The sequence below is a fragment of the Enterococcus sp. DIV0712 genome (assembly GCF_050554855.1).
In the GTDB taxonomy this organism is placed as follows: Bacteria; Bacillota; Bacilli; order Lactobacillales; family Enterococcaceae; genus Enterococcus; species Enterococcus faecalis.
Genome location: NZ_CP187333.1, coordinates 115343 through 212500 on the forward strand (window position 1 = coordinate 115343; position 97158 = coordinate 212500).

The following is a 97158-nucleotide window of genomic DNA, read 5'->3' on the forward strand; positions in this document are numbered from 1 at the left end:
TGACCAACGCACGCAACGAGCATTAAATAATTTAAGTCCGGTTCTCAATGGGGAACGATTTGTTCCAGGATTAACTTTCCCAGAAGAGCAAGATCGCAACCGCTGGTATGACACAAAAGAGCCGTATATGGAAAGTAACATGTATAAAGTAGCTCGTTATTCTTATGAAAATAATTTAGGGGGCATGTTCCTCTATGCCTTAGATCGCGATGGTCGCACCTATAATGAAGACGATTTAAATCAGATAAAACCTTCTAATTTGCTTTGGACAAAAACGGCCATTGCAGAGAGTAAAGGCGTTTCTCTTGCAGAGATGAAAGCGGCTGCGCAACACTATTTAAAACGAATTAGCTACGCCAACACAGACCTTGAAGCACAAAATAAAGCCGCAGAAGCAGTGACACAAGCAACAACGCTTTATGATGTGAATAAAGCTATTTTAGGTGGCGATTATGGCCAAGGGATTTCAAACATCTATGATGCTGAATTAGAAAAAGGCCTGTTAGCCATTGACTTAACCACTTTATATCGTGCGTTGGATCAAGCAGTTACAGCCATTGAAAAGGCAGAAAGCTATACACCAGAAACGATTCAAGCACTACAAACAACAAAAGAGACAGTCGCAACAGAACTTGCGGGAAAAACGTATACATCCGCGCAAGTGACTACTTGGCAAACGGAGGTCCAAACAGCTTTGGATAATTTAAAAGAGAAACAAACACAACCTTTAAAAAGTGTCTTTTCCATTGATGCGGGAAGAAAATATTTTTCCGTGGAACAACTGGAAGAATTAGTGGCCAAAGCCAGTCAAAATGGGTACACAGATGTCCAATTAATTTTAGGAAATGATGGCTTACGGTTTATCTTGGATGATATGTCGGTCAATGTGAATGGTAAAAAATACAACCACAACCGGGTTTCAAAAGCAATCCAACGAGGCAACAACGCGTATTACAATGACCCTAATGGCAACGCGTTAACACAAAAAGAAATGGATCGGTTGTTGGCTTTTGCGAAAGCGCGCAACATCAACATCATTCCCGTGATTAACAGTCCAGGACATATGGATGCCTTGTTAGTGGCCATGGAAAAACTAGCGATTAAAAATCCCGCTTTTGATGGCTCAAAACGAACAGTAGATTTAGGGAACCAAAAGGCAGTGAATTTCACAAAGGCGATTATCAGTAAGTACGTGGCTTATTTTTCCACGCATAGTGAAATTTTCAATTTTGGCGGCGATGAGTATGCAAATGATGTCGACACGGGCGGTTGGGCGAAACTGCAATCTTCTGGGCGCTACAAGGATTTTGTCGCTTATGCGAATGATTTAGCTAAAATAATTAAAGATGCGGGCATGCAGCCAATGAGCTTCAATGATGGCATTTATTACAACAGCGACGATTCTTTCGGTACATTTGACCCAGAGATTATTATTTCTTATTGGACAGCCGGTTGGAGTGGGTATGACGTAGCCAAACCTGAGTACTTTGTTCAAAAAGGACACAAAATTTTTAATACCAATGATGCGTGGTATTGGGTAGCTGGCAATGTTGATTCTGGCATTTATCAATATGATGATGCTTTAGCAAATATGTCGAAAAAAGCATTTACAGATGTGCCAGCAGGTAGCCCAAATCTTACAATTATTGGAAGTATTCAATGTGTTTGGTATGATGACCCTCGTCGTGACTATGATTTTGAACGAATTTATACGCTAATGGATACGTTCTCGGAAAATTATCGTGAGTATATGGTGGTTAAATAAAACTAGTTAAAGCTAACGAGTTATCTATAAAGACTGATCCTGGGACAAAAATCACTTTGGATTTTTGTCCCAGGATCAAAACCTGATAAACGGCGGGAACAGAACCAACTCCTTCGGAAATAAGCCGAAATTCTCCAAAAATTAAAGAGCAATTTTCGGAAATTTCTTCTTATTTCTCGGAGCTAAACGGTTCTTTCCCGACCTCAGCCTTCTTTACTGAAGAAGATTTGTTTGCGGGCCAACAATCAATTTAGGAATGCCTTATTGAAATGTTCCTGTTCTTATTGTAGACTGAAAGAAGTGGTGGTGGAAAGCTATCACCATTAATAGAAAAGCAGGAAAATAAAAAGGATCTTGTTGGAAGTTTAATGCTTGGAAATGTAAGCGGAATCATTTTTGTTGGAATGCTAAAAAAGGGAGTAGAGTTATGAGTAATGAAAATATCGTCTTAGCAAGAAATACAGAGCGTGCACCAAAGCATCCTCTCGCAGCCCAAACAGTCGCATTTTCCCACTATAATCATTTGTCGGCACAGTTACCTATTGAGCCAACCTCTGGACAATTGGTAGAAGGTGGCATTCGGGTCCAAGCGACACAATGTTTGAAAAATATCCAAGCGGTTGTTGAAAGTATCAACCATGTGATGAGTGACATTGTCAGAATGACCATTTTTGTCAAAGATATGCGGGATGCTGCCGCAGTTGAGGAGGTCTATGCGGCCTTTTTTACCCATTATTATCCAGCTAAAACAGTGGTCGCCGTCGCAGATTTGCCGTTAGGCGCTTCTGTTCAAATGGAGGCACTTGTTTCAAATGGGGAAGGAACTATCCCTAATGCACCTCAAGCTGGGGATTTAATTAAATTAACAAATCAGACTGTTCAGGCACCAATTGATGCTCTAGCCAGTCAAACGGTCGCGTTTTCTCACTATAACAATCTGTCTGCACAATTGCCTATAGATCCTCAAACGGGCAGAGTTGTGGCTGGCTGTGTTAAAACGCAAACAAAACAATGTTTGAAAAACATAAAAGCCATTTTAACCAGTATTGATGTGCCTTTTGATGATATTGTGAAGGTCAATATTTATTTAAAAGATTTATCTAAGCTAGAAGCTGTCAATCAAGTATATGCCGCTTTTTTCCCAGATTCAGGAATTGCGCGTACGGTCAATTACATGCCAGCACGAACAGTGATTGCTGTTGCTGATTTACCAATGGGGGCGGCGGTGCAAGTAGAAGCGGTGGTTTCTCATGGGGATGGTACGCCACCACAAGCGATTGAAGATCGACATGGATTAATTATTGAAGCAAATAATACAGATCACGCACCGAAGTGTCCATTTTCGACACAAACTGTTGCTTTTTCTCATTACAACCATCTATCAGCTCAGCTACCATTGGCCCCTAAAACAAATGCGTTAGTCGCTGGTGGAATCAAGGAACAAACGACGCAATGTTTAGAAAACATCAAAGCGATTATTGAAAGTGTGGATCACAGCTTAGCTGATCTGGTGAAAGTGAATATTTTTGTGAAAGAGATTGAAGAGCTGGCGGTAGTAGATGACGTCTACCAAACGTACTTCCCTGAAGGCACGCCTGCCAGAAGAGTGATTGGTGTGACGGATTTACCAAAAGGTGCCCAGATTCAAATCGAAGCGATTGCTGGGAACGCAGAAGGTACGCCACCAATTGGCTAAACAGTAAAATAAACAAACGTCAGCTGGCTTCTGAAGCCAGCTGACGTTTTTAGTATTTAGATAAATCAGTAAAGTAAGTTAGTTGCCATTTTTGTGTTTTTTTGGCGGTTTGATTAAGGTTTTGGCACCAAGAAGGATAAAAACGGGCCGCCATTTTGCCTTTTTGTTGGTGCGTTTTGAGAATTTTTTGTTGGATTAAACATTCTTTCGGCAGAAGAAAGAGACCTTGCTTTTCTTGATCAGAAATGACAATTGCTAACATTTCAGGGGCTTCCGTTGCATCAAAGGCTTCGTTCTGATTTTGTTGATTTTTTTCCCAAAAGGCTACAAAATAGCCTTCTTTTTTCGGCGTTTTTTTGGCTAAGCGACTGCGGATAAGTTGTTGCGATTCATTAACTTGGCATAAAAAGCCTTCATATTCGGCATTTTGTTGTTCTTCGGAAAGCAGCGTGATCGCGCCCACTGCTTTTTCAAGTATCGGTAATGAATTCATAGGGAATGTCCTTTCTTTTCGTTTAATGTCGGTAAGAGTTCTTGGATAATGGTTAATCCTTTCGCCAATACCTCAAGCTGATTGGAGGCCAAGGAAATTCGTAAAAAAGCATCTGGCTGATTTTGCACAGTAAAGCGGCTCGAGTGAAAAAGACGTACCCCATTTTGGAGAAATTCTTGTTCAATTTGCGGCGCCGTTTTTTCGGTAGAAAGGGGAATAGTTCGGTAGTACGGCAAAGGATTGCTAGGTCTAGCTAACCCAAAAATGGTATCAAATAAGTCATTGGCTTGTTTTGTTAAAGCCAATTTTTCTATCACTAATTCTTCTGCAACTGGTGAGCGTAAGACTTGGGTGACAATTTCAGCATCAAAGCCAGAAGTTTTAACGTTAATATTAAAAATCGCACGCTCTATTTCTTGGCGAAGAAGCGGAGGGAAAACAAGGTACGCAATGCGTAAGCCTGTACAGACAAATTTTGTCATCCCCGCTAAGTAAATCGTTTGTTGAGGTAAGAGTTCTTGAAACGTTGGTAAAACTGCTTGCTGTGCATAAGTTGTTAAAAAAGAATGAATGTCATCTTCAATTACCCATAAGTGTTCTTGCTGAATGATTTCAGCTAAAGTCATTCGGCGGGCGCTAGACATTTGGAAACCAATCGGGTTATTACATGCGGGCATTAAGAAAATACCATGTATTTTTTTCTTTTTGCATTCTTGCAGTAAATGCTCTGGGTCCATCCCCTCGGAATCATAGCCAATCGGGACGATTTCTAAATGATAAAGCTGGGCGAGTTCAATAAAATTTGAATACGTGTATCGATCTACGGCAATCCGCTGACCTGGAGAAAAAGCGGCGGCTAACGTCACGGCCAGCCCATTCTGGACACCAGATACAATGGCAACTTCTTCGGCATTGGTCCGAACGCCTTGTGTCTGAAGCCATTCGGCAGCGGTTGCTCGTTGAAAGTGCGTACCTAAAGGATCGCGATAATTTAGCAAACTGTTAAGGGCCGCATTTTTACTAACGGATTCAATAAAAGGTAAAATCCGCTGATTACACATATCAAAGGAACTAACCAGCCCTAAATCAATTAGATGGTCCGCTACTTGGTTGGTAGAGATTGTAATTGAGTGAAACGCGTTGGGAGAAACGAAAGTGCCGCTACCGATGTTGGTATAAAGTAAGCCTTTTTCCATAGCGTGTTTATAGGCTTGACCAATCGTCGTGAAATTCAGATCCAAGTAATCAGCTAATTCTCTTTGCGAAGGCAATTTCACATTTTTTTGAAGTGCACCAGATAAGATATCCGCTTCTAATTGTTGAACCAATGATTGGTAATAAGGTCTTGTTAAACGTTCTTTAACAGGGCGCCATGACAACGCATAGTTCTCATAGGAATTAATCGGCATGAGGGGAACTTCCTTTCTATAAAATTGTATTCCATACAATTATAGCATTGAGTGTATTGTTTGTCTGGTTTATGATAGCGCAAAGGGAGGAATTCAGATGGACATTATTTCTTATGAGAGGGTTATTCAACAATTGTCGTTTTCCGAAGCAATTCAAGTGATGAAACGTTGCTTTGCAGAGTTGCAAAAAGGAAAAATTTCGCAAAGTGAGCGCCATGTAGAGGTTTTACCAGATGGGGAAAATCAGAATCTTTTTGCATTAATGCCTGCTTACTTAGGAAAAAATCGCTTTTTTGGAGCAAAAATCATTACAGCTTTTCCAGAAAATCCACAAAAAAATTTGGCCTCGCATCTTGGTCAAATTTTATTGTTTGATAGTTCTACTGGAAGACCAGTCGCGATGATGGACGCCAATGCGATTACGTGGCTTCGCACGGCAGCTGTTTCTGCTTTGGCAACCGATTATTTAGCAGCTCCAAAGGCAAAAAGTATCGCTTTGATTGGTGCAGGTCAACAAGCTTCATCTCATCTCGCAGCGCTACAAAGCGTTCGGGCGATTGAAAAGGTTTTTATATATGACCGCACAGCAGAACGCGCACGAAAATTAATCGCTAAGCAACAGCACAATTACCCCGAATGTACCTTTATTGGTTGTTCTTCTGTCCAAGAAGCCGTCCAGGAAGCGGAAATTATCTGTACACTAACTTCCAGTCAGGACGCATTTTTAGAAGAAAAAGACGTTTTGCCGAATGCCCATATCAATGCGATTGGCACATTCACGCCGACTTCCAGAGAATTAACAAGCGACCTTGTTAAAAACAGTCAAGTGTTTGTAGATGAGTACGCGGCTGCATTAAAAGAAAGCGGGGATCTTTTAATTCCGATTTCAGAAGGTGCCTTTTCAGCTGAAAAAATTGTAGGTTCTCTCGGCGAATTAGTGACTGGCAAAGTTAAACTAAAGGCGGAGCAGAAAGGCCGCACGATTTTTGATGCGGTTGGCTTAGCAGTTGAGGATTTGTGTTGCGCGGAATACATTTATCAAAAAATACAAGGAGAGAATTAAAATGAGTTATCCCTATTATATTGTCGATGCTTTTGCGGAGGAAGTTTTTAAAGGCAATCCCGCCGCTGTTTATGTTTTGGAAAAGTGGTTGCCAGAAGCGGTGATGCAAAACATTGCGATTGAAAATAATTTGTCAGAGACTGCTTTTACAGTCAAAGAGGGAAAAAGTTACGCCCTGCGCTGGTTTACGCCGGAACGAGAAATCGATCTCTGTGGACATGCTACATTAGCGACGGCTTTTGTGTTATTTAACTATTATTCCGTTGCGGAAGAAACGCTTCATTTTACTAGTCAAAGTGGACCGCTCGCAGTGACCAAAAAAGAGGAATACTATTATCTAGATTTTCCTTATATCCTACCGGAAAGGATTCCAATTTTGCCAGAGTATGAAGTCGCTTTAGGCGCGAAAATTTATGAAGCTTATTTAGGCCGCGATTTATTTTTTGTCTTAAAAAACGAAGAGACAGTGGCAAAAATCACACCAGATTTTTCTGCATTAAAAGCATTGAATTTAGGAGTAGGAGTCATTGTAACGGCACCAGGAGACTCGGTGGATTTTGTTTCACGAACTTTTTTCCCGAAACTAAGAATTAACGAAGATCCAGTTTGTGGTTCTGCGCACGCCAATTTAATTCCTTATTGGGGAAAACGGCTCAATCAAACGACCCTTTCGGCCTATCAAGTGTCCCCAAGAGGCGGCTTTTTAACTTGTGAAGTGAAAGAAGATCGAGTCATTATTGGTGGTACTGCTAAACTATTTGCAAAAGGGGAAGCGTACTTGCCTGTATAAAAGTACACCGACCGCTAGCAATTCATCGTTAGCGGTCGGTGTACTTTTTAAATAGAATAGTTGCGAGAAACAAAGGGGACTTCTTCACCATTTTCGAGCTGATTTAGATACAAAGCTAACATGAAAAAGTAACCTGAGAGTAAGTTGACTACATCATACAGCTGCGGATCAATTTTTTTACCACCATAGTCCATGCGATAAAGTAAACGAACAATATCTTTGGCTTTGGCTCTTAAAATGTGTGCATAAGAGGAACAGATTGTGCCCATCGGTAAAACAAAAGGACGATTTTCTTCGTATGTCAGTTCATTCATAGCATTGACACGTTCCAAAAGCCAGGCTATTTCTTCCTCTGTGACTGTTAATTTTGTTCGAGTCGTTGGATTGACATGGTAGATTAACTCGCAAATTTTGGCTAGTTCTTCTGTTAGTGCAGGCTGTTCAGGGACGTCTAATTGTTGCACATATCCTCGTAGAAGACCTGTCATCGAGGCTAATTCATCAGTCATTAATTCAAAATCACATCGTAAATCTTCTGGTTTAGAAGATAGATACGGGTACGCTTCATACGGACTGCGGTACATTTTTTCCATTCAATTTCCCTACTTTCTAAAAATAAAAAGCCCTCAAAAAGAATGCACGAAAGCCAATCTTTTTGAGCGCCGTTGCTCGACTGTTCACAGTACACCATTGTACTTGCTAAGGTAATCATAGCCAAGAGTGAAGGGAGAGTCAAGGGGGGAATGAATATGAGATAACTTTATTGATTTATTTTTTGCTTAATATAATCAATCACATCTTTCTTTTGTTCTTTAGCCTCTGATATATATTCCTTTAGTTCTTTATCCGTAATTGTTGAACTGTTAATTCCTTGTTCATACAATTGTCGTCTAGTTTTTGAAACATCATCTGTTGGATTCAATTCTCTATTCTTTAAATTCTCGGTTGTTTCAATTGTTATAGATGATGTAGAAGTTGGTGTTGTGTCCGGATTACTACTATCTTTTTTAGAAGACTGGGTAGTTTGCTGCTTAGTTGATACTTCAGTAGAAGAAGCGTCGCTATTTTTTCCCCCAGTATTATTACTACATGCCGTTAAAAATAAGGCTAACAATAGTACAATAAGTTTTTTTTTCATTATATCCTCCTATAAAATAACGAAACATGGTCGGCCTTCTGTCCAATCAATTGGATCATTTGACGGAGTATTCCAAAGTGCTTGTGTTGACACCCAACCTGAGTAAAACTGGCGGCCGTATGGATCATAGGTTAAAGTGTAACCATTTTTGTACTCATGAACGACAATAGCATGTCCAATCCCAACATTTTGATATAAAATAACAGGATATCCTTCAGAAAGATAGGCGTTCAATGTAGCTACATCATTAATAACTTTGATCGAACGGCCATATGATTGAGCTGTTATCACTAAATCAGTTGCAGAAGCGCCAAAGTATCTTTGATTTAACCCGCCATAAGATGCCATTCTTGTTGCAACACTGACAGGATTTACATTATAACCGTAAGAGCCTCTTAAAATCATAGATAAACTTGTTGGAACACATCCTGCTGCGCCAATGGTATAGTTTCCGATATAAGTATTAATCCATTGTGGGTCACGTTGAGAATAATAATAAGGTTTTTTCTTTAATCTTTCTGCACGTAATCTGTTTGCTATCTCTGCTGGTGTGCGAGCTTCATCGCCAACTAAAAAAGCTTTTCCAGATCCTTTAGGAGCCGTTTCACCCTTTCTAACTATTTTGATTTGAATAGCTTCCAACCGTTTAGATGCAGATTGACTTCCAGCTGGGGCGCCATTAGCTGCCCAATTTAACCAACCTTTATCTTGGATATGGACACGGTAATAGACATCATAATATCTTGAAACATCACCGGACAGTTTAATTTTAATGGCTTCTAATTGTAAATTTTTTCCAGTTGTGCCAGATAATGCCCCATTGGCTTTATAATCTTGCCATCCGATATTTTGGATGTGCGTAGAGTATTCTATGTTTCCAGCTAGAGCAGCATCACTCAGGTTGATTTTGATTGCTTCCAGTTGTAAATTTTTCCCACTTGTACCAGCTATTTCGCCATTCTTGACAACCCCTTGCCAACCAATATTTTGCACGTGTGTTTGATAATTGACAGTTGGTTTGATTTCATCTGGACGTTTTGCTTCATTTCCAATTAAAAAGGCTTTTCCATTTCCTTCAGGTGCCGCTTCGCCCTTCTTCACTAATTTAATTTGAATGGATTCTAATCTTTTAGCGGCGCTTTGACTACCTGCGGACTCACTGTTTTTTGCCCAATTCAACCAACCTTTATCTTCTATATGCACACGATAATAAACATCATATGCGTTAGCTATTTCTCCAGTTAAGCGAATTTGAATCGCTTCGAGCCGCAAAGACTTTCCGCTTGTACCAGACAATTGATTATCTTTCACATATCCTTGCCACCCAATTTCTTGGACATGTGTTCTATATTCTACAGATCCAGCCAAATCTGAATTTGAAATATTCATTTTAATTCCTTCAAGACGTAAAGAGCGTCTGCTAGTCCCAGAAATTTCCCCGTTTTTGACAACCCCTTGCCATCCGATGTCTTGGATATGTGTCTGATAATTAATATCAGGAACTTTTTCTTCTGCTTTTGCCGGTGCTATAGGTGTGTCCTCATTACTTTGTGATGTTTCCAAAGTAGTTTCAGTATCGTCGCTACTATTTTCTGTATCATTAACAGTTGTTACTTCTGATGTAGAAACTTCAGTGGTGGAATCGGAGGTTGAGGAAGTGGAAGTTGTTTCTGTTTCCTCTTGAGAATTTATGATGCTTGGATTCATTTCTTCAGTGACACCGCTACTCATTTGTTGCTCCGTTAGAGATGTTTCTGAAGCCACCGTTTCTTCAGTAGTTCCCTTAGAGCGTTCTAAAGCGTAAGCAGAAATAGGGGTAACGAGAAATCCCGACAACAAAACCGCTAACATAGAACTAGTTATAACACTTTTTTTCATTAATTTACTCCTTCATAGCTTATTTATTATTTATAGTATACGACAACGTCAAAGGCCAAACAAGAACGTCTTGTTTTTATAAGAACAATAGTGAAAAAGTGTCTATAAAATGACTGAAAAAATTACCAGAAGTAAACCAATCAATAAACTGACAAGACCAGAAAGGTTGACCTAATCGTTGTTGGGTAGAAGAAGGCTGGTCGGTAACTGTGAGCAAACTTGAGAAAAAGTTCATTTTTTTCACGAGTATTAAATACGCAACAATAAGCAAAAGAATACCCGAAAAAAGGTACGAAAGGGGCTCAGAAATAAATTTTTGGGCACGAAGTAAAAAAATTCCTATGAAGAGGACAACAAAACCATACTTAAGAAAAGTTGCTTTTGACATGTTGAAATCGCTTCCTTTTAATTGATGAATTTTATTAATAGCCACTATTCTTATGATTAAATTATAGGACTTTGAGGGCGGTGGAGCAAAGGAAAAATGGAGAATGGTGGGAGGAAAGTGTGATAATACAAAAGAAAACCCGCTAGAAACACCTATAAAATAGGTTTTCTAGCGGGTTGATTGTTATTCCCACTCCACAGTTGCAGGTGGTTTTGAAGTAATATCGTACACGATACGGTTTACATGTGCGACTTCGTTCACGATGCGCACAGAGATTTTTTGTAAAACATCCCAAGGGATACGGGCAAAGTCAGCGGTCATGCCGTCGATAGAAGTCACAGCACGGATACCGACTGTGTAATCGTAGGTACGGCCATCGCCCATAACGCCTACTGAGCGGATGCCAGGTAAGACAGTAAAGTACTGCCAAATGTCACGATCTAAGCCAGCTGCTGCGATTTCTTCACGTAGGATAGCATCTGAATCACGAACGATTTGTAATTTATCTTCTGTAATTTCACCAAGCACACGAATACCTAATCCTGGTCCTGGGAATGGTTGGCGCCAAACGATTGCATCAGGCATGCCAAGTTCAGTTCCTAAGGCACGAACTTCGTCTTTGAATAATGTATTTAAAGGTTCAATTAATTCAAATTGCATGTCTTCAGGAAGACCACCAACGTTGTGATGTGATTTAATTGTTTGCGCAGTTTCTGTACCAGATTCGATGACGTCTGTGTAAAGAGTTCCTTGTGCTAGGAATGAAACGCCTTCTTCCCCAGCAAGTTTAGTTGCTTCGTCATCAAAAACATACACAAATTCGTTACCGATGATTTTACGTTTTTGTTCAGGGTCAGAAACGCCTGCTAATTTGCTTAAGAAGCGTTCTTTCGCATCTACTTTAATAATGTTTAAGCCAAATTTACCGCCTAAACTTTCCATTACTTGTTCCGCTTCACCTTTACGTAATAATCCATGGTCAACGAAGATACAAGTTAATTGGTCGCCAATGGCTTTTTGTAAAAGCACGCCGACAACACTTGAGTCAACGCCACCTGATAAACCAAGTAAGACTTTTTTATCGCCTACTTGTTCACGGATTTTAGCGACTTCCATATCGATGAAGTTTTCCATGCTCCAGTCACCAGTACAGCCACACACATCAAAAGCAAAGTGACGTAATAAGTCGTTACCATATTCTGAATGACGAACTTCTGGGTGAAATTGTACGCCGTAGAATTTGCGGTTGGCATCTTCGATAGAAGCGATTGGACAATCATTGCTTGTCCCAACTTTTTCGAATCCAGGAGCGATTTCTGTTACTAAATCACCGTGGCTCATCCAAACGGTTTGTTTCGCAGGTGTTCCTTGGAATAAGGTCGCATCACCAAGGATTTCTAATTCTGCTTTTCCGTATTCACGGTTTGCGGCAGGTTCTACTTTTCCGCCTAAGTTATGAGTCATTAATTGCATACCGTAGCAGATGCCAAGAATGGGAATTCCTAACTCATAAATTTCTGGATCAATGCTAAAAGCATCTTTGTCATACACGCTGTTTGGTCCACCTGAGAAGATGATTCCTTTAGGCGCGATTTTGCGAATTTCTTCTGCCGTAGTTCGGTGGCTTAATAACTCAGAGAATACGCCAAATTCACGAATACGACGAGTAATCAATTGGTTAAACTGACTACCAAAGTCTAAAACAATAATTTTTTCGACAGATGTCAAATCGGCAACGTTAGTCACGTCTATTACCCCTTATCCATTTAAATTTATCTAAAGAAAAGGCGGTTAAAAAGTGGTCAGCACCAAGAATTAAGAAAGGATTTTCAAAAATTGTTTTACGATTTTTAGAAAATTTTGGCTTAATTCCGCAGGGGCTACTTTTAAACAGCCGAGAATCAGGCGGTTAAAAAGTGGTTCACTTTTGTTCCGTACTCTTCTTTGTCTAGCTATACTTATTAAAACATTTTACTCCTTGAAAGTCATGCATTCTGCTGAAAATTTTCAAGGATATTTCTACAAAAGATACAGGATATTTCTTAGCTCGTCAACCCTTAATATTTACGTAGATAGATTTGGTCAATCAAATGATTTTCCGTTTTATGCAAAATAATGTCCGCACGTCCGCGCGTTGGCAAGATATATTCCTCCAAGTTCGGTAAGTTCACGGTTTTCCAAACATTCCGTGCCATGGCGAAAGCATCTTCTCGTTTGCCAATTGCATATTGGTAATAATAATTATTAGGATCTAAGAAAGCCGTATCTAATAAGGCCCCAAAACGTTCTAAGTACCATTTTTCAATTAAGGCTGGATCGGCATCCACAAAAATAGAAAAATCAAAAAAATCACTCACATAAATTTGTTGATTGGCGGGTAACTGTAAGGTGTTAATGCCTTCAACAATCAAAATATCTGGTTGTTGAATCAACTCATATTCGCCTTCGATAACATCGTAGACACTGTGAGAATAGACGGGTGCTTTAATTTCGTCTTTGCCGCTTTTGACTTCGTTTAAGAAATTAATTAGCTTCTCCATGTCATAACTTTCAGGAAACCCTTTTCGGTCCATAATTCCTTGTTCTTCTAACACTTTATTGGGATACAAAAATCCATCCGTTGTAATGAGTTGAACGTTTCTTCGTTTAAACGTTCGGGCCAGAATTCTTTGCAAAAGACGAGCGGTGGTGCTTTTGCCAACGGCGACACTGCCGGCAATTCCAATGATGAATGGTGGTACAGAGACATATTCATGTAGGAATAATCCTTTGCTAAGTGTTAGCGATTCAAATTCTTTCATGTACAAATGAATAAGATGCGTTAAGGGTACATAAATTTCTTGTACATCTTTTAGTGAAATTTGGTCGTTCACACTTTTAATGTTATCCAATTCTGCTTCGGTTAACGGTGCTTTGCCGTCATGATAAAACCCATGCCATTCTTCTCTGGAAATTGGGTAGTAATTCATTTTATCGTCCATTGTTCCTCCACCAAACCCTGTTCAATCTTTGTACATTTTACCATAATTTCACAAGGGAAACACAGGATTTTACAAAAGAATTCCCTTCTTCGCCAATTTATGATGAAAATGGTATCATGAAAAGAGAAAACTGTTAGAAAAGAGGGGAAAAGCCATGAGAAAAATTGTATTATTTGGTGATAGCATTACTGCTGGTTATTTAGACGAAGCCGTCTCACCTGTTCTTGTTGACTTAGTGAAACGGGATATTGTTGCGATGGGTCTAGAAGAAGTGGCTGTTATTAATGCTGGAATGCCTGGCGATACAACAGAGGATGGTTTAAAACGATTAAATAAAGAAGTACTAATTGAGAAACCTGATGAAGTGGTGATTTTCTTTGGCGCCAATGATGCATCACTGGATCGAAATATAACAGTAGCCACGTTTAGAGAAAACCTTGAAACAATGATTCACGAAATTGGTTCAGAAAAGGTGATTTTAATTACGCCACCATATGCGGATAGTGGCAGACGTCCAGAACGTCCACAGACGCGTATCAAGGAATTGGTCAAGGTTGCACAAGAAGTCGGAGCGGCACATAACTTGCCAGTTATTGATTTGTATAAAGCGATGACTGTTTATCCTGGAACGGATGAATTTTTACAAGCGGATGGTTTGCATTTTTCACAAGTGGGCTATGAATTATTAGGTGCCTTGATTGTTCGAGAAATAAAAGGTAGACTAAAACCAAAACAAGCATAGATAGGAAGAACAAAATGGCGAATCATTATTATACAGAAAATCCAGAATTAGCACATGATTTAGAAAGCTGGTCTTTTCCATTACGTGGTCGGACCTTTCAGTTTACGACCGATAGCGGGGTCTTCTCAAGAGGAACAGTGGATTATGGTTCTCGTGTGTTGATTGATGCCTTTGAATGGGAAAATTTACCAGCAGGCCGTTTGTTAGATGTTGGTTGTGGCTATGGACCAATTGGGTTGTCCTTAGCAGCGGCGACTGGTCGACTGGTGGAAATGGTGGATGTCAACCAACGGGCAGTTGGGCTAGCTCAAATGAACGCCCAACGTAACCAAATTACTACTGTGGATATTCATTCTTCCAATGTGTATGAAACCTTAAACGAAACGACCTACGCGGCGATTGTTAGCAACCCGCCCATTCGTGCAGGCAAAAAAGTTGTCCATGGCATTTTAACAGGGGCTTTTCCGTTGTTGAAAGTTGGTGGCACACTAACGGTAGTTATTCAAAAGAAACAAGGTGCACCTAGTGCAGAAAAGAAAATGGCTGAAGTATTTGGCAATGTTGAAATTGTGACAAAAGACAAAGGCTATTATATTTTACGAAGTGTTAAAGAAGCAGAGTAAAAAAGAACCTCCACTTTAGTGGAGGTTCTTTTTTAGAATAGATACGCTTGATCAATTTTTTGGTTCAACAGTTTTTTTTCGTCTGGCGATAAAAAAGCACCTGCAAGCGCATTTTTAGTGAGTTGCTTCATTTCGTCATAACTTAATTGATACCAAGTGGCCAATTTCATGAATTCTTTCGTTAACGTAGTATCTGAAACAGTGCGATTATCGGTATTGATGCAGACGGCTAAGCCAGCCTCTATAAATTGTTGAAAAGGGTATTCAGCCAATGTTTTGACGGTGCCTGTTTGGAAGTTGCTAGTTGGACACATTTCTAAAAGAACCTTTTTTTCTTTTAAGAGCGCCAAATATTCGGGTGTATCTTTCAAAGCAATACCGTGGCCAATCCGAGTAGCACCTAAAGTGACAGCATCAGCGACATTTTTGCCACAGCCGCATTCCCCAGCGTGGAGTGTTAATGGAATTGACAATTGGTTGGCTAAAGCTAATACGTCTTCAAATGTATATGGAGGAAAATCGACTTCATTGCCAGCTAAATCAAAGCCGACAACGCCTGTTTCTCTGAAATCATGCGCTAAGTGAACGATTTTTTCTATGGCTTGTTGTTGGTCATGTCGCATGCCGCATAACAGTGCATTGCTTTTTACACCAAAATCTTCTTCGCCTTGTTTTAAGCCAGTTAAAACAGCAGTCACGATTTCAGGTAACCGTAAGCCTTTTTCTGTATGTTGGGAAGGCGCAAAACGCACCTCTATGTAAGCCACGCCATCTTCTGCAGCTTGGCTAATCACGTCATACGCCGCTGCTTGCAAAGCTTCGGCCGTTTGTAGACAGGTGAGCACGAAGTCAAACCGAGTTAAATAATCATTCAAATCGGTGCATTTTTCAGGGGCAACCACTAACTCTTTCAAGGCTTGTTCGTCTTGGGGTAATGGAATGTTTTGTTTTTCAGCAATGGTGCGTAAAGTGGTTGGTCGAATCGACCCATCTAAGTGACAGTGCAGCTCGATTTTTGGTAATTGACGGACACGGGATTCTTCCATGAAAAAAATAGCCTCCATTTTCTTTTGTTTTTTAATCTTTTTAGTCTATTTCTTTTGTCTTTTTTTTGTTAAAATGTAAAAGATTCGATAAGTATTTTGAAGACTGTAACACGTCTACAAATGTCTGTCAATGCAAAAGGAGACGTTGGGAGGGGCGCGATGAAACTAACGATTAAAGAAATTGCTGATATGGCTGGTGTTTCTGTCACAACCGTCTCACAAATTCTGAATAATAAAGGGAGTCGTTTCAGTGAAAAAACCCGCAACAAGGTGTTGGCGGTAGTCGCTGAAAATCATTACAAACCAGATTACTTTGCTTCGAATGTAATCAACCGTCATTCCAAAACCATTGGTATGATTGTGCCAGATGTGACGGATTTCTTTTTCTCAAAAGTGATTGAAGGTGTAGAAACATATTTAAATTCGTTAGGCTACATGATTTTGTTATGCAATTCAAAGCATGATTCCGAGCAAGCGATGCAATATGTTAGCGAGTTGATTCATCGGTCGGTGGATGGCATTATTTTTGCCACGCCGAATGTTTTGCCAGAAAATCATATTTTAAAAGACCGACGAGAACATCCGATTCCTGTCATTCTTGTCGATCGTGGGATTAATCCACGAGATAGTGGACGATTAATCGTTAAAGAGTACGAAGGTGCTTATCAAGCGGTCCATCATTTGATTCAACAAGGGCATCAGCATATTGGCATGTTGCGTGAAAGTGCCGGCTATTATCGTTTAACGGAACGAGTGACGGCGTATCAGCATGCGTTACAGGACAACAATTTACCTTTTCGTCCGCATTATGTTTGTGCTGGGGAATTGAACTTGCATGGCGGCTATGCTGCGGCGAAAGAAGTTTTGAAAAATGAAGAAATCACAGCAATTTTTTGTGGCAATGATGAAATGGCGATGGGAGCTTATCAAGCCATTGAAGAAGCGGGCAAGAAAATTCCTGACGATATTTCGGTGGTTGGTTTTGATGGCTTGGAAATTTCCGAATATTTGGTGCCGAGTTTAACAACCGTCTATCAGCCGAGTTTTGATATTGGCTATTATGCAGCAAAATTTTTGGTGGAAGCTATTGCAGATCCAACAGGGAAAGTTCCAAATAAAGTTTTTGATGCGACGTTTATTGCTAGAAAAAGCACAAAACCGATTTAAAAAACAGCTTAGAAATAGAACGTTCGTGTTGTTTGCGTTTTCACAAGAAAAAAATAATAGTAAACTGGTTTACTAAATGGTTTAAAGCTGAACGATTTTGTTGTATAATACATTATCGGGAAATCGGAGGGAACGAATTCATGAGAATGGTAGACATTATTGAAAAGAAACGTGACGGGCATCAACTAACAAGCGAAGAAATTCAATTTATTATCAACGGATACACAGATGGTTCAATTCCAGATTATCAAGTAAGTGCCTTTTTAATGGCTGTTTTTTACCAAGATATGACAGACGAAGAAATTACACAAATGACGTTAGCGATGGTCCATTCAGGCGAAATTGTGGATCTTTCTTCTATAGAAGGAATCAAAGTCGACAAGCATTCTACAGGTGGCGTAGGCGACACTACGACGCTTATTTTAGCGCCGTTAGTTGCTAGTGTCGGGGTCAATGTAGCAAAAATGTCTGGTCGTGGCTTAGGCTACACGGGCGGTACGTTGGATAAATTAGAAGCGATTCCTGGTTTTAAAGTTGAATTGACAGAAGAACGTTTTATTCAATTGGTGAACGATACAAAAGTGGCAGTGATTGGTCAGTCAGGTGACCTAGCACCAGCAGACAAAAAACTTTATGCGTTACGTGATGTGACCGCCACTGTTGACTCAATTCCATTAATTGCAAGTTCCATTATGAGTAAAAAAATTGCCGCAGGGGCAGATGCGATTGTCTTAGACGTGACTACTGGTGAAGGGGCCTTTATGAAAGACCTAGCAAGTGCTCGTCGATTAGCGGAAACAATGGTTCGCATTGGGAAACTGGCAAATCGCCAAACGATGGCAGTAATTTCAGACATGTCACAACCTTTAGGGGAGGCTATCGGAAATAGTTTAGAAATCGTTGAAGCAATCGAGACCTTGCAAGGAAATGGGCCAGAAGATTTAGTGGAGATGTGCTATGTCTTAGGAAGTCAGATGGTCGTTTTAGCTAAAAAAGCCGAGACGTTAGACGAAGCACGGGCTTTATTAGAAGAAGCATTAACAAGCGGTCGAGCGCTCGCAAAATTTAAAGAAATGATTGAAAATCAAGGCGGCGACAGTTCCGTTGTTGACCAGCCAGAAAAATTATTAACCGCAACTTATCAATTTGATTTACCTGCCAAAGAAACAGGCGTGGTACAAAAAATCGTTGCCAATGAAATTGGCGTTGCCGCAATGTTGCTGGGCGCTGGTCGGGCTACGAAAGAAGATACGATTGATTTTGCAGTTGGCTTGAAACTTCACAAAAAAGTAGGGAGCCCAGTTGAAAAAGGCGAATCATTACTAACCATTTATGCCAATCGTGAAGACGTGACAGAAGTCGAACAATTGCTTTATAAAAACATTGAAATTGGACCAACCGGCGAAGAGCCTATTTTGATTCACGATATTATTACGGAATAAAACAAAAAGAAAAGAGGAATTCTCATCATGGAATTAAACCGCATGATTGACCACACTATTTTGAAACCAGAAGCGACAGAAGCCGCTGTCCAAAAAATTATTGACGAAGCTAAGGAGTACAACTTTTTCTCTGTATGTATCAATCCTTGTTGGGTCGCTTTTGCTAGCGAGCAATTAGCAGATACCGACGTCGCTGTGTGTACCGTTATTGGCTTTCCCTTGGGGGCAAATACACCAGAAGTTAAAGCATACGAAGCAGCTGATGCGATTAAAAATGGTGCGAATGAAGTGGATATGGTGATTAATATTGGTGCATTAAAATCACAACAATACGATTACGTACGTCAAGACATTCAAGGCGTAGTAGATGCAGCCAAAGGAAAAGCGTTAGTCAAAGTGATTATTGAAACAGCATTATTAACAGACGAAGAAAAAGTTAAAGCTTGTGAATTAGCCAAAGAAGCAGGTGCCGATTTCGTTAAAACATCTACTGGCTTCTCAACAGGCGGCGCTAAAGTAGCAGACATTCGTTTAATGCGTGAGACAGTTGGTCCTGACATGGGCGTTAAGGCTTCTGGTGGCGTGCATAATGCAGAAGAAGCGTTAGCAATGATTGAAGCTGGGGCAACACGCATCGGTGCAAGTACGGGTGTAGCAATTGTTTCTGGCGCAACTGGCGAAGGGTATTAATTCGTATTTCAAATTAATCGAAGGTGTGGCGAAAAAGATGACAGTAAAACAAGAATGGCTTGATTGTGCCGTAGAAGCATTGGCGCACGCCTATGTACCGTATTCTAACTTTCCTGTGGGCGCTTGCTTAGTGACTGCAGACGGGAAAATGTATCAAGGAGTCAACATTGAAAATGCCTCCTTTGGTTTAACAAATTGTGCAGAAAGAACGGCGATTTTTAAAGCCATTTCAGAAGATGAACGGACCTTCCAACATTTAGTTGTAGCAGGTAATACAGAGGCACCCATTTCTCCATGTGGCGCTTGTCGTCAAGTAATGGCTGAATTCTTTGATCCACAAATGCCGGTCACGCTAGTTGGTAAAGATGGCGCGACTAAAACAATGACAGTTGAGGCATTATTGCCCTATTCATTTACAGATAAAGATTTTTAAAAAAAGGACATAAGGTTTCGTTGGGCTCAAAGTAGATTTCAATAGCATAAATGCGAATGAAATAATAGATAAAATAGTAGGGGGCTTTTCGGAAAGTGAAACAAGCAAAATTTTTAGGTCTAGGATTGGCAGCAGTTGCCTTAACCATTGGGTTAGCTGCATGTGGTGGCAATAGCAAAAAGAACGCCAACACAAAAGGTGATCCACAACATAGTGTCGTAATGGTCACAGATACAGCCGGCATTGATGACAAATCTTTTAACCAATCTGCGTGGGAAGGAATGCAAGAGTGGGGCAAAGAGCACAAACTTCCAGAAGGACCTCAAGGGTATGCGTATATTCAATCAAATGAAGCATCTGATTATACATCAAACATTGACCAAGCCATTTCAAGTCAATTTAAAACGATTTTTGGCATTGGCTATTTACTAAAAAATGCAGTAGTAGATGCAGCGGACGCCAACCCAGAAACGAATTTCGTTCTAATCGACGATACAGTTAATGGGAAAAACAACGTCGCTTCTGCAACATTTAGAGATAATGAATCTGCGTATTTAGCAGGTGTGGCAGCAGCTAACACTACGAAAACCAACAAAGTAGGATTTATCGGCGGGGTTGAAGGACCTGTTATTGGCCGTTTCCAAGCTGGTTTTGAAAAAGGTGTAGCAGACGCTGGCAAAAAATTAGGCAAAGATATTCAAATTACGTCTACTTATGCAGGGACATTTGCAGACGCTTCAAAAGGACGGGCCTTAGCTTCTTCTATGTATCAAGCAGGTGCCGACATTATTTATCACGCAGCGGCGACTACAGGACAAGGAATCTTCCAAGAAGCCAAAGCGCTAAATGAAACAGGTTCAAAAGATAAAGTTTGGGTGATTGGTGTTGACCGTGACCAAAACGAAGACGGTAAATATACAACCAAAGATGGCAAGGATGATAACTTAACGTTAGCTTCAACCATTAAAGGTGTAAATATTGCTGTGAAAAAAATCTCTGATCTTGCATTAGAAGATAAATTCCCTGGCGGCGAACATTTAACTTATGGATTGAAAGATGGCGGTGTTGATTTAACAACAGAAGCCTTAAGCGATCAAGCCAAAACGGCAGTTAAAGAAGCCAAAGAACAAATCATCTCTGGTGACGTAAAAGTCCCAGACCAACCTTAGAAACAACTTAGTTGTTTAAATACATTAAACTATTTTTAGGAGGCTTTACAGAAATGAAAAAAGCAAAATTATTCGGTTTTAGTTTGATTGCATTAGGTTTATCAGTTTCACTTGCAGCATGTGGTGGTGGCAAAGGCAAAACCGCTGAAAGCGGCGGTGGCAAAGGGGATGCAGCGCATAGTGCTGTAATCATTACAGATACAGGCGGCGTGGATGACAAGTCGTTTAACCAATCTTCTTGGGAAGGATTGCAAGCTTGGGGTAAAGAACATGATTTACCAGAAGGTTCAAAAGGGTATGCATATATTCAATCGAATGATGCAGCTGACTATACAACAAATATTGACCAAGCGGTATCAAGTAAATTCAACACAATCTTTGGTATTGGCTACTTGCTAAAAGATGCAATTTCTTCTGCAGCAGATGCCAACCCTGATACAAACTTTGTTTTAATCGATGATCAAATCGATGGCAAAAAGAATGTCGTTTCTGCAACATTTAGAGATAATGAAGCAGCTTACTTAGCCGGTGTTGCTGCTGCAAACGAAACAAAGACGAACAAAGTCGGTTTTGTTGGTGGTGAAGAAGGGGTCGTAATTGACCGTTTCCAAGCTGGTTTTGAAAAAGGTGTGGCTGATGCTGCGAAAGAATTAGGTAAAGAAATTACTGTTGATACAAAATATGCGGCTTCATTTGCTGATCCTGCCAAAGGGAAAGCTTTAGCTGCTGCAATGTACCAAAATGGCGTTGATATCATCTTCCACGCTTCTGGTGCGACTGGACAAGGGGTCTTCCAAGAAGCAAAAGACTTGAATGAATCAGGTTCTGGCGACAAAGTTTGGGTAATCGGTGTTGACCGCGATCAAGATGCTGATGGCAAGTACAAAACAAAAGACGGCAAAGAAGACAACTTCACGTTAACTTCAACGCTTAAAGGTGTCGGCACAGCGGTTCAAGATATTGCCAACCGTGCGTTAGAAGACAAATTCCCTGGTGGCGAACATTTAGTTTATGGATTAAAAGATGGTGGCGTTGACTTAACAGACGGCTATTTAAACGACAAAACAAAAGAAGCTGTTAAAACAGCAAAAGATAAAGTAATCTCAGGTGACGTAAAAGTCCCAGAAAAACCAGAATAATTTAAGCTCCTAAATGAAAAAAGAAGGGCTCATTATTGTTCCTTCTAAAAATAAAGTGGTCCTTGGCAGCGACGGCTGCCAAGGGAACCCTTTATGATGTTTGGATTTTTAACTAAATAGTTGAGGTTCTTCAACTACTTAGTTAAGGGTCAAAATTACCCTCTAAAGTATTGCCAATATAATTTTGTTAGGAAGTGAATAGACCTTGTCTCAAGAAGAAAACGTAATTGAGATGCGTAAAATCACCAAAGAATTTGGGACGTTCAAAGCCAACGACCAAATTGATTTACAAGTAAAACCTGGTGAAATCCACGCACTGCTAGGTGAAAATGGTGCAGGCAAGTCGACCTTGATGAATATCTTATCAGGGCTATTGGAACCGACCTCAGGTGAGATTTATATGAATGGCGAAAAAGTCAACATTACAAGTCCTACTGCAGCCAATCGTTTAGGAATCGGAATGGTCCATCAGCATTTTATGTTAGTTGAAGCCTTTACTGTGACTGAAAATATTATCTTAGGTAGTGAACCTACTCATGGCGGTATTTTAGACCGGAAAAAAGCGAAAAAAGAGATTGAAGAAGTGTCTAAGCAATACGGGTTGGATGTAAATCCCAATGCCTATATTCGCGATATTTCTGTGGGTATGCAACAACGGGTTGAAATTTTAAAGACCTTATATCGTGGTGCGAACGTTTTAATTTTTGACGAACCAACCGCAGTATTAACGCCACAAGAAATTGATGAATTAATGATTATTTTGAAAGAACTAACCGATGAAGGCAAATCGATCATTTTAATTACACATAAGTTAGATGAAATTAAAAAAGTGGCGGACCGTTGTACGGTTATTCGCCGGGGGCAAAGTATTGGCACCGTCAATGTGAAAGACGTTTCTTCGCAACAGTTAGCCGATATGATGGTGGGTCGTTCTGTTTCCTTCAAAACAGAGAAAAAACCAGCGCAACCGAAAGAAACAATTTTATCAATTAAAGATTTAGTAGTGAAAGAAAGCCGCGGCTTAGATGCAGTGAAAAATCTTAGCTTAGATGTCCGAGCAGGGGAAGTTGTTGGAATTGCGGGGATTGATGGCAATGGACAAACAGAATTAATCCAAGCCTTAGCAGGATTAACCAAAGTCGAAAACGGGTCCATTCATTTGAATGAAAAAGAGATTACTAATCGCAAACCTCGGGAAATTACGGAAATGGGTGTCGCCCACGTTCCTGAAGACCGACATAAATATGGCTTGGTATTAGAGATGACATTGGCTGAAAATATTGGCCTACAAACGTATTACCAAAAACCATACAGTTCAACAGGTATTTTAAACTATCGAATGATTAACAAACACGCCCGTGAATTAATTGAAGAATATGATGTACGGACTCCTAATGAACTAGTACCAGCTCGGGCGCTTTCAGGTGGGAATCAGCAAAAAGCAATTATTGCCCGAGAAGTGGACCGCGATCCAGATTTGTTGATTGTTTCTCAACCAACACGCGGTTTAGATGTCGGAGCTATTGAATACATTCATCGTCGACTAATTGAACAAAGAGATAAAAATAAAGCTGTTTTATTAGTAAGTTTTGAATTAGATGAAATTTTGAACGTTTCTGATCGTATCGCTGTTATTCATGCGGGGGAAATTGTCGGAATTGTTGATCCGAAAGAAACGACAGAAAATGAATTGGGCTTGTTAATGGCTGGCTACTCATTGGAAGAAGCCCGTGCTGAGTTATCAAAAGTAGAGGCAGGTGAAACTGTTGAATAATCGTTCTGAAAAAATAAGAAATATTTTAGTCCCTGTGTTATCTGTTATTATGGGTTTCCTCTTAGGGGCAATTATTATGGTTATCTTTGGCTATGACCCAGTGGCTGGGTATCAAGCGATGTTTGAAACAGCTTTCCAAGGAAAGAAAAGTATTGGTGAGATTTTTGTCACCGCAGCACCGTTGATTTTTACCGCTTTAGGATTCTCGGTGGCAAATTCGGCTGGATTCTTTAATATCGGGCTTTCAGGACAAGCCTTATGTGGTTGGGTGGCTAGTATTTGGGTCGCTTTATCCATGCCTGATGCACCCCGGATGATTGCGTTGCCGGTGGCGATTATTGTTGGCGCGGTTGCAGGAGCTTTAGCAGCAGCCATTCCAGGTTTCTTGCGTGCCTATTTTGGGACGAGTGAAGTTATTGTTACGATTATGTTGAATTATATTTTATTATACACAGGAAATCATATTGCTAATAATGTCATGAAACCAAGTATTATGGCGAACAAAGGGATCACCAAAATGATTGGTGCGAATGCATCATTACGCTCACCGTTTTTAACAAATATCAGTGATGGCTCTCGTTTGAACATCGGCATTTTCTTGGCCTTCATTTTCCTTATTCTTGTGTGGTTCTTGATGAAAAAAACAACGCTTGGTTTTGAAATTCGGTCGGTGGGGTTAAACCCATTTGCTTCTGAATATGCTGGAATGAGCAGCAAGCGAACGATTATTTTATCCATGATGATTTCAGGAACGCTGGCTGGTTTAGGTGGTGCGGTCCAAGGATTGGGGACTTTCCAAAACTTCTTTATTCAAAACACATCGTTGAGCATTGGGTTCGATGGTATGGCCGTGTCTCTATTAGGAGCAGGTAGCTCAATCGGGATTTTACTTTCCGCATTACTGTTTGGAATGTTAAAACTTGGTGGACAAGGAATGCCGTTGATAGCTGGTGTACCAACCGAATTAGTTGATGTTGTTATTGCAGCAATTATTTTCTTTGTGGGAATTAGTTATTTAATTCGTTTCTTGTTAGCAAAAGCGTCTGGTAGTAAAAAAGAAGTAGCGATTGTAGAAACAATTGAAGTGGCGCCAGACAAAAACAATCAAGAGGGGGGAGACATCTAATGGATTTAGCAACAATTTCCTCAATCATCACGCAAACATTAGTGTATGCAACTCCGCTCATCTTGACAGCATTAGGCGGAACGTTCTCAGAACGAAGTGGTGTGGTTAACGTTGGTTTGGAAGGTATTATGGTAATGGGCGCTTTCAGTTCGGTCGTTTTTAACTTGACGTTTGCTGATACATTTGGCGCGGCGACACCATGGATTGCTTGTTTAGTAGGAGGCGTTGTCGGGATTGTCTTTTCTCTCTTACATGCCGTTGCAACTATTAACTTACGAGCAGATCATATTATCAGTGGTACTGTCATTAACTTGATGGCACCGGCGCTAGGGGTTTTCCTAGTAAAAGTTATTTATCAAAAAGGACAAACAGATATGATTACACAATCATTTGGCTATTTTTCTTTCCCAGGATTGTCAAAAATTCCAGTGATTGGTGAACTATTCTTTGCAAAAACCTCTTTACCAGCTTTCGTAGCAATTTTGATTGCGATTTTAGCTTGGTTTGTCATTTATAAAACACGTTTTGGCTTACGGTTACGTTCTGTGGGGGAACATCCACAAGCGGCAGATACATTGGGAATTAATGTCTACTTAATGCGTTATTCTGGCGTCTTGTTATCCGGCTTCTTAGGCGGTATGGGCGGAGCTGTCTTTGCTCAAAGTATTGCGGGTCGTTTCGGGATTACCACAATTGCAGGACAAGGGTTTATTTCAATGGCCGCAATGATCTTTGGTAAATGGAATCCACTTGGGGCAATGGGCGCAGCCTTATTCTTTGGTTTTGCACAAAACTTAAGTATTGCTGGGGAAAACTTACCAATTATTTCAGAAATTCCAAAAGTTTATCTACAAGCAGCACCATACGTATTGACCATTTTAGTCCTAGTTGTGTTCTTCGGAAAATCATCGGGACCAAAAGCGAACGGGAAAAATTACGTCAAAACGAAATAAGAAAAGAAATGGGCCCTCCGTCAAAGCGACGGGGGGCCATTTCTTTTTTTAGGATAATCAGTTGAACACAGCGACATTAGGTACTGCTTCACTGCAAAAAAGCGAGTTGATAAAGGTAACTTTTCTTTTTTCTTTTGGCTGTTTTTTACAATTCGAAGGAAGTGTCGAAATTTTGAAAAAAACCAACAGGTCTAGCAGCTTTTTTTCAAAAATCGTTGGTTTTTCTGCTATACTTTTGTTTGTAGTAAGCATAGGAAAAGTGGAGGACGTTCAATGAATAAAACACGTGTAGAAGCATTTAGTGATGCAGTCATTGCCATCATCATGACCATCATGATTTTAGAAATTAAGACTCCTCAAGTGGGTGTTTTGGCAGGTTTGATAGAAAATATCCCATATTTTTTATCGTTTATTGTCAGTTTTATTTTTATCTGTATCGCATGGTACAATCATCATTACATAATGTCCGTAACTCATTGGTTTTCTAAAAAAGCGTTTTGGGCAAATAATTTTTGGTTATTCTCCATGGCCTTCATTCCGGTAGCAACTGCTTGGGTGAGTGAATTTTGGTGGATGCGGGCACCCGTTTATTTTTATCTTGTTGTGTATACGGTTTGGGATTTTGCTTACTTCTTGCTAACAAGGATCATTTATGAAGACAATGCAGTGAAAGATCCACAGGGTGCAGCTAAGTTAAGAAAATCGAAATCTTATAGTAAGGCAACAAAAATCATTCATCTTTGTCTTTTCGCAATCGGATATATCGGCATTTATTTTTATCCGCCCATTGGCATTGGTGTGATTTTATCAGAAGCGGTTATCTGGTATTTAAATGTGCCAAAAGAGGGAGACCGCTTGGAGTGTTAAAAGTTTCGATTGGATAAAGAGTCGTGTTCTTTTTAAGGAGCAGGCTATTCGAAAAAAACAATAAAAAAGTTTCCTAATTACGGTGGGAGACTTTTTTTCTTTCAGTTTTTAAGCCCTGCTAAAATCGAAGGAATCAGTGAAAATTTTAATGCTCTTTCACGCAATAATAGCGGATTCATGGTATAATTGAAGAGCTGAGAATAAATAGATTATTCTGTTTGATTCTCGAGACTATTTAAAAGGCTAGCGTAAAATAATTGTCATTCTTGACGTATTTACGACCTTAGAGGAGGAAGCAAGTGTGTTTAAACGTGTTCATTTAATCGTACTAGATTCAGTCGGTATTGGTGAAGCACCAGATGCTGAAAAATTTGGAGATGTCGGCAGTGATACACTAGGTCATATTGCCAAAGAAGCGGGACTAACCATTCCTCATTTAGAAAAACTTGGATTGGGAACTATTGCTCCTTTAACAGGTGTCAAAGCAGTGGCAGACCACGATGGCTATGCCACCAAATTAGAAGAAATTTCTGTTGGAAAAGATACTATGACCGGTCACTGGGAAATTATGGGCTTGAACATCAAAAAACCTTTTCGAGTATTCCCAAACGGCTTTCCTGAAGAATTGCTGAAACAAATTGAAGATTTTTCTGGGCGAAAAGTTGTTTGTAACAAACCATATAGCGGGACAGCAGTCATTGATGATTATGGCGAACATCAAATGAAAACAGGGGATTTAATTGTTTATACTTCAGCAGACCCTGTTTTACAAATTGCGGCGCATGAAGACATTATTCCATTAGAAGAATTGTATAAAATTTGTCAATATGTTCGTGACATTACGAAAGACGAACCTTATATGATTGGTCGGATTATCGCTCGCCCGTATGTTGGTGAACCAGGTAATTTCACTCGAACCAGTAACCGTCATGACTATGCTTTAGATCCTTTTGGCCATACTGTTTTAGATTCGTTGAAAGAAAACGGCAATGATGTGATCGCTGTTGGGAAAATTAACGACATCTTTAATGGACAAGGAATTACTGAAGCTATCCGCACGAAGAGCAATATGGATGGGGTGGATCAATTATTAACGGTCATGAATAAAGATTTCACAGGTTTAAGTTTTACTAACTTAGTGGATTTCGATGCGCTGTATGGCCACCGTCGTGATGTGAAGGGCTATGCAAAAGCCATCGAAGATTTTGATGGTCGTTTGCCAGAGATTATGGCAGCTATGGCCGAAGATGATTTGCTTTTAATTACAGCAGATCACGGGAATGACCCAACTTTCCCAGGAACAGACCACACACGTGAATATGTGCCTTTATTGGCTTATAGTAAAAAAATGACAAAACAAGGCAGCTTGCCACAAGGATTTTATTCAGATATTTCAGCAACGATTGCTGAAAACTTTGAAGTTCCTGCAACGGAAAACGGTCAAAGCTTTTTAAATCAATTACAATAATTCGAGGAGGCAACACATGACAACGTTAACGAACCATTTAAACGAAACAACTGAGTTTTTGAAAGAAAAAGGGGTGCAACAAGCAGACTTCGGTCTAATCTTAGGTTCAGGGTTAGGTGAATTAGCTAATGAAATAACCGATGCGATTGCTATTCCTTTCTCTGAAATTCCCCATTTTTCTGTTTCAACAGTCGTTGGACATGCTGGACAATTAGTTTACGGAACGCTTTCTGGAAAAAAAGTTTTGGCGATGCAAGGACGTTTTCATTATTATGAAGGACATTCGATGCAAACGGTCACTTATCCCGTTCGTGTGATGGCTGCTTTAGGCATTCATTCAATGATTGTAACCAACGCAGCTGGTGGCGTAAATGAAACATATACACCGGGGAATTTGATGTTAATCAATGACCACATTAATTTTACAGGCGATAATCCGTTAATTGGTGAAAATGATGAAGAAATCGGGCCGCGTTTTCCAGATATGAGTCATGCTTACACGCAAGAATATCGGGAAGTGGCAAAAAAAGTGGCTGCGGAACAAAATATTGACTTAAAAGAAGGCGTCTATATGGGCTTTTCTGGCCCGACATATGAAACGCCTGCAGAAATTCGGATGTCACGGACGATGGGTGCAGATGCAGTTGGCATGTCAACTGTTTCGGAGGTCATTGTAGCTGTGCATAGTGGCATGAAAGTACTAGGCATCTCTTGTATTACGAATTTAGCAGCTGGTATGCAAAGTAGCTTAAATCATGCAGAAGTAGTTGAAACAACTGAACGCGTTAAAGGACAATTCAAAGAGTTAGTGAAAGCAACACTAGCAGCTTTATAAAAAAGGAGTAAACCAGAATGAGTGTGCATATCGAAGCAAAACCAGGTGAAATTGCCGATAAAATTTTACTACCAGGGGATCCCCTCCGAGCAAAATATATTGCGGAAACTTTTTTAGAGAATCCTGTCTGCTATAATCAAGTTCGTGGGATGTTAGGTTACACAGGAACGTATAAGGGACAGCGTGTTTCGGTCCAAGGAACAGGGATGGGGATGCCTTCAGCAGGTATTTATGCCCATGAGTTAATTAACTCTTACAATGTGAAGAAGTTAATTCGTGTTGGTACGTGTGGTTCTATTTCAGAAAAAGTCAACGTTCGTGAATTAGTTATCGCACAAGCAGCAGCGACACCTTCTTCCGCGATTCGCAATGATTTTCCTAAATATGATTTTCCACAAATTGCGAGCTTTGATCTTTTACTCAAATCTTACGAAATTGCTAAAGCAAAAGGCTTTACTACCCATGTTGGTAACGTATTGTCAGATGATGTTTTTTACAAAGATAGCTTAGATGATGTCTTTCGTTTAGGTCGATACGGGGTATTAGCGATTGAAATGGAAGCGGCAATGTTATATTATTTAGCAGCAAAATTTGATGTAGAAGCATTGGCGATTATGACGGTAAGTGATAGCTTGGTGACAGGCGAAGAAACAACGGCAGAAGAACGCCAAACGACGTTTAATGAAATGATTGAAGTTGGTTTAGAAACGGCAATTGCTAATTAAAAAAATGCTTGGATGAAAACAATCATCCAAGCATTTTTTTAATTTAAGAGCGCTTTTTTTACATCTTCAACAATTTGAGTATTCGCAATAGGTCCGTTGTATAACCAACTACTTTTTTTATCATAGGTATGAACTTGGTTATTTTTCACAGCAGGTAAGTTCTTCCAAATTGCTTCTTGGAAAAGAGGTGCTGATTCATCGCTGTTTACAAGGAAAATGTGGTCTGCGTCAAGCTCAGCTAATTTTTCTAAAGAAACTTGATTCCAATCCGCAGTAGCGTTTTTAGAAATTTCTTCCACTAATTTTGGAACTTGGAGGCCTAAGTCCTGATAGAGCACGGTTCCGCTTGAGCGATTATCGCTAACCATAAAGACTTGGTTGTTGGTTACCCATAAGACTGCCGCAGATTTGCCAGCATCCTTTTTGCCGAGGTCTTCTTGGACGCCTTTGGTTAAGGTATCATAATCTTCTAACACTTTTTTCGCTTGTTCTTTTTTATCTAAAACAGTGGCAATATCTTCCAATTGATCACGCCAGGTGACATTTTCGCCGTTTTTGACTACATAAGTTGGCGCAATTTTACTGTATTCTTTGTATTTACCGCCTTCAACTAGAGCAGATGAACTGATTAATAATAAGTCAGGTTCAAATTTTAGAACCGCTTCATATGGCAAGTCATAGGAAATAGTGGGGACATCTTTCAATTCTTTCGCTAAATAATCTTGAATGCTGCCTTGTCCAACTGTCCATTGTGCCACTGGTTTTTCTCCTAATGCAACTAGATAATCTTCTAAATAACTCGCAATAATCCGTTTGGGTTTCGCGGGGACGGTTACTTTATTGCCTAAGGTATCTGTTACTTCATGTGTTTTGTCAGCGTTGTTGGCTTCTTTATTCGTATTACCACAAGCTGCGAGTAAGAATGAACCAAGAAGAAGGGTTGTACCAATTAGGACCGTCTTTTTTAAAAGTTTCATTGTGTAACTCCTTTATTTTTAGTTGATAACGATTCTCATTATCAGTTAAAAACGACCGTTTGTCAATCATCGCTTGCTTTTTTGAGCAAATAAGTTGCATTTTTTAGATAATTCGTTTTTTTGATTGGAAGAAACATTGCTTTTTAAGGAAGGGTCTTTTATAATCAAGGAACAATGAGTGAGAACGATTCTCAATAAATGTAAAATAACGACAGAAAAATTAAAGAGGAATGGTTATGAATTATTTAGAGGCAGAGGACTTAACTACAGGATATGGTCGTCAAGTGATTAGTGAAGCGCTGAACTGTTCATTTGAAGCGGGAACTATTACAAGTATTATTGGACCAAATGGTTGTGGCAAATCGACCTTGTTAAAAACACTTGCGCGTATTTTGCCAGCTGAGAAAGGCAAGGTGTTCATTAAGAACCAAGAACTTCAACATTTTTCTTCAAAAGAAGTGGCGCAAGAACTAGCGATCTTATCACAAACGCCAGAAAATACAATCGATTTATCTGTTTTTGACCTCGTCTCTTTCGGGCGGTATCCATATCAATCGGGCTGGAAAAGTGTCACCACAGAAGATCAAGAGTACATACAATGGGCATTAGAATTAACAGGCTTAACTGAATTAGCTAGAGAGTCTGTGGCGATTTTATCAGGTGGACAACGTCAACGGGTTTGGATTGCTATGGCGCTAGTGCAGGATACAGATATTTTAATTTTAGATGAACCGACCACCTATTTGGATCCAGCGCATCAGCTAGAAATTTTAAATGTGTTAAAACGAATTAATCAAGAACATCAGAAAACTATCGTGATGACGATTCATGATATTAATTTAGCTTCTCGTTTTTCTGATCGCGTGATTGCGATGAAAGAGGGAAAGATTATCAATGAGGGAACACCGCAAGAAGTGATTACTGTTACTGGCTTAGCAGATGTTTTCGCTATTCAAGCAGAAATTAGTTATCATAGTCAGACACAGCGGCCACTAGTGCTTTCTTATGAGTTGATGGAAATGGAGCTGGATGGATGAAAGGCATAAGCGGATTTTATAGACACCAATGGCAAGTGTTGCTTGTCTGTCTTTTTTTGCTACTGGGGACAATGCTTCTGTCATTGATGTTTGGTGCGACGTCGGTTTCGATTCAAACGATTATTGATTCATTTACGCACTTCGATGCGACCAATCAAGCGCATCAAGTCATCCAAACGGTTCGGTTGCCGCGGATTTTAGGGGCCGCTTTTGTGGGGGCAAGTTTAGCGGTGAGTGGGGCGTTAGCGCAAGGGATTACACAAAATCCATTGGCAGATTCTGGCTTGCTGGGTATCAATGCTGGGGCTGGCTTGGGCTTGGCGCTTGTTTTTGCTTTCCTCCCTCAGGCAAGTTATTGGTGGCTTTTAGTTGTTTCTTTTCTTGGTGCCGGCGTGAGTGTGGCACTGATTTATTATCTTTCTAATCATTCAATTCGAGGAGCAAGCCCCATGCGTCTGACCTTAGTGGGAGCTGGTATTAGTGCCCTTTTTTTATCATTTAGTCAATTCTTAGCCATTCAGTTCAATTTGAGTCAAGAGTTAACGTTTTGGTTTCTTGGCGGTGTCAGCGTTATTTCTTGGGCACAATTAAAAATAGTCGTCCCGATCTTTCTGGGCGCATTTGCATTAGCAATTCTGATTAGTCCGTCGGTGACTATTTTACGGTTTGGCGATGATGCAACAATTGGTTTGGGGCGAAATCCGCAGCGTATTCGGTTGTTTGCCAGTATAACGATTTTGCTTTTATCAGGATTGTCTGTGGCGCTAGTTGGCTCGGTCAGTTTTGTTGGTTTGGTGGTGCCTCATGTGATGCGAACAGTTTCTGGAGAAAATTACCGGCGCTTGATTCCGTTCTCAGCGTTAGGCGGTGCGCTCCTCGTTTTGGTGGCAGATTTAATCGCTCGAATGGTGAATCCGCCTTTTGAAACACCATTTGGGATTATCACGGCCTTAATTGGCATCCCATTCTTTCTTTATTTATTTCGTAAAGGAGGGCAACTAGGATGACACAGAAAAAAGTGTCCCGTTGGGTGGCTATCTTAATAGTTGGGATTATCCTAACGGCTTGTATCAGTTTAACGCAAGGGGAATTATCTGTTTCCGTCATGGATTTAAAAGCCCTTCTTTTGGGACAGGGAAGTCAGGCCAAACAACTGTTAGTTTGGGATTTTCGGTTACCACGGATTGTGCTTGCGGTCCTAGCGGGCGCAGCTTTAGGCTTAAGCGGCGCTATTCTTCAAGGGATTACTCGGAATCCGTTAGCAGATACTGGGATTTTAGGCATTAATGCGGGTGCGGGTTTGGCAGTGATTTTGTTTATTAGTTTTGTTGAGACGACAAGTATCACGACGTTTGCACTTCCGCTCGTGGCCTTAGTTGGCGGCTTGCTAGCGGCTGTTGGGATTTTGGTAATTGCGTATCATCATCGTTTAGGATTGACGCCAGTTCGAATGGTCTTAGCGGGTGTCATTTTGAGTACGGGTATTTCAGCACTCACCTTATTAATTACATCAAAAATTGACACTGAAAAGTACCGTTTTGTTACAATGTGGCAAGCAGGCAGTATCTGGGGCAGTAATTGGTTCTTTGTGGGCGCTTTGTTGCCTTGGCTAGTCATCGGGTTCTTTTTTGCGATGAAGCGTCATCGTCTGTTGGATATTTTTCAATTGGGGGACGAAACAGCTATTTCTGTAGGTATTGCTGTGAAAAAAGAACGAATCGTTTCGTTGCTGTTAGCGGTGATGTTGGCGGCATCAGCGATTTCCGTTACAGGGGGAATTAATTTTTTAGGTTTACTTGCGCCACATATTGCTCGCAAATGTGGTTTTACGCAACAAAAACAGGTATTGCCATTGGCGGCGTTGTTTGGGAGTTTACTTTTATTGGTTAGTGATACGATTGGTCGGCTATTGCCTGGCAATGGAGAAATGCCTGCAGGGATTATTGTTGCGATCATCGGTGCGCCTTATTTTCTTTATTTGTTAATCAAAACAAGCGATTCGTTATAAAAAAGAATCAAAAGCTGGGTCAATCGGTCGTTGTGAAAGCAACTGTCATTTGCTCGGCTTTTTTATTGGCGGATTTTTGAAAAAATAGTATGATAAATGCGTAAGAGGATTGAATGGAGGATGAAAGAATGGAAAACTTTAATTTTTATGTACCAACAGACATCCGTTTTGGGAAAGATCGTTTAGACGAATTACCTGCTGTGTTAGATCAATTTGGCAAAAATGTCTTACTTGTTTATGGTGGCGGTAGTATCAAACGTAATGGCTTGTACCAACAAATTACTGATTTGGCCCAAAAAAACGGGCATACACTGATTGAGTTGAGCGGTGTCGAACCAAACCCGCGCATTGAAACCGTTAGAAAAGGAATTGAGTTGTGTAAAGAAAACCAAGTCGATGTTATTTTAGCAGTTGGCGGTGGTTCAACCATTGACTGTTCCAAAGCAATAGCTGCGGGCTTTTATTCGGAAGAAGATATCTGGACAGTCATTGCAGCCAGAAAAGGGTATACTGGTCCTGCTTTACCAATCGTGACCATCTTGACTTTAGCAGCGACAGGTAGTGAAATGAACGCAGGTGCTGTCATTTCTAACTTAGAAACCAATCAAAAGTTAGGCTTTGGTGGTCCGAATATGATTCCAAAAGTTTCGTTCTTGGATCCAACGAATACTTTTACGGTTCCTCAAAATCAAACAGCAGCTGGCTCAGCGGATATTTTCAGTCATTTGATTGAAAACTATTTTAGTATTTCGACAGGCACAGACGTCCAAGATTTTGTGTCAGAAGGCTTAATGCGAACGGTTATCAAAAATTGTCCTATTGCTTTAGAAAATCCAGAAGATTATGATGCACGTGCTAATTTAATGTGGGCAAGTAGTTTAGCCTTAAATGGCTTAACAGGGCGCGGCAAACAAGGTGTTTGGTCTTGTCACCCAATGGAACATGAATTAAGTGCGTTTTATGACATTACGCATGGGATTGGCTTAGCAATTTTAACGCCTCGTTGGATGAATTACGTTTTGTCTGAACAAACCGTAGGCAAGTTTGCACAGTTTGCTCGAAATGTGTGGGGAATAGTCGAACAAGAAGAGGAAGTAGCAGCGAAAAAAGGTATTCAAGCATTGTATGATTACTTTGTGGCTTGTGGCATTCCAATGACATTACCAGAAGTTGGCATCGAAGCAGATAAATTTGAAGAAATGGCACAACAAGCTGTGGACCATAGTGCAATTGCCGAAAAGGCTTATGTACCATTGGATGCAGCGGATATAGTAGCGATTTATAAAGATTGTTTAACCGAAAGTCAATTTATTTAATCCATAAAAAAGCGGTTTGCCTTGGCAAACCGCTTTTGTTAATAAAAAACAAGTTCTTATAAGTAGTATTTTTCTTTCACAGTTAAATCATCGTTTAATTCATAAACTAATGGTTTACCTGTTGGGATTTCAAGATCCATAATATCTTCATCAGAAATGCCTTCGATGTGTTTAGCTAAAGCACGTAATGAATTACCATGAGCCGCTACTAAGACAGTTTTGTTGTCTTTTAAAGCTGGCGCAATTTCATCTTGCCAGAATGGTAATGCACGTTCCAAAGTAACTTTCAAGTTTTCGCCACCAGGAATATCGCGTTGGTCTAACATTGCATAACGACGGTCGTTTGCTGCAGAACCTTCATCTGTTGCTTCCATTAATGGAGGAAGAGTATCGTAAGAACGACGCCAGATGTGGACTTGTTCGTCTCCGTATTTTTCAGCAGTTTCTTTTTTGTTTAGTCCTTGTAATTTACCATAGTGACGTTCGTTTAAGCGCCAAGATTTGATTTGAGGCACCCATAATTGATCTGAGTATTCTAGTAAATAGTTACAAGTTTTGATGGCACGAGTTAAAACAGAAGTATAAGCAACGTCGAATTCGATGCCTGCTTCTTTAATTTTACGGCCGCCTTCTTTTGCTTCTTCAACACCTTCAGGTGCTAAATCTACGTCAGCCCATCCAGTAAATTGGTTTAAGGCATTCCATTCGCTAAGTCCATGACGAGAAAAAACTAATTTTGGCATGTATAAGCTCTCCTTTGAGTTTAGTTTTCTGAAAATAAGATTTCCACGTTTATTGTACACCGTTTTGCGCAAGATTTCCAATGGAAAATAGTAAAAAAACGTGAAAGTTGCTGAAAAATTAGAGTGAAATCGAATCAAAAAAGAAGCCCCATCTGAAGGACTTCTTTTTTATTCTTAGGAATACAGCCGTTCGACATCTGTCTCAGGTAAATTGATGTACTTATAACAAGTGCCCACCGAAACGCCGCATTTATTAGAAATAAATTGGATTGTTTCTTTGTTTTCATAATATAATGCACGGATTTTGCGGACGGTGCGTCCATCGATTTTTGGACGTCCACCTACTTTTCCGTTTTCACGAGCTTTGTGGAGCCCAACGAGTGTTCGTTCTTTAATTAGTGCACATTCCATCGCAGATAAGCTCTCCATTAATTGGAAATAGGCTTCACCTGTTGGAAGGTGAGTATCAATTCCTTCTGAAATGCTGACAAAATCAACTTGTTTTTCCTTTAACATTTTCATAAAGTCTGTTAATTGGCGGGTTGTTTTACCTAAATGGTGCAATTTACAAACAATAAGTGTATCCCCAGCAGAAAGAAGTTTTTCGACTTCGTCTAAGACACTGATCTCCGCTTGAGGATCAAATGTCTCTTGGAAAATATCATCACAACCAAACGATTGGAGAGTGGTTAGTTGATTTTTTAAATCGTCTTCAATAATAGTTGTGCGTGCATAACCAATTCGTTTCATATATTATCCTTCCTATATAAATAATCTTTTTTCACACATTCTTAACGTGCGGGAACATGTAAGGTTTTCGGTCCATCTTCATAACCGACGATTACCATAGAAACCATATTTAAAAATAAGCCGTGTTCAACGACGCCAACCAAGTTGTCTAAATAAGAACCCAAAGCTTCTGGATCTGTAATTTTTTCTAAATGCAAATCGATGATATGGTGGCCTCCATCTGTTATTAATGTTTCGCCAGCAGCGTTTAAACGAAGTGTTGGGTGATAGCCTTTTTCTTCAAATAAATGCACTAGTTGGCGGCTGCCATAAGGAACAACCTCAACTGGAAGCGGGAAAGCCCCTAAATCGTCCACCATTTTTGATTTATCCACAATCCAAATACATTTCTTTGAATAAGTGGCCACAATTTTTTCAAAAAGTAAGGCAGCGCCACCGCCTTTGATTCCTTGAAAATCAGCGCTGATTTCATCGGCGCCATCAATCGTAAGATCCACATACGGAACCTCATCAATACTTTTTAAAGGAATGCCCAAGGCCAAGGCTTGTTTCTCTGTTTCTTTTGAAGTAGTAACCCCTACGATTGACAATCCTTCTTCTTTTACGCGACGACCAATTTCGTCTACCATAAATTTTGCTGTTGAGCCAGTACCCAAACCGACAATCATGCCGTCTTCTACATATTTTGCAGCTTCGATTCCTACCATTTGTTTCAGATTCATCGCTGTTTTCCGCCCCCTTCAATAGTCAAAGATATTGTACCGTTATTTAACTAAAAAAGATAGAAAGTTTTTGAAAAAGTCATAAAAATTTTTAAAGGAAAAGTACGTTTAAATAGAAGGAAAAGCTTTTTTTCGAAAGGCGAAAGAAGAGGGTTGACAGCTGATACTTATCGTGGTATCCTAACAAAGGTGCTTTATCTACAGGTTCCTTATAGGGACGTGCTGACTGTCTATCAAAGCATATTTGATAAAGAGTGCAGAGATTGCATTATTTTTTATCGCGAAAAAAGAACCACCTGGATGTGTGGAACTAGAAGCGAAGTAAGGAAGGAGGAGAACAAGGAATGCCTACAATTAACCAATTAGTACGTAAACCTCGTAAATCTAAAGTAGAAAAATCTGATTCACCAGCCTTAAACAAAGGATATAACAGTTTTAAGAAAACTCAAACAAACGTTAACTCTCCGCAAAAACGTGGAGTTTGTACACGTGTGGGTACGATGACACCTAAAAAACCGAACTCAGCTTTACGTAAATATGCCCGTGTTCGTTTGTCAAACTTAATCGAAGTTACAGCTTATATCCCAGGTATCGGTCACAACTTACAAGAACACAGCGTGGTATTATTACGTGGTGGACGTGTAAAAGACTTACCAGGGGTACGTTACCATATCGTTCGTGGTGCGCTTGATACTGCCGGTGTTAACGACCGTAAACAAAGCCGCTCTAAATACGGTACAAAACGTCCTAAAGCTTAATTATAATAAGACAATAACAACTTGAAAAATCATATTTCGGAAGGAGGAGTTACGGATGCCTCGTAAAGGTCCTGTTGCAAAACGTGATGTTTTACCAGATCCAATTTATAACTCAAAATTAGTAACTCGCTTAATCAACCGTGTAATGGTTGACGGTAAACGCGGGATTGCTGCTAACATTATCTATAATTCATTTGATATCATCAAAGAATCTACAGGTAACGATCCATTGGAAGTTTTTGAACAAGCAATGAAAAACGTTATGCCTGTTCTTGAAGTTAAAGCACGTCGTGTTGGGGGTTCTAACTACCAAGTACCAGTTGAAGTTCGTCCAGAACGTCGTACAACTTTAGGTTTACGTTGGGTAGTTAACTACGCACGTCTACGTGGTGAACACACAATGGAAGAACGTCTAGCGAAAGAAATCATGGATGCTGCTAACAACACTGGCGCTTCTGTTAAAAAACGCGAAGACACACACAAAATGGCAGACGCAAACCGCGCATTTGCTCATTATCGTTGGTAAGATCCTCTCTGTCTGTCGCGTAAAGTGGCAGCAGAAAGTCAATTTACAATCGATTTAAATAAAGAGAGGAGTAAACATACAAAATGGCAAGAGAATTTTCACTTGAAAAAACTCGTAACATTGGTATCATGGCCCACGTTGATGCTGGTAAAACAACAACAACTGAGCGTATCTTGTACTACACTGGTAAAATCCATAAAATCGGTGAAACCCATGAAGGTGCTTCACAAATGGACTGGATGGAACAAGAACAAGAACGTGGTATCACGATTACATCCGCTGCGACAACTGCACAGTGGAAAGGCTACCGTGTAAATATCATCGATACTCCAGGACACGTGGACTTCACAATTGAAGTACAACGTTCTTTACGCGTATTAGATGGTGCGGTAACAGTTCTTGACTCTCAATCAGGTGTAGAACCTCAAACAGAAACTGTTTGGCGTCAAGCGACTGAATATAAAGTTCCTCGTATTGTATTCTGTAACAAAATGGATAAAATCGGTGCGGACTTCTTCTATTCAGTAGAATCATTACATGATCGTTTACAAGCAAACGCTCATCCAATTCAAATTCCAATCGGAGCTGAAGAAGACTTCACTGGAATCATTGACTTGATTAAAATGAAAGCTGAAATCTACACAAATGATTTGGGAACAGATATTCAAGAAACTGATATTCCTGAAGATTATTTAGAAAAAGCGCAAGAATGGCGCGAAAAATTAGTTGAAGCTGTTGCTGAAACTGACGAAGACTTAATGATGAAATATCTTGAAGGTGAAGAAATCACTGAAGAAGAATTAGTCGCTGGTATCCGTCAAGCAACAATCAACGTTGAGTTCTTCCCTGTATTAGCTGGTTCAGCATTCAAGAATAAAGGGGTTCAATTAATGTTGGACGCTGTTCTTGATTACTTACCATCTCCATTAGATATCGATGCTATCAAAGGGATCGATACTAAAACAGACGAAGAAACAACTCGTCCAGCTGATGACGAAGCACCTTTCGCTTCATTAGCATTTAAAGTTATGACTGACCCATTCGTAGGTCGTTTAACTTTCTTCCGTGTTTATTCTGGTGTCCTTGAAAGTGGTTCATACGTATTGAACGCTTCAAAAGGCAAAAAAGAACGTATCGGTCGTATCCTACAAATGCACGCCAACACTCGTCAAGAAATTGACAAAGTGTACTCTGGTGATATCGCTGCTGCTGTTGGTCTAAAAGACACAACAACTGGTGATACATTATGTGCATTAGATGCACCAGTTATTCTTGAATCTATTGAATTCCCTGACCCAGTTATCCAAGTCGCTGTTGAACCTAAATCAAAAGCTGACCAAGATAAAATGGGCGTGGCTCTACAAAAACTTGCTGAAGAAGATCCATCATTCCGCGTTGAAACAAACGTTGAAACTGGTGAAACAGTTATCTCTGGTATGGGTGAATTGCACTTAGACGTTTTAGTAGACCGTATGAAACGTGAATTCAAAGTTGAAGCTAACGTAGGTGCTCCTCAAGTATCTTACCGCGAAACATTCCGTGCTGCGACTAAAGCAGAAGGTAAATTCGTTCGTCAGTCTGGTGGTAAAGGACAATACGGTCACGTATGGGTTGAATTTACACCAAATGAAGAAGGTAAAGGCTTCGAGTTTGAAAACGCAATTGTCGGTGGTGTGGTTCCTCGTGAATACATCCCAGCAGTTGAAAAAGGGTTAGAAGACTCTATGAACAACGGTGTTCTTGCTGGTTATCCATTAGTTGATATCAAAGCAAAACTTTACGATGGTTCATACCACGATGTCGATTCAAATGAAACGGCCTTCCGTGTAGCTGCTTCTATGGCATTGAAAGCTGCGGCTAAAAATGCAAACCCAGTTATTTTAGAACCAATGATGAAAGTTACAATTACTGTTCCTGAAGATTACTTAGGTGATATCATGGGACACGTAACAAGTCGTCGTGGACGTGTTGAAGGTATGGAAGCACACGGTAACTCTCAAATCGTTAATGCGATGGTACCTTTAGCTGAAATGTTTGGTTATGCTACAACATTACGTTCAGCAACACAAGGACGCGGTACATTTATGATGGTATTTGACCACTATGAAGACGTACCTAAGTCTGTTCAAGAAGAAATCATCAAGAAAAACGGCGGCAACGCATAATTTTCCTTGAGAATAAAAGGTTTGTTTTTAGAACTATCCTTTTTTCAAGATTTCGTGTAAAATAGCTTATGATGATCAGACGATTTTTAGTAACGTCTATCACATATAAAACAAACAATAAAATTTATATTTTTAGGAGGAACATTCAAAATGGCAAAAGAAAAATTTGACCGTTCTAAATCCCATGTTAACATTGGTACTATCGGACACGTTGACCATGGTAAAACTACATTAACAGCTGCAATTGCTACTGTATTATCAAAACACGGTGGCGGGGAAGCACAAAGCTACGATTCTATCGATAACGCTCCAGAAGAAAAAGAACGTGGAATCACAATCAACACTTCTCATATCGAATATGAAACTGAAACTCGTCACTATGCACACGTTGACTGCCCAGGACACGCGGACTACGTTAAAAACATGATCACTGGTGCTGCTCAAATGGACGGAGCTATCTTAGTAGTTTCTGCTGCTGATGGTCCTATGCCTCAAACACGTGAACATATCTTATTATCACGTAACGTTGGTGTACCATACATCGTTGTATTCTTAAACAAAATGGATATGGTTGATGACGAAGAATTATTAGAATTAGTAGAAATGGAAGTTCGTGACTTATTATCAGAATACGATTTCCCAGGCGATGATGTTCCAGTTATCGCAGGTTCTGCTTTGAAAGCTTTAGAAGGCGACGAGTCTTATGAAGAAAAAATCTTAGAATTAATGGCTGCAGTTGACGAATATATCCCAACTCCAGAACGTGATACTGACAAACCATTCATGATGCCAGTCGAAGACGTATTCTCAATCACTGGACGTGGTACTGTTGCTACAGGCCGTGTTGAACGTGGTGAAGTTCGCGTTGGTGACGAAGTTGAAATCGTTGGTATTAAAGACGAAACATCTAAAACAACTGTTACAGGTGTTGAAATGTTCCGTAAATTATTAGACTACGCTGAAGCAGGCGACAACATCGGTGCTTTATTACGTGGTGTAGCACGTGAAGATATCGAACGTGGACAAGTATTAGCTAAACCAGCTACAATCACTCCACACACAAAATTCAAAGCTGAAGTATACGTATTATCAAAAGAAGAAGGCGGACGTCACACTCCATTCTTCACTAACTACCGTCCTCAATTCTACTTCCGTACAACAGACGTTACTGGTGTTGTAGAATTGCCAGAAGGTACTGAAATGGTAATGCCTGGTGATAACGTTGCTATGGACGTTGAATTAATTCACCCAATCGCTATCGAAGACGGAACTCGTTTCTCTATTCGTGAAGGCGGACGTACTGTAGGTTCAGGCGTTGTTACTGAAATCGTTAAATAATTAACTTTTTAACTATAGTTTTAACCAGCGTAAAAAACTGGGGTATTCGGACGTAAGACCAGAGAATTTATTCTCTGGTCTTTTTTTGTTTAGAAATTGGCTGGCTAAAAAATAAGCCAATTGGCTGTTTTAGCAGACTTGTTTCTTCCGTATACTTGGAGAAAAAGGTTAGGTGATTTAATGGAAAAAGTATTGACGATTGCAGGCTCCGATTCAACTGGAGGGGCAGGGATTCAAGCAGATTTAAAAACATTTGAAGAGTATGGAGTTTTTGGATTTTCAAGTTTAACCTCGATTGTGACGATGGATCCTACGACAGGCTGGTCACATGAAGTAACTGAATTGCCAGAAATGCTCTTAGAAAAACAATTGATTTCGGTTTTTGCAGGCGGCCCAGTAGCGGCCTTGAAAACAGGGATGATGGGCAATGAACAAAATATTAAAATGGCTAGCAAATACATTAAACAAGAGAAAATTCAAAAAGTCGTGATTGACCCAGTCATTGCTTGTAAGGGAACGGCACAAATTCTGCAACCCAAAAGTGTGGAAGGCCTAAAAAACGATTTACTGCCATTAGCATTAGTTGCCACGCCTAATTTAATTGAAGCGGGCATCTTATCTGGTTTAGGCGAAATTTCTTCCGTGGCGGAGATGGAAGAAGCGGCAAAACGAATTGTACAAATGGGAGCCAAGCATGTCGTGGTTAAAGGGGGACATCGCTTAGCTGGTGAAAAAGCACTGGACTTGTTTTACGATGGTCACACCGCGCATCTTTTGGAAAATGAATTATATCCTACTGATTATAATCATGGTGCAGGTTGTACTTTTTCAGCGGCAATCACAGCTGGCTTGGCGAAAGGTTATTCGGTGTTAGAAGCAGTAACTTTAGCAAAAAAATTTGTAGCGGCGGCGATTAAACACGGTATTCAAGTTAATCCTTATGTGGGGCACGTGTGGCATGGCGCATACACTCATGCGGAACAACGGATGCGTAAGAAAGAATAATATTTAGAACTAGAGGAGTCTGTCAAGGACTGGCTCTAGTTTTTTTGTGATAAAGAATAACAATAGTAGGTATTACGTTAAAAGAATGTTCAAATTTTTAAAAGAGGAGTAGAATAGAACTGTAATTGCAAAAAAGAAGCGGAACATAGAAGGGGTGATAACTTTTCTGTGCTTCAGTTTAGAACGGACTGTGGTGTTTGTTTTGACGAACTACCGGAAAGCGACTTCTTTTTGTTTTGGCTTCAAATGGTATTTAATGGAGGGAATGCAATGTTAGAAAAAGAAACGTACAGTCAACTGTTTAAATGGTCTTTTTCAAAAAAGACACAAGTCACATACTGGGATGGTACCGTCAAAGAGTATGGGCAAGGGTCGGGGGATCCGGTTTTTAAAATTGTATTCAATGAAAAAATTCCTGTGAAGGATTTACTGAATAACGCTTCGTTAACTTTAGGGGAAGCCTACATGGATCGCAAAATTGAAATCGAAGGCGATATCCAAGCATTGATTTATGATGTGTATAACCAAAAGGATAGCTTTTTACACAATGCTAAATTTATTAAATGGCTTCCTAAAGAAAGTCATTCAAAAAAACGTTCGCAAGAGGATATTCACAGCCATTACGATCTAGGAAATGATTTTTACAAAAAATGGCTTGACCAAACAATGACGTATTCATGTGCTTATTTTAAAACGCCTGAAGATACATTAGAACAAGCGCAAGTGAATAAAGTTCATCATATTTTAGATAAATTGTTTATCAAAGAGGGCGACACTTTACTGGATATTGGCTGCGGCTGGGGCACGTTAATTTTAACTGCGGTGAAAGAATATGGAGCCAAAGCAACTGGGATTACATTAAGTGAAGAGCAATTTCATCATATTCGCCATATTATAGAAAAAGAAGGTCTACAAGATCGAATGACTGTCAAATTGATGGATTATCGTGATTTAAAAGGAGAGTCTTTTGACCATATTACGAGTGTTGGGATGTTTGAACATGTCGGTGCGGAAAATCTACATGAATATTTTGACGTCGTTCAGCGGAATTTAGCGCCTAAAGGTACGGCGTTAATTCATGGGATCAGTCGCCAACAAGGTGGGGCTAAAAATGCTTGGATTAATCGTTATATTTTCCCGGGTGGCTATATTCCTGGTGTCACTGAGCTAGTCGGCCATATGACAGAAAACGACTTGCAAGTGATTGACTTGGAAAGTTTGCGCAGAGATTATCAATTGACGTTGGAACATTGGACAAAAAACTTCCATAATATAGAAGCAGAAATTGTTGACGAAAAAGGCGAGCGCTTCTATCGAATGTGGGACTTATATTTGCAAGCATGTGCAGCCTCATTCCAAGCAAGCAATATTGATGTTATTCAATATTTATTGGTTCATCCAGATAACAATGATATTCCAATGCGCCGGATTGGTTAATAGAATAAAAAAGAGAGAATTTGAGATTCTGGTAAAAAAGGAATCTCAAATTCTTTTTTTATAAAAATAGAATGAAAAGAATTGAAAAACAAAACAAATGCTTTTCAAAACAAGAAAAAATTCTTTCAAAAAAACGCAGAAAATCCTTGCTAACACTATCCTTTCATAGTATAATCAAAAAGGTGCTGTTTACAGGAGTGTAAAAAGCATTGGTAGATCAACGATTTGATTTGCCGGCTGTGAAGCGAGAGGTTGCGACACGCTCGGACGCTTTGCCATGAACGAGCATGCCGGATAAATTTTCGTGGAGCTATGTCTACTTTTAAAATAGGCGAAGGAGGGAACAAGATGGCAAAACAAAAAATTCGTATCCGTTTAAAAGCGTATGAACACCGTATTTTAGATCAATCAGCGGATAAAATTGTGGAAACAGCAAAAAGAACTGGAGCTGACGTATCAGGTCCGATTCCATTACCAACAGAACGCTCACTTTACACAGTTATTCGTGCGACTCATAAATACAAAGATTCTCGCGAACAATTCGAAATGCGTACTCACAAACGTCTAATTGACATTGTGAACCCAACACCAAAAACAGTTGACGCTCTAATGAAGCTTGACTTACCGTCTGGTGTTAATATTGAAATCAAACTATAAAATTAAGATGGAGGTGTACTCATGACCAAAGGAATCTTAGGGAAAAAAGTGGGAATGACACAAATCTTTACTGAGTCTGGTGAATTAATTCCAGTAACAGTAGTTGAAGCTACGCCAAACGTAGTTTTACAAGTAAAAACTGTTGAAACTGACGGATACGAAGCTATCCAAGTTGGTTACCAAGACAAACGTGAAGTTTTATCAAACAAACCTGCGAAAGGTCATGTTGCAAAAGCAAACACGGCTCCTAAGCGCTTCATTAAAGAATTCAAGAATGTTGAGCTAGGAGAATATGAAGTAGGTAAAGAAATCAAAGTAGATGTTTTCCAAGCAGGAGACGTTGTTGATGTTACAGGTACTACGAAAGGTAAAGGATTCCAAGGGGCAATCAAACGTCACGGCCAAAGCCGCGGACCTATGTCTCATGGTTCTCGTTATCACCGTCGTCCTGGGTCAATGGGTCCAGTAGCGCCTAACCGTGTATTTAAAAATAAACGACTAGCCGGCCGTATGGGTGGCGACCGCGTAACAATTCAAAACCTTGAAGTTGTTAAAGTGGACGTAGAAAGAAATGTTATCTTAATCAAAGGAAACATTCCTGGAGCGAAAAAATCTTTAATCACAATCAAATCAGCTGTGAAAGCTAAATAAGTGTAGGGAAAGGAGGAACTAAGGAATGCCGAATGTAGCATTATTCAAACAAGATGGAACTCAAAACGGTGAAATCACTTTAAATGAAGAAATCTTCGGAATCGAACCTAATGAAAGTGTTGTCTATGATGCAATCATCATGCAACGTGCTTCATTAAGACAAGGAACACACGCAGTTAAAAACCGTAGCGCTGTTCGTGGCGGTGGCCGCAAACCATGGCGTCAAAAAGGAACTGGTCGTGCTCGTCAAGGTTCAATCCGTTCACCACAATGGCGTGGAGGTGGCGTAGTCTTTGGACCAACACCGCGTTCATACAGCTACAAACTTCCTAAAAAAGTTCGTCGCTTAGCAATGAAATCTGTATTATCAGACAAAGTTGCTGAAAATAACTTGGTAGCAGTAGAAGGTTTAAGCTTCGATGCACCAAAAACAAAAGAATTCAAACAAGTTCTTGCTAACTTGTCTATCGATACTAAAGTATTAGTTGTTTTAGAAAATGGTAACGACTTTGCAGCTTTATCAGCTCGTAACTTACCAAACGTTTCTGTAGTAACTTCTGATAACGTTAGTGTGTTAGATGTTGTGTCAGCTAACAAAGTCTTGGCAACACAAACAGCTCTTACTCAAATTGAGGAGGTGCTTGCATAATGGAATTACTAGACGTAATCAAACGCCCAGTGATCACTGAAAAATCCATGTTAGCTATGGACGAAAAGAAATATACTTTCGAAGTGGACACTCGCGCAAACAAAACTTTAGTAAAACAAGCTGTTGAATCAGCATTCGATGTTAAAGTAGCAAACGTAAACATCTTAAACGTGCGTCCAAAATTCAAACGCATGGGTAAATATGCAGGTTATACAAAAAAACGTCGCAAAGCGATCGTTACATTAACTGAAGATTCAAAAGAAATTCAATTATTCGAAGCTGCTGAATAAGCAGTCCTGAACAATATCAACGTAGGAGGGAAATAAGACGTGGCGATTAAAAAGTACAAACCTACCACAAATGGCCGTCGTAACATGACAAGTTCTGATTTCGCTGAAATCACAACTTCAACACCAGAAAAATCATTGTTACAGCCATTAAAAAACAATGCCGGTCGTAACAACAACGGTCGCATTACGGTTCGTCACCAAGGTGGCGGTCACAAACGTCAATACCGTGTGATTGACTTCAAACGTAATAAAGATAACGTCGCAGCGGTTGTTAAAACGATCGAGTACGATCCAAACCGTTCTGCTAACATCGCGTTAGTTCATTACGAAGACGGGGTTAAGGCATACATCTTAGCACCAAAAGGATTAGAAGTAGGCATGCGCCTAGTATCTGGTCCAGAAGCAGATATTAAAGTAGGTAACGCATTACCATTGGAAAACATTCCAGTTGGTACAGTTATCCACAACATTGAAATGAAACCTGGTAAAGGTGGACAATTAATCCGTTCAGCTGGAACAAGCGCGCAAGTACTTGGTAAAGAAGGCAAATACGTATTAATCCGCTTAAACTCTGGCGAAGTTCGTATGATCTTAGCAACTTGCCGTGCAACAATCGGTTCAGTTGGTAACGAACAACACGAATTAATCAACATTGGTAAAGCCGGCCGCTCTCGTTGGATGCGTAAACGCCCAACTGTTCGTGGTAGCGTAATGAACCCTAACGATCACCCACACGGTGGTGGTGAAGGTAAAACACCAATTGGACGTAAAGCGCCAGTATCTCCATGGGGTCAACCAGCAATTGGATACAAAACACGTAATAAAAAAGCTAAATCAGACAAACTTATCGTTCGTCGTCGTACTAAATAATTTTTTTGACCATGTGTCGTACATTTTGAGAGGAGGTTCACCATGGGTCGTAGTTTAAAAAAAGGACCTTTCGTCGATGATCATTTGATGAAAAAGGTCGAAGCACAACAAGGTGCCGAAAAGAAAAAAGTAATTAAAACTTGGTCTCGCCGCTCTACAATTTTTCCATCATTCGTAGGTTTCACAATCGCTGTATATGATGGACGGAAACATGTCCCTGTTTACATTCAAGAAGACATGGTAGGACATAAATTAGGTGAATTTGCACCAACTAGAACTTATCGTGGCCACGTTGCTGACGATAAAAAAACTAAACGCTAATTTTGAGGGGAGGATATGCAAATGTCAGAACAAATTACATCAGCTAAAGCAACTGCAAAAACAGTTCGCACTTCACCTCGTAAAGCACGTTTAGTAATCGATCTTATCAGAGGGAAAAGCGTTGCGGATGCAATTTCAATCTTGAAATTCACACCGAACAAGTCTGCTGGAATCATTGAAAAAGTTTTAATGTCAGCAGTTGCTAACGCAGAAAACAACTTTGACTTAGACGTTGAAAGCTTAGTCGTATCTGAAGCATTTGTTAACGAAGGACCAACAATGAAACGTTTCCGTCCTCGTGCAAAAGGTTCAGCTTCACCAATCAACAAACGTACTAGTCACATCACAGTAGTTGTAACAGAGAAATAAGTCTCATGAAATAGGCTGTTTTCTTTATGAAAACAGAGCTTAAACATTTAAGAGGAGGGACAATCAGTGGGTCAAAAAGTACATCCAATTGGAATGCGTGTAGGCATCATCCGCGACTGGGATGCGAAATGGTATGCTGAAAAAGAGTATGCTGAATTCTTACACGAAGATTTAAGAATCCGTAAATTTATCGCAACAAAACTTGCTGATGCTGCTGTATCTACAATTGAAATCGAACGCGCTGCAAACCGTGTTAACATTTCAATTCACACAGCTAAACCAGGTATGGTTATCGGTAAAGGCGGATCTGAAGTCGAAAACCTAAGAAAAGAATTAAACAAATTAACTGGCAAACGAGTTCACATCAACATCGTTGAAATCAAAAAACCAGATTTAGATGCAAAATTAGTAGGCGAAGGAATTGCACGTCAATTAGAAAACCGTGTTGCTTTCCGTCGTGCTCAAAAACAAGCTATCCAACGCGCAATGCGTGCTGGCGCTAAAGGAATCAAAACTCAAGTATCAGGTCGTCTAAACGGTGCGGATATCGCTCGTTCAGAAGGATACTCTGAAGGAACTGTACCACTTCACACATTACGTGCGGACATTGATTACGCATGGGAAGAAGCGGACACTACTTACGGAAAACTAGGAGTTAAAGTGTGGATCTATCGTGGAGAAATTCTTCCAACGAAAAAAAACACTGAGAAAGGAGGGAAATAATCATGTTAGTACCTAAACGTGTAAAACACCGTCGTGAATTCCGCGGAAAAATGCGCGGTGAAGCTAAAGGCGGAAAAGAAGTAGCATTTGGTGAATGGGGTTTACAAGCAACTGAATCTCATTGGATTACTAACCGTCAAATCGAAGCAGCCCGTATTGCAATGACTCGTTACATGAAACGTGGCGGGAAAGTATGGATTAAAATTTTCCCTCACAAGTCTTACACAAGTAAAGCTATCGGCGTACGTATGGGTAAAGGTAAAGGGGCACCAGAAGGCTGGGTATCACCAGTTAAACGTGGTAAAATCATGTTTGAAATCGCAGGCGTTCCTGAAGAAGTAGCTCGTGAAGCTCTTCGTCTTGCATCTCACAAATTGCCGGTAAAAACTAAGATCGTAAAACGTGAGGAAATGGGTGGTGAATCGAATGAAGGTTAAAGAAATCAGAGAATTAACCACTGCCGAAATGCTAGATAAAGAAAAACAATTAAAAGAAGAATTGTTCAACTTAAGATTCCAATTAGCAACAGGTCAATTAGAAAACACTGCACGTATTAAAGAAGTACGTCAATCGATTGCACGCATCAAAACAGTATTGCGTGAACAAGCTAACTAATAGTGGAAGGAGGCCAAACGCGTATGACTGAAGAAAGAAATCAACGTAAAGTTTACCAAGGTCGCGTGGTATCAGACAAAATGGATAAAACAATCACAGTTGTCGTTGAAACAAAGAAAAACCACCCTATCTATGGCAAACGTATGAAATATTCTAAAAAATATAAAGCGCATGATGAAAACAACACAGCGAAAGTTGGAGACATCGTAAAAATCATGGAAACTCGTCCATTATCAGCTACAAAACGTTTCCGTTTACTAGAGGTAGTCGAAGAAGCAGTTATTATCTAATAAAACGAGAATTTCCTAATAGATTGAAGCACAAAATCTGAAAGGGGGATACACATCGTGATCCAACAAGAAAGTCGTTTAAGAGTCGCTGACAATTCTGGCGCACGTGAAATTTTAACGATCAAAGTCCTAGGCGGATCTGGTCGTAAAACTGCTAACATCGGTGACGTTATTGTTGCTACTGTCAAACAAGCAACGCCAGGTGGGGTTGTTAAAAAAGGTGAAGTAGTTAAAGCCGTTATCGTTCGTACAAAATCTGGCGCTCGTCGTGCTGACGGTTCTTACATCAAATTTGATGAAAATGCTGCGGTAATTATCCGTGACGATAAAAGCCCACGCGGAACACGTATCTTCGGACCAGTTGCACGTGAATTACGTGAAAACAACTTCATGAAGATCGTTTCTCTAGCACCAGAAGTATTATAATCTCGAGCCCACGTTAAAGGAGGTGCGAAACAGTAATGTTTGTTAAAAAAGGCGATAAAGTAAAAGTTATCACTGGTAAAGATAAAAACAAAGAAGGCGTTGTCTTAGCAGCGTTTCCTAAACAAGATAAAGTTATCGTTGAAGGTGTCAACGTCGTTAAAAAACACCAAAAACCAAACCAAGCAGCCCCACAAGGTGGAATCCTTGAAGTGGAAGCGCCAATTCATGTTTCTAATGTAATGGTGATTGATCCTTCAAACGGAGAAGCTACTAAAGTTGCGTTTAAAGAAGTCGACGGCAAAAAAGTCCGCGTTTCTAAAAAAACAGGTGAAGTTTTAGATAAATAAAAATTGCGGAAGGAGGGCTTACTGAATGAACCGCCTGAAAGAAAAATATATTAAAGAAGTAACACCATCATTGGTGGAAAAATTTAATTACAGCTCAGTTATGCAAACACCTAAAGTTGATAAAATCGTTATCAACATGGGTGTGGGTGATGCAGTATCAAATGCTAAAAACTTAGACAAAGCTGTTGAAGAATTAGCATTAATCACTGGTCAAAAACCACTTATCACAAAAGCTAAAAAATCTATCGCTGGATTCCGTTTACGTGAAGGAATGCCAATCGGTGCGAAAGTAACGCTACGCGGCGAAAGAATGTACGAATTTTTAGATAAATTAGTAACAGTTTCTTTACCTCGTGTACGTGACTTCCACGGTGTCAGCAAAAAAGCTTTCGATGGTCGTGGTAACTATACTTTAGGTATTAAAGAACAATTAATCTTCCCAGAAGTTGATTATGATTTAGTAGATAAAGTACGCGGTATGGACATCGTAATTGTTACAACAGCGAACACTGACGAAGAGTCTCGCGAATTGTTGGCACAATTAGGTATGCCATTCCAAAAATAATATAAGGAGGCGAACTACGTGGCTAAAAAATCAATGATTGCTAAAAATAAACGTCCTGCTAAACATTCAACACAAGCTTATACTCGTTGTGAACGTTGTGGACGTCCACATTCAGTTTATCGTAAATTTCATCTTTGCCGTATTTGCTTCCGCGAACTTGCCTATAAAGGTCAAATTCCCGGCGTGAAGAAAGCTAGCTGGTAAACAAGTAAACTCGCATAAAGGAGGTAAATAGTTCAATGGTCATGACAGATCCAATTGCAGATTTTCTAACTCGCATTCGTAATGCGAACATGGTTAAACATGAAACTTTAGAAGTACCTGCTTCAAAAATCAAACGTGATATCGCAGAAATCCTGAAACGTGAAGGATTTATCCGCGACGTAGAATACATCGAAGATGACAAACAAGGCGTAATCCGTGTTTTCCTAAAATATGGTAAAAACGAAGAACGTGTTATCACAAACTTAAAACGTATTTCTAAACCAGGTTTACGTGCATACGTAAAAGCTGACGAAGTACCAAAAGTATTAAACGGTCTAGGAATTGCAATCATCTCTACATCAGAGGGTGTAATTACTGACAAAGAAGCTAGAGCGAAAAATATCGGCGGCGAAGTAATCGCCTACGTATGGTAATTCTAAAAAATACACAAGGAGGTGTCTCTAAGTGAGCCGTATTGGTAATAAAGTTGTTGTTCTTCCTGCTGGTGTTGAAATCAAGCAAGACGGAAACAACATTACAGTTAAAGGACCTAAAGGTGAATTAACACGCGAATTTTCTTCTGATATCAAAATGAACATCGAAGGAAACGAAGTGACATTCACTCGTCCAAACGATTCAAAAGAAATGAAAACAATCCACGGAACAACTCGTGCAAACTTCAACAACATGGTTGTTGGTGTTTCTGAAGGTTTCCAAAAAGCACTTGAACTTATCGGGGTCGGATACCGTGCCCAAGTACAAGGCAACAAATTAACTTTAAACGTTGGTTATTCTCATCCTGTCGAAATGACAGCACCAGAAGGCGTAACATTTGAAGTACCTGCGAACACACAAGTTATCGTTAAAGGCATCAACAAAGAAGTTGTTGGTGAATTAGCTGCTAACATCCGTGGCGTTCGTCCTCCAGAACCTTATAAAGGCAAAGGGATTCGCTATGTTGGTGAATTTGTACGCCGTAAAGAAGGTAAAACTGGTAAATAATAACAGCTGTGTAGAAAACAGAAGTCAACAACAAGCAACTGTCATTTTATGGGATTTTTCCAATAAAATGCTTTTGTCTTGTCTGCCAGCTTCTCTTTTCCGTAATCTGCTGACTGCTTGAAATATTAGTAGTAAACATTAAATCAAAGAGGTGAAAATTGTGATTACAAAACCAGATAAAAACAAAACACGTCAAAAGAGACATCGTCGTGTACGTAACAAAATCTCTGGTACTGCTGAGTGCCCACGCTTGAACATTTTCCGTTCTAACAAAAACATCTACGCGCAAGTCATTGATGACGTAGCGGGTGTGACGCTAGCAAGTGCCTCTGCCTTGGATAAAGAAATTTCAGGTGGAACAAAAACAGAAACAGCTGCAGCTGTTGGTAAACTAGTTGCTGAACGTGCCGCTGAAAAAGGCATTAAAAAAGTAGTCTTCGACCGTGGTGGATACCTTTACCATGGCCGCGTGCAAGCTTTAGCTGAAGCTGCTCGTGAAAATGGACTAGAATTTTAGGAGAAGGAGGAACACCATTCATGGTTTATATTGATCCAAAACATTTGGAATTAGAAGACCGCGTTGTAGCGATCAACCGTGTAACAAAAGTTGTTAAAGGTGGACGTCGTTTACGTTTCGCAGCTTTAGTTGTTGTCGGTGACAAAAACGGACACGTTGGTTTCGGTACTGGTAAAGCACAAGAAGTACCTGAAGCTATCCGTAAAGCAATCGAAGACGCGAAGAAAAACTTAGTTGAAGTGCCTATGGTTGGTTCTACTATCCCGCACGAAGTAATTGGCGTATTCGGTGGCGGCCGTATCCTTATGAAACCTGCAGTAGAAGGTTCTGGGGTAGCTGCTGGTGGACCAGTTCGTGCCGTATTGGAATTAGCTGGTGTAGCAGATATTACATCTAAATCACTAGGTTCAAACACACCTATTAACGTTGTTCGCGCAACTGTTGAAGGTCTAAAACAATTAAAACGTGCCGAAGAAGTGGCAGCACTTCGCGGTAAATCTGTAGAAGAAATTATCGGTTAAGGAGGACAAAAATAATGGCTGAATTAAAAATTACTTTAAAACGCAGTGTTATCGGACGTCCTCAAAACCAACGTGCTACAGTTAAAGCGTTAGGTTTAGGTAAAGTGAATAGTACTGTTACAAAACCTGCCAATGAAGCAATCAAAGGTATGGTTAACACTATTTCACATTTAGTGGACGTAGAAGAAGTTTAAGATTTATAGATTTGTAATAGAAGATTGCTTAAGGAGGTGCCAAACCTATGAAACTTCATGAATTAAAACCTGCTGAGGGCTCACGCCAAGTACGTAACCGTGTTGGACGTGGTACTTCATCTGGTAATGGTAAAACAGCTGGCCGTGGACAAAAAGGGCAAAAAGCCCGTTCAGGCGGTGGTGTTCGTTTAGGATTTGAAGGGGGTCAAACTCCATTATTCCGTCGTTTACCAAAACGTGGGTTTACAAACATTAATCGTAAAGATTACGCTGTTGTGAACTTAGATACTTTAAACCGTTTTGAAGATGGAACAGAAGTAACTCCTGTTGTCCTAAAAGAAGCAGGAATCGTTAAAAACGAAAAAGCGGGAATCAAAGTTCTTGCAGATGGTGAGTTAACGAAAAAATTAACTGTGAAAGCAGCTAAATTCTCGAAATCAGCACAAGAAGCTATCGAAGCTGCTGGTGGTTCAATCGAGGTGATCTAATTGTTCAAGCTATTAAAGAACGCCTTTAAAGTCAAAGACATTAGATCAAAAATCTTATTTACAGTTTTAATCTTGTTTGTATTTCGCCTAGGTGCGCACATTACTGTGCCCGGGGTGAATGCAAAGGGATTGTCTGATTTAAGTAGCTTACCCTTTTTGAATATGTTGAATATGGTGAGTGGTAGTGCCATGCAAAACTTCTCTATCTTCTCGATGGGGGTTTCGCCATACATTACAGCCTCTATTATTATTCAACTATTGCAAATGGATATTGTACCTAGATTTGTAGAATGGTCAAAACAAGGGGAAGTTGGGCGTAAGAAATTAAATCAAGCTACAAGATATCTAACGATTGTCTTGGGTGTGGCTCAGTCAATGGGGATCACTGCTGGTTTTAATAGCTTAAGTCAAACTGGGATTGTAAACAATCCAACCTTAGGTACCTTTGTGATGATTGCAGTTATTTTAACTGCTGGGACGATGTTTGTGACTTGGATGGGTGAACAAATTACAGAAAAAGGAATCGGAAATGGTGTTTCAATGATTATCTTTGCCGGGATTATTTCTCGTTTGCCAGGAGCAGTCAAAGAAATCTATGAAGATTACTTCGTCAATATCGAGTCTTCTCGTATTTGGCAATCTGTTATTTTCATTGCAATCTTAGTTATTGCTATTTTGGTGATTGTTACAGTCGTAACGTTCTTCCAACAAGCAGAGCGTAAGATTCCAATCCAATATACAAAACGTGTTTCTGGTGCACCAACAAGTAGTTATTTACCGTTAAAAGTAAATGCTGCTGGGGTTATTCCAGTTATCTTTGCCAGCTCGTTAATTGCAACACCAAATGCCATTTTACAAGCTTTCTCATCAAAATTCGCTGGTGAAAATTGGTATGACATTATGACAAAAATCTTCAGTTATAACACAGTTCCAGGGGCAATCATCTATACTGTCCTAATCGTTGCGTTTACGTTCTTCTATGCATTTGTTCAAGTAAACCCTGAGAAATTAGCGGAAAACTTACAAAAACAAGGAAGCTACATTCCAAGCGTGCGACCAGGTAAAGGTACAGAAGAATATGTATCTGGCGTGTTAATGAGATTAAGTGTTGTCGGCTCAATTTTCCTAGGACTTGTTGCTTTACTTCCAATCATTGCGCAAATGGTTTGGAACTTACCTCAATCAATCGGTTTAGGTGGAACAAGTTTACTAATCGTTATCGGGGTTGCATTAGAAACAACGAAACAATTAGAAGGATTAATGATGAAACGTCAATATGTCGGCTTTATCAATAAGTAAGAATCGAGTGTTGAGGTTTTACCTCAGCACCATTCTCACATATGGCTAGCTTCATAAGCCGGTCTTTAAAATTAGGAGGAGAATATATGAACCTCATTTTAATGGGATTACCTGGAGCAGGTAAAGGCACCCAAGCAGAAAAAATCATTGATACGTATGGCATTCCACATATTTCTACTGGAGATATGTTCCGTGCAGCAATGAAAAATGAAACTGCCTTGGGCCTAGAAGCGAAATCTTATATCGATAAAGGTGAACTGGTTCCTGACGAAGTAACAAACGGAATTGTTAAAGAACGCCTTGCTGAACCAGACACAGACAAAGGATTCCTATTAGATGGTTTCCCACGTACACTGGATCAAGCAAAAGCATTAGATACAATGCTTAAAGAATTAAACAAAAAAATTGATGCTGTCATTGACATCCATGTAGAAGAAGATGTATTAATCGAGCGTTTAGCTGGACGATTCATCTGTCGCACATGTGGCGCAACGTATCATAAATTATTCAACCCGCCAAAAGTTGAAGGCACTTGTGATCGCTGTGGCGGACATGAATTCTACCAAAGAGAAGATGATAAGCCCGAAACGGTTAAAAATCGTTTGGCAGTCAACATTGAAAGTAGCGCACCAATCTTAGCTTTCTATAAAGAACAAGGCTTGATGCATACAATCGATGGCAATCGCGAAATCGATACTGTTTTTTCTGATGTGAAAAAAATCATTGACGAAAACTAATTTCCAATTGCCCGCAGTTTAACCCTGTTGTTGTATTCAGTTTCTCTTGCCAAAACATAACTAAATATGGTAGAATATATCAGTCCGACTTCTACAGTTTTGTGACATCAAAATGAATAACGAAGTTAGTTGAGAATTTCTAGGTGGGAGCTGGAGTTTCCGCCGTTTTATCGTGTGAAAACGCGAAACAAGTACAAGGAGGTACTGTGCGTGGCAAAAGAAGATATGATTGAAGTCGAAGGTACAGTCGTCGAAACTTTGCCGAATGCAATGTTTAAAGTCGAACTAGAAAATGGACACCAAGTTCTTGCTACTGTTTCAGGTAAAATCCGTATGCACTACATCCGTATCTTACCTGGTGACAAAGTAACAGTTGAATTATCACCGTATGATTTAACGCGTGGCCGTATTACTTATCGCTTTAAATAATTGTACTCCGTAAAACCACAGGAGGTATTATCATGAAAGTAAGACCATCAGTAAAACCAATGTGTGAACATTGTAAAGTAATTCGCCGTAAAGGACGTGTTATGGTTATTTGCCCAGCAAATCCAAAACATAAACAACGTCAAGGATAATTAGGAGGTGTAACGAATAATGGCTCGTATTGCAGGAGTAGACATCCCTCGTGACAAACGTGTAGTAGTTTCTCTTACTTACATTTATGGTATTGGTAACACTACAGCTAAAAAAGTTTTAGCAAACGTTGGCGTATCTGAAGATGTTCGTGTACGTGATTTAACAAACGAACAAACAGATGCGATTCGTGCGGAAATTGATAAGTTAAAAGTTGAAGGGGATCTTCGTCGTGAAGTGAACTTAAACATCAAACGCTTGATGGAAATCGGTTCATACCGTGGAATCCGTCACCGTCGTGGATTACCAACTCGTGGACAAAACACGAAAAATAATGCACGTACTCGTAAAGGCCCTACTAAAACAGTAGCAGGCAAGAAAAAATAATTCCTAAGTGAAGGAGGTTAGAACTTCATGGCAGCAAAAAAAGTTAGTCGTAAACGCCGTGTCAAAAAGAATATAGAATCAGGTGTAGCACATATCCATTCTACATTCAACAATACAATCGTAATGATTACTGATACACATGGTAATGCATTAGCATGGTCATCAGCAGGATCATTAGGCTTTAAAGGAAGCAAAAAATCAACTCCTTTTGCCGCTCAAATGGCTGCAGAAGCCGCAACTAAAGTGGCAATGGAACATGGACTTAAAACTGTAGACGTAACAGTTAAAGGACCTGGTTCTGGACGTGAAGCAGCAATTCGTTCATTACAAGCAACAGGTTTAGAAGTGACTGCAATTCGTGACGTGACTCCAGTTCCTCATAATGGATGCCGCCCTCCAAAACGCCGTCGTGTTTAATGAGCGCCACTCATTCTGAGTTTGAATTAGGAACGTCATTGAACAAGACACTTTTCGTTTTGAAAGGGGTATAGATAAGAATGATTGAATTTGAAAAACCAAGAATCGAAAAAATTGATGAAAATAGAGATTATGGTAAGTTCGTCGTTGAACCATTAGAACGCGGTTACGGAACTACTTTAGGTAACTCTCTACGTCGTATTTTATTGTCTTCTTTACCAGGAGCTGCAATTACGAATATTCAAATCGATGGTGTTTTACACGAATTCTCAACCATTCCAGGTGTACGAGAAGACGTAACACAAATTATTTTGAATATTAAAGGCTTAGCATTGAAATTATATGCTGAAGAAGAGAAAACCCTTGAGATCGATATTACAGGACCCGCTACCGTGACTGCCGGCGATATTATCGTGGACAGTGATGTTGAGATCCTAAATAAAGATTTAGTTATCTGTAGTGTTGCTGAAGGAGCTACTTTCCATGCTCGCTTAACAGTGAAACCTGGTCGTGGCTATGTTCAAGCAGACGAAAACAAAAAAGAAGATATGCCAATCGGTGTACTTCCAGTTGATTCCATCTACACACCCGTTCGTCGTGTTAACTACCAAGTAGAAAATACACGTGTTGGTCGTCGTGATGATTTCGACAAATTAACAATGGAAATATGGACAGATGGTTCAATCATTCCTCAAGAAGCACTAAGTTTAGCTGCGAAAATCATGACTGAGCATTTAGATATCTTTGTAAACCTTACTGACGAAGCGAAAAACGCTGAAATCATGGTGGAAAAAGAAGAAACTCAAAAAGAGAAAATGCTAGAAATGACGATTGAAGAACTTGATTTATCAGTTCGTTCATATAACTGTTTAAAACGTGCAGGCATTAATACTGTACAAGAACTTACAAACAAATCTGAACCAGAAATGATCAAAGTACGTAATTTAGGTCGTAAATCTCTTGAAGAAGTAAAACTTAAATTGCATGATCTAGGATTAGGATTACGTAAGGACGATTAAGACTTTTACGAAGTTTCCAGTCCTGCTTAACAGCAGTGGCTCGTGAGAACAGAAACGAAGGAGGGAACCCAACGTGAGTTACCGTAAATTAGGACGCACATCAAGCCAACGTAAAGCTATGCTACGTGATATTACAACTGATTTAATCATCAACGAACGCATCGTAACTACTGAAGCTCGTGCGAAAGAAGTACGTTCAACTGTAGAAAAAATGATTACTTTAGGTAAACGTGGAGATCTTCATGCACGTCGTCAAGCAGCTACTTTCGTTCGTAATGAAGTTGCTAGTGTTCGTGAAGAAGATGAGTCTATCGTTGTTGAATCAGCTTTACAAAAGCTATTTAACGATTTAGGACCTCGTTTCGCGGAACGCCAAGGTGGTTACACTCGTATCTTGAAGACAGAACCAAGACGCGGCGATGCAGCACCAATGGTAGTTATCGAATTTGTTAAATAATTAATAAACCGATCACTTTATAGATGTTTCTTTTAGAGTGTTATGATGTTGGAGGCGACTCCGAGTCTAGCTCTGCTTTCCCTGCTAAAGATGGCTTTAGCAGGGGAGCACTCATCATATAAAGGTGATTTTTTTTTGCTTTGGGAAAACGCTGTTTTCTCAAAGCTTTTTTGTTTCTTAAAAGCATTGCAGAAGCTTTTCCGGTTTGTTATACTGGTTATTAATTGGAATTTTCAGATAATTAAACATCTGAGTTAGTAGAAGGGGGAATTATATGTCGCAAATGTTTGCTTTTTCGTTGCTGATGGTTATTTTATACATTGGTGATGTAGTTTCTATCAAAACAAAAGCTTGGATTCCATCTGTTTTTGTTTGTGGTGTTTTATTTATTCTTGGTTATTGGACTATTTTTCCACAAAATATTGTGGAAGTGGCAGGGATTCCTACAGTGGTTGCCACTTTATTAATGTATCTGTTGATTACTAATATGGGCACTCTGCTCTCTGTTAAAGAATTGGTTAATCAATGGAAAACGATTGTGATTGCTTTGTCAGGTATTCTGGGCATTATTGCCTTGTTATTAGCTGTAGGGACTTTTATTTTTGACTTAAAAACAGTTTTAGTTGCAATCCCGCCGTTAGTAGGAGGTTTAGTTTCTTCATTAGTAATGTCAGAAGCGGCTCAATCAGCTGGTTTAGCCTCACTTTCAGTTTTGGCAATTTTAATTTATGTCATTCAAGGGTTTGCTGGTTATCCCTTAACTTCAATTGTTCTAAAAAAAGAAGGAAAGCGGAAGCTTCAAGAATATCGAGCAGGGACATGGCAGCCGGTTCATGAACAAGAGGGGCAAAAAACAGGAGCAGAACCAGATGTGCCTAAACTATTTGAAAAAGTACCCAAACGATATCATACAGATTATTCACGAATTTTACGTCTAGCCTTAGTTGCCACACTCGCTTATTATGTTTCTGTGTGGACGGCACCGTTTGTGACGATTAGTCCTTTTGTGCTGTGTTTATGTTTTGGCGTGATTGCAACGTCTTTAGGCTTTTTAGAAAAGCAACCATTGCAGAAAGCAAATAGCTTTGGTTTTGCGATTTTAGGGTTAATGCTTTTTGTCTTTGATGGCTTAAAACAAGCCACACCTGAAATGTTGATGGATTTATTTTTACCAATGATTGGGATTATTGTGATTGGTGTTATCGGGATGTACATCTTTTCAGCAATTGTTGGTCGTGTATTAGGTGTGAGTAAAGAGATGGCATTCGCTGTTTCGTTGACAGCTTTATATGGCTTTCCAGCCGATTATATTATTACGAATGAAGTGATTCAATCATTGACAGAAGATGAACAAGAACAGGCGGCTTTAACGAGCCATTTAATGCCACCGATGTTAGTGGCAGGTTTCGTAACAGTCACCATTGTTTCGGTTATTTTAGCGGGTATTTTTTCAAGTATTTTATTAAGTTTGTAGAAACGGGGCGTAAGTATGAAAAAAATCAAAGCACTAGTCAAGCAGCATGCACAAGAAATGATTGCTTTTCGACGGGATTTACACCAACATCCAGAATTACAATTTGAAGAATTTCGAACGACAGAAAAAGTCGCGGCAGTTCTTGATCAATTAGGAATTACTTATCGCAAAACAGAACCGACGGGTTTAATTGCTGAAATTGTGGGCGGCAAACCAGGCCGAGTGGTTGCGCTGCGGGCTGATATGGATGCCTTACCTGTACAGGAATTAAATGAAGATTTAGCTTATAAATCTTTAGAAGCTGGCAAGATGCATGCATGTGGGCATGATTCCCATACCGCGATGTTAGTAACAGCGGCTAAAGTATTAAAAGAAATCCAGGAAGAACTTCAGGGAACAGTAAGATTAATTTTTCAACCATCTGAAGAAAATGCGCAAGGTGCTAAAGCAATGGTTGCGCAAGGCGCAATGACCGGTGTTGATGATGTATTTGGCTTACATATCTGGTCACAAATGCCTGTAGGAACCGCTTCGTGTCGAGTGGGCTCAAGTTTCGCATCCGCAGATATTTTTTCTGTTGATTTTAAAGGCCGTGGTGGCCATGGTGCCATGCCAAACGCTTGTATTGATGCGGCAGTCATAGCTTCTTCTTTCGTGATGAGTCTGCAAACGATTGTTTCTCGAGAGACAGATCCTTTAGATCCAGTAGTTGTCACGATTGGACGGATGGATGTGGGGACCCGTTTTAATGTGATTGCTGAGAATGCACGTTTAGAAGGAACGGTTCGTTGCTTTAGTGTAGCAACGCGTAATCGAGTAGAACAGGCGCTGCAACGCTATGCGGAACAAACAGCCGCTATTTACGGTGGGACGGCTTCGTTAGATTATCAATATGGAACGTTGCCAGTGATTAATGATGAGCAAGATGCCTTGTTTGCTCAAACACTAATTAAGGAAAATTTTGGTGAAGCGGCCTTAAGACAAGAAGAGCCGACAACCGGTGGTGAAGACTTCAGTTATTATACTGAACATGCTTCTGGTTGTTTTGCCTTAGTGGGAAGTGGTAATCCAGAGAAAGATACGGAATGGGCACATCACCATGGTCGTTTTAATATTGATGAAGATGCGATGGCAATGGGTGCTGAGTTATATGCCCAATATGCGTTTGAATATTTGAAGACACATTTTTAAAAGAAAATCAGTAACTTCTTGTTTTATGAGAACAAGAAGTTATTTTTATGAAAAATAGACCTGTCAAGACAGATAAGAGCTCCCATAATGACCGTTCTTTTGGTATAATAAAAAATAGTGTGAAGAATCAGAACAGATGATTGAAAAAACGCTACTTTTTTGGTAGTGTTAGAAAGAATAAATAGATTGAGGGAGTACGCGATGCAACCAATCATTGAACTAAATAATATCCAATTTAATTATCAACCAGAAGATGCTTCTCCCGCTTTAAAAGATGTGTCTTTTTCCATTCAACAAGGCGAATGGGTCGCTATTATTGGCCATAATGGTTCTGGTAAATCAACGTTAGCCAAAACGATCAATGGTCTGTTACTGCCAGCTGCTGGGACTATCAAAGTTGGCGGCAAAGAATTAAATGAAGCAAACGTCTGGGATATCCGGCGTATGGTAGGAATGGTTTTTCAGAATCCAGATAACCAATTTGTCGGTTCAACAGTCGAAGACGATGTGGCTTTTGGTTTAGAAAATCAAGGTATTCCGCGTGATGAAATGGTCGAACGTGTTCACGATGCATTAGAACGGGTTCGTATGTTAGATTTTGCCAAGCGAGAACCTGCTCGGCTATCTGGCGGCCAAAAACAACGAGTAGCTATCGCTGGTGTGGTTGCTTTGCGACCAGATATTATTATTTTAGACGAAGCGACAAGTATGTTAGATCCAGAAGGTCGTGCAGAAGTAATTGCTACCATTCAAAAGATTAAAGAAGAAAGCAATTTAACAGTTATTTCTATTACCCACGATATTGATGAAGCGGCTAATGCGAATCGTATTTTAGTGATGCGCCAAGGACAATTGACAAACGAGGGAACACCAGAAAAGATTTTTTCTGCAGGAGAAGCGCTTGTTGAAATGGGCTTGGATTTACCGTTTCCTGAAAAATTAAAAGTAGCTTTGAAAGAGCGTGGCGTTGTTGTGCCAACGAATTATTTAACAGAAGAAGGGATGGTGGATTGGTTATGGACATCCGTTTTAAACAAGTAGATTTTACTTACCAACCCAATACTCCTTTTGAGCAACGGGCATTATTCGATATTAATTTAACGATTCAAGACGGCTCTTATACAGCGATTGTCGGTCATACTGGCAGTGGCAAATCAACGTTATTACAACATTTGAATGCTTTGGTGAAACCAACTAAAGGCCAAGTGACAATTGGAGAGCGTGTAATTACGCCAGAAACTGATAATAAGAATTTAAAACCAATTCGTAAAAAAGTTGGGATCGTTTTTCAATTTCCAGAAGCACAATTGTTTGAAGAAACAGTGGAGCGAGACATCGCTTTCGGACCGAAAAACTTTGGTGTTTCAGACGAAGAAGCGAAAAAATTAGCTAAGAAAATGCTTGATTTAGTCGGCTTAGATGAAAAATACTTACAACACTCTCCGTTTGAGTTATCAGGTGGTCAAATGCGCCGTGTCGCAATTGCTGGTGTACTAGCGATGGAACCAGAAGTCTTAGTATTAGACGAACCGACTGCTGGTTTGGATCCTAAGGGTCGTAAAGAAATGATGGAGATGTTTAGTCGTCTGCATAAGGAACATAATATGACCATCGTTTTAGTGACACATTTGATGGATGACGTGGCTAATTACGCAGATCATGTGATTGTTTTAGAAAAAGGACAAATCGTCCGAGCGGGAGCACCACAAGAAGTGTTTCAAGAGACACAATGGCTGAAAGAAAAACAATTAGGCGTGCCAACTGCAGCCGAATTTGCTGAAAAATTAGTGGCAAAAGGCTTTTCTTTTGAGCAATTACCATTAACGGCCGATCAATTAGCCGATCAGCTTCTGAAAAAAATGCAGGAAGCAGGTGAGGCAAAATGATGAATAAATTGATTTTTGGGCGCTATATTCCAGGTGATTCTTTTATCCATCGTTTAGATCCGCGCGCAAAATTATTAGCTAGTTTTTATTTTATTGGAATTATCTTTTTAGCAAATAATTGGCAGAGTTATGTTTTAATAGCAGCTTTTACTGCTTTTGCTATTTCATTATCAAAAATCAGCGCCCGCTTCTTTATCCGCGGTGTTCGGCCATTATTATGGCTAATTCTGTTTACTGTGGCTCTTCAAACCTTGTTTACACAAGGGGGGGAAGTGTACTTTCAGTGGGGAATTATTTCCATTACCCAGTTTGGTGTGACGAATGGGCTGTTTATTTTCTGTCGTTTTGTTTTAATTATTTTCATGTCAACGTTATTAACTTTAACGACGGCACCATTAGAGTTATCAGATGCGATTGAATATTTGTTACGCCCACTTCGTGTGGTGAAATTTCCAGTTCATGAAGTTTCATTGATGTTATCAATTGCCTTACGTTTTGTCCCAACATTAATGGATGAAACGGAAAAGATTATGAATGCCCAACGTGCCCGTGGTGTTGATTTTGGCGAAGGAAACTTACTTCAAAAAATGAAAGCTATTGTTCCACTTTTGATTCCGCTTTTCGTAAGTAGTTTTAATCGTGCGGAAGACTTAGCGACTGCCATGGAAGCAAGAGGTTATCAAGGTGGCGAAGGACGGACAAAATACCGCATTCTTCATTGGCACCTACGAGATACAATAGTAATGTTTGGCTTTGTCTTGTTAACCATTGGCTTATTTGTATTAAGAACTTAGAAAAGGTGAAGAAAAATTATGCCCCGCTATAAAGCAATCATTGCCTATGATGGCACTCATTTTCATGGCTTTCAAAAGCAGCCTAATGAGCGTACCGTTCAAGAAGAAATAGAAAAAACGTTAGCACGCATGAATAACGGACACTCCGTGACGGTTTTTGGTTCAGGACGAACAGATGCAGGGGTTCATGCAATGGGCCAAGTGATTCACTTTGATTATCCGCAGGAACGTCCGTTGGAAAAAATGCGCTTTGCGTTAGATACACAAACACCAGAAGACATTGCTGTGCGAAGCGTGGAACGTGTTTCAGAAGACTTTCATGCACGTTATCACGTGATCGAAAAAACCTATCAATTTAAAGTGGATATTGGCAAACCGCGAAGTCCATTTCGACGTTTTTATGCCAGTTATTTTCCGTATCCCATTGATCTCGAAAAAATCCAACAAGCTTTACCTGATTTATTAGGCACCCATGATTTTACATCTTTCTGTGCCTCAGGAAGTTCAGTAGAAGATAAAGTCCGAACCATTCATGAAGCCAGTGTTCATGTCAATGAAACGGGGGATGAATTAACATTCACTTTTCGGGGCGATGGTTTCTTGTACAAAATGATTCGGATTTTAGTTGGTACGCTATTGAAAATCGGCAATGGGCGGCTGGAACCAACCGCGATTCCAGCAATTATCGCAGCCAAAGATCGAAATTTAGCAGGTCCGACTGCTCATCCAGAAGGATTGTATTTAGCAGAAGTGAAATATGAAAACTAAAAAGACGTAGACCTTACAAGAAAAGGTCTGCGTCTTTTTAGTTGCAAAATTTAGATGTATTTAACAGCTGTTCCGTAAGCCACGACAGATTGCATGTCTGTGCCAATTGTGCCAGAATCAAAACGCATCATCACAACGGCATCTGCACCTAATTTAGAGGCTTCTGCTTTTAAACGTTCGATTGCTTGGTCGCGTGCTTCTCGTTGCATATCAGTGTAACCTTTGATTTCACCGCCAACTACGCTTTTTAGTCCAGCACCTAAATCTTTAAACATATTTTTAGAACGTGTGGTTAACCCGAAAACTTCTCCAATAATTTCATATTCTTGACCGCTAATTCTCTCGGTTGTTGTAACTAACATGGGCAATTTCCTCCAGTACTTGTTGGTAACTTCAATTTACCATAGTCAAGAGTTTGGTACAACGAATATACATAAAAACGACACTAGAAAAGATGCGCTTCCGCATTTTTTCTAGTGTCGTTTTGGTAAGAATTAATCAAGAATAGGATCTTTTTTAGAAATCATGACCCAAACCCAACTAATTAGAAAAGCAACCGTTGCTGGAACGACCCAGCCCATGCCAATAGTGAACAATGGTAAGTATTGGCCGGCTTTTTCTAAAAGCGTTGTTACAAACGCCGTATCTTTGATAAAGGCAGGCGCGCTATTTAATGCATCTAAAACAGCAGCAATCAATGTGATATAGGTCGTTGCTTGATAGACTTCCCGTCGATGTTTGAAAATAGGACTGATGATTACCAAAAGCATTAAAGTAATCGCCAATGGATAAAGGAACATCAAGACTGGAACGGCAAATTGAATGATGTTGGTTAAGCCGACATTTGCAAAAATAGCTGGTAAAATAACAACAATTGCCAAGAATTTTTGATAGGAAACTTTCGGAAACATTTCTTCAAAAGTCTCAGAAAAGGCTGTGCTTAAGCCGATACCAGTTTTTAAACAAGCAAGAACTACGATAAAAGCCAGTAAAATACTCCCTGGTAGGCCTAAATAGTAATTGGCAATTTGGGCTAAGGCAATCCCGCCGTTTTCACTGATTGGAAAAGCCCCGATACTCATTGTTCCCATATAAGCAAGTAAGGTATAGATAATCCCCATCAATACAACACTGAAAGCACCTGATTTAATCATTCCTTTAGCGATATCTCCTGGTTTTTCGACGCCCATATTTCGTAAAGTGGAAACGACAACAATCCCAAAAGCTAATGAAGCTAAAGCATCCAACGTATTATAACCTTCTGTAAATCCTTTAAAAAAAGGACTTGAAATATAATTTTCACCAACAGCGGCACTGGCCACATGACCTAATGGTTTTACAAAGGCTAAAACAATCAAAATTCCTAGCAATGCTAAAAATAACGGATTTAAAAATTTACCCACATAATCTAAGATTTTACTTGGCTTTCTAGAGAAGAGCCAAACAGCTAAGAAAAATAATGCGGAAAAACCAGCAAGAACCAGCCATTGCAAGTCTTTCGGAACAAATGGTGCAAGACCAATCTCAAAAGAAGTAGTTGCTAACCTTGGTAAAGCAAAGAAAGGACCAATCGTTAAATATAATAGTAAGGTAAAAATAAGAGCATAACGACGATTAATCCGAGAAGCTAAGTCAAAAACACCTGAACTTTTAGAAACACCCATAGCAATGACACCAAGAAAAGGTAAGCCAATTCCAGTGGCTAAGAAGCCCAAGTTTGCTAAAAAGACGGAAGCCCCCGCTTCTTGTCCCATATGTACAGGGAAAATTAAATTTCCAGCACCGAAAAACAAACCGAATAACATTGAACCAACGTATAGATAATCACGCCAAACTAACTTTTTTTGCATAGATTCACACTCCTTAATATTGTCTTATTATTTAAAATAACAGAAGAAGAAACAGAGAGCAACCAGTTTTTATAGAAAACATTGGTTTTCTTATTTTTCTATGAAATAAGCATACTGATAATCATCACAATAGTGTCCATTTATATAAAATTCTTCTTTAAAATGTGCTTCCTGCACAAAACCATGTTTTTCATAGAATCGAATGGCTTCTTGATTGGTAGCCATTACTCGCAAACTCAGCTTATGAATCCCGCTTATCTGAGCCATATCTTTGACATACGACAGCAAAGAACCGCCAATCCCTTGTCCTTGGAAATCTGGCGAAACGCCAATACTTAGTAGCCATTGCTTTTGATGAGCTGCTAACGAAGTGGGCGGATGGACTTCAATAAATCCAGCGAGTTGTTGTCCGCTGATGGCAACAAAAATCGTTTCATCTTTCATTTTTTCCTGATATGCCGCAAGCGAGAGTGGTTGTATCTCGGCAGGGGTATTCTTTTTTGTCCAAATGATTTGGTCCAAGGCATGTAATGCGGGCCAATCTGCTTCGGCAACTAAGCGAATAGTGAGTGAGGTAGACAAGATAATAGGGCTCCTTTTTCTGAAATTTTAAAATATAAAAAGACTATAGCATTTATTGTCTGAAAATTCAAATACTTTTAAAACGAAAAGAAAAATGGCTGCACCTTTTCGATAAAATCAAAATATGCTACCATAGCTACCAGAGGATAGATGGTAAAAAAGAATCTATCTAAATGGAGGGTATGTTTGTGAAAAAAATGGCAGTATATTGTGGCGCCAGTCTGGGGAATGAGCCAATCTATCAGCAAGCTGCAGTAGCGTTAGCCGCTTGGATGAAAGAAAATCACTATGATCTAGTTTATGGCGGTGGCAATGTTGGTCTAATGGGTACGGTGGCTGACACGCTTTTGGCAGAAGGTGGAGAGGTAATTGGTGTCATGCCCACTTTTTTAATGGAACGAGAGATTGCACATAATGGCATTACAAAGATGCATACAGTCAGTGATATGCATGCGCGTAAGAAAAAGATGATTGAATTGGCAGATGTGTATTTAGCTTTACCCGGTGGTCCCGGCACGCTAGAAGAAATTAGCGAGGTGATCTCTTGGGGCCGAGTCGGTGAACATATGAACCCTTGTATTTTATACAACGTGAATGGTTACTATGATTTATTAGCTGCTTTTTTTGATAAAATGGTAGAAACTAATTTCTTAACAGCGGCGGATCGAGCTAAAATTTTCATTTCAGATTCCTTAGAAGAAATTGGTGCATTTATTGATTCCTATGAACCGCCAATGATTCGTCAATACAAAAAATAACAAAAGAGGCAGTCACTCTAATCAGAATGACTGCCTCTTTTTTACTAGTTTTTCGTTAGAATCCGATGTAAGAACTCTTTTGTCCGAGCTTCTTTTGGATGGACAAAAATATCTTCAGCGGTCCCTTCTTCGGCAATGACACCTTTATCCATGAAAATAACACGATCGGATACGTCCCGCGCAAATTCCATTTCATGTGTTACAATCACCATTGTTAGCCCTGTATGGGCAAGATTTTTCATCGTTTTTAGCACTTCGCCAACCATTTCAGGATCCAATGCAGAAGTTGGTTCATCGAAAAGTAAAACATCTGGATCCATTGATAATGCTCGAGCAATGGCTACCCGTTGCTTTTGTCCACCGGATAATTGAGCAGGTTTGGCATCAATAAAACGAGCCATGCCAACTTTTTCTAAATTTTCTAAGGCAATTTTTTTGGCTTCTTCTTTGTTTCTTTTTAGGACAGTCATCTGACCAGAAGTACAGTTTTCTAAGACATTCATGTTATTAAATAAATTGAATGATTGGAAAACCATACCTAAATGGGTCCGATATTTGGGCAAACTATAACCACGTTCTAAAACATTTTTACCATTATAGATGATTTTACCATCTGTTGGTTTTTCTAACAAATTAATACAACGTAATAACGTTGATTTACCAGAACCAGAAGAACCGATAATGGTGACAACTTCTCCTTTATTGACGTTCATATTGATATCTTTTAATACTTCGTTTTCGCCAAAGCTTTTTCGTAAATGTTCAATTTCAATAATTGCACTCATCTGTTTGCCTCCTAGCTTTCTTTTCCTTCTTCAGTTAATTCTTCTACTTTAACGTAAGCAGAAGGGCCATCCATTTTACGTTCCACAACACGTAAGATTCGTGTAATCACAAAAGTCATTACCAAGTACATGATGCCGACAATTGTAAAGGTTTGGAAGAACTGGAAGTTTGCGCCAGAAGCAGCATTCCCTTGGAAGAATAAATCTGCGACACCGATAACACTTAACACGGCTGTATCTTTGATATTAATGACAAATTCATTCCCTGTTGCAGGTAAAATATTACGTAATACTTGGGGAATAACGACTTTACGCATTGTTTGTCCATGGGTCATCCCAATCGCTTGTGCTGCCTCGAATTGTCCTTTATCTACTGCGAAAATACCTCCGCGAACAATTTCAGACATATAGGCACCAGTATTCACAGAAACGATAAATAATGCGGCCACTGTTCGGTCTAAAGAGATGCCAAAAGCTAGAGCTAAACCATAGAAAATAACCATTGCTTGAACCATCATTGGTGTACCACGGAAAACTTCAATATAAATAGAAAGAATTAAATTTCCTAATTTTTGGAAGAAACGAGCGACTGGGTTTTCAGAATCTGGAATTGTACGGAAGACACCAATTAGTAAACCAAGGGTTGTTCCGACAACTGTCCCAATTAACGCGATAAATAGCGTTAAACCAGCACCACGTAAAAACATGTCGCCATATTGATTCCAAATATTTTTGAAATCGTTAATAAGTCCTGTTTTTTGTTCATCACTATCTGTTGCTGCAGGTTGATCCTTGATTGCTTGGTCCATAATTTTTGTCCGTTCATCTTGAGAAATACCTGCTAAAATTTTGTTTACTTTTTCAATGTCTGGATCGCCTTTACGCATGCCGACTGCTACTTGCGAGTCTTCAGCGCTAGCATCAAAGCCATTTTCTTTTGGAAATTCTAACATTTTTAATTCTTTATTGACACTAGTTGCTGTTATGCCTTCAGGGCGTTCACTAACATACCCGTCAATCATGCCAGAAGCAAGTGCTGTTCGCATAGCTGAAAAGTTATCCATTGCTTGCTGTTTATTGACATTTGGAATTTGATCAATTAATCCGTAGTGGAATGTATTTAGTTGAGCCGTAATTTTAGCATCAGCTAAATCTTTCAAGCTTTTTGCATTAGCGTATTTGCCATCTTTTTTTACAATTACGACAAATTGTGATTCATAATAAGGGTTTGTAAAAGCAATTTCTTTTTTTCGTTCAGCGGTTGGGCTCATTCCGGCGATAATGGCATCAATTTTTCCAGATTGTAAGGCGGGCGCCAAGCCATCCCATTTGGTTTGGACGATTACTAATTTACGACCTAAACCATCGGCAATTTTTTTAGAAATTTGAACATCATAGCCGCCTGCATAAGAGTTGCCTTGAATAGGCACTGCGCCATGTGCGTCATTTTTCTGTGACCAGTTAAAAGGGGCGTAGCCAGCTTCCATGCCGACACGAAATTCACCATTTTCCTCCGCCGAAGCGTTGGTTGTCATGCCAAGTAACGAAAATAGCGTGACAAGTAGTAGACTGAATGAAAAAACTTTTTTGTTCATCTTTTTCTCTCCTTTAAATTTCTTGTCTGATTGATCGTTTTGTCTTTTTTCAATCAACAAGCTTTGATAATCAGCTGAGCAAAAGCGATTCTGTCTTTTTAAAGGAGAATACTTCTGTCACAACCTATTTTTGAATACAAAAAAACAACCAAACAGATGTAAGGTTGCTAGGTAATGTCGAAAAAAATTCCTCAACGAAACATAGCACAACTTAGCATCACTACTAAGACAGTCCGCAAGCTCTTAACTTACGTCCCAACACACAACAGAAGAGGCTCCGTTATGCATTTCGGCGATTGATCCTAAACTTGCTTCCCAGTGTCCTCTCACTCCACAAGCGTAATAAAAACCGCGACCTCTACCTCTTTTTTGAGGCACTATTCAGTTATTAAATTCAGTTATTAATTTTAGGATAAATCCAGAAGAAAGTCAATATGTTCCAGCAAAGGAATTTATCAAGAGGACACAAACACCATGAAATTAGCGTAACATTTTCCCTACGAAATAGAAACTAATACGAAAAAAGCAACCATTCCTAAAGGAACAGTTGCTTTTTACTTAAGCTTTGACAGCTTTTGGTTCACGACCTAAAATAGCTTGAAGAACAGTCAATACACCTAAAGAAGCTAAAATTGTATAAATTAGACTTGAGTAAGTTAAGATACCGAAATCCCAAGTTTTGTAAACTAATAAAACAATTGCTAAGGCGATAATAGCGATAACGTTGAAGAACGCAAAAGCCCAAAGATTTCCGTTTTCTTTACGAGAAAGATAAAAAACAGAGAACCAAATGCTTAAAACGCCCCAAGCGATGCAGGCAATAATTGCAGCCCAATAAATAATAAATGCGACCATTGTTGTTTCACCTCACTTTTACTCATGCATATTTTACCACGAGTTGAGAAATTTGTCACAAACTCTTTCAAGATAAATCAATATATAGGTAAGAAGTTTTCAAAAAGTGGAAAAACTTTTGGTGCTAATGTTAAAATACGTTATAATATAGAAGATTAGGAGCTGAATCGATATGCAAGATATCACGCAAGCTGAGGCAATTCATTGGTTGGCAACCCAAAAAAAAATCACATTTTTAACAGGTGCGGGTATCTCGACAGCCTCAGGTGTGCCAGATTATCGTTCCTTAAAAGGTGTCTATCAAGGAATCCAGCAACCGGAATACTTATTGAGCCGGACTTGCTTAAAAACAGAGCCAGAAAAGTTTTATCAATTCGTTAAAACGCTCTATCATCCAGACGCACAACCTAATATCATTCACCAGAAAATGGCACAATTAGAGCAAATGAAACGGGGAACAATTGTTTCACAAAATATTGATGGGCTTCATCGAAAAGCAGGTAGCCAAGAAGTGGTGGACTTTCACGGTAATTTATATGAATGTTATTGCCAAACTTGTGGTGCAACGGTTCCTTGGCAAGACTATTTGCTTAGTGATCGGCACGCAGACTGTCATGGACAAATCCGTCCAGCTATTACTTTGTATGAAGAAGGCCTATCCGAAGAGGCAATCGAAAAAGCCATTCAGGCCGTTGCTTCTGCCGACTTAATCGTGATTGTCGGCACGAGTTTTCAAGTGCATCCATTTTGCGATTTGATTCATTATAAACAACCAACGGCAACTATTTTAGCCATTAATCAAACGCCGCTATTTTTACAACAACCTTATTATTTTTTAGAAGCGAAAGCCGAAACGATATTTGCAGAATTAACGATAAAGGAGTAACGGAATGGAAGAATTTAAATCAGAAAAAGAAAAAATGATCGCAGGTGCACTATATTTTGCCTCAGATCCTGAATTAGTGGCTGATCGCAAAAAAGCCCGTGAACAAATGGCGTTAATTAACCAACAACCAGACACTTATATTCGTCGTCAATTAATAGAAGAAACGTTTGGAAAAGTGGGTGTCGGGACGTACATCGAACCGATGATTCAATTTGATTATGGCTACAACATTTCTGTGGGAAAAAATTTCTATGCCAATTTTAATAACGTTTTTTTAGATGTTTGTCCAATCGAAATTGGCGATAACTGTATGTTTGGCCCCAATGTGCAACTTTATACAGCCGAGCATCCATTACAAGCGGCCAAGCGTAATAGCGGAATGGAATCAGGGAAACGAATTATCATTGGCAACAATGTTTGGATTGGCGGTGGAGCGATTGTCCTTCCTGGCGTAACATTAGGTGATAATGTAGTGGTAGCAGCAGGCGCTGTTGTGACCAAATCGTTCCCAGAAAACTGTGTGATCGCAGGTAATCCAGCACGGATAATTAAAGAATTGACTGAAGATGACGCCCCAACAACTTCTTTAGAACAACAACGAGCAAAGATTAACCAAATCGATAAGGAACTGGTCCGTTTATTAGAACAGCGGATGGATGTCGTCGCAGAGATTGCTGCAGTGAAAAAGAAAGCAGGTCATGCGGTTTTTGATTCTGAAAGAGAACAACAAGTATTAGAAACTATTCTGAATCATGTTGAAAATGCCGAGTATGAAGAAACATTATCTGAGACTTTCCAGGGGATTATGGACGCCTCTAAACGTTTCCAAGAAAAACATTTAGGAGAGTGAGGCGAAGGTCGTGGATGGAGAAATCAGAAGAAGAGAGATTGTTAAAAGGTTAAGAGAGACCGAAAAGCCAATTAGTGCCACTCGTTTTGCAAAAGCTTTTGATGTCAGCAGACAAATTATTGTAGGAGATGTCGCTCTATTACGGGCGACAGGGGTCGAAATTGTCGCAACAGCTCGAGGGTATATGTTGGAACAACCTTTAGAAGGAATTGAACGGAAAATTGCTTGTCAACATACACCTGAACAAACGAGAGAAGAATTGTCAGTCATTGTTGCCAAAGGTGGAGAAGTGGTAGATGTGAGTATTGCACATCCGCTTTATGGGGAATTAATCGGCAGTTTGCGCATTCAATCAGAGAAAGATATTGATAAATTTATGGACAAGTATCAAAAAGAGCATGCTACATTACTATCAGTTTTAACAGGAGGCGTCCATCTGCATACTATTCGCTGTGCAGACGAAGAAACTTTCCAAGAAATCAAAGAGGCACTTCGAAAAAAAAGTATTTTGTTTGAAGGATAACGAGAAAAAGAGAGGACGTTGATGTTTGTTCAAGCCCTTTCTTTTTTTTCTTAGAAAATTACCAAAAAAAGATAGAAGAATTTGTGAATTTTCTTCTATTTTTTTAACTTTTTGCTAGAAATTTTTTATGAAACAGTATACTATTAAAAAAGGAGCCATTTAAACAATAACTATGTCAATTATTATGTTGGTACATAAAAATAAATGGAGAAAAATAAAAAAGGAGAATGAGTATGAAAAAACAATTTGCCATGTTCTCTACCTTATTACTTTTAGGTTCATCAATGCCAGTAGGCGCATTTGCAGAAGGTAATAACTTGGTAGCTGAAAATAGTTCTGTTGCAGAAACAACCGCAGAAGCAACAACTGCTGAAGACACTGAAACGACAGCGACTAGTGAAACAACAGAAGCGACAGAAGAATCAACAACTGAAACAGAAAGTTCAACCGAATCAAGTGAATCTACAACCACGGAGTCCACGGAAACGTCAGGAACCGAAACGACAGATTCCACAACGGATTCAACATCCACAAGTACGACAGAATCGACTACTGACTCCACCTCAACGAGTACAACAGAGTCAACCACAGATTCTACGTCAACAAGTACAACTGAATCAAGTACCACGCCGACGACCACACCAAGTTCTTCTAAAGAACAGCCAAAACCTGGCACGAGTACTTCTGAATCAAAACAGCCGGCGAAACCAGTGACACCAACAGCGCCAGCTGAAAAGCCAGTAGAACAACCAGCAGCGTCAACACCGCAGCCCGAAATAGTCCCACCAGTTACAAATGCAACGGTTGGGTTAGTGGAAGACGATGAGACGTTTACGGTCAGCAAAACGAAGAAGACAGAAGAGTTTATTCAAGAAATCGGTGAATCTGCTCGGAAAGTGGCCAAGGACAAAAACTTATATGCTAGTGTGATGATTGCTCAAGCAATTTTAGAAAGTGGCAGCGGCAATAGTAAATTAAGCCAGAAACCAAACTACAATTTGTTTGGTATTAAAGGCGATTACAAAGGTCAATCTGTTTCTTTTATTACCTATGAAGACAATGGTTTCGGTAACCTATACACAGTAGAAGCAAAATTCCGTCAATATCCAACGTATAAAGAATCAATGGAAGATTATGCGAAATTATTGAAAAATGGTTTAGATTCCAATAAAGATTTCTATCATGGTGTCTGGAAAACGGAAGCCAAATCATACAAAGAAGCGACACGTTTCCTAACAGGAAAATACGCAACGGACAAAGATTACCATAAGAAATTAAATGCGTTAATTAAAACATACGATTTAACTTATTATGATAAAGAAAAAGCAACCGTTGAACCAATGGAATCAAATTTCCCAGCCTATAATGGCAAAAACTATGACACCTTTAATAGTTATGCTTGGGGCAACTGTACACAATATGTCTACAACCGTATTACGCAATTAGGTAAACGTGTGGACTTAACAATGGGGAATGGTCAAGATTGGGGCGAAACAGGTCGTGCACGCGGGTACAAAGTAAGTCGTACACCAAAAGCAGGCGCAGCAGTTTCCTTCCCAGCTGGCGTTTTAGGCGCAGACAATACTTATGGTCATGTCGCATTTGTGGAAAAAGTCTTTAAAGATGGTAGCATCTTAATTTCTGAAATGAACGTGAAGGGATTAAACGTTGTTTCGACACGTACAATCTCAGCCGATGAAACACATTTAATGAACTATATCGTTCCAAAAGATAAATAAAAAAATCAGCTCTTTGTCAATAAGAACGAATGAGTTGGAAAAATCAAAGCTAGCACTGAAGAAGCAATTTTAATTCTTCAGTGCTAGCTTTTTTTGTGGCAAAAGTTCTCTCCAATAAAGTTTAATACATTCAGTTATTGCCAGGAGGCTTGAGGTCGGGATGAGTTAGCAACAGTCGCTGATAGCTATATTTTTTTTAGGTAGAATTATTTACTTTTAGGTGGAAGATGTCTTATAATTGTAAGCGGATACAAAAAATAAAAAAAGAGGTGGGTAAATGAGTAAAAAAGAAATAAATAAAGTAGTTGCCAGTAGCTATCAATTGTATATTAATGGAGAGTGGACAACAGGTAGTGGTAACAAAATGATTGCTAGTTACAATCCTAGTAATGGCGAAAAATTAGCAGAATTTGTAGATGCCACAAATGCAGATGTGGATCGAGCTGTAGAAGCAGCCCAAGAAGCGTTTCAGACATGGAAAGATGTTGACGTTGTAACAAGAAGCAATCTTTTATTGAAAATTGCTGATTTGATTGAAGAAAATCAAGAACATTTGGCTATGGTGGAGACTTTAGATAATGGAAAACCGCTTCGGGAAACGCAATCGATTGATGTCCCTGCCAGTGCAGACCATTTTCGGTATTTTGCTAGTGTGATTCGTGGAGAAGAAGGATCTGTCAAAGAATTTGATAAGGATACGTTATCCATTGTTGTGAAAGAACCCATCGGTGTTGTGGGTCAAATTATTCCGTGGAATTTCCCCTTATTAATGGGTGCTTGGAAATTAGCACCAGCGTTGGCAGCAGGTAACACGGTTGTGATTCATCCGTCCTCGAGCACATCATTAAGTCTGTTGGAATTGTTTAAAATTTTTGATCAAGTTTTGCCGAAAGGAGTAGTGAATTTAATCACCGGTCGTGGTTCTGATTCAGGAAATTATATGTTGGCACATCCAGGGTTTGATAAGCTAGCTTTTACAGGCTCAACAGAGGTGGGGTACACTGTCGCTAAAGCGGCGGCCGACCGCCTAATTCCAGCCACTTTAGAACTTGGCGGAAAATCAGCCAACATTATTTTTGAAGATGCCAATTGGGAACGTGCATTAGAAGGCGTGCAGTTAGGGATTTTATTCAATCAAGGGCAAGTTTGTTGTGCTGGGTCTCGTGTGTTCGTTCAGTCAGGTATTTATGATCAATTTGTAGAAGCTTTAAAGGAAAAGTTTGAACAAGTGAACGTTGGTTTCCCGTGGGAAAAAGATGTTGAAATGGGCGCTCAGATCAATGAGCATCAATTGGAAGAAATTTTAAAATATGTCGAAATTGGTGTGAAGGAAGGAGCTACGCTGATTACTGGTGGGCAACGTTTAACAGAAAATGGGCTAGACAAGGGGGCGTTTTTAGCACCTACGTTATTAGCGAATGGTACGAATGCAATGTGTGTGGCCCAAGAAGAAATCTTTGGTCCTGTTGCAACAGTGATTAAATTTGAAACGGAAGAAGAAGTCATTCGTTTAGCTAATGATTCTGAATATGGTCTAGGTGGTGCCGTCTTTTCTCAAGATATCAATGTGGCATTACGGGTTGCTCGTGGTGTACGGACAGGTCGAATGTGGGTCAACACATACAATCAATTGCCTGCGGGCGCGCCATTTGGCGGTTATAAAAAATCAGGAATTGGTCGAGAAACGCATAAATCAATGCTAGATGCTTATACGCAAATGAAAAATATTTACATTGTGACAAAAGAAGAAGCAGATGGACTGTATTAAGTAGTGTAGTGAATTCTAGATAATAAACTTATTTTTGGTTATTGTTATTTTTCGAGCTAAACAAAACAATAATTTTTTTAAAAAGTTGAGTGATGAGTAAAGTAAAACAGATTAAAAGTAAAGCCTGGTACAAAAATCACTTTGGATTTTTGTACCAGGCTTTAAAGCGGAGTAACAATAGTGTTCACTCTTGGTTGTTTTTAATTTTCGACTATTATAGAAGGAGTTATTTTGCTTCTTCTGCTTCAAATTTAGCAAAAGCTGTTTCAATAACTTCTTTTAATGCAGAAGCAGAAGCTTCCATTTTTTCTTGTTCAGCATCTGTTAATGGAATTTCAATGACTTGTTTAACGCCTTGGCGGTTGATGATCGCTGGTGCACCGATATAAATATCGTTTTGACCATATTCACCTTCTAAATAAACAGATAATGGTAACACAGAGTTTTCATCGTTTAGGATAGCTTTAGTGATACGCGCTAGTGCAACCGCGATTCCATAGAAAGTAGCTCCTTTTTTCTCGATGATTGTGTAAGCAGCGTCGCGTACGTTGAAGAATAAATTAACCATTGCTTCTTCATCGACGTCAGGATTATTTTTCACCCATTCGTAAATTTGTAAGCCAGCGACATTCGCATGTGACCAAACTGGGAATTCTGTATCTCCGTGTTCCCCTAAGATGTAGGCATGGACATTTCGTGCATCAACATCAACTAATTCGGCAATTGCTTGACGGAAACGAGCAGAATCTAGTGAAGTTCCTGAACCGATTACTCGTTCTTTCGGGAAGCCAGAGAATTTCCAAGTTGAATAAGTCAAAATATCAACTGGGTTTGCGGCAACTAAGAAGATACCGTTGAAACCAGAATCAACAATTGTTGTAACGATTTCTTTATTAATTTTCAAGTTTTTATGAACTAAGTCTAAACGAGTTTCGCCTGGTTTTTGAGGCGCACCAGCTGTTAAGACAACTAAGTCTGCATCATGGCAATCGTCATAAGTAGCAGCATAGATTTTTTTAGGAGAAGTAAATGCTAATGCGTGAGATAAGTCCAACGCGTCTCCTTCAGTTTTTGGTACATTAATATCAATAATCCCAACTTCTTGAGCAATATTCTGAGTTACTAAAGCAAAGGCATAGCTAGAACCTACGGCACCGTCCCCGACTAAAATTACTTTTTGGTGATCTTTATTCCCTGCGGCTGCAGTCATGTGTACCATTCCTTCCTCTACATTCTTTTTCGTGAGCAACGAGTTTTTATTTCCTGTTGCTAAAGTGATAGTAACATGGTTTGTAAAAAATGTCACGAACTTTGATTGTAAAAATGATACAGTTTTCAGACCTGTTTCAAAATGGTAGCTCTTACATGTGCGTAATTTCACTATCTTACGCATATTTAAATTTCTAAAAAATTTTTTTACATCTTTCTTAATCTTCAAAGACTGCGAGTTTTTTTATTTCTATGGTATAATGAATAAAACTGGGTAGCGCATACGCTTCCCAGCCATTTTGTGTTGGCAAGCTTATAATCCAAGGAGAATGAAAGATGAAAGTAATCGTAGGACTGGGAAATCCCGGTAGTAAATACAAAGAAACAAAACACAACATTGGCTTTATTACGCTAGATGAAATTGCGTATCGGCAAAATGTTTCGTTTAATAATAGTAATTTTGAAGCAGATATTGCAGAGTTTTTTATAGGGACTGAGAAAGTATTGTTAGTGAAACCATTAACATTTATGAATGAATCAGGTCGCTCTGTTGGTCCGTTGTTGACCTACTTTGGGGTAGATGAGGAAGACTTGATTGTTATTTATGATGACTTAGACTTAGAGGTCGGTAAAATTCGTTTACGGCAAAAAGGTAGTGCTGGCGGCCACAATGGGATAAAAAGTCTGATTGCCCATTTAGGAACAAATGTCTTTCCTAGAATTAAAATTGGCATTGGTCGGCCCTCAAAAAATGATACAGTTATCCACCATGTACTAAGCACTTTTCCCAAAGAAACACACGAAGAGATGTTACTTGCTGTAAAAAAAGCAGCCGATGCCGCTTTATATGCATGTGAAGGACATACGTTTGTTGAAACAATGAATCAATTTAATGGAAAATAGCAGAAAGGAGGGCCCTTGTTTGAATATTATCGAACGAATTAGCCAAACAGAAATTGCTAAATCATGGCGCAGTCAACTAATGACAACAGGAACGCGCCAACTAATTACTGGGTTATCAGGCTCTGCTAAAACATTACTGATGGCAGGCGCTTTACAAAAGACGCATCAAAAAATTGTTATTGCGGTCCCAAACCTATACTATGCCAATCAATTAGTAGATGATTTTTTAAATATTTTACCTTCAGAACAAGTTCATCTATTTCCAGTAGATGAAGTGTTATCCGCCGAAATGGCCTTTTCTTCACCAGAAGCGCGCGCAGATCGAGTGAGTGCGTTAAATTTCCTGATGACAGCGAATGCAGGAATTGTGGTCGTACCAGTAGCTGGACTACGAAAATATTTGCCAACGAAAGAAACGTGGCAAAATGCGCAACTTCATTGGGAAATCGGGACGGAAGTAGAACCTGAAATCCTCGCGCAACGCTTAGTGTTAATGGGCTATGAACGCCAATCGATGGTCGGGAAGCCTGGCGAATTTAGTATTCGCGGAAGCATTATTGATGTCTATCCGCTAAATGCCGAATACCCTGTTCGGGTGGAACTGTTTGATGTTGAAATTGACTCCATCCGTTATTTCGAAGCAGATACCCAACGTTCATTAGAAAATCTTGAAGAAGTAACGATTTCACCAATGACTGATTTAGTATTCTCAAAGGCAGATATGAATCATGGCATGATGAGGTTACAAGATGCTCTAGAAAAACGTTTAGCGACAGCTAAAGATCAAACGGAGACCGATTTTTTAGAAGAATATTTTGGTCAGTTGCTGTCTTCTTGGGAACAAGGGATTCCTACAGAAAATGCTCACTATTATACAGATTTTCTGTACCAACAAAAAACTACGCTGTTAGATTATTTACCAGAAAATAGTTTGCTTTTTGTGGATGATTATTCTCGTATGATGGAAACGGAGCGAGAAATCGCTAGAGAGGAAGCGGAATGGCAAACCCTGAAAATTGAAGAAATGCGCGTGTTTTCTGAACAAACTTTTGGCGTAGACTTTCATGATCAATTGCGAAAAACTGCACGAAATACGACCTTCTTTTCACTTTTTCAAAAAGGGATGGGGAATCTTCGTTTCCAAGAAGTCCATAATTTCCAATATCGTTCAATGCAACAATTCTTCGGTCAAATGCCGTTGCTAAAAGCGGAAGTGGACCGTTGGCAAAAGCAAAACCAAACGGTCGTTGTTTTTGTTCCTACGAAAGAACGGATTCAAAAAGTCGAAGAGCTATTTCAGGACTTTGACATACCTAGCGTAGTAAGCAATTGGGATCAGTTGTTAGATGGGCATGTCCAAATTGTCCAAGGGGCATTACAAACAGGGTTTGAATTACCTAAAAACAAGCTCGTGGCGATTACGGAAAAAGAAATTTTTCATACAACGACCAAAAAACGGGCACGTCGTCAAACAATCTCTAATGCGGAACGTTTGAAAAGTTATAGCGACTTAAAAACGGGCGATTATGTCGTTCATGCGAATCACGGGATTGGTAAATATATTGGTATGGAAACCTTAGAAGTTGATGGGGTTCATCAAGATTACATGACTATCTTGTACCAAAATGATGACAAGTTATTTATTCCAGTAACACAATTGAACTTGATTCAAAAGTTCGTTGCTTCCGAGTCTAAAACGCCGAAAATTAACAAGCTAGGCGGCAGTGAATGGACGAAAACTAAACGAAAAGTTGCTTCGAAAATTGAAGATATCGCGGATGATTTAATCTTACTTTATGCGACAAGAGAGTCGGAAAAAGGCTATGCTTTTCCGCCAGATGATGCGTATCAAAAAGAATTTGAAGAGGCTTTTCCGTATTCTGAAACAGATGATCAATTACGTAGTGCTGCCGAAATTAAACACGACATGGAAAAATCTCGACCAATGGATCGTTTGTTAGTTGGCGATGTAGGGTTTGGTAAAACAGAAGTGGCTTTACGAGCGGCTTTCAAAGCTGTTAGCAACAATAAACAGGTTGCCTTTTTAGTGCCAACAACTATTTTAGCGCAACAACATTACGAAACGATTCAAGAGCGGTTTGAGGGCTTTCCTGTAGAAATTGGTTTATTAAGTCGTTTCCGCACGAAAAAACAGCAAAATGAAACAATTGAAAAAATTAAACATGGCCAAGTAGATATTGTGATTGGTACCCATCGTTTATTGTCGCAAGATATTAATTTTAGTGATTTAGGCTTGTTGATTATTGATGAGGAACAACGGTTTGGAGTGAAACATAAAGAACGACTAAAACAATTGCGTTCACAAGTGGATGTCTTGACGTTAACAGCAACGCCAATCCCAAGGACCCTTCATATGTCGATGTTAGGTGTCCGTGATTTATCCGTCATCGAAACCCCACCAGAGAATCGTTATCCGATCCAAACGTATGTCATGGAAAATAATCCTGGGGCGATTCGGGAAGCGATTGAGCGAGAAATGGCCCGAGATGGTCAAGTCTTTTATTTATACAATCGAGTAGATACGATCGAACGAAAAGTTGAAGAGTTACAAGCGCTAGTTCCAGATGCACGAATTGCGTATGCACATGGGCAAATGACAGAAGTACAACTGGAGAATACTTTGTTTGATTTTATTGAAGGACAATATGATATATTAGTCACTACAACAATTATTGAAACAGGAGTAGATATTCCTAATGCTAATACCTTGTTTGTAGAAAATGCGGATTACATGGGCTTATCTACGTTGTATCAATTACGTGGTCGTGTGGGGCGTAGCAATCGAGTGGCCTATGCTTATTTTATGTACGAACAGCAAAAAATCCTAAACGAAGTTAGTGAGAAACGTTTAGAAGCAATTAAAGACTTTACGGAATTAGGTTCTGGGTTCAAAATTGCGATGCGTGACCTTTCCATTCGAGGGGCCGGAAACCTTCTTGGTGCCCAACAACATGGCTTCATTGATTCGGTTGGGTTTGATATGTACTCACAGATGTTATCTGAGGCAGTTGCTCGTAAACAAGGAAAAAATATCCAAGACCAAAAAACGTCTGTTGAAATTGATTTGGGCATTGATGCTTATATTCCAGGAACGTACATCACAGATGAACGACAAAAAATTGAAATTTATAAACGGATTCGTCAATTAGAAAATATGGATATGTACGAAGAATTAGAAGCGGACTTGTTAGACCGCTTTGGAGAGTATCCTGACGAAGTGGCGCATTTATTAACCACTGGCCGTATCAAAATGGATGGCGACCGTGCCTTGTTAGAAAGTATTCGTAAACGCGACCAAAAAGTCAAGTTTGTGTTAAGTAAAATTGGCACAAAAACATACTCTGTGGAGCAGTTGTTTGAAGCGTTATCGGCAACCAGCTTAAAAGCGGATCTAGCAGTTGAGAAAGAACAAATGACTATTTCCTTGAAGTTGCCGAAAGATTGTAAAGAAGCTGTTTGGATTCAAGAAATTGCTACTTTTACAACCGCATTGCGACAAGAAAAATACAAACATTCGCAAGAAACGGATTCCCTTTAAAAGGAGGCCTAGAAGATGGCACAAAAAGAAATGCAACGAATGATGCAAGGTGCCGTTGTGTTAACCATTGCTTCCTTCATTGCAAAAGTGTTGAGTGCGTTTTATCGCGTTCCTTTTCAGAACTTTGTAGGGGATGAAGGATTTTACGTGTATCAGCAAGTTTATCCAATCTATGGGATTGCGATGACATTAGCATTGTCAGGCTTACCGCAATTTATTTCCAAAATTGTTGCTGAACAACCAGATATTCGGAGTCAAAAACAAGTGTTGCGCCAACTATATCCCTATGTGTTATGGTTAGCGATTGCTTGTTGGGCCTTCTTTTTCTTTGGTAGTCAAGAAATTGCTATTAGTATGGGGGATGCTGCACTCCAACCATTAATGGAAGTTGTTTCCTTTACCTTTTTACTCGTTCCAATTCTTTCTTTCTATCGTGGGAATTTTCAAGGTCATTTGTTGATGGTGCCTAGTGGTATTTCACAGGTGATGGAACAGTTTGTGCGTGTCGGGGTTATTCTAGTAGCTGCGTTGTCCTATCATTACTTTGGTGGCTCCATTTACCAAACGGGGACAGTGGCCATGAGTGGTGCGTTGGCTGGCGGTATCTTAGCGGTACTTGTCTTATGGTACTACAATCGAAAAATTCTTAGTGGAAGTACGGAATACTTGCATCAATGGAAGATTATGCCTCAAACCACAGGACTATTTAAACGTTTAATGATTGAGGGTGGGTTGGTCTCTTTATATAGTGCTTTTCTGATTCTATTTCAATTAATTGATTCCTTTAAAGTAAAAAATGCCCTCATGCTTTTCGGGCTCTCTGATTTAGCTGCGAAAGTGGACAAAGGGGTCTATGATAGAGGACAACCACTAGTTCAATTAGGATTGGTAATTGCTTTAGCTTTAAGCTCGACCTTTTTACCAGGTTTGACAAAATATTTTATGAAAAAAGACCGTCAACAATTTTTACAAGTTGCAAAAATCTTTTTGCGTCTTACCACAACCTTGGCATCGGCGGCTTCGATTGGTCTGATGATGTTATTGCCGTACATGAACTTTACGCTTTTTAAAGATTATAAAGGCAACGATGTTTTAGGGGTGTATGTTTTATCCATCGCTTTTATGGCCATTATTCAGGCCTACCAAAGTATTGAACAAAGTCGCAATCGTTTTAAAGGTCCTTTAGTGGCAGCTGGTGTGGGCTTATTAGTGAAATTACTGACAACGGGCTTTTTCACCATTCGTTGGGGAACATTAGGTGCTAGTTGGTCTACTATTCTTGGGTTACTAGCGACGTTATTCGTTTTAGTCCGACAATCGGATGCAGCGATTAATTGTTTTGTTCGAGAACGAAACTTTTTGAAAAAACTGTTGCTTAGTTTAGCAATCATGATGCTGTCATTACTGGTCTATCAAGGAATTATCTCCATCTTGTTCCAAGGTGTGCATCACCGAAGTCAAGCGTTTTTCGTTACAGTTTTAGGTGTTGCAGTGGGTGGTACAGTTTTTATTAGCACCATCATTAAGTTAGAATTATTTACGATACGTGAATGGTTAAGTTTACCGTATGGCGCAAAAATTTTACGGATGAGACAAAAAAAATAAAAGAGGTGAATGTGATGCGGTTAGATAAATTTTTAAAAGTTTCTCGCATTATTAAAAGAAGAACAGTTGCCAAAGAAGTCGCTGATAAAGGTCGGATTCAAATCAACGGAGTCTTAGCCAAATCTTCTAGTACTGTGAAGATTGGTGACCTTGTCAAAATTCAATTTGGGAACAGAATTTTAGAAGTAGAAGTCCTGCAACTAAATGACTCTACGAAAAAAGAAGATGCCACAAAAATGTATGAAATAAAATCAGAAACACGTGTCTCTGAAGAATAAGCAGGTGAGGATGGAGCGCTTGGCAAGTTCATTGAAAAGATGAATATTCCAAGCGCTTCATCCTTTCAGCGTTTTAATGAAACAGACGCGCCGCTTTTGAAAAAAATTAATAAATCAACCGCTGTTATTTCAAAAGCAAAGAATATTTTAGAAAAAAGCTTGATTTTCTTTAACTTCTCTGAAATTAACATTAGACAAGGTTCTTAGATGTTGGTATAATAAAACGGACAATCCAAAGCGAGTGGAGCGAGACGATGGGAAAGAATGAAAAAAACTCGAAGAAAGTTGCGGCATTGGAAAATGACTACACGAAAGAACAGTATGTCGAATTCCAAAAACAACAGAAACAATTGATTTTTAGACGCAGACGCTTGGCAGCGATTTTTCTCGTGGCCTTCATTATTTTTGCCTTTTCTGGCATCCAATTGATGAAAGATTATCATCGCTTAGGTGCTTTCAAACAAGAACGAGCAGATGCAATTGCTGAATCCGTAGCAGTTGATAAGAAGGTCAAGGATCTAAAAAAAGACGTTGCTTTGTTAAAAGATGATGATTATGTGGCAAAATTAGCACGTAGCCGTTTCCTTCTCTCAAAAGAAGGCGAACAGATTTATCCCACACCAGAACAAATGAAAAAAACACAGACTTCTGGAGCGGAAGAAAGCAAGAGCAGTTCAGAAAAAAATAGTCAATCACAGTCTTCAACTGAAACAACTAAGTCTTCAGCTGAATAAACTGCAATTATAATTAGGGAAAAAATAGGAGGAACAATTTTTTTATGTCAATCGAAGTAGGAGCTAAATTGCCAGGAAAAGTGTCAGGGATTACTAACTTTGGTGCATTTATTGATTTAGGAGAAGGAAAAACTGGGTTAGTACACATCAGTGAAGTGTCTAATGGATTCGTTAAAGATATTCATGATGTATTAACAGTAGGTGACGAAGTAACAGTGAAAGTAACCTCAGTTGGTGACGACGGCAAAATTGGCTTATCGATCCGTAAAGCACAAGAGCCAGCAGAAGGGCAACAACCAAAACGTGAATTTCAACGTCGTGAAAACAATTATGAGAATCGTGACCGTAATCCACGCGCAGGGGGCAAAAAGCCTTTCAATAAACCACAAGCAAATAACAATAACAATAAACAAGATTTTGACTCATTGATGAGCTCTTTCTTGAAAGATAGTGATGACCGTTTATCTTCATTAAAACGTAATACTGAAGGCAAACGTGGCGGACGTGGCGGACGTCGCGGCTAAGCACAAACAAATAGGGGGACTGGGGATAACGAATGGGTTATTTCTCGGTTCCTCTTTTATTCTAAGGAAGAAAGAAGGGCGAACAATGTTTTGGCAGTTTTATAAACGAGGAAAAGAACAAGGATTTTGGCAACCGCATCAAACAATCGTGGTCGCCGTTTCTGGTGGTGTAGACTCCATGGCCCTTTTGACGTTAATGGAACAGGTGGCAGAAAAAGAACAATTACAATTGGTTGTTGCACACGTCAATCATCAATTGCGAGAAGCGTCGGCACAGGAAGCGCAATATCTCGCTACCTATTGTCAGCAGCGAGAGCTAACGTATTATGAAACACGTTGGGAAGACCCTGAAAAGCAACGAAATTTAGAAGCAAAAGCGCGCACATTTCGTTATGAATTTTTTAAAGAAGTCATGGAAATTGAAGGTGCGGCGGTCTTAATGACGGCACATCATCTAGACGATCAAGCGGAAACGATTTTAATGAAACTGATTCGAGGAACTAATTTTTCCCATTCCGCGGGCATTAAAGAGAGACGTCCTTTTGCGACAGGGGAATTGATTCGTCCGTTACTTATTTATCCAAAAGAAGAATTGTATCAATTTGCACAGCGACAAGCATTCGTTTATTTTGAGGACGAAACGAACCAAACCAATGAATATTTGAGAAATCGACTCCGTAATCAGGTTTTGCCGCTATTAAAGCAGGAAAATCCGCAATTCTTAGATCAGATTGCTTCTTTTAGTAATGAACAACGTTTTGCCCAAGAATTTATTCAGGAACAAATTGAGCCTCAATTATCTGAAGCCGTAGAGCCGACCAAACAAGGCTGGCGCATTCCTTTGAAGAGATTATTAAAAGAAACGCCTGCGTACCAGCACTTCTTTTTAACCGCGTTTTTCCAAAAAACATTAGTGCCATTAGGGGTTTCGTTAAACCAACGCCAGATGACACAAATTTTAAAAGTTTTGAATGATGAACGCCAACCGCAAGGCTCGGTTATGTTAGAACAGCAATGGCAACTAGCTAAAAGTTACGATTGGCTGTGCTTAGAACAAAAACAGGTTGCACTGCGAGAAGAAGTTACACATTTATTAGTACCTGGTGCGGGGATTTATTTATCGGAAACCGAGTGGCTAGGATTAATTGTGACAGACAAACCGTTTCCTCTTCCTGAAGAGATTAATCAATGGGCGGGCCAGTTGTTGGCAATCCCGTTGTCCACAGCCACACCTTTGACCGTTCGTCATCGCCAAAGTGGTGATCGGATTACATTAAAACCAGGGTTTACGAAAAAATTAAGCAGAGTTTTTATTGATCAAAAAGTGCCAAATGAAGCGAGAGAGAGTGCTTGGGTCATTACGGATAAGCAAGAGGAAATCATTTGGGTACCAAAATTTGCAAATTCCTATTTGAGTATTCCTTTAGAAACTGATAAAATACACTACAGACTCCTTTTTAAGACAAAGGAGTAATGCTGAAAGGAGCGCACTATGATAGAAAAAGATATTGAGAAAGTCCTAATCTCCAAAGAAGAAATTCTTGCGAAGTCTGCAGAGCTTGGCAAGCAACTGACAGAAGAATATCAAGGGAAAAATCCTTTAGTGGTCGGTATTTTAAAAGGTGCAGTACCATTTATGGCTGATTTGACTCGTGAAATCAATACTTATTTAGAATTGGACTTTATGGATGTATCTAGCTACGGCAACGCGACAGTTTCTTCAGGCGAAGTAAAAATTGTCAAAGACTTAGACACAAATGTCGAAGGTAGACATATTTTAATCGTAGAAGATATCATCGATAGTGGTCGTACATTAGCGTATTTAGTAGATTTGTTTAGATACCGTAAAGCTGCATCTGTGAAAATTGTTACCTTATTAGATAAACCAGAAGGCCGTGTAGTAGACATTAAAGCTGACTACGTAGGGTTTGATGTGCCCAATGAGTTTGTGGTCGGTTACGGATTAGACTATGCAGAAACGTACCGCAACTTGCCTTATATTGGCGTTTTAAAACCTGAAGTTTACGAATCAAATTAATATCTATCAAGGAATTAATTGTGTTACAATGTAAAGGTCAGGATTGATAAAAGAATAACATGAATTGTAATGATGAGCATAAGGAGGACAGGCATGAACAAAAAGAATAATGGCATGAAAAATGGTTTATACTACGTCTTAGTAGTACTTGCCATGGTCATGGTTGTCTATTTCATTTTTGGAAATAACAACCAACAATCGCCAGACATCGATTACTCAACCTTCCAACAACAATTGGAAGACGGAAAAGTCAAAGACATGACCATTCAACCAACCAATGGGGTTTACCGGATTGAAGGTCAGTATAAAGAAAAACAAGAAGTGAAAGACACAGGTGGTCTGTCATTGTGGGGCTCAACGCAAGCGTCGTCAAAAGGCTTCACAACAACCGTTTTACCTAGTGATACAACCTTAGCTGGCATTCAAGATGCGGCACAAAATAACAAGGTGAAGCTAGTTGTCAAAGAACAATCAACAAGTGGTGCTTGGTTGTCACTGTTGTTTAGTTTCTTACCATTAGTGATTATTTTCTTCTTCTTCTACATGATGATGAGCCAACAAGGCGGTGGCGGTGGCGGCGGTGGCCGTGTGATGAACTTCGGTAAATCCAAAGCCAAAGAAGCCGATAAAAAAGCTAACCGTGTCCGCTTCTCAGATGTAGCTGGTGCGGAAGAAGAAAAACAAGAATTAGTTGAAGTAGTGGAATTCTTAAAAGATCCACGTCGTTTCGCTGAATTAGGCGCACGGATTCCTGCGGGCGTACTATTAGAGGGACCTCCAGGGACTGGTAAAACGTTACTTGCTAAAGCCGTAGCAGGTGAAGCAGGTGTGCCATTTTACTCAATCTCAGGTTCAGATTTCGTTGAAATGTTTGTCGGGGTCGGTGCTAGCCGTGTCCGGGATTTATTTGAAACAGCGAAGAAAAACGCGCCTGCGATTATCTTTATCGATGAAATCGATGCAGTTGGTCGTCAACGTGGTGCTGGTATGGGTGGCGGACACGACGAACGTGAACAAACCCTTAACCAATTATTAGTTGAGATGGATGGTTTTGATGGCAATGAAGGAGTTATCGTAATTGCTGCAACGAACCGTTCAGACGTGTTAGACCCAGCGTTGTTACGTCCAGGTCGTTTTGACCGCCAAATCTTGGTAGGACGTCCAGATGTCAAAGGTCGTGAAGCGATTTTACGTGTTCATGCGAAAAACAAACCGTTAGCTGATGACGTTGATTTGAAAGTTGTTGCACAACAAACACCAGGTTTTGCTGGTGCTGATTTAGAAAATGTCTTAAACGAAGCAGCCTTAGTTGCCGCTCGTCGTAACAAGAAAAAAATTGATGCTTCTGATGTGGATGAAGCCGAAGACCGCGTAATTGCTGGTCCAGCTAAAAAAGATCGCGTGATTAATAAAAAAGAACGCGAAATGGTTGCTTACCATGAAGCGGGACACACAATCGTTGGTTTAGTCTTAAGCCGTGCCCGTGTTGTCCATAAAGTAACAATTATCCCTCGTGGTCGCGCAGGCGGTTATATGATTGCTTTACCAAAAGAAGATCAATTCTTAATGACTAAAGAAGATATGTTTGAACAAATCGTTGGCTTACTTGGTGGACGTACAGCAGAAGAAATTATCTTTGGCGTTCAATCAACAGGGGCTTCAAATGACTTTGAACAAGCAACAGGGATTGCCCGTAGCATGGTAACGGAATATGGAATGAGCGACAAATTAGGACCTGTTCAATATGAAGGAAACCATCAAGTCTTTGTCGGTCGTGATTATGGTCAAACAAAAGCTTACTCAGAACAAGTGGCGTTTGAAATCGATCAGGAAGTTCGCCGTATCTTAATGGATGCTCATACAAAAGCGCATGAAATTATCGAAGCGCACCGTGAACAACATAAACTAATCGCTGAAAAACTATTAGAATATGAAACATTAGATGCAAAAGCAATCAAATCATTATTTGAAACAGGTAAAATGCCTGAAGGTGCTGACAGCGACTATCCTAGTGAAAAAGAAGCGCAAACATTCGAAGAAGCAAAACGTGCTTTAGAAGAAAAAGAAGCGCAAAAACAAGTTGAAGAAAAACAAGACTTTGAAGAAGCGAAAAAAGAATTACATGATGAAGCAGAAGAAGTCAAAGTAGAAAGCGAACAAACAGAAAAAGAAGTCCAATCTGAAGAGAAAAAAGATTCAGATTCCAATTCTGAATATGATCGCAATAACTACGAAGATCGTTATAAATAACCAATTAGTAGAAGGTGCAGTATTTGTCGAGTTGACGAATACTGCACCTTCTATAATATTAAGATATTCTATAGAAGGAAGATTATTTGGTTGAAAAAACACCTGATTCCTAGTATTATCTGACTAATGGACAAAAAAGCACCAAGAGAAGAGGAAAAAGAATGGAAGATTATTTAGTAAAAGCCCTTTGTTATAAAGGTTCGATACGAGCATATGCCATCAGTGCCACTGAAACTGTTAGTGAAGCGCAAAGAAGACATGATACATGGAGTTCTTCTACCGCAGCGTTAGGACGCACATTGATTGGAGCCCTTTTACTAGGAGCGACTTTAAAAGGTGACGATAAATTAACTGTAAAAGTACAAGGAAATGGCCCAGCTGGCGCTATTATTGTCGATAGTAATGGCCGTGGAGAAACAAAAGGCTACATTAAAAATCCACATGTCAGCTTAAAGTTGAATGCAACAGGTAAAATTGATGTACGTGGTGCTGTCGGTAACGAAGGAATTTTCACAGTCATTAAAGATTTAGGATTAAAAGAAACCTTTTCTGGACAAACACCTATTGTTTCTGGTGAAATCGGTGAAGACTTTACATATTTTATGGCGGTCTCTGAACAAGTTCCTTCAGCTATCGGTTTAGGTGTATTGGTGGACACGGATGAATCTGTGAAAGCAGCCGGTGGTTTTATGATTCAAGTAATGCCAGGTGCCGATGAAAGTACCATTGATTTTATTGAACAGCGTCTAGCGGAAGTGCCACCAATTTCACAATTACTAGAAAATGGAGAAACACCTGAACAAGTCTTGTATCGCTTATTGGGAGAAGACGAAGTAGAAATTTTAGAAAAAATGCCTGTACAATTTAAATGTGACTGTTCCAAAGAAAAATTTGCGACCGCTTTGATTGCTGTTGGGATCGATGAATTAAATGCGATGATTGATGAAGATCATGGAGCAGAAGCAGTTTGTCAATTCTGTAACAATAAATATCACTATAGTGAAGAAGAATTAATTGAACTTCGCGATGAAGCGATTCGCAATACGAAACAAAAGTAGGAGGAAAGACTATGTGGAAAATTGGAGACGTTGAAATCCCCAACCGTGTTGTCGTAGCTCCGATGGCGGGTATTAGTAACGCCGCTTTTCGTGTGACTGTAAAAGAATTTGGCGCAGGATTAGTCGTTTGTGAAATGATTAGTGACAAAGGAATTAAATTAAGAAACAAAAAAACCTTAGAAATGCTATATATTGATGAGCGAGAATATCCTTTAAGTGTACAAATTTTTGGTGGAGATAAAGAAACATTAGTGGAAGCTGCTAAGTTTGTGGAAGAAAATACGCAAGCGGCGATTATTGATATTAACATGGGTTGCCCTGTCAATAAAATAATTAAAGCTGAAGCTGGTGCGAAATGGTTGCTGGAACCGAATAAAGTGCATGAGATGGTTCACGCAGTCTCTTCGGCAGTTTCTTTGCCTGTTACTGTAAAAATGCGAACAGGCTGGGATGAAGATCATCTATATGCTGTAGACAACGCTTTGGCTGCCGAACAAGCAGGGGCTTCGGCAATTGCTATGCATGGTCGGACACGTGTCCAAATGTACGAAGGGACAGCCAACTGGGACGTTTTAAAGGAAGTGAAAAAGCATTTAACCATTCCTTTTATGGGAAATGGCGATGTCAAAACGCCTGAAGATGCTAAACGCATGTTAGAATATGTTGGAGCGGATGGTGTGATGATTGGTCGAGCTGCTTTGGGCAATCCTTGGATGATTCAACGGACGAAAGAATACTTGGAAACGGGCGAATTGATGCCTGAGCCTTCACCAGCTGAAAAAATTAACATTGCAAAAGTTCATTTACAACGATTAGTGGATTTAAAAGGTGAAAAAATTGCGGTCCGTGAGTTTCGCCAACATGCTTCTTACTATCTAAAAGGAATCTCGCGAGCGGCCAAAGTGAAAGTTGCGATTAACCAAGTTGAAACACAACAAGCAGTTGTCGATTTACTTGATGCCTTTGTAGAGAAGATTTCCAAAGTTGCTGTAACTACTATAGAAGAATAAAAAATTCAAGCCGAAAGTAAAATTCGGCTTGCTTTTTTTCGAATTACTGTGGCATTATTAGGATAGGTTAAAATCAAGAATGGAGGAACAACAGTGGCAGAAGAACAACAAGCGCATTTAGAGGATTTAAATGATCAAATGCTCGTGCGCCGCGAAAAAATGGAAGCTTTACGTGAAGAAGGGATTGATCCTTTCGGTAAACGTTTCGATCGCACTCATAATTCAGCAGAACTTCATGAACAATATGATAATCATACAAAAGAAGAACTTAGTGAAATGAATACAGAAGTCAGCGTTGCTGGACGTATGATGACAAAACGTGGTAAAGGAAAAGCTGGTTTCGCCCATTTGCAAGACCGTGAAGGCCAAATTCAAATTTATGTTCGGAAGGACCAAGTTGGAGACGAAGCCTATGAACTATTTAAACATGCTGACTTAGGCGACTTCTTTGGTGTGACAGGTCAAGTAATGAAAACCAATACGGGGGAAGTTACTGTTAAAGCTCAAACAATTACGTTATTAACTAAAGCTTTGCGTCCATTGCCAGATAAATACCATGGATTAACGAATGTGGAACAACGCTATCGTCAACGCTATTTGGATTTAATCAGTAACAAAGAAAGCTTTGATCGTTTCATGAAACGCAGTCAAATTATTAGCGAAATCCGTCGTTATCTAGATGGCAATGGCTATGTCGAAGTAGAAACGCCTGTCTTGCATAACGAAGCAGGAGGAGCTGCTGCTCGTCCATTTATCACACACCATAATGCGTTAGATATGGACTTATACTTACGCATTGCCCTAGAGTTACATTTAAAACGTTTAATTGTCGGTGGCATGGAAAAAGTATATGAAATTGGTCGTGTCTTCCGTAATGAAGGAATCGATACCACTCATAACCCAGAATTTACAATGCTAGAAGCTTATACTGCTTATACTGATTATCAAGATGTGATGGATTTAACAGAGGGAATTATTCGTAATGCTGCGGAAAAAGTCTTAGGAACTACTGATATCACGTACGATGGTCAAGCGGTTGACTTAGGAAGTCCTTTCAAACGTCTACACATGGTAGATGCGGTCAAAGAACAAACGGGCGTAGATTTTTGGCAAGAGATGACGATAGAAGAAGCCCGTGCGTTGGCTAAAGAACATAATGTTGAAATTACAGATGCCATGACAGTCGGTCATATCATTAATGAATTTTTCGAAACATTTGTAGAAGATACGTTGCAACAACCAACATTTATTTATGGTCACCCAGTCGCTGTTTCACCATTAGCGAAGAAAAATCCAGAAGATGGTCGTTTCACTGACCGCTTTGAACTATTTATTATCGGAAAAGAGTTTGCTAATGCATTTACAGAATTAAATGATCCAATTGACCAACGTGAACGTTTTGAAGAACAAGAAAAAGAACGGGAACAAGGAAATGATGAAGCACACGGAGTAGATGAAGATTTCATCGAAGCCTTAGAATATGGCTTGCCACCAACCGGAGGATTAGGTATTGGGATTGATCGACTAGTTATGTTATTAACCGATGCACAATCAATTCGTGATGTCTTGCTATTCCCAACAATGAGATAAAAAAAGATGCCTTAAGGGCATCTTTTTTTTGTATTCGCAAAAAATTAAATAAAAAAAGAATAGAAAAACAATTGAAACCAATTCTTTTTTTCTAAAAAAATCGAAGATGGGTAATAAAAAGAATGGGTAATCTGATAAAAAAACGAACTTTATCTAATCGGATAAGAAAGAATAATCGGTATTGAAAAAAAGTTTAAAAAAAGTGAAAATAATGATTGACCAATGCTTGAAATCTTGGTATATTATTACATGTCGCAAGGCGAGTCACACAGCTGAGCGATTCAGAAGTCAATAATTAAATAACAATTCTTGATTTCAAATCTCTCGAAAAAAGTTTGAAAAAACAACAAAAAAGTTGTTGACAAATAACAAACGAGATGATAAGATATAGAAGTTGTCACAACAGACGACAACAACCGAGCAAAACAACTTAAAAAAACTTTTTTAAAAAAGTTCTTGACATTCAAACGAAAGTTTGTTATGATATAAAAGTTGCTGCGAGGTAACGTAGACCTTTGAAAACTGAACAAAGAATAGACGAACCAAATGTGTAGGGCGTCTTGATTCAATTCAAGACAACGAACATTTTTAACAAGCAAGCAATATGCTAGCAAACAAATTGAGCTTAACAATCGCAAGATTGTTCTAACTTTTATTATGAGAGTTTGATCCTGGCTCAGGACGAACGCTGGCGGCGTGCCTAATACATGCAAGTCGAACGCTTCTTTCCTCCCGAGTGCTTGCACTCAATTGGAAAGAGGAGTGGCGGACGGGTGAGTAACACGTGGGTAACCTACCCATCAGAGGGGGATAACACTTGGAAACAGGTGCTAATACCGCATAACAGTTTATGCCGCATGGCATAAGAGTGAAAGGCGCTTTCGGGTGTCGCTGATGGATGGACCCGCGGTGCATTAGCTAGTTGGTGAGGTAACGGCTCACCAAGGCCACGATGCATAGCCGACCTGAGAGGGTGATCGGCCACACTGGGACTGAGACACGGCCCAGACTCCTACGGGAGGCAGCAGTAGGGAATCTTCGGCAATGGACGAAAGTCTGACCGAGCAACGCCGCGTGAGTGAAGAAGGTTTTCGGATCGTAAAACTCTGTTGTTAGAGAAGAACAAGGACGTTAGTAACTGAACGTCCCCTGACGGTATCTAACCAGAAAGCCACGGCTAACTACGTGCCAGCAGCCGCGGTAATACGTAGGTGGCAAGCGTTGTCCGGATTTATTGGGCGTAAAGCGAGCGCAGGCGGTTTCTTAAGTCTGATGTGAAAGCCCCCGGCTCAACCGGGGAGGGTCATTGGAAACTGGGAGACTTGAGTGCAGAAGAGGAGAGTGGAATTCCATGTGTAGCGGTGAAATGCGTAGATATATGGAGGAACACCAGTGGCGAAGGCGGCTCTCTGGTCTGTAACTGACGCTGAGGCTCGAAAGCGTGGGGAGCAAACAGGATTAGATACCCTGGTAGTCCACGCCGTAAACGATGAGTGCTAAGTGTTGGAGGGTTTCCGCCCTTCAGTGCTGCAGCAAACGCATTAAGCACTCCGCCTGGGGAGTACGACCGCAAGGTTGAAACTCAAAGGAATTGACGGGGGCCCGCACAAGCGGTGGAGCATGTGGTTTAATTCGAAGCAACGCGAAGAACCTTACCAGGTCTTGACATCCTTTGACCACTCTAGAGATAGAGCTTTCCCTTCGGGGACAAAGTGACAGGTGGTGCATGGTTGTCGTCAGCTCGTGTCGTGAGATGTTGGGTTAAGTCCCGCAACGAGCGCAACCCTTATTGTTAGTTGCCATCATTTAGTTGGGCACTCTAGCGAGACTGCCGGTGACAAACCGGAGGAAGGTGGGGATGACGTCAAATCATCATGCCCCTTATGACCTGGGCTACACACGTGCTACAATGGGAAGTACAACGAGTCGCTAGACCGCGAGGTCATGCAAATCTCTTAAAGCTTCTCTCAGTTCGGATTGCAGGCTGCAACTCGCCTGCATGAAGCCGGAATCGCTAGTAATCGCGGATCAGCACGCCGCGGTGAATACGTTCCCGGGCCTTGTACACACCGCCCGTCACACCACGAGAGTTTGTAACACCCGAAGTCGGTGAGGTAACCTTTTTGGAGCCAGCCGCCTAAGGTGGGATAGATGATTGGGGTGAAGTCGTAACAAGGTAGCCGTATCGGAAGGTGCGGCTGGATCACCTCCTTTCTAAGGAATATTACGGAAATACACATTTCGTCTTTACTTTGTTCAGTTTTGAGAGGTCTACTCTCAAAACATTCGTTCATTGAAAACTGGATATTGAAGTAAAAAGAATCAAAACAAACCGAGAACACCGCGTTGAATGAGTTTTTTAATAAGTTCAATTGCTTATTTATTGATTAACCTTCTATCGCTAGAAGAAGTGATCAAGACCCAACCGTAAGGTTGATAAGGTTAAGTGAATAAGGGCGCACGGTGGATGCCTTGGCACTAGGAGCCGATGAAGGACGGGACTAACACCGATATGCTTTGGGGAGCTGTAAGTAAGCTATGATCCAGAGATTTCCGAATGGGGGAACCCAATATCTTTTATAGGATATTACTTTTCAGTGAATACATAGCTGATTAGAGGTAGACGCAGAGAACTGAAACATCTTAGTACCTGCAGGAAGAGAAAGAAAATTCGATTCCCTGAGTAGCGGCGAGCGAAACGGGAAGAGCCCAAACCAACAAGCTTGCTTGTTGGGGTTGTAGGACTCCAATATGGTAGTCTGTTAGTATAGTTGAAGGATTTGGAAAATTCCGCTAAAGAGGGTGAAAGCCCCGTAGACGAAATGCTGACAACACCTAGGAGGATCCTGAGTACGGCGGAACACGAGAAATTCCGTCGGAATCCGCGGGGACCATCCCGCAAGGCTAAATACTCCCTAGTGAC

At 39.8% G+C, this 97158-nt stretch carries 102 protein-coding genes, 2 rRNA genes, 1 pseudogene and 1 riboswitch (2 of these 106 only partly in view); of the genes and pseudogenes, 85 read left to right on the forward strand and 20 right to left on the reverse strand.

The window, feature by feature from the left end:
• On the forward strand, positions 1 to 1765 hold the 3' portion of the coding sequence (locus IGL42_RS00485; RefSeq protein WP_010710971.1) for an EndoS/ChiA family endoglycosidase. The gene continues 743 nt to the left of window position 1, outside the view; only the last 1765 of its 2508 coding nucleotides appear in the window; its start codon lies off the left edge, out of view; it ends in the stop codon at positions 1763 to 1765.
• Between the two features lie 427 nt (positions 1766 to 2192).
• A complete protein-coding gene (locus IGL42_RS00490; protein ID WP_010710972.1) occupies positions 2193 to 3461 on the forward strand; it encodes a RidA family protein in 1269 nt (422 codons plus the stop codon).
• 49 nt (positions 3462 to 3510) lie between these two features.
• Here the strand turns inward: IGL42_RS00490 and IGL42_RS00495 are convergent, their stop codons facing one another.
• Together IGL42_RS00495 and IGL42_RS00500 are read right to left on the reverse strand one after the other, a co-directional pair.
• Complete coding sequence (locus IGL42_RS00495; RefSeq protein ID WP_010710973.1) at positions 3511 to 3954, reverse strand: MepB family protein; 444 nt, start codon at positions 3952 to 3954, stop codon at positions 3511 to 3513.
• A complete protein-coding gene (locus tag IGL42_RS00500) occupies positions 3951 to 5363 on the reverse strand; it encodes a PLP-dependent aminotransferase family protein (protein ID WP_002373794.1) in 1413 nt (470 codons plus the stop codon). Before IGL42_RS00500 ends, IGL42_RS00495 begins: the two co-directional genes overlap by 4 nt.
• 97 nt (positions 5364 to 5460) lie before the next feature.
• Between IGL42_RS00500 and IGL42_RS00505 the strand changes: the two genes are divergently transcribed.
• Positions 5461 to 6426: an ornithine cyclodeaminase family protein gene (locus tag IGL42_RS00505; protein WP_002359267.1), complete on the forward strand. Its 966-nt coding sequence runs from the start codon at positions 5461 to 5463 to the stop codon at positions 6424 to 6426.
• Between the two features lies 1 nt (position 6427).
• A complete protein-coding gene (locus IGL42_RS00510; RefSeq protein WP_104842626.1) occupies positions 6428 to 7216 on the forward strand; it encodes a PhzF family phenazine biosynthesis protein in 789 nt (262 codons plus the stop codon).
• A 47-nt stretch (positions 7217 to 7263) separates the two neighbouring features.
• Here IGL42_RS00510 and IGL42_RS00515 read toward each other — a convergent pair whose 3' ends face one another.
• The 6 genes and pseudogenes from IGL42_RS00515 to coaA form a co-directional block, all read right to left on the reverse strand.
• Positions 7264 to 7809, reverse strand: coding sequence for an ATP:cob(I)alamin adenosyltransferase (locus IGL42_RS00515; protein WP_002385445.1), 546 nt, complete (start codon positions 7807 to 7809; stop codon positions 7264 to 7266).
• 167 nt (positions 7810 to 7976) lie between these two features.
• Positions 7977 to 8354, reverse strand: a complete 378-nt coding sequence (locus IGL42_RS00520) for a hypothetical protein (protein ID WP_002379241.1) — start codon at positions 8352 to 8354, stop codon at positions 7977 to 7979.
• 9 nt (positions 8355 to 8363) lie between these two features.
• Positions 8364 to 10232: a C39 family peptidase gene (locus tag IGL42_RS00525; RefSeq protein WP_010710975.1), complete on the reverse strand. Its 1869-nt coding sequence runs from the start codon at positions 10230 to 10232 to the stop codon at positions 8364 to 8366.
• A gap of 102 nt (positions 10233 to 10334) precedes the next feature.
• A pseudogene (locus IGL42_RS00530) lies at positions 10335 to 10665 on the reverse strand (hypothetical protein).
• Between the two features lie 138 nt (positions 10666 to 10803).
• Positions 10804 to 12366, reverse strand: a complete 1563-nt coding sequence (guaA, locus tag IGL42_RS00535) for a glutamine-hydrolyzing GMP synthase (RefSeq protein WP_002356158.1) — start codon at positions 12364 to 12366, stop codon at positions 10804 to 10806.
• Positions 12367 to 12677: 311 nt separating this feature from the next.
• Positions 12678 to 13601: a type I pantothenate kinase gene (coaA, locus tag IGL42_RS00540; RefSeq protein ID WP_002356160.1), complete on the reverse strand. Its 924-nt coding sequence runs from the start codon at positions 13599 to 13601 to the stop codon at positions 12678 to 12680.
• A 154-nt stretch (positions 13602 to 13755) separates the two neighbouring features.
• Here coaA and IGL42_RS00545 point away from each other — a divergent pair, with 154 nt between their 5' ends.
• Positions 13756 to 14343, forward strand: a complete 588-nt coding sequence (locus IGL42_RS00545; protein ID WP_002388735.1) for an SGNH/GDSL hydrolase family protein — start codon at positions 13756 to 13758, stop codon at positions 14341 to 14343.
• A 14-nt stretch (positions 14344 to 14357) separates the two neighbouring features.
• Positions 14358 to 14966 (forward strand): class I SAM-dependent methyltransferase, encoded by a 609-nt coding sequence (locus IGL42_RS00550; protein WP_002356162.1) that lies wholly within the window; start codon positions 14358 to 14360, stop codon positions 14964 to 14966.
• A gap of 32 nt (positions 14967 to 14998) precedes the next feature.
• On the opposite strand, the gene add is transcribed toward IGL42_RS00550, so the two are convergent.
• Entirely contained in the window at positions 14999 to 16030 is a 1032-nt protein-coding gene (add, locus tag IGL42_RS00555) for an adenosine deaminase (protein WP_002356163.1), read from the reverse strand.
• Between the two features lie 141 nt (positions 16031 to 16171).
• On the opposite strand from add, the gene IGL42_RS00560 reads away from it, so the two are divergent.
• From IGL42_RS00560 to deoD, 13 genes are all read left to right on the forward strand, one after another.
• Complete coding sequence (locus IGL42_RS00560; RefSeq protein WP_002356164.1) at positions 16172 to 17179, forward strand: substrate-binding domain-containing protein; 1008 nt, start codon at positions 16172 to 16174, stop codon at positions 17177 to 17179.
• Positions 17180 to 17319: 140 nt separating this feature from the next.
• On the forward strand, positions 17320 to 18621 hold the full coding sequence (locus IGL42_RS00565; RefSeq protein ID WP_002356165.1) for a pyrimidine-nucleoside phosphorylase: 1302 nt from the start codon (positions 17320 to 17322) through the stop codon (positions 18619 to 18621).
• Between the two features lie 27 nt (positions 18622 to 18648).
• Positions 18649 to 19311, forward strand: a complete 663-nt coding sequence (gene deoC, locus IGL42_RS00570) for a deoxyribose-phosphate aldolase (protein WP_002356166.1) — start codon at positions 18649 to 18651, stop codon at positions 19309 to 19311.
• The gene (locus IGL42_RS00575) at positions 19280 to 19744 is read left to right on the forward strand and encodes a cytidine deaminase (RefSeq protein ID WP_002385433.1); all 465 of its coding nucleotides are present in this window, start codon (positions 19280 to 19282) and stop codon (positions 19742 to 19744) included. The genes deoC and IGL42_RS00575 overlap by 32 nt, the downstream gene beginning before the upstream one ends.
• A gap of 95 nt (positions 19745 to 19839) precedes the next feature.
• Entirely contained in the window at positions 19840 to 20913 is a 1074-nt protein-coding gene (locus IGL42_RS00580) for a BMP family lipoprotein (protein WP_002356168.1), read from the forward strand.
• Positions 20914 to 20966: 53 nt separating this feature from the next.
• Positions 20967 to 22052, forward strand: a complete 1086-nt coding sequence (locus IGL42_RS00585) for a BMP family lipoprotein (RefSeq protein WP_002356169.1) — start codon at positions 20967 to 20969, stop codon at positions 22050 to 22052.
• Positions 22053 to 22257: 205 nt separating this feature from the next.
• Complete coding sequence (locus IGL42_RS00590) at positions 22258 to 23826, forward strand: ABC transporter ATP-binding protein (RefSeq protein ID WP_002381361.1); 1569 nt, start codon at positions 22258 to 22260, stop codon at positions 23824 to 23826.
• Complete coding sequence (locus IGL42_RS00595) at positions 23819 to 24952, forward strand: ABC transporter permease (RefSeq protein ID WP_185776363.1); 1134 nt, start codon at positions 23819 to 23821, stop codon at positions 24950 to 24952. Before IGL42_RS00590 ends, IGL42_RS00595 begins: the two co-directional genes overlap by 8 nt.
• The gene (locus tag IGL42_RS00600; protein WP_002356172.1) at positions 24952 to 25905 is read left to right on the forward strand and encodes an ABC transporter permease; all 954 of its coding nucleotides are present in this window, start codon (positions 24952 to 24954) and stop codon (positions 25903 to 25905) included. The genes IGL42_RS00595 and IGL42_RS00600 overlap by 1 nt, the downstream gene beginning before the upstream one ends.
• Before the next feature lie 273 nt (positions 25906 to 26178).
• Positions 26179 to 26772, forward strand: a complete 594-nt coding sequence (locus IGL42_RS00605) for a TMEM175 family protein (protein ID WP_002359336.1) — start codon at positions 26179 to 26181, stop codon at positions 26770 to 26772.
• Positions 26773 to 27073: 301 nt separating this feature from the next.
• Entirely contained in the window at positions 27074 to 28240 is a 1167-nt protein-coding gene (deoB, locus tag IGL42_RS00610) for a phosphopentomutase (protein ID WP_002356179.1), read from the forward strand.
• A 16-nt stretch (positions 28241 to 28256) separates the two neighbouring features.
• The gene (locus IGL42_RS00615) at positions 28257 to 29075 is read left to right on the forward strand and encodes a purine-nucleoside phosphorylase (protein WP_002356180.1); all 819 of its coding nucleotides are present in this window, start codon (positions 28257 to 28259) and stop codon (positions 29073 to 29075) included.
• A gap of 17 nt (positions 29076 to 29092) precedes the next feature.
• The gene (gene deoD / locus IGL42_RS00620; RefSeq protein ID WP_002356181.1) at positions 29093 to 29800 is read left to right on the forward strand and encodes a purine-nucleoside phosphorylase; all 708 of its coding nucleotides are present in this window, start codon (positions 29093 to 29095) and stop codon (positions 29798 to 29800) included.
• 38 nt (positions 29801 to 29838) lie between these two features.
• On the opposite strand, the gene IGL42_RS00625 is transcribed toward deoD, so the two are convergent.
• Positions 29839 to 30777, reverse strand: a complete 939-nt coding sequence (locus IGL42_RS00625; RefSeq protein ID WP_002361532.1) for an iron-hydroxamate ABC transporter substrate-binding protein — start codon at positions 30775 to 30777, stop codon at positions 29839 to 29841.
• 230 nt (positions 30778 to 31007) lie between these two features.
• Here IGL42_RS00625 and IGL42_RS00630 point away from each other — a divergent pair, with 230 nt between their 5' ends.
• The 4 genes from IGL42_RS00630 to IGL42_RS00645 all read left to right on the forward strand — a co-directional run bounded on the left by IGL42_RS00630 (position 31008) and on the right by IGL42_RS00645 (position 35138).
• Positions 31008 to 31814, forward strand: a complete 807-nt coding sequence (locus IGL42_RS00630) for an ABC transporter ATP-binding protein (protein ID WP_002356183.1) — start codon at positions 31008 to 31010, stop codon at positions 31812 to 31814.
• A complete protein-coding gene (locus IGL42_RS00635; protein ID WP_002356184.1) occupies positions 31811 to 32821 on the forward strand; it encodes a FecCD family ABC transporter permease in 1011 nt (336 codons plus the stop codon). Before IGL42_RS00630 ends, IGL42_RS00635 begins: the two co-directional genes overlap by 4 nt.
• Positions 32818 to 33822, forward strand: coding sequence for a FecCD family ABC transporter permease (locus IGL42_RS00640; protein ID WP_002394588.1), 1005 nt, complete (start codon positions 32818 to 32820; stop codon positions 33820 to 33822). Before IGL42_RS00635 ends, IGL42_RS00640 begins: the two co-directional genes overlap by 4 nt.
• Before the next feature lie 128 nt (positions 33823 to 33950).
• Entirely contained in the window at positions 33951 to 35138 is a 1188-nt protein-coding gene (locus IGL42_RS00645; RefSeq protein WP_002356186.1) for an iron-containing alcohol dehydrogenase, read from the forward strand.
• Positions 35139 to 35194: 56 nt separating this feature from the next.
• Here IGL42_RS00645 and gpmA read toward each other — a convergent pair whose 3' ends face one another.
• The 3 genes from gpmA to rpiA all read right to left on the reverse strand — a co-directional run bounded on the left by gpmA (position 35195) and on the right by rpiA (position 37353).
• Complete coding sequence (gene gpmA / locus IGL42_RS00650) at positions 35195 to 35881, reverse strand: 2,3-diphosphoglycerate-dependent phosphoglycerate mutase (protein WP_002359343.1); 687 nt, start codon at positions 35879 to 35881, stop codon at positions 35195 to 35197.
• A 174-nt stretch (positions 35882 to 36055) separates the two neighbouring features.
• On the reverse strand, positions 36056 to 36631 hold the full coding sequence (locus IGL42_RS00655) for a recombinase family protein (RefSeq protein ID WP_002356188.1): 576 nt from the start codon (positions 36629 to 36631) through the stop codon (positions 36056 to 36058).
• A 41-nt stretch (positions 36632 to 36672) separates the two neighbouring features.
• Positions 36673 to 37353, reverse strand: a complete 681-nt coding sequence (rpiA, locus tag IGL42_RS00660) for a ribose-5-phosphate isomerase RpiA (RefSeq protein WP_002363468.1) — start codon at positions 37351 to 37353, stop codon at positions 36673 to 36675.
• Positions 37354 to 37697: 344 nt separating this feature from the next.
• On the opposite strand from rpiA, the gene rpsL reads away from it, so the two are divergent.
• The 42 genes from rpsL to truA all read left to right on the forward strand — a co-directional run bounded on the left by rpsL (position 37698) and on the right by truA (position 65286).
• Complete coding sequence (rpsL, locus tag IGL42_RS00665) at positions 37698 to 38111, forward strand: 30S ribosomal protein S12 (RefSeq protein WP_002356190.1); 414 nt, start codon at positions 37698 to 37700, stop codon at positions 38109 to 38111.
• 55 nt (positions 38112 to 38166) lie between these two features.
• The gene (rpsG, locus tag IGL42_RS00670; RefSeq protein WP_002356191.1) at positions 38167 to 38637 is read left to right on the forward strand and encodes a 30S ribosomal protein S7; all 471 of its coding nucleotides are present in this window, start codon (positions 38167 to 38169) and stop codon (positions 38635 to 38637) included.
• A gap of 83 nt (positions 38638 to 38720) precedes the next feature.
• The gene (gene fusA, locus IGL42_RS00675) at positions 38721 to 40802 is read left to right on the forward strand and encodes an elongation factor G (protein ID WP_002356192.1); all 2082 of its coding nucleotides are present in this window, start codon (positions 38721 to 38723) and stop codon (positions 40800 to 40802) included.
• Between the two features lie 150 nt (positions 40803 to 40952).
• Positions 40953 to 42140: an elongation factor Tu gene (gene tuf, locus IGL42_RS00680; protein WP_002356194.1), complete on the forward strand. Its 1188-nt coding sequence runs from the start codon at positions 40953 to 40955 to the stop codon at positions 42138 to 42140.
• Positions 42141 to 42320: 180 nt separating this feature from the next.
• Positions 42321 to 43145, forward strand: coding sequence for a bifunctional hydroxymethylpyrimidine kinase/phosphomethylpyrimidine kinase (thiD, locus tag IGL42_RS00685; RefSeq protein ID WP_010710977.1), 825 nt, complete (start codon positions 42321 to 42323; stop codon positions 43143 to 43145).
• 270 nt (positions 43146 to 43415) lie between these two features.
• Positions 43416 to 44582 (forward strand): SAM-dependent methyltransferase, encoded by a 1167-nt coding sequence (locus tag IGL42_RS00690; RefSeq protein ID WP_002391607.1) that lies wholly within the window; start codon positions 43416 to 43418, stop codon positions 44580 to 44582.
• 348 nt (positions 44583 to 44930) lie between these two features.
• Entirely contained in the window at positions 44931 to 45239 is a 309-nt protein-coding gene (gene rpsJ, locus IGL42_RS00695) for a 30S ribosomal protein S10 (protein WP_002389727.1), read from the forward strand.
• A 21-nt stretch (positions 45240 to 45260) separates the two neighbouring features.
• Positions 45261 to 45890, forward strand: coding sequence for a 50S ribosomal protein L3 (gene rplC, locus IGL42_RS00700; RefSeq protein WP_002356199.1), 630 nt, complete (start codon positions 45261 to 45263; stop codon positions 45888 to 45890).
• Positions 45891 to 45915: 25 nt separating this feature from the next.
• Positions 45916 to 46539, forward strand: a complete 624-nt coding sequence (gene rplD, locus IGL42_RS00705; RefSeq protein ID WP_002356200.1) for a 50S ribosomal protein L4 — start codon at positions 45916 to 45918, stop codon at positions 46537 to 46539.
• Positions 46539 to 46829 carry a 50S ribosomal protein L23 gene (locus IGL42_RS00710; protein WP_002356203.1) on the forward strand — a complete coding sequence of 97 codons (291 nt, stop codon included), beginning with the start codon at positions 46539 to 46541 and terminating at the stop codon, positions 46827 to 46829. The genes rplD and IGL42_RS00710 overlap by 1 nt, the downstream gene beginning before the upstream one ends.
• Before the next feature lie 39 nt (positions 46830 to 46868).
• Positions 46869 to 47699 carry a 50S ribosomal protein L2 gene (rplB, locus tag IGL42_RS00715; RefSeq protein WP_002356204.1) on the forward strand — a complete coding sequence of 277 codons (831 nt, stop codon included), beginning with the start codon at positions 46869 to 46871 and terminating at the stop codon, positions 47697 to 47699.
• 42 nt (positions 47700 to 47741) lie between these two features.
• Positions 47742 to 48020 (forward strand): 30S ribosomal protein S19, encoded by a 279-nt coding sequence (gene rpsS, locus IGL42_RS00720; protein WP_002356205.1) that lies wholly within the window; start codon positions 47742 to 47744, stop codon positions 48018 to 48020.
• 21 nt (positions 48021 to 48041) lie between these two features.
• Complete coding sequence (gene rplV / locus IGL42_RS00725) at positions 48042 to 48389, forward strand: 50S ribosomal protein L22 (RefSeq protein ID WP_002356206.1); 348 nt, start codon at positions 48042 to 48044, stop codon at positions 48387 to 48389.
• Positions 48390 to 48455: 66 nt separating this feature from the next.
• A complete protein-coding gene (rpsC, locus tag IGL42_RS00730) occupies positions 48456 to 49112 on the forward strand; it encodes a 30S ribosomal protein S3 (RefSeq protein WP_002356207.1) in 657 nt (218 codons plus the stop codon).
• Between the two features lie 2 nt (positions 49113 to 49114).
• Positions 49115 to 49549 (forward strand): 50S ribosomal protein L16, encoded by a 435-nt coding sequence (gene rplP, locus IGL42_RS00735; RefSeq protein WP_002356208.1) that lies wholly within the window; start codon positions 49115 to 49117, stop codon positions 49547 to 49549.
• The gene (gene rpmC / locus IGL42_RS00740; RefSeq protein WP_002383858.1) at positions 49539 to 49727 is read left to right on the forward strand and encodes a 50S ribosomal protein L29; all 189 of its coding nucleotides are present in this window, start codon (positions 49539 to 49541) and stop codon (positions 49725 to 49727) included. Before rplP ends, rpmC begins: the two co-directional genes overlap by 11 nt.
• Before the next feature lie 23 nt (positions 49728 to 49750).
• Positions 49751 to 50017, forward strand: a complete 267-nt coding sequence (gene rpsQ, locus IGL42_RS00745) for a 30S ribosomal protein S17 (protein ID WP_002359348.1) — start codon at positions 49751 to 49753, stop codon at positions 50015 to 50017.
• A 57-nt stretch (positions 50018 to 50074) separates the two neighbouring features.
• Positions 50075 to 50443, forward strand: coding sequence for a 50S ribosomal protein L14 (gene rplN, locus IGL42_RS00750; protein WP_002356211.1), 369 nt, complete (start codon positions 50075 to 50077; stop codon positions 50441 to 50443).
• A gap of 35 nt (positions 50444 to 50478) precedes the next feature.
• Positions 50479 to 50790 carry a 50S ribosomal protein L24 gene (gene rplX / locus IGL42_RS00755; RefSeq protein ID WP_002356212.1) on the forward strand — a complete coding sequence of 104 codons (312 nt, stop codon included), beginning with the start codon at positions 50479 to 50481 and terminating at the stop codon, positions 50788 to 50790.
• A 25-nt stretch (positions 50791 to 50815) separates the two neighbouring features.
• Entirely contained in the window at positions 50816 to 51355 is a 540-nt protein-coding gene (gene rplE / locus IGL42_RS00760; protein WP_002356213.1) for a 50S ribosomal protein L5, read from the forward strand.
• Between the two features lie 18 nt (positions 51356 to 51373).
• Positions 51374 to 51559: a type Z 30S ribosomal protein S14 gene (locus IGL42_RS00765; RefSeq protein WP_002356214.1), complete on the forward strand. Its 186-nt coding sequence runs from the start codon at positions 51374 to 51376 to the stop codon at positions 51557 to 51559.
• 35 nt (positions 51560 to 51594) lie between these two features.
• A complete protein-coding gene (gene rpsH / locus IGL42_RS00770; RefSeq protein ID WP_002356215.1) occupies positions 51595 to 51993 on the forward strand; it encodes a 30S ribosomal protein S8 in 399 nt (132 codons plus the stop codon).
• A 31-nt stretch (positions 51994 to 52024) separates the two neighbouring features.
• Positions 52025 to 52561: a 50S ribosomal protein L6 gene (gene rplF / locus IGL42_RS00775; RefSeq protein WP_002356217.1), complete on the forward strand. Its 537-nt coding sequence runs from the start codon at positions 52025 to 52027 to the stop codon at positions 52559 to 52561.
• Positions 52562 to 52721: 160 nt separating this feature from the next.
• A complete protein-coding gene (rplR, locus tag IGL42_RS00780; RefSeq protein WP_002356218.1) occupies positions 52722 to 53078 on the forward strand; it encodes a 50S ribosomal protein L18 in 357 nt (118 codons plus the stop codon).
• Positions 53079 to 53098: 20 nt separating this feature from the next.
• Complete coding sequence (gene rpsE / locus IGL42_RS00785) at positions 53099 to 53599, forward strand: 30S ribosomal protein S5 (protein ID WP_002356219.1); 501 nt, start codon at positions 53099 to 53101, stop codon at positions 53597 to 53599.
• Between the two features lie 14 nt (positions 53600 to 53613).
• A complete protein-coding gene (rpmD, locus tag IGL42_RS00790) occupies positions 53614 to 53793 on the forward strand; it encodes a 50S ribosomal protein L30 (RefSeq protein WP_002356220.1) in 180 nt (59 codons plus the stop codon).
• 47 nt (positions 53794 to 53840) lie between these two features.
• Entirely contained in the window at positions 53841 to 54281 is a 441-nt protein-coding gene (gene rplO, locus IGL42_RS00795; protein ID WP_002356221.1) for a 50S ribosomal protein L15, read from the forward strand.
• Positions 54282 to 55580 (forward strand): preprotein translocase subunit SecY, encoded by a 1299-nt coding sequence (gene secY, locus IGL42_RS00800; protein WP_002359350.1) that lies wholly within the window; start codon positions 54282 to 54284, stop codon positions 55578 to 55580.
• Positions 55581 to 55666: 86 nt separating this feature from the next.
• On the forward strand, positions 55667 to 56317 hold the full coding sequence (locus tag IGL42_RS00805) for an adenylate kinase (protein WP_002356223.1): 651 nt from the start codon (positions 55667 to 55669) through the stop codon (positions 56315 to 56317).
• A 210-nt stretch (positions 56318 to 56527) separates the two neighbouring features.
• Positions 56528 to 56746: a translation initiation factor IF-1 gene (gene infA, locus IGL42_RS00810; RefSeq protein WP_002356224.1), complete on the forward strand. Its 219-nt coding sequence runs from the start codon at positions 56528 to 56530 to the stop codon at positions 56744 to 56746.
• Between the two features lie 32 nt (positions 56747 to 56778).
• Positions 56779 to 56895 (forward strand): 50S ribosomal protein L36, encoded by a 117-nt coding sequence (gene rpmJ / locus IGL42_RS00815; protein ID WP_002288710.1) that lies wholly within the window; start codon positions 56779 to 56781, stop codon positions 56893 to 56895.
• Between the two features lie 19 nt (positions 56896 to 56914).
• Entirely contained in the window at positions 56915 to 57280 is a 366-nt protein-coding gene (gene rpsM, locus IGL42_RS00820; protein WP_002356225.1) for a 30S ribosomal protein S13, read from the forward strand.
• Positions 57281 to 57307: 27 nt separating this feature from the next.
• The gene (gene rpsK, locus IGL42_RS00825) at positions 57308 to 57697 is read left to right on the forward strand and encodes a 30S ribosomal protein S11 (RefSeq protein ID WP_002356226.1); all 390 of its coding nucleotides are present in this window, start codon (positions 57308 to 57310) and stop codon (positions 57695 to 57697) included.
• Between the two features lie 80 nt (positions 57698 to 57777).
• A complete protein-coding gene (locus IGL42_RS00830) occupies positions 57778 to 58716 on the forward strand; it encodes a DNA-directed RNA polymerase subunit alpha (RefSeq protein WP_002356227.1) in 939 nt (312 codons plus the stop codon).
• A 73-nt stretch (positions 58717 to 58789) separates the two neighbouring features.
• Complete coding sequence (rplQ, locus tag IGL42_RS00835; RefSeq protein ID WP_002356228.1) at positions 58790 to 59173, forward strand: 50S ribosomal protein L17; 384 nt, start codon at positions 58790 to 58792, stop codon at positions 59171 to 59173.
• Between the two features lie 45 nt (positions 59174 to 59218).
• On the forward strand, positions 59219 to 59431 hold the full coding sequence (locus tag IGL42_RS00840) for a hypothetical protein (protein WP_002411018.1): 213 nt from the start codon (positions 59219 to 59221) through the stop codon (positions 59429 to 59431).
• Positions 59432 to 59447: 16 nt separating this feature from the next.
• Positions 59448 to 60647: a hypothetical protein gene (locus IGL42_RS00845; RefSeq protein ID WP_010710978.1), complete on the forward strand. Its 1200-nt coding sequence runs from the start codon at positions 59448 to 59450 to the stop codon at positions 60645 to 60647.
• Between the two features lie 15 nt (positions 60648 to 60662).
• Positions 60663 to 61838 carry a M20 family metallopeptidase gene (locus IGL42_RS00850; protein WP_010710979.1) on the forward strand — a complete coding sequence of 392 codons (1176 nt, stop codon included), beginning with the start codon at positions 60663 to 60665 and terminating at the stop codon, positions 61836 to 61838.
• A gap of 201 nt (positions 61839 to 62039) precedes the next feature.
• Complete coding sequence (locus tag IGL42_RS00855) at positions 62040 to 62879, forward strand: energy-coupling factor ABC transporter ATP-binding protein (RefSeq protein WP_002359354.1); 840 nt, start codon at positions 62040 to 62042, stop codon at positions 62877 to 62879.
• On the forward strand, positions 62855 to 63724 hold the full coding sequence (locus IGL42_RS00860; protein ID WP_002381364.1) for an energy-coupling factor ABC transporter ATP-binding protein: 870 nt from the start codon (positions 62855 to 62857) through the stop codon (positions 63722 to 63724). Before IGL42_RS00855 ends, IGL42_RS00860 begins: the two co-directional genes overlap by 25 nt.
• Positions 63721 to 64518, forward strand: coding sequence for an energy-coupling factor transporter transmembrane component T family protein (locus IGL42_RS00865; RefSeq protein ID WP_002373841.1), 798 nt, complete (start codon positions 63721 to 63723; stop codon positions 64516 to 64518). Before IGL42_RS00860 ends, IGL42_RS00865 begins: the two co-directional genes overlap by 4 nt.
• Before the next feature lie 18 nt (positions 64519 to 64536).
• Positions 64537 to 65286 carry a tRNA pseudouridine(38-40) synthase TruA gene (gene truA / locus IGL42_RS00870; protein WP_002356237.1) on the forward strand — a complete coding sequence of 250 codons (750 nt, stop codon included), beginning with the start codon at positions 64537 to 64539 and terminating at the stop codon, positions 65284 to 65286.
• Positions 65287 to 65336: 50 nt separating this feature from the next.
• Here the strand turns inward: truA and IGL42_RS00875 are convergent, their stop codons facing one another.
• From IGL42_RS00875 to IGL42_RS00885, 3 genes are all read right to left on the reverse strand, one after another.
• Positions 65337 to 65648 (reverse strand): heavy metal-binding domain-containing protein, encoded by a 312-nt coding sequence (locus tag IGL42_RS00875; protein WP_002381365.1) that lies wholly within the window; start codon positions 65646 to 65648, stop codon positions 65337 to 65339.
• Positions 65649 to 65780: 132 nt separating this feature from the next.
• Entirely contained in the window at positions 65781 to 67136 is a 1356-nt protein-coding gene (gene brnQ / locus IGL42_RS00880; protein WP_002361550.1) for a branched-chain amino acid transport system II carrier protein, read from the reverse strand.
• A gap of 90 nt (positions 67137 to 67226) precedes the next feature.
• The gene (locus tag IGL42_RS00885; RefSeq protein ID WP_002367642.1) at positions 67227 to 67718 is read right to left on the reverse strand and encodes a GNAT family N-acetyltransferase; all 492 of its coding nucleotides are present in this window, start codon (positions 67716 to 67718) and stop codon (positions 67227 to 67229) included.
• Between the two features lie 173 nt (positions 67719 to 67891).
• Between IGL42_RS00885 and IGL42_RS00890 the strand changes: the two genes are divergently transcribed.
• Positions 67892 to 68476 (forward strand): TIGR00730 family Rossman fold protein, encoded by a 585-nt coding sequence (locus IGL42_RS00890; protein WP_002394583.1) that lies wholly within the window; start codon positions 67892 to 67894, stop codon positions 68474 to 68476.
• Positions 68477 to 68520: 44 nt separating this feature from the next.
• Here IGL42_RS00890 and IGL42_RS00895 read toward each other — a convergent pair whose 3' ends face one another.
• From IGL42_RS00895 to IGL42_RS00905, 3 genes are all read right to left on the reverse strand, one after another.
• Positions 68521 to 69261 (reverse strand): amino acid ABC transporter ATP-binding protein, encoded by a 741-nt coding sequence (locus tag IGL42_RS00895; protein WP_002356242.1) that lies wholly within the window; start codon positions 69259 to 69261, stop codon positions 68521 to 68523.
• Positions 69262 to 69272: 11 nt separating this feature from the next.
• Entirely contained in the window at positions 69273 to 70856 is a 1584-nt protein-coding gene (locus tag IGL42_RS00900) for an ABC transporter substrate-binding protein/permease (RefSeq protein WP_002381368.1), read from the reverse strand.
• 194 nt (positions 70857 to 71050) lie between these two features.
• A riboswitch (Lysine riboswitch) is annotated at positions 71051 to 71225 on the reverse strand.
• Between the two features lie 189 nt (positions 71226 to 71414).
• Positions 71415 to 71711, reverse strand: coding sequence for a hypothetical protein (locus tag IGL42_RS00905; RefSeq protein ID WP_002356244.1), 297 nt, complete (start codon positions 71709 to 71711; stop codon positions 71415 to 71417).
• A 172-nt stretch (positions 71712 to 71883) separates the two neighbouring features.
• Between IGL42_RS00905 and IGL42_RS00910 the strand changes: the two genes are divergently transcribed.
• The 5 genes from IGL42_RS00910 to IGL42_RS00930 all read left to right on the forward strand — a co-directional run bounded on the left by IGL42_RS00910 (position 71884) and on the right by IGL42_RS00930 (position 77477).
• Complete coding sequence (locus tag IGL42_RS00910) at positions 71884 to 72597, forward strand: NAD-dependent protein deacylase (protein ID WP_010710981.1); 714 nt, start codon at positions 71884 to 71886, stop codon at positions 72595 to 72597.
• Positions 72598 to 72601: 4 nt separating this feature from the next.
• Entirely contained in the window at positions 72602 to 73447 is an 846-nt protein-coding gene (locus IGL42_RS00915; protein ID WP_002363448.1) for a chorismate mutase, read from the forward strand.
• A 10-nt stretch (positions 73448 to 73457) separates the two neighbouring features.
• Entirely contained in the window at positions 73458 to 73970 is a 513-nt protein-coding gene (locus IGL42_RS00920; protein WP_002356248.1) for a transcription repressor NadR, read from the forward strand.
• A gap of 227 nt (positions 73971 to 74197) precedes the next feature.
• The gene (locus IGL42_RS00925) at positions 74198 to 75709 is read left to right on the forward strand and encodes a glucosaminidase domain-containing protein (protein ID WP_025191915.1); all 1512 of its coding nucleotides are present in this window, start codon (positions 74198 to 74200) and stop codon (positions 75707 to 75709) included.
• A 277-nt stretch (positions 75710 to 75986) separates the two neighbouring features.
• On the forward strand, positions 75987 to 77477 hold the full coding sequence (locus tag IGL42_RS00930) for an aldehyde dehydrogenase family protein (protein WP_010710983.1): 1491 nt from the start codon (positions 75987 to 75989) through the stop codon (positions 77475 to 77477).
• Positions 77478 to 77703: 226 nt separating this feature from the next.
• Here the strand turns inward: IGL42_RS00930 and IGL42_RS00935 are convergent, their stop codons facing one another.
• Entirely contained in the window at positions 77704 to 78687 is a 984-nt protein-coding gene (locus tag IGL42_RS00935; protein WP_002356251.1) for an L-lactate dehydrogenase, read from the reverse strand.
• Between the two features lie 335 nt (positions 78688 to 79022).
• Between IGL42_RS00935 and pth the strand changes: the two genes are divergently transcribed.
• The 14 genes from pth to IGL42_RS01005 form a co-directional block, all read left to right on the forward strand.
• Complete coding sequence (pth, locus tag IGL42_RS00940) at positions 79023 to 79589, forward strand: aminoacyl-tRNA hydrolase (protein WP_002361556.1); 567 nt, start codon at positions 79023 to 79025, stop codon at positions 79587 to 79589.
• A gap of 19 nt (positions 79590 to 79608) precedes the next feature.
• A complete protein-coding gene (gene mfd, locus IGL42_RS00945; protein WP_010710984.1) occupies positions 79609 to 83148 on the forward strand; it encodes a transcription-repair coupling factor in 3540 nt (1179 codons plus the stop codon).
• 15 nt (positions 83149 to 83163) lie between these two features.
• Positions 83164 to 84753 carry a putative polysaccharide biosynthesis protein gene (locus IGL42_RS00950; RefSeq protein ID WP_002361558.1) on the forward strand — a complete coding sequence of 530 codons (1590 nt, stop codon included), beginning with the start codon at positions 83164 to 83166 and terminating at the stop codon, positions 84751 to 84753.
• Between the two features lie 14 nt (positions 84754 to 84767).
• Positions 84768 to 85031, forward strand: coding sequence for an RNA-binding S4 domain-containing protein (locus tag IGL42_RS00955; RefSeq protein ID WP_002356255.1), 264 nt, complete (start codon positions 84768 to 84770; stop codon positions 85029 to 85031).
• 254 nt (positions 85032 to 85285) lie between these two features.
• Positions 85286 to 85765, forward strand: a complete 480-nt coding sequence (locus IGL42_RS00960; RefSeq protein WP_002356257.1) for an FtsB family cell division protein — start codon at positions 85286 to 85288, stop codon at positions 85763 to 85765.
• 44 nt (positions 85766 to 85809) lie between these two features.
• A complete protein-coding gene (locus tag IGL42_RS00965; protein WP_002356258.1) occupies positions 85810 to 86289 on the forward strand; it encodes a S1 domain-containing RNA-binding protein in 480 nt (159 codons plus the stop codon).
• Positions 86290 to 86374: 85 nt separating this feature from the next.
• Complete coding sequence (gene tilS / locus IGL42_RS00970; RefSeq protein WP_010710985.1) at positions 86375 to 87763, forward strand: tRNA lysidine(34) synthetase TilS; 1389 nt, start codon at positions 86375 to 86377, stop codon at positions 87761 to 87763.
• An 18-nt stretch (positions 87764 to 87781) separates the two neighbouring features.
• Complete coding sequence (gene hpt, locus IGL42_RS00975) at positions 87782 to 88327, forward strand: hypoxanthine phosphoribosyltransferase (protein WP_002356260.1); 546 nt, start codon at positions 87782 to 87784, stop codon at positions 88325 to 88327.
• 93 nt (positions 88328 to 88420) lie between these two features.
• Positions 88421 to 90577 carry an ATP-dependent zinc metalloprotease FtsH gene (gene ftsH, locus IGL42_RS00980; protein WP_002363441.1) on the forward strand — a complete coding sequence of 719 codons (2157 nt, stop codon included), beginning with the start codon at positions 88421 to 88423 and terminating at the stop codon, positions 90575 to 90577.
• A gap of 161 nt (positions 90578 to 90738) precedes the next feature.
• Positions 90739 to 91635, forward strand: a complete 897-nt coding sequence (gene hslO / locus IGL42_RS00985; protein ID WP_002359370.1) for an Hsp33 family molecular chaperone HslO — start codon at positions 90739 to 90741, stop codon at positions 91633 to 91635.
• Positions 91636 to 91646: 11 nt separating this feature from the next.
• Positions 91647 to 92645: a tRNA dihydrouridine synthase DusB gene (gene dusB, locus IGL42_RS00990; RefSeq protein WP_010710986.1), complete on the forward strand. Its 999-nt coding sequence runs from the start codon at positions 91647 to 91649 to the stop codon at positions 92643 to 92645.
• 93 nt (positions 92646 to 92738) lie between these two features.
• A complete protein-coding gene (gene lysS, locus IGL42_RS00995) occupies positions 92739 to 94235 on the forward strand; it encodes a lysine--tRNA ligase (protein WP_002359372.1) in 1497 nt (498 codons plus the stop codon).
• A 653-nt stretch (positions 94236 to 94888) separates the two neighbouring features.
• Positions 94889 to 96449: ribosomal RNA gene (locus IGL42_RS01000) — 16S ribosomal RNA — on the forward strand.
• Between the two features lie 226 nt (positions 96450 to 96675).
• Positions 96676 to 97158 (forward strand): 23S ribosomal RNA (locus tag IGL42_RS01005) (it continues 2430 nt past the right edge of the window).
• The 16S and 23S rRNA genes sit together here, the layout of an rRNA operon.

Bases quoted from the DNA above. Each gene is read 5' to 3' on its own strand.
- dusB (WP_010710986.1), top strand. From the start codon at position 91,647: ATGTGGAAAATTGGAGACGTTGAAATCCCCAACCGTGTTGTCGTAGCT.
- IGL42_RS00520 (WP_002379241.1), bottom strand. From the start codon at position 8,354: ATGAAAAAAAAACTTATTGTACTATTGTTAGCCTTATTTTTAACGGCA.
- hslO (WP_002359370.1), top strand. From the start codon at position 90,739: ATGGAAGATTATTTAGTAAAAGCCCTTTGTTATAAAGGTTCGATACGA.
- IGL42_RS00515 (WP_002385445.1), bottom strand. From the start codon at position 7,809: ATGGAAAAAATGTACCGCAGTCCGTATGAAGCGTACCCGTATCTATCT.
- rpsJ (WP_002389727.1), top strand. From the start codon at position 44,931: ATGGCAAAACAAAAAATTCGTATCCGTTTAAAAGCGTATGAACACCGT.
- rpsH (WP_002356215.1), top strand. From the start codon at position 51,595: ATGGTCATGACAGATCCAATTGCAGATTTTCTAACTCGCATTCGTAAT.
- IGL42_RS00865 (WP_002373841.1), top strand. From the start codon at position 63,721: ATGATGAATAAATTGATTTTTGGGCGCTATATTCCAGGTGATTCTTTT.
- rplX (WP_002356212.1), top strand. From the start codon at position 50,479: ATGTTTGTTAAAAAAGGCGATAAAGTAAAAGTTATCACTGGTAAAGAT.
- gpmA (WP_002359343.1), bottom strand. From the start codon at position 35,881: ATGCCAAAATTAGTTTTTTCTCGTCATGGACTTAGCGAATGGAATGCC.
- IGL42_RS00910 (WP_010710981.1), top strand. From the start codon at position 71,884: ATGCAAGATATCACGCAAGCTGAGGCAATTCATTGGTTGGCAACCCAA.
- IGL42_RS00915 (WP_002363448.1), top strand. From the start codon at position 72,602: ATGGAAGAATTTAAATCAGAAAAAGAAAAAATGATCGCAGGTGCACTA.
- rpsM (WP_002356225.1), top strand. From the start codon at position 56,915: ATGGCTCGTATTGCAGGAGTAGACATCCCTCGTGACAAACGTGTAGTA.
- rpmD (WP_002356220.1), top strand. From the start codon at position 53,614: ATGGCTGAATTAAAAATTACTTTAAAACGCAGTGTTATCGGACGTCCT.
- IGL42_RS00585 (WP_002356169.1), top strand. From the start codon at position 20,967: ATGAAAAAAGCAAAATTATTCGGTTTTAGTTTGATTGCATTAGGTTTA.
- deoC (WP_002356166.1), top strand. From the start codon at position 18,649: ATGGAATTAAACCGCATGATTGACCACACTATTTTGAAACCAGAAGCG.
- IGL42_RS00565 (WP_002356165.1), top strand. From the start codon at position 17,320: ATGAGAATGGTAGACATTATTGAAAAGAAACGTGACGGGCATCAACTA.
- IGL42_RS00710 (WP_002356203.1), top strand. From the start codon at position 46,539: ATGGAATTACTAGACGTAATCAAACGCCCAGTGATCACTGAAAAATCC.
- rplE (WP_002356213.1), top strand. From the start codon at position 50,816: ATGAACCGCCTGAAAGAAAAATATATTAAAGAAGTAACACCATCATTG.
- truA (WP_002356237.1), top strand. From the start codon at position 64,537: ATGCCCCGCTATAAAGCAATCATTGCCTATGATGGCACTCATTTTCAT.
- IGL42_RS00955 (WP_002356255.1), top strand. From the start codon at position 84,768: ATGCGGTTAGATAAATTTTTAAAAGTTTCTCGCATTATTAAAAGAAGA.
- IGL42_RS00600 (WP_002356172.1), top strand. From the start codon at position 24,952: ATGGATTTAGCAACAATTTCCTCAATCATCACGCAAACATTAGTGTAT.
- tilS (WP_010710985.1), top strand. From the start codon at position 86,375: ATGTTTTGGCAGTTTTATAAACGAGGAAAAGAACAAGGATTTTGGCAA.
- brnQ (WP_002361550.1), bottom strand. From the start codon at position 67,136: ATGCAAAAAAAGTTAGTTTGGCGTGATTATCTATACGTTGGTTCAATG.
- IGL42_RS00495 (WP_010710973.1), bottom strand. From the start codon at position 3,954: ATGAATTCATTACCGATACTTGAAAAAGCAGTGGGCGCGATCACGCTG.
- rpiA (WP_002363468.1), bottom strand. From the start codon at position 37,353: ATGAATCTGAAACAAATGGTAGGAATCGAAGCTGCAAAATATGTAGAA.
- IGL42_RS00545 (WP_002388735.1), top strand. From the start codon at position 13,756: ATGAGAAAAATTGTATTATTTGGTGATAGCATTACTGCTGGTTATTTA.
- IGL42_RS00890 (WP_002394583.1), top strand. From the start codon at position 67,892: ATGGAGGGTATGTTTGTGAAAAAAATGGCAGTATATTGTGGCGCCAGT.
- IGL42_RS00930 (WP_010710983.1), top strand. From the start codon at position 75,987: ATGAGTAAAAAAGAAATAAATAAAGTAGTTGCCAGTAGCTATCAATTG.
- IGL42_RS00625 (WP_002361532.1), bottom strand. From the start codon at position 30,777: ATGAAACTTTTAAAAAAGACGGTCCTAATTGGTACAACCCTTCTTCTT.
- ftsH (WP_002363441.1), top strand. From the start codon at position 88,421: ATGAACAAAAAGAATAATGGCATGAAAAATGGTTTATACTACGTCTTA.
- IGL42_RS00905 (WP_002356244.1), bottom strand. From the start codon at position 71,711: ATGGTCGCATTTATTATTTATTGGGCTGCAATTATTGCCTGCATCGCT.
- IGL42_RS00875 (WP_002381365.1), bottom strand. From the start codon at position 65,648: ATGTTAGTTACAACAACCGAGAGAATTAGCGGTCAAGAATATGAAATT.
- deoD (WP_002356181.1), top strand. From the start codon at position 29,093: ATGAGTGTGCATATCGAAGCAAAACCAGGTGAAATTGCCGATAAAATT.
- rpsQ (WP_002359348.1), top strand. From the start codon at position 49,751: ATGACTGAAGAAAGAAATCAACGTAAAGTTTACCAAGGTCGCGTGGTA.
- IGL42_RS00505 (WP_002359267.1), top strand. From the start codon at position 5,461: ATGGACATTATTTCTTATGAGAGGGTTATTCAACAATTGTCGTTTTCC.
- rplV (WP_002356206.1), top strand. From the start codon at position 48,042: ATGTCAGAACAAATTACATCAGCTAAAGCAACTGCAAAAACAGTTCGC.
- rpmJ (WP_002288710.1), top strand. From the start codon at position 56,779: ATGAAAGTAAGACCATCAGTAAAACCAATGTGTGAACATTGTAAAGTA.
- IGL42_RS00935 (WP_002356251.1), bottom strand. From the start codon at position 78,687: ATGACTGCAGCCGCAGGGAATAAAGATCACCAAAAAGTAATTTTAGTC.
- IGL42_RS00690 (WP_002391607.1), top strand. From the start codon at position 43,416: ATGTTAGAAAAAGAAACGTACAGTCAACTGTTTAAATGGTCTTTTTCA.
- IGL42_RS00900 (WP_002381368.1), bottom strand. From the start codon at position 70,856: ATGAACAAAAAAGTTTTTTCATTCAGTCTACTACTTGTCACGCTATTT.
- IGL42_RS00895 (WP_002356242.1), bottom strand. From the start codon at position 69,261: ATGAGTGCAATTATTGAAATTGAACATTTACGAAAAAGCTTTGGCGAA.
- rplD (WP_002356200.1), top strand. From the start codon at position 45,916: ATGCCGAATGTAGCATTATTCAAACAAGATGGAACTCAAAACGGTGAA.
- add (WP_002356163.1), bottom strand. From the start codon at position 16,030: ATGGAGGCTATTTTTTTCATGGAAGAATCCCGTGTCCGTCAATTACCA.
- IGL42_RS00805 (WP_002356223.1), top strand. From the start codon at position 55,667: ATGAACCTCATTTTAATGGGATTACCTGGAGCAGGTAAAGGCACCCAA.
- rplO (WP_002356221.1), top strand. From the start codon at position 53,841: ATGAAACTTCATGAATTAAAACCTGCTGAGGGCTCACGCCAAGTACGT.
- rpsG (WP_002356191.1), top strand. From the start codon at position 38,167: ATGCCTCGTAAAGGTCCTGTTGCAAAACGTGATGTTTTACCAGATCCA.
- IGL42_RS00605 (WP_002359336.1), top strand. From the start codon at position 26,179: ATGAATAAAACACGTGTAGAAGCATTTAGTGATGCAGTCATTGCCATC.
- IGL42_RS00845 (WP_010710978.1), top strand. From the start codon at position 59,448: ATGTCGCAAATGTTTGCTTTTTCGTTGCTGATGGTTATTTTATACATT.
- IGL42_RS00560 (WP_002356164.1), top strand. From the start codon at position 16,172: ATGAAACTAACGATTAAAGAAATTGCTGATATGGCTGGTGTTTCTGTC.
- IGL42_RS00500 (WP_002373794.1), bottom strand. From the start codon at position 5,363: ATGCCGATTAATTCCTATGAGAACTATGCGTTGTCATGGCGCCCTGTT.
- IGL42_RS00850 (WP_010710979.1), top strand. From the start codon at position 60,663: ATGAAAAAAATCAAAGCACTAGTCAAGCAGCATGCACAAGAAATGATT.
- rpsK (WP_002356226.1), top strand. From the start codon at position 57,308: ATGGCAGCAAAAAAAGTTAGTCGTAAACGCCGTGTCAAAAAGAATATA.
- IGL42_RS00510 (WP_104842626.1), top strand. From the start codon at position 6,428: ATGAGTTATCCCTATTATATTGTCGATGCTTTTGCGGAGGAAGTTTTT.
- IGL42_RS00960 (WP_002356257.1), top strand. From the start codon at position 85,286: ATGGGAAAGAATGAAAAAAACTCGAAGAAAGTTGCGGCATTGGAAAAT.
- IGL42_RS00550 (WP_002356162.1), top strand. From the start codon at position 14,358: ATGGCGAATCATTATTATACAGAAAATCCAGAATTAGCACATGATTTA.
- IGL42_RS00630 (WP_002356183.1), top strand. From the start codon at position 31,008: ATGGTTATGAATTATTTAGAGGCAGAGGACTTAACTACAGGATATGGT.
- rpsE (WP_002356219.1), top strand. From the start codon at position 53,099: ATGGTTTATATTGATCCAAAACATTTGGAATTAGAAGACCGCGTTGTA.
- coaA (WP_002356160.1), bottom strand. From the start codon at position 13,601: ATGGACGATAAAATGAATTACTACCCAATTTCCAGAGAAGAATGGCAT.
- IGL42_RS00925 (WP_025191915.1), top strand. From the start codon at position 74,198: ATGAGTATGAAAAAACAATTTGCCATGTTCTCTACCTTATTACTTTTA.
- fusA (WP_002356192.1), top strand. From the start codon at position 38,721: ATGGCAAGAGAATTTTCACTTGAAAAAACTCGTAACATTGGTATCATG.
- rplP (WP_002356208.1), top strand. From the start codon at position 49,115: ATGTTAGTACCTAAACGTGTAAAACACCGTCGTGAATTCCGCGGAAAA.
- thiD (WP_010710977.1), top strand. From the start codon at position 42,321: ATGGAAAAAGTATTGACGATTGCAGGCTCCGATTCAACTGGAGGGGCA.
- IGL42_RS00635 (WP_002356184.1), top strand. From the start codon at position 31,811: ATGAAAGGCATAAGCGGATTTTATAGACACCAATGGCAAGTGTTGCTT.
- tuf (WP_002356194.1), top strand. From the start codon at position 40,953: ATGGCAAAAGAAAAATTTGACCGTTCTAAATCCCATGTTAACATTGGT.
- IGL42_RS00490 (WP_010710972.1), top strand. From the start codon at position 2,193: ATGAGTAATGAAAATATCGTCTTAGCAAGAAATACAGAGCGTGCACCA.
- IGL42_RS00950 (WP_002361558.1), top strand. From the start codon at position 83,164: ATGGCACAAAAAGAAATGCAACGAATGATGCAAGGTGCCGTTGTGTTA.
- pth (WP_002361556.1), top strand. From the start codon at position 79,023: ATGAAAGTAATCGTAGGACTGGGAAATCCCGGTAGTAAATACAAAGAA.
- hpt (WP_002356260.1), top strand. From the start codon at position 87,782: ATGATAGAAAAAGATATTGAGAAAGTCCTAATCTCCAAAGAAGAAATT.
- IGL42_RS00840 (WP_002411018.1), top strand. From the start codon at position 59,219: ATGTTGGAGGCGACTCCGAGTCTAGCTCTGCTTTCCCTGCTAAAGATG.
- IGL42_RS00640 (WP_002394588.1), top strand. From the start codon at position 32,818: ATGACACAGAAAAAAGTGTCCCGTTGGGTGGCTATCTTAATAGTTGGG.
- IGL42_RS00855 (WP_002359354.1), top strand. From the start codon at position 62,040: ATGCAACCAATCATTGAACTAAATAATATCCAATTTAATTATCAACCA.
- rpmC (WP_002383858.1), top strand. From the start codon at position 49,539: ATGAAGGTTAAAGAAATCAGAGAATTAACCACTGCCGAAATGCTAGAT.
- IGL42_RS00965 (WP_002356258.1), top strand. From the start codon at position 85,810: ATGTCAATCGAAGTAGGAGCTAAATTGCCAGGAAAAGTGTCAGGGATT.
- IGL42_RS00615 (WP_002356180.1), top strand. From the start codon at position 28,257: ATGACAACGTTAACGAACCATTTAAACGAAACAACTGAGTTTTTGAAA.
- rpsS (WP_002356205.1), top strand. From the start codon at position 47,742: ATGGGTCGTAGTTTAAAAAAAGGACCTTTCGTCGATGATCATTTGATG.
- IGL42_RS00655 (WP_002356188.1), bottom strand. From the start codon at position 36,631: ATGAAACGAATTGGTTATGCACGCACAACTATTATTGAAGACGATTTA.
- rpsL (WP_002356190.1), top strand. From the start codon at position 37,698: ATGCCTACAATTAACCAATTAGTACGTAAACCTCGTAAATCTAAAGTA.
- IGL42_RS00860 (WP_002381364.1), top strand. From the start codon at position 62,855: ATGGACATCCGTTTTAAACAAGTAGATTTTACTTACCAACCCAATACT.
- IGL42_RS00830 (WP_002356227.1), top strand. From the start codon at position 57,778: ATGATTGAATTTGAAAAACCAAGAATCGAAAAAATTGATGAAAATAGA.
- rplC (WP_002356199.1), top strand. From the start codon at position 45,261: ATGACCAAAGGAATCTTAGGGAAAAAAGTGGGAATGACACAAATCTTT.
- IGL42_RS00525 (WP_010710975.1), bottom strand. From the start codon at position 10,232: ATGAAAAAAAGTGTTATAACTAGTTCTATGTTAGCGGTTTTGTTGTCG.
- IGL42_RS00645 (WP_002356186.1), top strand. From the start codon at position 33,951: ATGGAAAACTTTAATTTTTATGTACCAACAGACATCCGTTTTGGGAAA.